Below are 115,343 nucleotides of genomic sequence, written 5' to 3' on the forward strand. Positions count from 1 at the left end.
CAGCCAGCGGTACTTACAGGTGATGGCGCTTCTCGGGATCATCTGGATGATCATCTTCAACTACATCCCGATGTACTGGATCACCATCGCCTTCAAGGATTTCAACATCGTCAAGCCGGTTTCCGAGGCGCCTTGGGTCGGTCTCACCCACTTCAAGGATTTCCTGAATGACGAAAACCTCGGTTACGTCATCAAGAATACGCTCGGCATGAGCGCGTTGAAGCTGATCATCGGCTTCCCGCTTCCGATCATCTTCGCAATCCTTCTGAGCGAAGTGCGGTCCGCCTTATTCAAGAAGTCGATTCAGACCATCTCCTACTTGCCTCACTTCTTGTCCTGGGTAATCCTAGGCGGCATACTTGCCACCTGGCTCGCTGACGTCGGGATCATCAACAAGCTCCTGATGGGAATAGGCCTGATCGATCAGCCCATCACGTACCTGGCCGAGCCGAAGTATTTCTGGACCATCGTGGTGGCGTCGGACATTTGGAAGGAGCTCGGCTGGTCGGCCATCATCTACCTGGCTGCGATCTCCAGCATCTCGCCGGAGCTTTATGAAGCGGCAACCATCGACGGGGCAGGGCGCTTCCAAAAGATCTTCAACATCACGATTCCCTCGATCAAGGGAACGATCTCCATCCTGTTCATCCTGGCCGTGAGCGGCATTTTGAACTCGAACTTCGACCAGATCCTGGTCCTGCGCAACTCGCTGAATGAAAGCACAAGCAATGTCATCGACATCTATGTCTACCAAGTAGGGCTCGTGCAGTCGCGCTTCTCGTATTCCACCGCAGTCGGTCTGATCAAGTCAGTCATCGCGTTACTGCTGCTGCTCAGCTCCAACTGGGTGACGAAGAAGCTAAACGACACATCCCTATTCTAGAAAAGAGGCGGTGACCAAGATGTTTTCCATGAATCGCAGAACGGCTGGAGAAGTCGCATTTGATATCATCAACAACCTGCTCATGCTGACCGTTTGTTTCCTCACCTTGTACCCGATCTGGTATGTTCTCGTCAATGCGTTCAATGACGGAACGGATGCCATGCGGGGCGGGATTTACTGGTGGCCGCGGGTGTTCAGCCTCGATAGCTTCCGCACGGTGTTCCACAGCAACGGCATCATGACGGCCATGGGTGTTACCGTGGCCAAGACCGTGATCGGAACCGTGATCCATGTTTTCTTTACCGCCATGGTCGCTTATGCGCTGTCCCGCAGAGAGCTGATCGGTCGCAAGCTCTACATGCTGATCGGAACGATCACGATGTTCTTCGGAGGCGGACTCATTCCCTCCTACCTGCTCATCAAGAGCCTCGGGCTGCTCGACTCCTTCTGGGTGTACATCATCCCGGCCGCCTTCAGCTTCTGGGACCTGATCATCTTCCTCACCTTCTTCCGCGAGATTCCGGACGGGTTGGAGGAGGCGGCCAAGATCGACGGCGCCAACGATTTCAAAATCTTTTACAAAGTCATCATTCCGGTCTCCATGCCGGTCGTCGCCACCATCGCCCTGTTCCACGGGGTCTATCAATGGAACGACTATTTTACCGGGATGATCTATATCAATAATTCCGACCTGCAGCCGATTCAGACGTTCCTCTATCGGATTGTGGCTTCGTCGAGCACCGGAGCAAGCGGAATGATCGCCGCTATGCCGAGTAACGTATCCAAAGCGGTCACCACACAGACGCTGAAGCTGGCGACGATGGTCGTCACCACCGCGCCGATCGTCTTTGTCTATCCGTTCCTACAGAAGTATTTCGTCAAGGGCTTCATGATCGGGTCGATCAAGGGTTGATTCTTGATTCAACCGTTGGGATCAACCCACCTACCGATTACCGGTCTTCGCCTCCCGCGGAGATTGATAATACATCATCCTTATCCATGAAAAGGGGTTAAACAGATGGGCAAAACGCGTAAAATTGCCACTTCCCTGCTGGCAGCGTCCATGGTCTTCTCGCTGGCAGCCTGCTCCGGAGGCAAGAGCTCGGAAAGTGCGAGTCCTTCGCCTTCCGATTCGGCGAAGCCTTCCGAATCAGCAGCCGCTTCCACTGCGCCTGCCGCGAATGCGGATGAACCGGGGTGGAAGAGCGACACCAGTCCGATCACGTTCGACTGGTACTTGAACTTCTCCTGGTTCCCGAACAAGTGGGGAGTCGACAAGACGAGCCAATACATCACGAAAAAGACCGGGGTCAGCGTCAATTTCATCGTCCCGGCCGGTAACGAGAACGAGAAGCTGAACACGATGATCGCTTCCGGCAAGCTGCCCGACTTCATCACCCTCGGCTGGTGGGAAGATGCGGTCAAGAAGATGGTCGAAGGCAAGCTGGTTCTGCCTTTGAATGAGCTCGCCAAAGAGTACGACCCGTACTTCTTCAAGGTTACTGACCCGGCCAAGATGGGTTGGTACACGCAGGCGGACGGCAATGTCTACGGTTATCCGAACTCCTCTTCTTCTGCAGACGACTATAAGAAATACGGGGAAAACTTCACCTCCAACCAGACCTTCGTCGTCCGCAAGGATATGTACGAAGCGATCGGCAGCCCGGATATGAGCACGCCGGAGGGCTTCCTGAACGCCCTGAAAGCCGCCAAAGAGAAGTTCCCGGATGTCGACGGTCAGCCGCTCATTCCGCTCGCCTTGCATGAATTCAAGGATACCGGCAACGATTCGCTGGAAGGCTACCTGCAAAACTTCCTGGCGATTCCTCAGGAAAAAGACGGCAAGCTCTATGATCGCCGTACCGATCCTGAATATATCAAGTGGCTGAAGGTGTTCCGTCAAGCCAACCAGGACGGCCTGCTCTCGAAGGATATCTTCATTGACAAGCGCGCCCAAATGGAAGAGAAAATCGCTCAAGGCCGCTACTTCGCTATGCTGTATCAACGGACGGACTTCGCCAACCAAAACATCTCCTTGTACCAAAAGGACCCGAACAAGGTTTATATCGCCGTTGACGGACCGAAGAACTCGAATGGCGATCAACCGACCCTCGCCGGCCCCGGCATCTCCGGCTGGACGGTCACGCTGATCTCCAAGGACGTCAAGGACAAGAAACGCGCCATTGAGTTCCTGAGCTACCTGATCAGTGAAGAAGGCAACAAGGACCTGTATCTCGGGGAAAAAGGCGTCTCGTACGACACCATCGACGGCAAAGATCAATTCAAGCCGGAAGTGCTCGAGCTGCTCAACAAAGACCGCTCTGCATTTGATAAGGAATATGGCTCTTCGCTCACCTTCTGGATGATGCAGGACACGAACATGATCCTGCAATGGGCTCCGCCTTCCGTCGAACCGTCTAAGCAAATGGAAGACTGGACGAAGGGCAAGTCGATCAGCATGGCTCAATTCGACAACATCAATCCGACCGGCAGTTCGGAAGAAGGGGTAGCCGCCAACAAGATCGCCCAGTTGTGGGGCAAGGCGCTGCCGAAGCTGCTCATGTCCAAATCCGATGCCGACTTCGACACCATCTGGACGAAGTTCCTGAAGGATGCGGATTCCGCAGGCCAAGCGAAAGTGGACGTCTATCGTCAAGCGGCCTATGAAGCGAACCTGAAAAAGCTGGAAGCCGCCAAATAAAAAGCTTCCCGAATCGAGTCGTACATTCAAGCCTGACATTCCACTTAAAAAGAATGTCAGGCTTGTTCCTGTGATATGCTTACAGCATCAAGCGTATAGTTTGGATAGCAGGGCGGGGATGGCATGACAAGGAAGATACCGACAAGGCTTAGGCGCTATTATAGGGTTATGGACGGGCTTTCCATCCAGGTCAAGCTCATTTTGTCGTACATCATCATCATTCTGGTCCCGATTGTGATCTTCTCTTGGTATTTCTTCAACCAAATGTATTCGAGCACCATGCGCGAAGCGACCCGAAGTTCGGAGTACATGCTTGAGATCGAAAAGAACAACATCATCAACAAGATGATGGTCATGGAAAGCATGGCGCAGATCGTCGCCTCGGATCGTTATGTAACCGATCTGCTGACGACCACGAATGAACCGAGCGCTGCGGAGCTCATTCAATTCAACGACACGACCCAGCAAAACCTGCTCAATCTGATCTTCAGCAACCCGACCATTTCCAGCCTTCGCATTTTTACGAGCAATCCTCTTGTTCCGGAGTTTTGGCCGATTATTTTCAAGGAGGAGCGAGTGGCGGCAAAGCCCTGGATTCCCAAGGTACTGGAGCAAGGGGAGACGGTTTGGTGGGAGATCGGCGAGAATGAGAAGGAAATTACCAAGCGCTACGATCCCAGCATCATCGCCACGGAAACCTATGTGATGCTGCTGAGGGGCATGCAGCAGTACAACAAGACGATCGGGATTCTCGAAATGAGCGTGAGACTGGAAGATTTTTTTACAAGCGCATTCAGCAATGTCCAAGATCCGAATTCCCAGATGGCGATCATCGACCGAAACGGTCAGGTCTACGCCAATAAGAACTCCCGTTTCTCCAAGGAAGTGGGAATCGGCGAGATCAAGAACCAATTCGCCGCTCACCGCGACAATAACGAGGATAGCTTCTCGTTCACCTATAACGGCCAGCCCTATTTGTGCATTCAGACTTATATCGACAAGCTTGATGCGCACGTTTTGAACATCGTTTCCATGAAGGGCTCTGTATCGGCCATCACCCGCTGGCGCAATACGATTGTCGCCGCCACCCTTATTCTGATCGCGCTATTGTCGGTCATCTCCTACTTCCTGCATTCTCTCATTCTCAAGAAGCTGACGATCCTGCGGGATTCCATGAAGAAGGTTCGCAAAGGGGACTTCCAGGTCGACATCCCGGTCAGCGGAACGGATGAGGTCGGGGAGCTGGCGTTTCATTTCCGCCAGATGATGAAGAAGATCAATGAGCTGATCGTCGAAGCGGTCAACCGCCAGGCTTCCGCCAAGGAGGCGGAACTGAAGAGCCTGCGCAATCAGATCGACTCCCATTTCCTCTACAACACGCTGGAAAATTTGAAAATGATGGCGGAGATCGAAGGCCAGTATACGTTGTCTGATGCCCTCACTTCTCTTGGCGGCATGATGCGCTATAATTTACGGTGGACGAGCAACCATGTCCGGCTGCAGGAAGAAGTGGCGCACATCCAGAACTACATTGCGATCATGAATATCCGTTATAACGACCGGCTGGCGCTTCAACTGGAGATTCCAGCTCCCTTCCTGGAGCAGGAAGTGCTGAAGATGTCGCTGCAGCCTCTCGTAGAGAACGCTGTGAAGCATGGAATGAGCTCGGATGCGCCGATCAGCGAGCTGCTTACCATTACGATTCAGGTGTACAGCCATGGCGACCAGATGATTCTTGTGGTGCAGGATGACGGCTCTGGAATCACGCCTGAGCGCTTGCGCCGCCTCAATCTGATGCTCCGTATGGAAGACGCGGAATATCAGGAGATGCGCAACCAACTGCCGGCTGCCGAGCGGGAGGGGAGCGGAATCGGGCTGCGGAATGTGGATCAGCGGATCGTGATGTATTATGGTAAGGAATATGGAATACGCGCCGAAAGCAAGGAAGGCCGTTATACTCGAATCTTCATGACCATCCCTTATCTGATTTTGACCGGAGGTTGTTCGGATGCGCAAATTACTGATCGTCGATGACGAACAAAACATTCGGTTTGGGCTGAAAGCGATGATTGACCGCCAGTTTCCCGGGCAGTATGCGTTTTTCCTGGCGGGTGACGGAGCGGAGGCGCTGGCGATTCATGAGCGGGAGCGCGTCGAACTCGTCATTACGGATATCCGCATGCCGATGATGGACGGCATTCAACTGATCAACCGGCTGCAGGAAAGTGCCGACAAGCCGGTGGTCGTCATCCTGAGCGGCCATGATGACTTCCAATACGCCAAAGAAGCGATCCGCAACGAGGTGAAGGAGTACCTGCTGAAGCCGATCGTGCGGGAGGAGCTGTTTCAGACGCTGACGCGGCTGGAGACGGAGCGGAAGCGCCAAGACGAATGGGCGTTAAAATCGTTTTTCTCCGAACGGATGCGGGAGGATTTTATTGCCGGTCAGTTCAACTACGTGCTCATCCATGACACGATAACGCCCGGCGAAATCCGCGAGCACCTGGCGAGGGCTGACCAGCATTGGCTCGATGAGGGCTATTATGTCGGCTTGCTCAAAATTTCGGAATCCCGTCAGCCGGATAACCGCATCGAGCTGCTCGCCAAGATCGACAGCCTGCTTCAAAGCATGCTGAACGCAGGGGAGCCTCATGTTCGCTTTTATGATAAAGACAACCGCCTTGTCCTCCTGGCCGGAAGGGAGGAGCTGTTCACGGGGCTTGCCGCACAGATTCAGGACCGGAACTTCTTTACGGTTCGGATGGGCATGAGTGAGCGGGCCTCCAAGATGGAGCAGATGAAGACGGCTTACGGGCAGGCGGCGGGGGCCCTGCACTATTTTCTCCTGCAGACGACCCCCGGCGTGATTCGTTACAGCGCGGTTAAGGATCGCGATAAAGCTTACACCCTGCCTGTCGATGAGGTGCAGAAGCTCGCCAACATGCTCGGCAGCGACCGGGAGGCGGAGATGAAGCGGCTTTTGCTGCATATCCTCGACATCAAGACGGTAGTCCGCTATGACATCGGCTATCTCGAGGGCATCAGCCGCGCCATCAACGAGCTCATATTCGACAAGGTTTACCAGCTGTACGGGGAAGAATCCATCGAGATTCTCAAGCCTTATCGGGAAGCGGGCAATATCTACAATTTCGACCATTTTCACGACTACTTCCACAGCGTGGAGAGTTTGCTTGAGCGTCTCAATCACTATATCCGCCAAATTCGCACGGTTCACAGAGACCCGAAGGAGATCCACAAGGCGCTGGATTACATCCATGCGCACTACCAGGAGAATCTGAACATGGCGATGGTCTCCAATCACGTCTCGCTGAACTACACTTACTTCAGCCAGGCGTTCAAGGAATATACCGGTGAAAGCTTCGTCGCTTACCTGCGGAAGCTGCGCATCCAGAAGGCGAAGGAGCTCCTGGAAGGCACCGACGAGAAGGTCTATGAGATCAGCAATCAGGTCGGCTTCGAGAACGTGAAGCATTTTACCCGCATTTTCCGGGAGATGGAAGGCGTTACTCCGCTTGAGTACCGCGCCCAAAAAAGATTGTTGTTGTGATCACCAGTGCGTGTCGCAAGGAAGAAGAGACCGCCTCTCCCGTAACAAGCAATGGCTTGCTTCGGTAGGGGCGGTCTTGCCTGTCTGCAGGGGATCGAAAAAGGAAAGAGGAGAGAGCGCTCAATCCCGCGCCGCGCAAGGACAATCCCTCTTTAATTCGTTGTACGAACACAGCATATCTTGGCCCGCCCCTCATATAATGTACCAATTCCAACTGGAATGAAGGAGGCGAGGCGAGTGCACGATTACATCAAAGAACGAACCATCAAGATCGGACGCTGCATCGTGGAAACGAAACACACGGTTCGCACCATCGCGAAGGAGTTCGGCGTTTCCAAGAGCACCGTACACAAGGACCTTACGGAGAGGCTCCCGGACATCAATCCGGATCTCGCCAACCAGGTAAAAACCATTCTGGAGTACCACAAATCGATCCGCCACCTGAGAGGAGGAGAAGCCACCAAGATCAAATACAAGAAGTCGCCGAGACAAAAAAATCAAGAACAACTCGTATCCACCCATTCCTGATTCTTCCCGCCAGCATCCGCTCTCATGTTCGGACCGCGCAGAATCAGAATAAGGAGGATTTTTTATTTTTATGGCGAATTTTGTATAAGCAAATGGAGTCTGTGCGCCGATACTATAGGAATAAGCAGGTTACACGGCCTCCTATATCAAGAGCGGACGATCAGGGAGGATCAAAGCGGGATGCTGAGCAAGGATATCGGGATTGATTTGGGAACGGCCAATGTGCTCATCTACGTGAAGGGCCGGGGAATCGTGCTTGATGAGCCTTCGGTCGTGGCCATCGAGAACCAGACGAAGCGGGTTCTGGCGGTAGGGGAAGAAGCCCGGAGGATGGTAGGAAGAACCCCCGGCAACATCATCGCCATCCGGCCGATGAGGGATGGGGTGATCGCGGACTTCGAGGTCACCGAGATGATGCTGAAGTATTTCATCGGCAAGATCGGGGCTAAATCTTGGCTCAGAAGCCCGCGCATCCTCATCTGCGGACCGACTAACATGACGAGCGTGGAGCAAAAGGCGATCCGGGAAGCGGCCGAGAAGGGCGGAGCCCGGGAAGTGTTTTTGGAAGAAGAGCCGAAGGCGGCAGCGGTGGGGGCTGGAATGGATATCTTCCAGCCCAGCGGTAATATGGTGGTGGATATCGGCGGGGGAACGACGGATGTGGCGGTCATTTCGATGGGCGACATCGTGACTTCCTCCTCCCTCAAGGTTGCGGGGGACAAGTTCGACGCCGCCATCATGAAGTACATCAAGAGCAAGTACAAGCTATTGATCGGCGAACGGACATCCGAAGAGATCAAGGTCAGGATCGGGACGGTTAGCCCGGGCTACGTCGACAAGCAGATGGACATCCGCGGGCGGGACATGGTAAGCGGCATGCCGCAGACGGTGACGATCACCTCCGAGGAGGTGCGGGAAGCCCTTCTGGAGCCGATCTCCGCCATCGTCGCATCGGCCAAGACCGTACTGGAACGGACCCCGCCCGAGCTTGCGGCGGATATCATTGACAAGGGGATCATCCTGACCGGAGGCGGCGCTTTGTTGCACGGCTTCGATCAACTGCTCAGCCAGGAATTGATGGTTCCCGTGCTGATCGCCGAAGATCCGATGCATTGCGTGGTCAAAGGGACCGGGATCATGCTCGACAATTTGGACAAGGTGGCGCGCAAGCGTTCGGGTGGAAATAACTTTTGACTTTAAATAAGAGAGACAAGCGGGTGAGCGGATGATCAGGGGACTCTACACAGCGGCTGCCGGGATGATTGCCGAGCAGCGCAAGCACGATACCGTTACGAACAACATTGCCAATATCAACACTCCCGGTTACAAGCAGGTGAACGCCATTTCTCGGTCATTCCCGGAGATGCTCATCGCGCTCACGAACGGCCAAGGCCAAGGGAACGGATCGCTGTCGCGTACGATCGGTCGCCTGAACACCGGTGTCCTCGCGGAGGAAGACCCTTCTCTCTATGTTCAAGGGGATCTGAAGGAGACGAAGAACCACTTTGATTTTGCCATCGCCTCGGACATCCAGGAGAACGGACTGAACTTCAACGGCACCGGAATGGCCTTCGATGCAGACGGCAACCGGGTGTTCCAGAAACAGCTGTTCTTCACGGTCCAGAGTCCCGAAGGAGAGACGCGATACAGCCGCAGCGGCAATTTTGAAGTCACCGCCGACGGCGACCTCGTAACCGCCGAGGGTTATCGGGTTCTTGGATTGGATGGACAACCGATCCGGCTTGTCGATCCCGCCACTGGCAGGGCCGTGTCGGAAGTGACCGCCACGGCGGACGGGCGCTTCCTGAGTTCGATCACGGGAGAGCCACTCGTGGATGCACAAGGGCGGCAACTTGGGCTCTTGCTGAGCCGTGTGGACGATCCCAACCGGCTCGTACGCGAGGGGAACAGCGTCTATCGGGTAAACGCCGGCGACGAAGGAACGGTAACGGCTCTGACGGATGTGAACGGCGTTCAGAACGCGGAGCTCAGCAATTGGGTCGATACCCATCAAGCGGTTGTTCGCCAAGGTTATCTCGAACAGTCCAATGTGGATCCCGCGCAATCGATGATTGAGCTGAACACGGCCCTGAGGGCTTACGAAGCCAACCAAAAGATGGTTCAATACTACGACCGCAGCCTGGACAAGGCTGTCAACGAAGTTGGGAAGGTGTAACGGACGATGAACGCTTCTCTAATTTCTTCCATGACATCCATGAACGCCCTGCAGCGAAAGCTTGACATTCTGGGCGACAATATGGCAAATTTGTCTACTACAGGGTATAAGCGCAAGGAAGCCAACTTTGCCGATATCTTGATGAATGTCAAACAGCAGCCGCAAGGCTTTCAGCAGAACGGCCGCTTGTCTCCTCTCGGCTACGTGCAGAGCTGGGGCAGCCGCATCAGCCAGGTGCAGTATGACCTCACACAAGGGTCGCTGAAGGAGACGGGAGTAAGCACCGACCTGAGCGTGGAGGGAGACGCCTTGTTCGAGGTCAACGCGGATGGGCAGACCGCCTACACCCGAGACGGCGCTTTTCAACTGACTGCTCAAGGCACGGATCCGAACCTCCTCTACCTGACGACGAAGGAAGGCCATGATGTCCAGGGTGTGGATGCTGCGGGCAATCCCATCCCGATCACGGTTCGGGCTGGTTATGATGTGCATATTGCACCGGACGGCACCGTAACCGAGTATCGCAAGGACGATCCCAATGGCTCTCGAGTAGTGGGTAAGGTCAAGCTGGTGGTTGCCGTCAAACCGCAATTTCTGGAGCAGATTGGGAATAATCTGTATATCGTTCCCCGGGACATGGACAATGCTGCCGCTCAAATCGTCCGCGACGCGGTCGCCGCTGATTATGACGCCTCCTCTCCTGATCGGACCGTAGATACCCCGCTTGCGGTGCGTCAGGGCTGGTTGGAGCAGTCCAATGTTTCGATGGCCGATGAAATGGCCGACCTTATGCTCGTGCAGAGGGCCTATCAATTGAATGCGCGGGCGCTTACGTCCGCCGACACCATGATGAATCTCGCCAATAACCTCCGAGCTTGATTCTTTGTTGGAACGTGCAGCACCTCGAGAAGGAGGAAGCCATGCCGCTTAACGAAGATGGTCAAGCCTCCGCTGCCAAAAGTCGCGAAGCCGGGCTCAAACCGGCATCCGGCAAGAAGGCGGAGCAGCCGACCAAACCGTCTAAATCGTCTAAATCGCGAAAGAAGAAGCGTCTGAAGCTTTGGATACGGATCTCGATTCCTTTCCTGTGCCTGATTGCCCTGGTTGTCGGAATGGGCGTCGGATATGTCTACATGGGTAAGCAGCCCATGTCGGATATTTGGAAATGGGAAACATGGAGACATGCCTTTGACCTCATTTTCGCTCCATAACCCAAGCTCCCTGCTCAAGGGAGTTTTTTTTTCGCCATTTCCTAGGTATAATGGGGGGATGGAAATCCTTATATGAGGAGAGCGGACCTTTGACATTACCCAATGTCTTAACTTTGCTGCGTTTTCTGCTGATTCCCGTGTACCTCTATGTCTTCTTGAGCGGGCACGAGCAACCGGCATTTCTCATCATGCTGCTTGCCGGTCTTACGGATGTGCTCGACGGGCACATTGCCCGTAAACGGCAGCAGGTGACCGAGCTTGGATCGATGCTGGACCCGCTTGCGGACAAGCTGATGATGCTAACCGTGGTCTTCTCGCTCCTTTATATCGAGTGGATTCCCTGGCAGGCCGCCGTCGCTGTTGTGTTCCGCGATGCAGGCATGATTGCAGCGGCTGTGCTGTTCAAGGTGCGGGGTAAGAAAACCGTACCGGCAAACGCCATGGGGAAGCTGACCACCGTATTGTTTTACCTGGCGATTTTGCTTATCGTCATGAAAGTCAACCACGCGGTTCCGTTTCTCTGGGTTGTCATCGCCTTTTCCTTTTTAACGACCTTGATCTATGCGATTTCCGTCAAGCGGGTGAATGAGGAAGAGGGGGAAGCGGGCGCCCTGGCGGGGGTGTCCGGATTTGTTCCCGAGAAAGAGGAGCTGCGGCGCAAGTCTTAAGAGACGGATGCGTACATAAGGATTACTCCGCCTTTTGAGATCGGGCAGGGCGCTACTTGGAGGACAAGGGGGCCCGGGGCAGAAGTCTCTTGCCGAACCGGGGCTTCCCGCTATAATCGGAATTCAAGGAAGATCCTCATCGGCGCTTTCTTGGCGCTGGACGTTGCCCGAAGAAACGCGGAACAACAGAAGCAATGACGTACAGCTTTCATTCGGAAAGGGGACGGCGGCTCGATGTTTAATGCACAACAAATTCAAGAAATCATTCCGCACCGGTATCCTTTTTTACTGGTGGACCGCATTCTCGAAGTGGAGGAAGGCAAGCGGGCGGTGGGCCTCAAGAATGTGACGGTCAACGAACCGTTCTTCGCCGGCCACTTCCCCGGGTATCCGGTCATGCCGGGCGTACTGATTGCGGAAGCGCTCGCCCAGGTCGGAGCGGTCGCTCTGCTTCAGCTCGAAGCCAATAAGAACAAGCTGGGCTTGCTCGCGGGGATCGACAATTTCCGGTTCCGGGGACAGGTGTTTCCGGGAGACACGCTCACGCTGGAAATGACCGTAACCCGCTTTAAGGGCTCGATCGGCAAAGGGCAAGGCGTTGCCAAGGTGGGAGACCGCGTCGTCGCCGAAGGTGAGCTCATGTTCGCGCTGGCCGACCGGCCTGCGGAGTAAGGGAGCAGCGAGCATTCTTAGGAATTCAACTGGAATTGCAAAAAAGAAACGGTTGTTTAAGGAGGAAGCAAGATGGCAGGGAATGAACGAGTTAGCGCAGAATACCGCCTTTGGCTGGAAAAAGGCGACGAGGAAACGAAACGGGAGCTTGAGCTCATTCAGGATCAAGCGAAGGAAGTGGAAGACCGGTTTTACCGCGATCTTGAATTCGGCACCGGCGGCATGCGCGGTGTTGTAGGAGCAGGTACGAACCGGATGAATCTTTACACCGTCGGCCGGGCTTCTCAAGGGCTGTCGAACTACTTGCTGCAGGATAAGAGCCGCAGCCATGCGGTGGTCATTGCTTATGATTCGCGCAACAAATCTCCGGAATTCGCTTTGGAAGCGGCTCTCGTGCTTGCGGCGAACGGAATCACCGCCCATGTGTTTGAAAGCCTGCGGCCGACGCCGGAGCTGTCGTTTGCGGTCCGGGAAGTCGGCGCATCCGCCGGTATTGTCGTGACAGCGAGCCACAATCCGCCGGAATACAACGGCTATAAAGTATACGGTCCGGACGGCGGACAGATGGTAGCGGAAGCGGCCGGCGCCGTCATCTCGGAGATCGGCAAGCTCGACACGTTCACTTCGGTGAACCGCATCACCCGCAGTGATGCCGAAGCGAAGGGGCTTCTGCATTGGCTCGGCGAAGCCGTGGACCAAAAGTTCATTCATGCCGTTACCTCCGTCAGCCCGAACCCGCAAACGGCCAAGGAAATGGGAGACAAGGTCAAGATTGTCTATACCCCGCTGCATGGAGCCGGCAACCTTAGCGTTCGCCGCGCTTTGAAGGAAATCGGCTTCACCCAGGTGCATGTCGTTCCCGAGCAGGAGCTGCCGGATCCGTTGTTCTCGACGGTGAAGTCGCCGAATCCGGAGGAACGCGCCGCGTTCACGTTGGCTGTCGAGCTGGCGAAGCAGATCGATGCCGATCTCATCATCGGCACGGACCCCGATTGCGACCGAATGGGCGCCGTGGTTCGTGATGCTTCCGGCGAGTACAACGTGCTCACCGGTAACCAGTCCGGTGCGATCATGGTGCATTACCTGCTCAGCAGCTTGAAGGACCAGAACAAGATTCCGGCGAATGGCGCCGTCATCAAGACGATCGTCACGAGCGAGATGGGCGCGGTCATTGCCCGCAGCTTTGGAGTCGAGGTCATGAACACCCTCACGGGCTTCAAGTACATCGGCGAGAAAATGACCGAGTTCGATGCCACAGGCAGCCACACCTTCCTGTTTGGCTACGAAGAGAGCTATGGCTATCTGGCCGGCAACTACGCTCGCGACAAAGATGCCGTTGTCGCCTGCATGCTGATCTCCGAGGCGGCTGCTTACTATAAGAAACAAGGCAAAACCTTGTACGATGTGTTGCTTTCGCTGTACGACGAATACGGCTTCTTCCTGGAGAAGTTGGAGTCTCGCACGCTGAAGGGCAAGGAAGGCTTGGAAAAGATCCGCGGCATCATGGACGACTGGCGGAAAAACCCGCCGGCTGATGTCAATGGCACCCAAGTGGCGGAGGTGTTGGACTACTCCCAGGGCATCCAAGATCTGCCGCGTGAAAACGTGCTGAAATATGTGCTGGCGGACGGATCATGGTTCACGCTGCGGCCTTCCGGCACGGAGCCCAAGATCAAAGTGTACTTTGCCGTCAAAGGCGCTACGGCGGATGAATCCCGGGAACGGCTCGCCACCCTTTCCGAAACGGTTATGGCTCGTGTAGACGCCTAATCTCCGATCGGCCGATTGCGGATAACGAGGTTCGCAGTCGCCGTGGCATACGGTTATCCGCTCTCCGGGAGCGAACAACGGGTCCTCTTGTGGGGCGGGCGGCTTGCCTGCCGCAAGCGGACCCTTTTGCCGGAAAATGAATGGAACAGGAGTTGGATAGGGTGAAAGGCTACGCGAAATGGAACCGCCTCGCTCTCAAGGGGCTGTGGATACTGGTTGCGCTGGGCCTGTTGGCCTCGCTTCCGCTTGCCTATGCGCGGGTGAAGACGGAACGTTCAACAAAAAATGTGGAATTCGTCATGGACTACCGCGACTTGCTGGAGATCAGCGCCGTCAAGGATGACCCGCAAGCCTTCGTATCGGCTCAGCTGGAGGAAATGAAGAAGGCGGGCATCCGCTCCGTCGCCATGTACGAAACGACGCTCAGTGAGCTGCAACTGGCTCGCCGGGTGGATTTGTTCACGGAAAAGGACGTCTCTCTTCTGGTCGGAAACCTCGCGTCGCCGCGGGAAAACAACACCTATCTCCTGTTCGCTGACGAGGCGACCCGTGCGAAGCTGCAGCCGGAGCTTGAGTATTGGTTTAGCCGTTACAAGCTGACCACCTCGGTGTGGAATTATCAAGGCAGACCGGGGATGGTCATCAACGCTTCACCCGATGAAGCGGCCTTGAAGCCGCTCGGTCCCGATCCGATCGCTCTGGAGCAATTGAAGCAGCAGGGCTTCCGGATTGTTTCCCGAATCTCCAACCGGCATCAGCCTTATGTCCAGGAGGATATGGATAAGATTCTGTCGGCCTATGCGCAGGCCGACGCCCGGACGCTGATCGTGGAAGGGGATTACGTCCCTGGTTACGGAGAAGGCGATGACAGCCATATCAAGGATTTTGCCGAGCTGATGGATAAGCATCACATGGGGCTTGCCTCCGTCGAGCTGATCAAGACTCCTGCGGGTCTCGGCACCCTCGCGGCCAAGCTGCATTACAACGTGCTGCGTGCGCATTCCTTCACCGAAGCGGATGCGGACAAGCTTTCGCCTACCCTTTCTACCGAGCAACTGGATGCACGGATCAAGACGGCGTCTGATCGCTTCGTGCTTGCGGTAAAGGACCGGAATATTCGCTTGATCTTCCTGAATGCGCGGGCTTATCGCAATGTCGACAAGGCGACGATCACCGATCCGCTTGCGCCTCTTTACCGCACTCTTCAGGGCAAGGACGGAGCGATTGCGCGAATCGAAAATGAAGGCTTCCAGACGAATAATGGTCCCGCAGGGCAGTTCGACTACCAGGAGAGCCCGCTGCATTCCGTTCTCAAGCCGCTTGTTGTGGCCGGGGCTATCGCTCTTGTTACTTTGCTGATCGCAGTATTTTTCCCGGTGTCCGCTCTTCCGGTCTTTGTGCTCGGCCTTCTGGGTGCCGGCGGCCTCTATTTGCTATCTCCCGTCATGCTGTACAAGCTGCTCGCGCTCGCGGCGGGAATCAGCTCGGCCAGCCTGGCGATGATCCTCGCCATCAAACGACTGCGCAAGCCTAAGCTTCCGGAAGCGGCAAGCGGCGCTGTGGTGAACCTGTTTATTCGGACGACGCTCCTGTCGCTCATCGGGGCTGTCTATGTGGTGGGACTGCTCAACCACATCACCTTTAACTTGCTGCTTAACCAATTTACCGGCGTCAAAGCTCTCGGCTTTTTGCCGATCGTGGTCGTAGCGTTCTATCTGCTGCTGTTCAGCGAAAGCCTCGGGTCCGACGAGCAGATTCGCAAGCTGAAGAAAATTCTCGCCTCTCCGATTACCGTGCTGTGGATCGTTGCGGCGGCGTTGCTCGGGGGCGCTCTCCTGTACTACCTTTCCCGTACGGGCAATGAAGGGCAGGTCAGCGGAGTCGAGATGATCTTCCGCTCCTTCCTCGAAAATGTTCTCGGCGTCCGGCCGCGTACGAAGGAATTCCTCATCGGTCATCCGCTGTTCATTCTCGGCGCTTATCTGTGGCTTCGTTATCGGAAGCCCGCCGGGTTGTGGATCTTCATGTTCGGGGTTATCGGCCAGGTGGATATGGTCGGCACCTTCACTCACCTGCATACCCCGATCTACATCTCGGCCATCCGGCTGGGATATGGGCTCTTGTTCGGTGTCGTGATCGGGTTCATCCTCATCGGGTTGTGGAATCTTGCGGCAAGGGGTTGGAGAAAATGGGCAGAGCCGTTCATCAGCTAGTTCTGTCGGGCTATTACGGCTTTCACAACAGCGGCGATGAAGCGGTGCTTCAGTCCATCCTGCTTGCCCTGGAGGCTGAAGCGAAAAGGGCGGGCATCGCCGTCGAGCCTATCGTCTTGTCGGGTGATCCCGCTTGGACGGAGAAGATGTACGGCGTCCGGGCCGTCCACCGGATGAAGCCGGCGGAGGTGCTCTCGGCTGTCCGGAAGGCCGACGGACTCATCAGCGGCGGCGGCAGCCTCCTGCAGGATGCCACCGGCAAGCTGACGATTCCGTATTATCTCGCGATCCTTAAGCTAGCCCAGTGGCTCGGCAAGCCGACGTTCATCTACTCCCAGGGAATCGGGCCTGTGGGGCAGAGGGCTTTCTTTGGTCCCATCCGGCGGACGTTCTCCCGCTGCCAGTATGTATCGGTCCGGGACCGGGAATCGGCGGAGCTGCTGAGACGCATGGGGCTGACCGCCCCCGTCGATATCGTCCCGGACCCGGTCATGGGGCTGCCACTGCGTTCAGCGGCTGAGGATGGCCGGCTCCCGGATAGCGGGACGGCGCTTGCCGCTGGTTTAAGCGGCGCTTCGCAAGAGCTGGCCCCGGTTATCGGCGTGTCCGTCCGCTTCTGGAACGCCGACCGCTCGGAGCTGGCGGCCATCGCGGAGGCGCTGAACCGGCTCCGCCGCGAGCGCCGGGTCGAGGTGCGCTTCCTGCCGTTCCATCTGCCGGATGACGAGGAGGCCTCTCGTGAAGTGGTCCGGCTGATGGGCGCGGAGGACGCGCCGGATGTGCGGATCGCGGACGGGCTCGACCACCCGCAGGCGATGCTCGCGGCGGTCGGCGAATGCAGCCTGCTGATCGGCATGCGGCTGCATTCGCTGATCTATGCCGCGTCGCAGCATGTGCCGGTGGCCGGCATCTCCTACGATCCGAAGATCGACCAGTTCCTCTCGCGGCTCAAGCGGACCGCCGTCGCCTCCGTGGACCGGATCGACGCCGCTCTCGTCGCCCGGGAGTCGGCGCTCCTGCTCGATTCCCGAGAAACCTGGACCGCGGCCTCCCGCCCGTTGATCGATGCACTCAAAAACGAAGCCCACCGTCCGGCCGAGCGGATCGTGGACCTGCTCGTGAAGAAAGGTTGAGCATATGAAACCCGGAATTCCCGCCGTTTCGTTGTACGGTGTACCCTTCAGCAAGTTGAATTTCAAGGAGACGGTGGACCTGCTCGTCCAAACCGTGGAAGCGAAAATGCCCGCGCAGGTCATCACGGCCAACCCGATCATGGTGATGAAGGCGCTTGAAGATCCGGCCTATATGGCGATGATGCAGAGGGCCGAAGTGATCGTGCCGGACGGCGCCGGAGTGGTATGGGCAACAGGCTATATCGGCAAGCCGGTAGCGGAGAAGGTCGCCGGAATCGAGCTGATGCACGAGCTTTTTCGCATCGGAGAAGAACGCGGCTGGAGGGTGTATCTGCTCGGGACCGCTCCCGATACGATCCGCATCGCCGTGGAGAAGCTGCGGGAGCGCTATCCGAAGCTGATCCTGGCCGGCTACCGCGACGGATATTTCAAGGCGGATCAGGATCAAGAGGTGCTGTCCGAGATTCAGCAGACGGCTCCCGATCTGCTCTTCGTCGGCCGCGGAGCCGATACGCAAGAGCCTTGGATCGACCGCTACAAGGAAGAGCTCGGCGTGCCGCTTGTCATGGGAGTCGGGGGGAGCCTCGACATTCTCGCAGGCAAGCTGAAACGGGCTCCGAAGTGGATGATCAAGCTGCGCTTGGAATGGTTTTACCGGCTCGCGAAGGAGCCGACGCGCTACAAGCGAATGCTGGTATTACCGAAATTTGCCCTAAAAGTGATGAGAGATAGAGAAAAACTGCAATAAAAGCAAGAATAACCCGGCAAACCAAGGTTTGCCGGGTTATTTGTTAGTTTCGCTGGTTTGTCTATTTGGTTACATGTTATTATAGTAGGATAGAAGCTAGTAGTGGCTTGCGTTTTTGGCGTGCCCTTACCGGGCACTGACTTGAGTTTGTGAATACCATAACCGGAATCATAAAAGATTGGCAGAGAAGTTAAAGGGGTTGACAGATTTGAATTGGTGGATTTACATGATCGGTTTTGCCGCTTCCATGATGCTTTCCGTCCTGCTGACGCCGCTCATGTCCAAATTTGCAAGAAAAATTGGCGCCGTATCCATCCCCAATCATCGAAGCGTTCATACGAAGCCGATGCCGCTGCTCGGCGGGTTGGCTATTTTTCTAGCATTTGTGCTCTCCTATTTCATCGTAAGTCCCGGCATCGTCTATAACGATAAGGACAACGTTGCCATCGGCCTCATTCTAGGCGGTATTGTCATCGCCCTCACCGGCGCGCTGGACGACAAGTTCGACCTTTCGCCGAAGCTGAAGCTGCTCGGCCAGATCATCGCTGCGGGCATCGCCGTTTCCTTCGGACTGGAGATCGACGTGGTCAACATTCCGTTCAGTAGCTCCCTGCCGATCAACGAAGCCTGGATCAGCATCCCGCTGACCGTTCTGTGGATCGTTGGCGTCACCAACGCGATCAACCTGATCGACGGGCTCGACGGTTTGTCGGCCGGGGTTTCGAGCATCTCCGCCGCTACCATTCTCGTGGTGGCCGTGCTTATGCCGTATTCCAATCCGATGGTCATCCTGCTGTGCCTGCTTCTCATCGGCAGCTCCCTCGGGTTTCTCGTCTTTAACTTCCACCCGGCCAAAATCTTCATGGGCGACTCCGGGGCTTTGTTCCTCGGTTACGCTTTGTCCATCTTGTCCATCATGGGTTACAAGCAGGCGACGATCGTATCCTTCCTCGTTCCGATCCTGATTCTCGGAGTGCCGATTTCGGATACGATGCTGGCGATCGTCCGGCGCAAGCTGAACAACAAGCCGATCACCGTTGCCGACAAGGGCCACCTGCATCACTGCTTGATGAACCTGGGCTTCGGCATGCGCAAGACGGTTCTGATCATCTACGGCATCGCCGCCGCCTTCGGCCTGTGTGCCATCCTGATGACGCAGAAGCAGAACTGGGTGACGGTCATCCTCGTCGTCATCATTCTCTGCGGCCTGGAGCTTGGCGCCGAGTTCATCGGCATCATGGGCAAGAAGAAGAAGCCCGTGATCCACTTCCTGCAGCGCACCTTCGCCGTAGGAAAATCTAAATAACACTTCAACCAAGGCAGTTGTCCTCAAATTCATCTCTCATGATACCCGGTCCCGAGCGGATCGGGTTTTTTCGTTCGGTCCGGCATTCTGACAAATACCAATTATTTCTACATGTCATTTCGAGCTTGGGGTAAAAAAATCAGAGCTTCCCACCGATAACCAAGATATAGATTATTTTCCGGCGAAGCTGCGGCGAAGGAGGAGCAGGGGCCCCGCCAGCCGGGTTGCGAACCTGCACTAACCGCTTCAGGAGATCATGAATCACAAGGAGGACTTATCTTGGCACACGCAGCAAAAAAATGGTTGAGCGTCGCGCTTGTTTTTTCATTACTCGTTGCTCTCATTCCGGCAAAGGTTAACGCCGCCGGAGCGTCTATTATGATCACCGGGCTTTACACGACAACGGACAGTCAGGTAAGTCCGGTTACCGGCAAACCGTTGGATGACAGCAGCATTCCACGCTATACCTCCAACCCGATCACCGTCCGAGCCAATGTGACGGGGATCAGTGAGGAACAGATTCAGAACGTCTTTTATGAAATCTATAACCCTGATACGAAGCAGACGGTCGTTGAAAAGCTGAACAAGGCGACCTTGAGCGGCAATCAGATTGTCTTTAACAACGTCACGTTGACCGAGGGCTTAAACCGAATCATCATCAAAATGGGAACGGACAGCTCCGGCGTAGCTTCCCCTCCGGGCTGGGCCTATTTGACCTCCGTCACAAACATCACGAACCTGATGATTGGGGAAGAGGCGTTTGTGGACGGCGGCATTTTTCCGAAGAAGCCGATGGAAAATACCACCAACAGCCTGACCATCACGGGTACAGCGCAGAACTCGACCAAGGTCGAGGCAACGGCACTGGGAGTGAACGGAACCCAGACCACCAGCTTCCCGGATGGCTTTTTCTCCTTTACCATCAAGAACGACGAGTCCGCTGATGCATCATCGTTTGGCGGATTTAACCTGAAGGTCGGCGATAACCAAATTTTTATTATCGCGTCCAACACGAGCACCCTGAGTTCTTATCGGATTCAACGCTCGTTCGTTTATGACAACGGCAAGGCGTTCGCGTTCCACACGTATGTGAAGCCTGGTAAAGGTGCGGATACGGAATATCAATTACTTGCCTCCAGTCCGGTTGTGAACAAAAATACCATCGATTTGAAGACAGATATCAAGGTCCCGTTGAGCAGCGGAGCATTGAAATATGATCAGGTTAAGATTTCGGCGGGCGGAGCCGATACTTTAGTGAATCTCTCCACCCCGGACGGCGTCAACCTGAAGCTGGATGCTGCCCAGTCTACAAGTACCTACAAGGTGTTCAACTACACCAAACAGCTTACTTTATCCACGGATCATCGTCAGCTGCAGGACATCGACTTCGAGTTTACCAATACCACCAGTGCGGCGGTAAACCCGTTCAAACAAACGTTCACGATCACCTATGTTGATGCCAACAGCCCTACAGTGACTTCTGTGGGCATTGGCTCCGATAAGGCGATCTCCAATCTCGACTTCACCCAGATGTCTTCCGTGACCGACGTGACCGAGCTGCCCCGCAAGCTGCGCATCAACACGGTGAATGCAACGAAGGTGCAGATCAAGATCGATGGGAAAGAAGTCAAAGCAGGAGAAGCTGTCACCTCCAATCAGGTTGACTATATGCTCGATGAGATGCTCAACGGACAGCATACGATCACGTTTACCCCATATGATGCTGCTTCGCCCAAAGCGGTGGACAGTGTCACTTACACACTGAATATCAACGTAGCACCGTATATCATTCTGACTAACCTCACCAAAGGACAAGTTTTCCAGGATGTGATCACACCGTTTGCCAACAACAAGCTGAACGGGCGACTGGTCAATGTGTCTCAGGAAGAAATGAAGAATGTGAAGATTTCCGTCAATGATGACGAGATGGTTACCTTGCAATCCTCCCTGGCGACATCGGGGGGCAAGTATACGGGGGAATTCTCGTTTGATGTATCGGGCAAGACCTTCCTGAACGGACTCAATACGATTAAATTCGTGATCTACAACGGCGGCGTCGTCGTGACGAGGGTGACCTACGAATTCTTCTACTATAAAGATTCCGCACCGACCTTTACGTCGGTCTATCCGGAAAACACGAATACGAACGACTTTATACCCGGTTCGGTGACCGATACCTATTCCACCCAGCTAGATAATGTCGTAATCAAGGGCCAATTGACCGGAGCGACGAGCATGAAGCTGACGGTTCGCGCCAACAATGCGGAAGGAGCGCCGGTTTCTCGGTCACAGACGATTACGAACTTGTCTACGAAGGTTATCGGAAGTCCGGAAAGCACCGGAGATTTTGATTGGAATAACGCCATTTTCTTTACTACAGCCAAGATTAGCTCGACGACGTTCTCGACCGAGACGATAGCCCTTAGCAAATATGGCGACACGACCTTCGAATTTGAAATCACCAACGCCTCGAACATTAAGGTCACCCGTACCTTAACCATTCGTCGCGAGCCGCTCCCCTTCAAAATCACGTTCCCAACACTGATCACGAATGCAAAGAGCGAGCTGCAGGCGAACATCACGAGCAACTATCAAACGATTGAGATTACCTCTGAGGGAGCTACTCAGCTTTTGTTCGGCAAGGTAGAAGCGAAGAAGGTCTCTCCAGGCAGCTTCTCCTACGAGGTGCGCAATCTCAAGTCAGGCAAGAACAGCATCAAGTTTACAGTGGTTAAGGGTACGTCAAAGATTAACGGGACGCTCGTCCTGAACTATGCGGATACACCTGTTGAAGGGGCTCGTTATAAGACGACGCTCGCCAGCAGCTTGAAAATCTTCAACAATCAGATCCAATTGAGCTTTCCGAAGAATACATTCCTGATGCGGAACGATAATACGACAAAACCGGACCTGTACAGTGAGCGTTCCTTGCTTTTCGGCATTGCGAACGGAACTACCGGCCAACTTGTCGACCGGGATACCGACTATTATGCGACCAGCTCGGAGCTGCAAAGCCTGCTTATGGAGCGCACCGGCCGCTTCTTGCCGGCAAGCCCGCTTTATTACATGGATGCCGGGTACGCTTGGTCAAAAATGCTGGAGCCATCTCCTGATAATGTGAATAAAGGCGGTGTACTCCCCTTTGCTCCTAGTCTCATAGGAACGAGGATTGGAGGAGACGGGCCGACATATTTACCCTTTAACAATCGCTCCGCTACCGACAATCTGATAACCAATCAGGTGGGCAAGCTGACCCTTCAGTACGATCCGAATGTGACCTCGTCGGCATGGCGCTATGTAACCGTTATGCACTTCGGCTTCCATGTTAACGAATCGGGGGTCATGTCCAATATTCCAACCTGGAAAAATATCGGCGGGGTTGTGGATACGGGCAAGAATACCATCACCGTTCCGTTCCAGGAATTTGGCTATTACCGGGTGTTCTATCTGTCGAACAGCTGGCCGGATGTCATTAATCATCCTTGGGCGCGCAATGAACTGGATGCCTTGTACGCGAAAGGCTACATGTTCAATTTGCAAAATAATGCATTCGTTCCAAGTGAGAACATCACTCGAGGCGAATTCGCCCAGCTTCTTGTGAAGATTTTTGACCTGCCGCTCAATTATTCCGGCAAGCTCTCTTTCATCGATGTCAGTCCGAGTCAGTCAACCGTAAATCGCGATTACCGTTATATTGAGACAGCGGCGCGAGTGGGGATTGTTCGCGGAATCACCGAGACAAGTTTTGCTCCAACTCTATCGATCACAAGACAGGATGCGGCGGTAATGATTGCAAGGGCAGGGAAGCTGAAGCTCGCTACCGACCCGGACAAGTCCTTGACCGTGCTGCAAAAAGCGTTCACCGATGCAACCAAAATTGATTTCTATGCTCGAACCTCGGTTGAAGCAGTAAATAAAGCGAAGTTCATTACAGGGAAAGCGAATCTTTATGATCCAGGAACGATGAGCTTTGATCCGCTAAGCCCATTCACGCGCGCGGAAGCTGCGATGGTAGCCATGCGCGTGCTGAAGCAGCAAAAGAAGGTCCCTTGATTTTGATTTCAAAGCTGATCAGGCCTTCCTAGTTCGGAAGGCCTGATTTTATGATTTTATAGAATTTCATAGAAAACTTTGATTTTCCGCAACTTTTCCCCGTGCTTTGCGTTTAAGTAGTTGATGCAAAAACGGTGCGAGGAACATTGGCGTGACTTGAGACCAATTCTTTCCGATTAGGCTGCTGCAAAAATCCCCTTTACGGTGGTTGGCAAGCCAGTGTATAATTGGAAAGGTGGCCGCAGAGCCTATTTTTCTATCTCCGTTTGCGAGTTTCTGCTGCTTCTCGGGCAGCAGGCTAACACCATATTCACGCTCAACTCTGGGAAGGGGGTGAAACACACAATGAGGGAATCGAGCTCAATTTTTTCCAAGAATCACGTACAGACATTGACGCTTTTTCAAGGAGGAGAAAAAAAGGTTATGAAGAAAGTTTTAACACTTTTCCTTGCCGTCTCTCTGGTTTTCGGCGCATTCGCAGGTATTGCCGGTGCTGCTGAACTGACGACGGTACAGAAATACGATGCCATGGCTGAAGCCAATATCTTCAACGGCAACAACGCCAACGGCGACCGCGATCTCGACCAACCGATGACTCGCGCTCAACTGGCTAAGGTTATCACCCTGACCCTCGGTCTGGATGAAAATGCCGCAGCCGCTAATGCTTACAAAGATATCGTTAGCTACCACTGGGGCAAACCCTTCATCGGTGCAGTTGTTAAAGCTGGCATCATGAATGGCGTTTCCGCTACGGCGTTCAAACCGAACGACAACATGAAGATCGAAGAACTGGCCAAAGTGCTGGTTGTTGCTTCCGGTCTTGAGCCGAAGGCCGACGCTACGGTTGACGGTAAGGTTTCCAAATGGGCTGTTGGCTATGTAGCTGCTGCTCTGGATGCTAAACTGATCGCTTCTGCTTCCGACTACACGGCTAACGCTCTCCGCGCTGCTCTTGTAGACGGTGCTTACACGCTGTATGCTCCGCAAAAATCCCAAGCTATCGTTTCGACGAAGCAAGTGGGTGCCCGCAAGATCGAAGTAACGTTTGCTAAAGCAGTAGACGCTGCTACCTTCACGCTGGCTACAACTACCGCTCCTGTTGGCCAAAAGGCTACTGCATGGAACGAAGCTAAGACGGTTGCTACCATTGAAACGAGCAGCGACCTTCAAGCTGTTACGGTTAACGTAACCGCCAAGATCGGTACGGAAGAACTGAAGTCCTCCGTTACGACGGTTAAGGCTGTTCTATCCACGATCGAGTTCTCCGGCGAAACCCTGGTACTTGATACCGATACGGGTAACACGGCAACCATCGGATACAAAGCCTTCAACCAATTCAAAGAAGACATTAGTGCTACCACGAACCTGACTGCTACCTATTCGGAAGGCACGGCATCTGCTTCCAAGGGAACGCTGACGGCTACGAGATCTGCTGCTTTCGCAGCAACGGACATCGGCCGCGTTGCAGTAGTTGGCCTGTATGTAGACAATGTTGTTAAAACCCAAACTGCTAAGTATGGAGCTCCTGCTTACGTTGCAGAAATCAGCCTCGACGGCGTTGTATACCCTACTGGGGTAACCGAATTGGCTAAAGACAGCACGAAAGACTTCTTCATCAAGTACACCGCTAAGGACCAATACGGCAATGACTTGTCGAAGAAGGCCGCTTTCACGGGCCAAACGAACTTCATCGTATACACCACCAACCCGACCAACTTTGTGGTTGATGTTGTCGCCAAGTCGGACGACAGCAGCAAGGCTGCCCTGAAGATCTCCAAGCACGACTTGGCTGGAACCTTCACGGTTAATGCTCTGGCTGTTAAGTCGGGCAAGACGGCTACCCTGGCTGTAACGGTTAAGGATGTAGTGAAGGTCGATACCATCAGCCTGACCGCTCCGACGGATGCTTATGCTAATGAAGCGGTTAAGATTCCGTTCGCCGCAGTTGACCAGAACGGCGTAGCTGTTACGACTTACAGCACGCTGAAGGATGTTACTCTGACTGGTGCACAATGGAAAGAAAACTACGCTGATGGCACGGGTTACATCGAGTTTAATTCTCCTGTCAAGGGCTTCGCAGTAGTTAATGCTGTTACGCCTACTTACAAGAACTCCTACATCACGGTTAACGTCAAGGACGAATCCGTTCCTACGGTTGTGTCCGGCGTACACACTGACGCTGTTAAATACCTGGCAGTTGGTGCTTCTACTTCCCTCAAAGAAGCCAAGAAGCAAATTAACGTTCTTGACCAATACGGCCGCACTATCAACCTGAAGGACGACTACCGCGTCAAAGCAGAGGTTGCTGCTGGTAGCGCTGTTGACTTCAACGGTTCGGTTACGAGCCTGGTGTACAAGAATGATGTTCTCAAGTTGAATGCAGTTAAAGAAGGAACGGCAACGGTTACCTTCTCTGTAGAGAAGAAGGAAGCTGGGACCTGGAAGACCGTTTCCAACAGCTCCGATGACGTTCAATACACTGTCATTGCACAAGACAAGGTCGTATCTTTCGATGTTGCCAAGGTAGAAACCCTCTATGCTGGTAGCGCAAACTCCGCATATGACCGCGATGTAACCATTACGGGTAAAGATGCTAGCGGCAATGTAGTAGCCATCAAGACGGGCGACTTTGTGAAGGGCGACTACCTGACGAGCAGCAGCACGGTTACGAAGGCTGTAGATGCTGATGGTAACATTAGCCTCCACGCAGTTGTGAACACGGATGCCACCAAGGCTGACGCTACTTCTGCTCTGGTTCTGACGTTCTCCAACAGCACGACGGTTACTGTTCCGCTGACGGTTTCCTACAAGGCTGCCGAAGCTCAATCCATCGCAGTTGCCAAAGGTGACGATGCAGTAGCTCTCGATGGCAACGTAGTAATCGTTAATGCAAACTTGGCTAATGGCACGTTCGATCTGGCCAGCAACAACCTGTTCAAGTTTGAAGTTGTTGACCAATATGGTGCCAAGGTTCTGACCCCGGTTTACTACACGGTAACCAAGGTTGACGGACTTACCGCTAACATCGACGCTACTACCAAGCAGTTGACGGTTTCCGGTGCATCTACTGGTGACTCCTTCGTGATCACGGCGGTTACGCACAACGCGAAGAGCGTTCAACTGACGGTTAAGATCGCTAACGCTAAGTAATCCTTACCAAGAAAGAACCTGACTTCGGTCAGGTTCTTTTTTCATTTTCCCGCCTTTTTCGCAACTATTCGTGTAAAGTGAGAGTCTAACCTCTTAGAACAACCTTAGGAGGTAAATCATGCAAAAGAAATGGACATATGTGGCTGCTACGGCTCTGCTTGGCACGGCAGTCTTCATTGGTTCTTCTCTGACAAGCCATACGCAAGCGGACTCGGCTGTGCAACCGGGATCGTCAGATGATCCGGTTGTGACGAAGAGCTATGTCGATCAAGCGGTTAAGTCGGCTGGCGGCTCCGGAGGAGGGTCGGTTGGCGTTACCAACGTGAGTGTAAGCGCTGGACAAGTCCTCATCGGGAACTCAGGTACCGAGTTCATTGTACGGACTGGGACGACGAAAGCATACAGCAAGGACGGAAGCGGAATTCCGGATTTGACCGATGGGAAGGACCTCGCCGATGGAGTCTCCGTTCCCAAAAATCATTTATTGCTGTTCCCACGGGATGGCCGCGGGATCGCTTCGGTTACCAACAGTATTGTCATGGTAAGAGGAACTTATACGATTATGGATAAGAACGGAAACGTAGTCGGACCCTGATCCAGGCTGCATATCCAGCATTTATACAGCGTAGCGAACCCTTCGAACGAACAACCTACAGGTAAACGTTCAGGAGGTGAGAGCGATGGCGCGAAGCAATAAGAAAGTGGTTCCGGAAGCCAAAAAGGCATTGGATGCCATGAAGTATGAGATTGCTGCTGAACTCGGACTTCCCGTTGGACAAGCCTATTCAGGTGGAGGAATCGCCGACGCGGAGTTTGCAGGGGAATTAGGTTCAGTATCTTCCGGTGGCTACAAAAAGGATTACTGGGGGCATCTGGCTTCCCGGGATAACGGCGCGATGGGCGGCAATATAACCAAGCGGTTGATTGAAAAAGCCGAAGAAGCTCTTTTTACCATCTGATCCTAACCTTAGCTTTATGCAGTTGCAGCTGAATTGACAGGGTTCGTCCATTCAAGTACTATACTGTAAGGAAGGTAATCCCCAACCTTTTCCGATCCGGAAAAGGTTGCTTTTTTATCGGTGTACGAGCAGTTGTGTAAGATACATAGCTAATTCCATGGGTATTATAGAAGAAGATCCTGCGCTATTTATGAGGAGGTTTAAGAAGATGGGGAACAGCGTTAAACGACTTTTCACTTCGGAGTCCGTGACGGAGGGGCATCCGGATAAGATCTGCGATCAAATTTCCGACGCCGTATTGGATGCATTTCTAGAGGCGGATCCCAATGCACGTGTCGCCTGCGAAGTATCGGTGGCCACCGGGCTTGTGCTTGTTATTGGCGAAATTACAAGCCGCGCGGATTACGTCGACATCTCCGCTATTGTGCGAAATACCATTAAGGATATCGGATACACCCGAGCCAAATATGGCTTTGATTATAAAACCTGTGCAGTTTTGACCTCTCTTAACGAACAATCCGCAGACATCGCTCAAGGAGTCAATCAGGCTTTGGAAGCTCGCGAAGGGAATATGTCGGACGAGGAGATCGAAGCATTGGGAGCAGGCGACCAAGGCTTGATGTTCGGGTATGCAACCAATGAAACCCCGGAGCTGATGCCGATGCCGATTGCCTTGGCTCATCGGCTCGCCAGAAGGCTCTCTGAGGTCCGCAAGGACGAGACCCTGGCCTACCTTCGTCCTGACGGAAAAACGCAAGTAACGGTCGAATATGAAGGGGACAAGCCGGTCCGGGTTGATGCTATCGTCGTGTCCACCCAGCATGCTCCCGAAATCTCTCTGGAGCAAATCCAAAAGGATATTAAGGAGCAAGTCATTGCACCGGTCGTGCCTGTGGAATTTTTGGATGAGGCTACCCAGTATTTTATCAATCCGACAGGCCGGTTTGTGATTGGCGGGCCTCAAGGGGATGCCGGCTTAACCGGGCGCAAGATCATCGTCGACACCTATGGAGGGTACGCCCGCCATGGCGGTGGCGCCTTCTCCGGTAAGGACCCGACGAAGGTGGATCGTTCCGCAGCCTATGCTGCCCGTTATGTGGCGAAGAATATCGTTGCGGCTGGCTTGGCCGAAAAATGCGAAATTCAGCTTGCTTACGCGATCGGCGTGGCACGTCCCGTTTCGATCAGCGTCGACACATTTGGCACGGGGAAAGTGAGCGATGAGAAGATCGTTCAAGTCATTCGCGAGAACTTCGACTTGCGTCCGGCTGGTATCATCAAAGAGTTGGGCCTTCGGACGCCGATCTACAAGCAGACGGCCGCTTACGGTCACTTTGGCCGCACCGATGTGGATCTCCCTTGGGAGCGTACAGATAAAGCATCCAAGCTTAAGGCGGATGCGCTCGGTTAACAGCAGCTTTTCTCAAGTGGGCATATGATGATTTGCAAGTGAAATCGTATGACAATCGTTTTACATGACATAAAAAAGGAACGCCTCCAATGTGGAGGCGTTTTTGTGTGCAACAAGAAAGGGTAATGCTGGAAGCCATGCGAATTAAGACTTTACGCCGCTCTCTCCGATTAATGGATAGATTCCCTTGAGATCAAGACATTCTTGTTGATCGGATTGTAGTTGACGGATAAGCCTAATTGTTCGGAAACAAAGCGAAGAGGGACAAATGTGACCCCCTGTATGACACGGGGTGCAGTTGCAACTGTGACCTCTTTGCCATCGACTCGCACACGGCGGTCTTGTTCCTTCAAGACAATCGTACTCTTTGAGTTCTGAATGATAATACTCTTTGAAGCCTGATCCCAGCGCACGGTTAGGCCAAGGGCTTCGCTGACAAGCCGTAGCGGCACCAAGGTTGTACCCTTTTCGACAAAGGGACGTTCGTAGTCATCAAAATAATGGATGCCTGTCCGGGTCTGATAGTCCCACGCCTGTTCCGTTTGAAATTGCAGGGTCCACCGTTCGATCTCACCGGGGTAGAAGTGCTTGCTCAAATCGTAGAACTCTACCTCATAAGTCAAGTTTGCATCCTTCCCGTCTACTGTATGCAGACCGGTTATCGATACCTGGTACAATCCCTCATAGTTCTGGACCTGATCCAGTCGAAAAATGATCGCATTGGGGACACCATATCCTGATAACTCGACATTTAAATAAAGATCCTTATTCAAGTTGTTGTTCTTGGCATTCAATGACCATTTTTTTTGAGTCTGAACCTGGGTTACCTGTACCTGAATATCCTGCAGAGAAGGCTGCTTATATTTCTTCGGGTTTAATGTTACGGACCAGGGATAATTCCCTTGGAACAATTGCTGTGGAAATTCGGCTGCGGGCCAAGCAATAGAGGAGTAATCGACGGCTTCCGTTCGGGAACGATCAAAGACTTGCATGGTGCCGTAACTGCCGGCAAGTCCAAATCCGACTTTCTGCAGTCCCGGGTTCAAAATCCAGCGACGATGCCCCACGCGATCCGCATTGCTGCCGGTATCGGGCATATATCCGTTCAACACATTTTGACTCAAATTGGTCCTGCCACTGGATATATTGCTGGAGGAAGTCGATTCACTTCCCTTTTGATAGAAGGCATCGGCCATATCTGCTGGTTTCGCCGGGTAGTGAGTTAGGGTATTGTTGGCAGCCAGCAATACGGCTCCATGCTGCGCTAAATCAGTCAAGCCGGCGTCCAATTGAAGGTCGGCCGGAAGGCCGGCTAATGAACGGGCGAGATTAGCAGCCAGTAGCGCTTGCTCCAGCATGGCCTGACTTACCTTGCCCGTTGTGTAAGGGGCTTTTATGGAAGGCTCGACATCATAGGGCTTCATATTCTCGCCTAATTCCAGCAAGTGATTCCACATTCGTTTGACTTCATCCCGTTGGGGATATTTCAATCCTTCGGCACTTGCGGAACCAGGGGTTATCCCATAAACACCCAGCAAGACGAACAGGGCTGTTGCTACAAATAATAAACATCTCTTCACTCTTGTTGCCGACAACACGATCAACTCCCAATCCTTTTGCGAGCATGCGGTTTGTATGAGAACGCTCCGAAACGATGGTTTCGCAACGAAAATGCCTATTTAGTAGTAGGAGCGTGTTTGCATACCCGACCTTCGGTCGAATTGACGAGTGATTTCACCTGACTATAGCCACAAATGGCTAATCATCAGGCAACTATCACCTGCTATTCGACCGGTTCACGGGTCTGCGAACACGCCCTAGGAGTCTCTTATTTTACCGTTACGTTTACTTTCGCTTTCTTCCCGGCATAGGACACGGTTACAGTGGCCTTCCCCTTGCCCGTAGCACGGATCAGACCGTCCTTGACCACTACCACGGAGTCTTTGGAGGAAGTCCACAATGCCGGCTTGGATACATCGGTATCCGTTCCGTCAGCATAGGTGGCGGTAGCAATGACTTGCTTGCGGGCGCCAACGGAAAGGGTAAGGTTGACTTCATCGGTTTGGAGGTATTTCAAGGTGTCTACATCAACGGCAACGGTCACGGACTTGGAACCGTATTTGGCGGTAATCGTGGCCTTCCCGTAAGCGATGGCCGAAACGAGGCCGCCTGGGCTTACATCGGCAACCTTATACGAGCTCGATGTCCATTCGGCATCCGCCGTTACCGTTTTTTTGCTGCCATCGCTGAAGGTGACGGTCAGGGTCAGTTGGGTGTCATTGCCGGATTTCATCGACAAGGAGCGCTTGTTGACCTCGAGCTTTTGAATGACATCAACATCGACGGAGATGGTTGCGGTCTTGCCGCCATACTGGGCTGTAACCGTCGTTGAACCGCGGGAATAACCGGTGACCAATCCATCTTCCACATCGGCGATCTTGTTGTTTGCGACTTTCCACTGAGCATCCGATGTAACATCCAGAGTTTTACCGGCGGAATCGGTGGCGGTCAGCTTGATTTGCTTGCTTTCCTTGGTATTCAGGAAGATTGTCCGGACGTCCGGCGTAAGCTTGCTGGCAAGCGCTACTCCTACGGTCATCGTGACGGATTTCGATTGGTATTTGGCCGTAATGGTTGCCGATCCGGAAGCGGAGCTTTGGATCAAACCGCCAGAGGTTACATCCGCAACGGCCGCAGCCGAAGAGCTCCAAGTGGCTTTTGAAGTGACATCCTCTTCATGCCCATCGGCGAAGGTGGCGATGAGCTTTGCCTGATAGCTTTCGCCAACGCCGAGAGCGACCGTTTTGCTATCTAATGTCAGCTTACGGGGAACTTCCACATCGACGGATACCGTAGCGGTCTTGCCGCCGTAAGTGGCGGTCAGCTTCGCTTCGCCTTGCCCGACGGAGTAGACCTTGCCTTGATCGAAATAAGCGATCTCATCCTTGGTCGAAGTCCAAGTGGCTTTCGATGTGACGTCTTCGCTAGTTCCGTTCAAGTAAGTCGCCTTCAAGGTGATCGCGTAGGTTTCCTTCGCTTTCATGGAAACCGAGTCGCTGCTCACTTCCAGAAAACGTGGGACATCCACGTCAACGGCAACGGTGATCTTCTTGGTTCCATAAGAGGCGGTAATCGTCGCCGATCCGGGAGATCCGGCGGTTAACAATCCTTTGGTAACCGAAACGGCATCTTCGTTGCTGCTGCTCCATACCGCCAGATTCGTGACGTCGGTGGATGTTCCATTCGGATAGGAGGCGGTCAGCTTGAGCTGCTTCTGGTTATCCGCATGCAGGAACAGCTTTTGCTCGCCGATATCGAGCTTGCTGGTGGCATCGACATCCACCTTGATCGTGGTGCTCTTGCCGCCGTAGGAGGCCGTCAGGGTGGCGGTCCCCGCCTTATAGCCGGTCACTGTTCCCCGGATGGCGTCAGCGATCGTAGCATCGCTCGTCGACCAATCGGCATCAGCCGCTACGTTGCGGGTGGTTCCATCGGGATAGGTGGCAATCAGCTCAAGGGTTGTCTTCTCTTTCAGCAATAGGGAGAGCTGAGAGTCTGCAAGATCGAGGCGCTTCACCAGCTCCACGTCGACTGGAATGGTGGTGGTTTGGCTTCCAAGCTTGGCAGTCAAGGTAGCGGAGCCGGAACCGACAGCGGTGACGGACCCGTTTACCACCGTGACGACTTCATCGTCGCTCGTGCTCCATTCCGCTTTTGCGCTGACTTCTTCCGTGGAGTTGTCACTGTAGGTGGCCGTGAGCTGGACAGTTGCTTTTTCCATGAGGCGGAGATCCAGCTTTTGCTTGGATTTGGTCAGGCTCTTCACTTTCTTCGTAACGGTGACTTGAATGGGTTGAGATTGGTTTTTGTAAGCGGCCATGACGATGGCGGTTCCTTCCGCCTTGGCCGAAATGGTGCCGTTATAGACGGTGGCCACGGACGGGGTATCTGTGGACCAGGTTGAATTCAAGGTTACGATGGCGGTGGATCCGTCCACATAAACAGCGGTTGAGGAAAGGGTAACGGAATCTCCCACCTCGAGACGAACTTCATTTTTCGAGACGACCAGCTTGGACAGCTCCGCTTCTGCCGCAAAAATGGAAGAGAAGGGAGCGACACATAAGACGACGGTCAACAACAGGGCGACAAATCTGGAAGCTTTCAAAACGTTTCTCCTTTCGTATCCCGATTGGGGAATCTTCCCTTTATATCGACCATAAGCGGCTCATAGTTTAGGTTAAAGCCATTTTCGTGAAGTCTCTTAGCCGGATAGCGAATCACTTTCCTCTAAAAAAATCGTAACTTTTCCCAGCCTGCGTGAGTCTAAGATAGTAGAAGCGTCGGGAGGCGCGCGCCACTCCGGGATGTTTGCGGGTTATTTGGCATGCGCGGCCTCTGTTCCGTTGATAGAAAGCAGGACGAAAGAGAAGCGGCGCAAGAAGAGGAGGAAGTGGAATACATGCTGGGGAACGGCAGCAAGAAGAGATGGACTTGGAAGCAGGTTGTGAACGCAGGAGTCGCAGTGGCCCTCATGGTACCTACTTTTACGCTATATTCCGGCAGAGCTGAAGCAGCGTCTACCGTAACCGATGCGGTATTAAAAGGAAACGAGCCGATTACGGCCGGCGCGAATCTACTATCCTATGTAGCGGTTATTCAAAGAGGGACTTCGACGGTGAAAACGAACGTAAAGGTCGTTCAAGTCGATATGCAGGTTCCCTATGTGCAGCTCGGTGTCATGTCGGGGGAAGGCAATTCCATAACGACAAGCAACAGCGTTCGCGGGATGGCGGAGGAGACGAGCGCGGTAGCCGGGATCAATGGCGATGTATACAACACCTCCTCCTCGGTGGATCGGGCGCCGATGGGCGGGGTTATTCAAAACGGGGAGATTTTGACGTCTCCTTCGCAAATTCAAGGGATGTACAGCTTTGCGGTGACGAAGGACAACAAGCCGGTGATCGATTTGTTTACCTTCCAGGGGTCGGTGACCGGTCCTGATGGAGAATCGTATCCGTTGTCTGGACTGAACAAGAACTTCTATGTCTCCGATCCCGGCAAAGTCAATACGATGGTAGACAGCATCCAGCTGTATACGGACAAATGGGCCAGCACGAACCGGGGTACCGGCAGCGGAACGACGCCCACCGAAGTGCTCGTGCAGAACGGCGTTGTCCAGCAGATTTCCGAGGGAAAGGCGTTCAACATGGTCCCCCCGAAGGATGGATACATCTTGCGCGCCCATGGAAAAGGAGCCAAGTTCGTGCTTGCGCATCTTTTGCCGGGTGAGCCGGTTAACGTGCAGACTCAGCTAGTCTCTACGGGAACGAACACGACCTACACGGACGCTGACCTGAAGACGCTGATGGGCGGCCATACCATTCTGGTTGACGAGGGCAAGGTCGCGACGTTCTCCCGCGATATCAGCGGAGTCGGCGGCCAGTATTATCGAGCTCGTACGGCCGTCGGCTTTTCTAAGGATCAGCGGTACGTCTATATGGTTACAGCCGATAAGACGAGCGACAGCGCAGGGATGAGCCTTGCTGAGCTGCAGCAATTCCTCGTCAAGATCGGAGCCTGGAAGGCGCTCAACATGGACGGCGGAGGCTCTACCCAGCTCGTCTCCCGGCCGCTCGGCGAAACCGAGCTGGTCGTCGCCAACACGACGGAAAACGGAGATGAGCGCCGCGTCGTCAACGGGCTGGGCGTCTATACGACAGCGCCGAAGGGCAATGCCCTCAGCATCAGCATTCTTGGCGAGAAGACGGTTTTTCTGAACGAGAAGCTGACGTATGAGATCAAGGGCTACGATACGTACTACAATCCGATGGAGTTCGACCAATCGAAGGTGACTTGGAGCAGCTCGGGCAATGTGGGCAGCTTCCAGGGCAACACCTTCACCGTGAAGGCGACGGGGACCACCATCATCAAGGCGGTTAGCGGTCAAGCCGCTCATACGATGGATGTGAAGGTGGCGGCCCGCGACGATATCGCCAGCATGAGCATCGTTCCAACGAGCACGGTGCTGATGAACGGAAGCGAGATCGGGTTATCTGTTCTCGTGAAGCTGAAGGACGGAACGGAACGGACGCTTCCGGCCAGCTCCTTTAAATGGGAGACGAGTGGGTTCAAAGGACAGGTGAGCGGCAGCTCGCTTAAGGTTACGGATGCCGGAACAAGCGGTGGTCAATTGATCGCGGGGTATGACGGGTTCCGTACGATTCTGCCGATGGCGAGCGGGACCTCGATGGTGTGGTCCGACTTCAGCAGCGCCGATGTACCGGCAAGCGTTATGGTTTATCCGCAGGGAGAATTGACGGCTACCGTGGACAAAGTGGCCGGTCTCGGCGGGCTCCCGGCCGCAAATACGGCCCTCCAGCTGCAATACGACATGACGCCGGGAACCTTCGGTGAAGTGACCAAAGCGGCGTATGTCAAATTTGGAACGGAGCCGGACGGGGTTCAAGCCCAAGGCTCTCCGCAGACGCTGTCGGTGAACGTGCTTGGAGACAACAGCTTGAACATGCTGCGGGCGGAAGTAGTCGATGCGGCGGGGACGCTCACGCGGATCGATCTGGCCGAGCGAATCGATTGGACCGGATGGAAGACGCTCACCGCTGATCTGACGAAAGCCAAACCGGTTTATCCGATTAAGCTGAAGCGGATTTATGTGGCCAATCCGGCTGTCGGTCAGGACGAGCGCGCTCGCACCGGCGCTATTGGAATCGACGATATTACCTTCCAATATAAGGCGAATACTCCGGCTCTCGCGCGCAACAAGGTGACCCTGACCCTTGGCAAAACGACCGTGCAAGTGAACGGCAAGACGCTGTCTCTCTCTCCGGCACCTGCCCCTTATACGACAAAGGATGGCCGAACTATGGTTCCTGTGAGATTTATCACAGAAGCACTCGGCGGAAGCGTCGTCTGGACGAATGCGACCAAGCAGGTCAGCATCCAGCGCGGCAGCCAATTGGCCGATTTGTGGGTTGGCAACAAGGAGATGATAATCGACGGCAAACGCGTCGTCATCGACTCTCCGGCTGAGCTGAAAGGCGCGACGACTATGGTCCCGCTTCGCGTCCTGTCCGAAGCGTTCCAGTGGAAAGTGAACTATGACCCGGCAACCAAATCGATCACGCTGGAGTAAATTAGTACTAAACGATCAGTACTAATTATTCACATCAAGCGTAGCGAAATATGTTACTATATAGGCAAACCTACCGACTGAAGGAGCTTGGCCGCCTTGCAAGTGGACGCTATTGACCGCGTAATCAAGAATGCCATCGAAGTCATGGAAAGCAGCAAATATCAGATCTTCGAAATCTGCGAGAACGTCCGCTCAGAGCGTGATTCCTTGTACAAGGAGCTCCAGCAAGTCATGGAGGAAGCGAGCGAGGCGATCAAGCAAGTGGATCGATTGGAGCTCGAGTACCGGCGCACCCGAATCCGGCTTACGGAAGTAAGCCGGGATTTTCATAAATTCCGGGAAGAAGACATCCGGATCGCTTATGAAGCCGCTACTCAGCTGCAGCTGCAGCTCACCATTTTCCGTGAAAAGGAAAACCATCTCAAGCTGAGGCGCAATGATCTGCAAAAACGGATCAAAAACGTCGACAAGCAGGTGGAGCGGGCCGAAACTCTCGTCTCCCAAATGAATGTGGTACTCGAATATTTGTCGGGCGACCTGAATCAGGTTACCCGTATCTTGGAATCTGCCAAAAACCGGCAACTGCTCGGCCTTAAGATCATTCTCGCTCAGGAGGATGAGCGCAAGCGTATTGCCCGGGAAATTCACGACGGGCTTGCTCAGACGATGGCGAATGTCGTCCTCCGGACCGAGATTGCCGAGCGGATGCTGGTTAAAAACGAATATGAAATGGTCAGGGAAGAACTGATCGAATTGAAGGGTCAAGTCCGTGGCGGTCTGGAGGAAGTCCGGAAGATTATCTTTAATCTTCGGCCGATGGCGCTTGACGATCTTGGGCTGGTTCCCACTCTGCGCAAATTTACCCAGGATTTCGAGGAGAAAACCAAAATCCGTACTCAGCTTGATTTGATCGGGCGGGAGGTTCGTCTGCCATCGGGAATGGAAGTTGCGATCTATCGGCTCGTTCAGGAAGCTTTCTCCAATTGCTATAAGCATGCGGAAGCTTCCTATATCCAGTTGGAGGTCCAATTCCAGGAGGCCCAAGTCGTCATCATCGTCCGCGATAATGGCATAGGCTTCAGCACGGACAACATGGAGGCCGTTTATTCCATGGGCGTTCATTTTGGACTTCTCGGGATGCGGGAGCGTCTGGAGCTATTGGAGGGCAAAATGGACATTGAATCTGCCAAGGGGGTGGGGACCAAAATCATCATGGAGATTCCGCTGAGCGCTAAGAATAGAGAGGAGTAAAAAGATGTCTATGGCCATGGTCACGAGTAAGACCGTAAAATTGGTTTTGGCTGACGACCACCAGCTTTTTCGGGAAGGCGTCAAGCGGATCATCAACATGGAGAACGACCTGGAAGTTGTCGGTGAATGCGGAGACGGCATTCAGGTAATCGAGCTGTGCAATGAACTGAAGCCGGATATCGTGCTCATGGACATCAACATGCCGGTGGAGAACGGTGTTGCCGCGACGGAGAAGCTCAAGGAGATTTTTCCGCTGATCAAAATCATCATTCTCTCCATTCACGACGACGAAAGCTACGTGTTCGAAACGCTGCGCAAGGGCGCATCCGGTTATCTGCTCAAGGATATGGAAGCCGAAGCTCTGATCAATGCGATTCGGTCTGTTGTTGCGGGTCATGCCTACATTCATCCGAAGGTTACGGGCAAGCTGATCAACCAGCTTCGCCGCATGACGTACCTCGATGAGCGTGGAACGGCTTCAGGCAGTGCCGATCAATTAAAGGACGCCGGCGTCCGGTACAACCATACGACGGAAAGCCCGCTCACCAAACGAGAAGCGGAAGTTCTTCGGCTCATGGCGGAAGGCAAGAGCAATAAGCTGATTGGAGAAAGTCTGTTTATCAGCGAAAAAACCGTGAAGAATCATGTCAGCAGCATCCTGCAAAAGATGGAAGTCGAAGACCGCACGCAAGCTGTCATCAACTCCATCAAGAATGGCTGGGTGACCTTGTAATCCTACCGAAACGGGCCTTCTCTTGCCGGGCAGATGTCAAAGCACTCTGGGCGGCCTCGCGGCATATACTATCCCACAAGGGAGGGAGCTGCGATGATTGCCGGATTGCTTATGATCCTCGGAGTTTATGGGCTTTGTGCCGTCATCATTCACGCCTTTTACGCCTATTCCCGGCGTACAGGAGAATCGGAGGAAGTCTACCAGCTTGTGGTCGTCACCCGAAACAGCGCCGCCAAGATCGAGTGGTATCTGTATGCTTATCTCTTCGTGTCCTGGCTTCGGGGCAGGCAGACGGTGATTACGGTATTCGATGACTCTTCCGAGGATGAAACCGTTTCGATTGTGCGCAAGGTAGCGGAGGAATGGCCGAATGTTCGTCTGTATGAGTCAATAGAGGGATTAGATCTTTTTCTTGAGGAACATGAATCGCAGCCGCTGCTATTACTCCATCTATTCCGGATGGACCTCAGTCCCAAGCGTCCGCTTCATCAGTGGTAATCGCTTGCATGTTAACCGGGAAGGGGTGGAGGAAAGTCGCTGAAATGATTACCACCGTATACGCCATTAAGCACCAGGGTTCCTGGCAGTGGCGGGCAACCTTGCACCTTCAACTGGATGCGGCTTATTGGCTGCGAAAACAGGGGGAGGCCATCGCCCTCATGTGGGCAGGCAAGGCGCTGTCCTGGGGACAGGCCGTCCGGCTTCGAGACCGGCTGACAGCGGAAGGATGGATGCCTCCGAATGAGGAGGACCCGACATTCGAATGGGCAAGGAGGGAATTGACGAATCGGGCGATACAGGCCGGCGTGCCGGAGGAGATCGCTCAAACGATGAACCTGCAAAGCATAGCGGGAATTGGCAAGCAGCCATCCCTTGAACAGGTAGAGATGCTGGATAGTCCGGATGTGCGGCGGTTGGCCGCTGGGATCCGGGGGCGTTCCCTGTTCCGGGATGAGCTGCTTTCTTTATGCGCGGAACAGGGGATCGATACCGGCAAGGATCGCTGGATATCTCTTGTGCAGGCGGCGGAGCTGCAGGGTTGGCTCCGAATCTGCTGCGGAGTAGAGGAAGAGCGGCAGAGGGCTCGTAAGCATGCGGGGAGGTGGACACGCATAGCGCGGAGGGGAGAACAGCCGAAATGGCTATGCCGCCGCTGCGGGGCCGGTCCGGATTTCCTCCGATCGGCTTACTGTCCGCGGTGCGGCGGGCCTTGCGCTTATTGCGAACGCTGCCTCGGCATGGGTCGCTCGCGAATGTGCGAACCGCTAATCGAGGGGATATCTCCGCCAGTGATGCCCTCAGTTACCGCGGCTTGTCCCACGGATATTGCTCGCACTGCCCGTTCTGCCGTTCCCATTGCCCCTGCCGCTGCTGCCGAGGTTGATCTGACCTCTCCTGACGCTGTCTCTCCCTCCTCCTCGGGTGATCGTTTCGGTGATGGGCGAGAAGAGGTGCCGACGGCAGCCTCCCTTCGGCAGGAATGGGGACTCAGCCCGGCGCAGGCGGAAGCGTCCCGATCCGCTTTGCAGTTTCTGCAGAAGACAAGCTGCAGCGGCTTTACGGAGACTGCGGTCAATCCCGGGAATGGAACAACCAATGAATTTCTGATCTGGGCGGTGACCGGGGCGGGCAAGACGGAAATGATCTTCCCCCTCGTGCAGTACGAGCGGCAAGCGGGTCGCCGGGTGCTCATTGCGACTCCTCGCAAGGATGTCGTCCTCGAACTGCTTCCCCGGTTGAGAACGGCGTTTCCCACCGAGCGCATTGTCGCCCTGTATGGCGGCAGCGAACAGCGCTGGGAGCCGGCCGATCTGATCCTGGCGACGACACATCAGCTTCTCCGCTATTGCGGCGCGTTCGACTTCGTCATCATTGACGAGATCGACGCGTTCCCCTATGCCGGCGATCCCATGCTGCATTACGCAGCGGCGAGGTCTATGGCGCATGGCGGTCGTCGTCTGTTCCTCAGCGCTACCCCGCCGAAAGAAATGGAGAAGAGAGCGGATCGGGGAAGACTGGCGCACGCCAAGGTGCCTGTGCGTTACCATGGACATCCGCTCCCGGTACCCTGGCTCACCCGGATGAAGCCGCTTGCCAAGTGGCTGCGGGGAAGGAGCATTCCCCGCAGCCTCAAGCGATTGATGGACCGTTCGCTCGAACGGGGAGCGCTGCTGTTCGTGTTCGTTCCGGAGATCCGGCTAGTCGAGCCGCTGACGGCTCTCTTCCGGAGATGCTATCCGGAACGAACTGTGGAAGGGACAAGCTCTCACGATCCGGAGCGGGTGGAGAAGGTGGCGGGCTTTCGGCAGCGCCAGTACGACATTCTCGTGACGACGACGATTCTGGAGCGAGGTGTCACGGTTCCAAGGTCGGACGTGTTCGTGCTCGATGCGCATGCGGCTTGGTTCGATGAAGCGGCCCTCGTCCAAATGTCCGGCCGTGCCGGACGCTCGAAGGACGACCCCGCCGGGTTCGTGGTATTCGCAGCTGCCTCCGTAACCCGCAACCAGACGGGAGCGGTCCGACAAATCCGGAGGATGAACCGGATCGCTCGCAAAAAGGGCTATCTATCTCGATAGAAGGAGGGACCTCTTAATGGAAGATCGATTCCGTTTACAGGCTAACAGCGCTATCAGCGGGTGGAAGGCGGCAGTTCTTCAACTGCGTTCCGCTATTCATCGCTTTGCCCAGGAAATATGGGCTCCTCCCCGCGAGGAATGCTTAACCTGCAAGGGACCAACTAAAGGGAATGGCAATCCCCTCGGCATCTGCTCGACCTGCTTCCAGGCTATCCCCTGGATCACTCGAATCGAATGCCCCGTGTGCGGGCGACCGAATGATTGCCCGGATTGCCGGAGGGGATATGCCCGCAACTTTCTGCTGAGCCGCAGTGCCGTCCGCTATGATCCGCTCATGAAGGAATGGCTGGCCGCCTTCAAATACCGGGGAGACGAACGATATGCCCGGCTTCTTGGAACGATGCTGCATCAAGCTTACGCTTTGCTTCGAAGCAGTCTTCCACAGGAGAATCTGCGTTTCGATTGCATCACGTTTGTGCCGGTGAGCCGGGAGCGGCTCCTGGAGCGGGGATTCAACCAAGCCGAGCAAGCGGCGCTGCAGCTTGCAAGGCATCTGAGGCTTCCCGTCCTTCCGTTGCTCCTTCGCACCCACTCCACCGTAAAGCAAAGTATGAAGTCGCGGAACGCGCGCTTCTTTGACCTGCGCGATGCGTTCGCGCCGCATGAAGAAGGTATGGCCCATCTGATGCAGAAGACGGAGGTGCGGGCGGCTGGTGATCCAAGCACGATGCGGAGTCCTCTAAGAATTTTGCTTGTTGACGATGTTTATACGACGGGGAGCACCATGCAGGAATGCTCAACCGTCCTCCATAAGAGGCTTGGTGCCGAAGTATATGGACTCACCTGGGCGCGATAATTATGAGGTTGATTCTATACAACGGAGCGAGACTCATGTAAACTAGGGGGACAAAGGAGCTAGTGCGGCTGTCGATCAACACGATGGGTTATGTACTGTGACGGGATGATAGAAGAAATTGGTTATGGAGGAAGTCAGGATCATGAGCCTGAATGTGATGAATTGTACCCGATGCGGCAAGCTTTGCGTTCGAACGGTGAGCGAGATCTGTCCGGCTTGCATGAAGGAGCTGGAGGTTCAGTATGAATCATGCCTTCATTATTTGAGAGAGAACCGCGGGATTACGCTGCAGGAGCTGAGTGATGCCACGGGCGTATCGGTCAAACAGATCATCCGGTTTATCCGCGAAGGGCGAATTTCCATGGTGAATGCGCCCAATCTGACGTACCCCTGCGAAGTCTGCGGAACTCCAATCCGTGAGCAGGCCATTTGCCCTTCCTGCCGCCAAAGGCTGATGAACGATTTCAATCAAGCGCAGCAGGACGAAAAGCGCAAAGACGAAGCCAAGCAGCAGCAAGAAGGAGTAAGTTATCAGATTAAGGATCGGCTGCGTGAGCGCAACAAATAACCCGTCTCTTTCAAGGATTCTCTTGATAAAAGCTAAATAATTGCGATTCCCTTGCCGATAATAGGAGTAAACCTATATCGGCAAGTTCTTTTATGAGAGAGTATTGGAATAGAGGTGACAAGAATGAAAATTAATGAACCGTCTCGCATAGGCGGAGTAAATCCTTACCACAAGCAGCAGGATGGGAAGCTGACCGGTGCAGGCAAGGAGAAGGCGAAGCTGAAGGATCAACTGCAAATTTCTCCGGAGGCCAAGGAGCTGCAGGAGCTTCAGGCCGCCTCGCAGAAGAACGCTGCGGATCCGGCCCGCCTCGCCAAAGTGGAGGAACTGAAACAGCAAGTCTCCACCGGCACTTATCGAGTAGATTCCGGCAAGATCGCCGAAAAGCTGCTGCCCTATCTGAAATAGAACGTAACAGGAGGAACGGGAATGTCCATCCAGGCGCTGCGAGAAGAGATGGAGCAGCTGATTCATCTGCACGATGGCTTGCTTGAGCTATCCGCAGCCAAAACCCAGGTGCTTGTGGAGAACAACGTCGAAGAACTGAATCGGATCGTGCACAAGGAAGCCAGTCTCGTCCGTCAAGTGACGGAATGCGAGCGCCGCCGGATGGAAGCCATCGATCGTTTTCTCATCTCCAAGGGATTTCACCCGACACCGGCGATTACCGTCAGCGAGGTCATTCGGTTGATCTTTCGCATGGAGGACAAGCAGGCGGTTCAGCACCTTCAACAGGGGCTTGCCGATCGACTAGAGAAGCTAAAGCGGTTGAACGAGCAGAACCGACAGCTGATCGAGCAATCTCTTGGTTACTTGAATCTCTCTCTTGATCTGGTGATTGGCCCCCCGGAGGATGATACGGTATACCGCAACCCTCATCAACAGAACGCAGCCGGCTATCGCAACCGGTTTTATGATAACCGCGTGTAGGAGAAAGGAAGACTGTCATGAGATCGACATTCAGCGGGCTTGAAATCGCCAAGCGGAGCTTGTTCGCCCAGCAGACCGCCTTGCAAACGACCGGACACAACATCTCTAACGCCAATACCAAAGGGTACACTCGCCAAGTCGTTAATTTGGTAGCTTCCCGCCCGCTTGAAGCCGTCGGGATGACGTCGAGCGCGCTTCCCGGGCAGATCGGACAAGGCGTTGAGTTTGACCACATCAACCGCATCCGGGAAAAGTTCCTGGACAATCAGTTCTATAACGAGAATAAGAACTACGGGGAATGGAGCGTCCGCCAGGATACGCTCGAGAAACTGGAGACGATCGTGAATGAACCGTCCGACACCAGTATCCGAACCGTCATGGAGAAGTTCTGGAACTCTTGGCAGGAGCTCAGCAAGGCTCCCGAGAACTTAACCGCTCGTGCGGTCGTCAAGGAGAACGCCTTGGCGCTTACGGATGCATTCAACCATGTATCCAACCAACTAAGCGACCTGAATAGCGACCTGACCGAGAACATTACGGTGAAGGCGACGCAGATTGATACGACGCTGAACCAAATCGTCAGCTTGAACAAGGAGATCCGACGGATCGAAGGTCTCGGCAACGATGCCAACGATCTTCGTGATCAGCGGGACGTTCTCGTGGACGACCTGTCCAAGATGATCAACGTCACGGTCACCGACACGGCAAACGGCTACAACATCTCGATGGGAGGAACCCCCCTCGTCACTGGGATAAACCTGGAGGCAACGGTGGACTCGGACTTTCTTGTGGACGCCTCATCCTCCGGTGAACTGGCTAGCGGTGAAGTTCGTGGCCTGATTGATTCCCGTGATAAAATTGTCACCAGCTTTCAGAAGCAGCTCGATACGATGGTGAAGACGATGGCGGAAGGCGACGTCAAGGTCACGCTTCCGGCGGGAACTGTGCTGCGTGGAGGAACCGATCTAAACCCCGGAGCGACCCCCGTTACCTTGAGCGCGGACACCGAGGTTACCGTCAAAGGGATCAACGGGCTGCATCAACTCGGCTACACGTTGAACGGCGACATCACCTCGCCGGGAGAGCCCTTTTTCACGCTGAAAGATGGAGCTACGGAATTTAGCGCGGCGAGTATTACGGTGAATCCTAAGATCGTGAAGAACGTGGAGAATATTGCATCTTCTCTCCGGACTTATTATGACGATGTAGATAAAGCGACAAAGGTTGTCAAAGGGAATAACGGCTTGGCTCTGTTGATGTCGGGCCTCAGCACGAAGGACTTCAACTTTGACCCCGCCAATACGGGAGACACGGTGTTGAACGGCGGTACGGTAGATGAGTTTTTCCGGGCCTTCGTTGGGGAAATCGGTGTCCAGTCCCAGGAAGCCCAGCGGCAAGCCAGCAATCAGAAGCTGCTGGTGGACCAGGTGGATTCCCGCCGCCAGTCGGTGAGCGGTGTATCCCTCGACGAAGAGATGGCCAACATGATCAAGTACCAGCATGCCTACAATGCGGCGGCGCGTGCGATGACCACCTTTGACGAATGCCTCGACAAAATCATCAACAGCATGGGCGTCGTTGGACGCTGACGGATCTGATCATTGACGGATCTCACGGAGGAGGAAGACCATGCCCGGACGAATAACTCAGAACATGATGAACACCCAGTTGCTGACCAACCTGGGAAGCAACCTGAATCGGATGAACAACCTGCAGAACCAGATGTCCACCAGCCGCAAAATCAACAAGCCTTCGGACGATCCTGTCGGCCTTAGTTATTCCATGCGGTACCGCAGCGAATTGTCCAATTACGATCAATACGCGAAGAATGCCGACAACGCAGTCTCCTGGTTGGATTACACCGATACGATGCTGGGACAAGCAGGAAGCGTGCTGCAGCGCATACGTGAACTGACGGTAAATGCAGCAAATGGAACAAACCCGGAGGACGCCTTGAAGGCGGTCCAAAGCGAAGTGGATCAGCTCTCCAGTCAATTAGTCGATATCGGCAACAGCCAATTTAACGGGAAATATGTCTTTAACGGAGAATTGACCGATAAGATCCCTTATTCCACAACGAACCCAGAGGATTCGGTAACGGATTCTGGAGAAATCAAATTCCAAGTGGGCGCAGGCTCGCAGATTCCGATCAATATCAACGGCAATGCGGTATTTGGAAGTCCAAATCCTGGGGAAAACCTGTTTGGCGTGCTCAAGGATCTGTCAACAGCACTCTCCACAGGCGATCAGACGAGCGTCTCCTCGCTGCTCGGCAAGCTGGACAGCCGGTTGGAGCAGATGCTCAACGTTCGATCTGATTTGGGAGCGAAGACCAACCGCGTCGAGCTCGCTCAGGACCGGCTGAATGACATCAGCATTAACCTGCAGAGCCTCCAGTCGAAGACGGAGGATGCGGATATGGCCGAGGTCATTACCAACCTCAAGACACAGGAAAATGTGTACGAGTCGTCGTTATCCGTCGGCTCCAAGCTGATTCAGCACAGCTTGATCGATTTTCTGAGATAAGTCCGGAGGGGTCCTATGGCCGCCATACCCACCATACAAATCAGGCAGCAATATGCACGGATCGGAATTGATGCCGAACCCGGGTTCATGAAAATCAGCCAACCGCAAGCGACGGTTGAAATTACGCAAGCACCGGCTGTCGTGTCCATTCACTCAGAACCCGGACGCCTTCAAATTGACCAGAGCCGCGCTTGGGATGCGCTTGGGGCGAAGAATATTCTCAGCACTTTGGATCGCATCCACTCGGAAGCGCGCAATGTGGGCTGGGATCATGTCGTGCAGATTGTGCAGCAGGGTGATCGGCTTGCGGATCTCACGAACCCGGGCAACACCGTTGCGGAGATCGGCAAAGAAGAGGCACTGCGCTTCCGTGAGTTCAACTACTTGACGGAAGCCAGTTCTGGTAATGTGGCTATGGAATACACTCCCTCACCGCCAGTCATAGATGTTCAGGCTGGAGGAGTGGATATCCGAGTAGATACCCACAAACCTGAAATGGAATATATCCGCGGCAAGCTGGACATCTATGTGGCCCAGCAGGCGATGTTGACCATCACTCCCCCGCAAATTGATATTCAAGCCTAGAACCATACGATATAATCAAGCTATAGATGGACATCTGTAGCTTTTTTCTATTAGAGGGCGCTGGATGCATTCCGGCGAGAGACAATATTTGGCCTATAGAAACCATGAGAAAGAAAGGGAGTTTTTACGATGGCAAAAGTGCAGATCACGACAGCGGCCTGCGGTGCGGTAGAAGTAGAAGAAAAGGACATTCTGACTTTTCCTCACGGCGTTCCTGGCTTTGACAACCTCCATCGCTTCATTCTCGTTCAACCTGATCCGGAAATTCCCTTCTCCTATCTTCAGGCTGTAGATGAGCCCGAACTGGCCTTTGTCGTGGCCAACCCGTTTACCTTCTTTCGAGATTATGAATTCGATCTTTCGGCCGCAGATCAGATCGATCTGGAAGTAGAACGCGAGGATCAGCTGTTGGTTTTTGTCATTCTTACCATCGGGGATAACCTTCAGGAAGCGACGGCAAATCTGTTCGCGCCGATTGTGATCAATTGGGAACTCAAACAAGGGAAACAGATTGCTCTCTATGATGCAGCGTATACCACTAAGCACCGTCTCATTCCAGCTGATGCCAAGGATGTTGCAGCTAAAGGAAGGGGCTGAGTAAATGTTGGTGCTGGCGCGCAAAAAAGGAGAGTCTATTGTGATCGGAGATAACATCGAGATCGTTGTACTGGATACGGAAGGCGATTCCGTTCGGTTGGGGATCTCAGCCCCCAAGGAAGTACAGATTCACAGGCAAGAGATCTACAAGGCGATCAGGCTGTCAAACGAGGAAGCCTCGAAGAGTGCGATGCATATTAAAAGCCTTGCAGATCTGCTGAAAAACGGCGAGCAGTAAGGGGAAATAGACTCTGCTATGATGAAGGGAATCTCAACAAAAAAAATCTCGAAAAACATCTCAATTTCTTTACTTTTGCTATTCACTTTTCACGTAGGCCTTTCGATATAGTTAGTATAAGCAATTCCGCAAGGGCGGCCGACCTTAGCGGATAGCTGACTAGGGTCCACAAGGACGTGGACCTCACACCATTACATGGAGGTAATAACGATGAGAATTAATCACAACATTTCTGCCATCAATACGAACCGTCAACTGGGCATCAACGTTGGCGCCCAAAGCAAATCCATTGAGAAGCTGTCTTCCGGTCTTCGCATCAACCGTGCTGGCGATGACGCTGCAGGGCTGTCCATCTCCGAAAAAATGCGCGGCCAAATCCGCGGTTTGGATCAAGCTTCCCGTAACTCGCAAGACGCTATCTCCTTGATTCAAACGGCTGAAGGCGCACTGAATGAAACGCATTCCATCCTTCAACGTCAACGCGAGTTGGTTGTTCAAGCCGGTAACAGTGGAACGCTGGAAGATGAAGATCTTACCGCCATTCAAGATGAAATTACGGAATTGAACAATGAGTTGGATGGTATCTCCACACGCACCGAGTTCAACGGAAAGAAACTTCTGGATGGTAATTTTGACAACACCTTCCAAATCGGTGCGAATACCGGACAAACCCTCGCTCTGTCGATCAATGCAACGACTGGTGCAGGAGCTACAGCCGCCTTCAATTCTACTGGTCTTGGTGTTGATGGTATCAATGTAACAACTGTCGGTAATACCGACACGGATCTTGCATCAGTTGATGATGCTATTAAAGCCGTATCTGCCGCTCGTTCCAAACTGGGCGCAAATCAAAACCGTCTGGAACACACGATCAAGAACCTGGATAATGCTTCCGAGAACCTGACGGCTGCTGAATCGCGCGTTCGTGACGTTGACATGGCTAAGGAAATGATGGAGCAAACGAAACAAGCCATCCTTACTCAAGCTTCTCAAGCTATGCTGGCTCAAGCAAACCAACTGCCGCAAGGCGTTCTGCAATTGCTTCGTTAATTCTCTTTCTGCATTACAGCAGGGACTCTAGGTTCTCTAGGGTCCTTTTTTTTACCTTTGATCATAACAGGATAGATTCTTGTAAACTATAGATTCCGAACTGAGGGGAAGAGCATTGAAGACCATATCCTTATGCATGATTGTCAAGAATGAAGAAGAATACCTTGCTCGGTGCTTGGCTAGTGTTGCTGACTCGGTTCAAGAAATCATTATTGTTGATACGGGGTCAATCGATCGGACGGTGGAGATTGCACGGTCTTACCAGGCTAAAATTCTGCTCTATCAGTGGGACGGCGATTTTGCCTCAGCAAGGAATATCGGACTGAAAGCAGCCACGAGCGACTACATTCTTGTTCTTGACGCGGATGAATATGTGGATGATATGGCGACTTTGCAAGACGATCTTTCCTATTCTGCTGATTGTTATTTGCTCCCCTTCATCAATCAAATCTCGGGAGGCAGGAGCTATTCTCACACGGCAGTCCGATTATTTCTTAATTCTCCGATTTATCGTTATCAAGAGAAGATTCATGAGTACGTCCAGTTTCGCCAAGAATCGACTCGGTTAGGAAAGACTTTAATTCACCATGATGGGTATATGCAAGAAATACTTGAAAAAAAAGACAAGAACAGACGAAACCTGGATATTCTCGAGGAGTTGGTTAAACAATCTCCCTCGGGATATAACCTCTTTAATTTAGCTCGTCAGTACCAATCGTTAGGCAAACATGATGAAGCGATTAATTATTTTGAACAGGCATATGAGAAGTCCAAAGGAGAAACATACCTCTCCCACCTCTTGTTTGGCATGGGGACCTCATTGCATGCACTAAAGCAATATGAGGAAGCAATTCAGATTCTTCAAAGTGCCATTACGGTTTTTCCCCGAAACCCTGATTTGCACTATACGTTAGGTGAGGTTTATCTGGATGCTGGGTACCATAAGGATGCTGAGTTGTGCTGGGAAAAGTGTTTGTCCCTCGGTGACATTCCAACAGAGGATTACTTTAAATATGCCATTTCTTTTGAAGGAACAGGAAGCTATTTCCCTGGCATCCAACTATCGGAGTTGTACCTTAAACATAATCAGCCTGTTTTAGCTATGGATTATATAAGTCCAATTTTAGAGAAGAAGGAGCATTTTCTCAAAGCGGTACCGTTTTATCTTAAAATAGCTAACTATGTCCAAATTCCAATAGATGATCAATATATGTTTATCAACCAATTGTACCGTTTAAAAAAGCGGGATGAGCTTTTTGATCTTGTGTCAGTTTTATGGAAGCTGAGACATCAACTGCTTACCAAATATCTTGATGACTACAACATCCAGTTGCCGAATGACGACTTGGCTGTAGCCAAATTAGTTTCTGGCGAATACGAGAAAGCAACTGAATTATTTCTACAAGCAAGGAATCCTGCACTAAGTGATCTCGTCATCTTGGCACTGGCAGTGAAGGATGATGATTGCTTAAGAATGCACAAAGATCAATATAATTTGAGTGACAAGGAATGGAAGGTACTCTTTCAGTTGGATAAAGAAGTAAGAAATCAAAATAATCCTTTATCTGATTTGCTTGAAGGTCTTTTGTTGGAAGTGTGCGAGAAAGCAATATGGATGAATAAAAATGACATTCTGCAAAGAGTGTCAGACATGCTTTGGAAGAGTAATGAGAACATAAAGCTACGCCAATTCAACCTGTTAAACTCATTTGGAAAGAGGGAATTGGCATCCGAGATGATATTTGAAATGTATCAAGCAAATTATAGCCCAAGAGTAGCTGCTACCCTTTTGGGTTCTTTGATTAATAAAGGTCTAATCAATGATGCGAGACCGGTTTTTGAAAAATTGTGCAAGGAAAAGAAAATGGATTATTTCGGTTATTCTAATTGTTATGACTTCTTGATGATGGATGGCAATGAGGCTGAGGCGAGACAATTAATGAAAGCAATGGCTACACAATTCCCTCATTCATTGTGGGCTTCATCAATGAACCAAGGATAAAAAAATTGTGTTGGGATTAAAATTAATGAAAGAAGGAATAACCCTATGAAGACTTTTCGAGTGTTGACTGCAAGTCCCATTCGGCAGAGGCCAGTCGTGCTAAATGAATTCCTCTTGTCTTTAAAAAAGCTTAACCTACCAGGCATTGAGATGGACTTTCTATTTGTTGATGATAATGAAGATGCGATATCTAGTAAACTGTTGTTGGATTTTAAAAGGGATTGTGGAAATACCCGTATAGTAGTGGGGGAACAAGAAGGTTCTTATTTATGTAATGAGACGACTCATAATTGGAATGAAGAGTTGGTATGGAAAGTTGCAAGATATAAAGATATTATGATCGATGATGCCAAGAATAGGGAATACGATTATCTCTTTCTAATAGATTCAGATTTGGTCCTGCATCCAGATACAGTAAAACATTTGATTAGAACGGAAAAGGATATAGTATCTACAGTATTTTGGACTAAGTGGCAACCGGATATGCCCGAGCTACCTCAAGTATGGTTGCGTGACCACTATTCACAAGTACCTATGCGAAGAGGAGAAAATTTGTCCGAGCAAGAACAATTGAGAAGACATTCATCTTTTCTAAAACAATTACGGACTCCTGGAATCTACGAGGTTGGGGGTCTAGGGGCGTGTACACTCATCAGCAAGAAGGCGCTACACGCAGGAGTTAGTTTTAATGAAATTAAAAATATTTCTTTTTGGGGAGAAGATCGACATTTTTGTATAAGAGCTGCAGCTCTTGGCCTTCCCTTATATGTAGATACACATTATCCGGCTTTTCATATATATAGAGAATCTGATTTAAAAAAACTCCCTGCGTTTCAACTTGAAATTACTAAGGATCGAATTGCTGAAACATTGTATCTTGGTATCAGCGGGTTAGGCACTTATAACTATTTGTCAGGTTATCAAATAGATTGGACCACTTTCTTTGAGGGCTATTTAAAAGAGTCATTAGTTCAAACTGCTGTAAGTAATGAAAGTGAGCATCAAAGAAGCAAACTTAATACTAAATCCACTATTTCCGAAATTAAATTTCGCTCTATAGATGAGCAAAAAGCTGTTGTGGAATTTGTTTTATCCCAACAAGGAATAAAAAATGACGAGTCCTTTGACGAACTACTAGAATGCAGCGCCCAATTAATGCAAAAAGATGACGATTGGTTCATTGTTGAATTTGTAACACATGGGCAAAAGATACAAGAGGAGCCTAAGATAAAGAGCGGAAAACCAAAGCTGACTTTATCCATGATAGTAAAAAATGAAGAAGATCATTATCTTAGAGAGGTCCTTACAGAGTGCAGACAATATATTGATGAAGCTGTTATCATTGATGATGCAAGCACTGATAACAGTGTCGATATATGTAATGAAGTTTTGCAGGGCATCCCAATTCGAATTATCCGTAACACCGAAAGTAAATTCTCAAATGAAGTGGAACTGCGAAAACAACAGTGGGAAGAAACTCTCAAGACCAAACCAGACTGGATACTGAATATCGATGCTGATCAGATTTTTGAGAAGAGATTTAAGGATGAAGTGAAGGAACTAATCGATCAAGATGAAGTAGATGTTTATTATTTTCGATTATATGATTTTTGGTCGATGGATGAATATCGAGAAGATTCCTTTTGGTTTGCTCATAAAACATTTCGCCCCTTCCTATTCAGGTATCGTAAAGATGTTAACTATGTGTGGAAGGAAACAGCTCAACATTGTGGGAGTTTTCCTGCAAATATCAATCAATTGCCCTCAGCTAAAAGCATCTTACGATTGAAACATTATGGGTGGGCAAAAGAAGAAGATAGAATCATCAAGTATAAACGATATCAAAAGCTAGATCCCAATGCGGAATATGGGTGGAAAGAACAGTATGAATCCATATTAGATCCGAAACCAAATCTTGTGAAATGGGTGGAATAAACAATGCAGACTATCCCGTGGATACCATTCAAAGTTATGAGATTGAGGCACTGGCCCCGGATGATGCATTAATTGAATTAAAAAAACTAATGTATAATGATCAGGCAGTGCTCCTTTATCACAATTTTCCTCGCATCTTCCGATATATCCTATAGAAGATATCGGAGGGATCGCGATGAAAATCACCAACAGCCAATCCGGCGCAATGAATGCAGTTAACCAGGATCAACCGTTGGAGCTGCGCAAGGGGGAGACGTATCAGGCGATCGTCAAGGAAAAAAAGAGCGCGAATGAGGCCGTTGTCCAAATTCGCGGAAAAGAGGTCTCTGTGAAGACAGATGGCCCCTTTCCCGCTGTTGGGGAAACGGTCTCTTTAACGATACAAGGACAAGACGCGGACGGGATCAAGGCGAAAGTAGTCGATTCAGGGAAGACGGGAGCCCAGACGCAAAGCGGGCCGACCGGAACGTCGGTTAGCAGCAGCAGTGAACTGTACACACAAGACGATGGGCAGATCGCCAAGCTGCTGGCGGATAAAGGAATCCCTCTGACACGAGAGACGGCTGGAGTGATTCGGCAGTTCATGGAGACGGCTCCCGGAACCGTAGAGGAGAAGCTGGACAGCCTGCGCACGCTCCTGCGCAAGGGGATCGAAGTGACTGACGAGCAGCTGCAGGCGGTCCACCAGGCTTTGCATGGGGAGCCGCTGACGGCACAGGTCGACAAGCTGCTCACAGCGGCCAAGGCGGGTGGAGCCTCCGATGCCGAGCTTCGCCGACTGGTAAGCGAGCTGCGCAAGCTGACCGGAGGCAAGTCGGAGTGGGAACCGATCCTGCGTCAGTTGGTGCAGAAGCTGCAAGCAGCTACCGGCGGGCAGACCGGGTCTGCGGCGGAGACAGCATCCCGGCTGGCAGAGGCGCTGCGGCTCCTGAAGGCGGGACAGAGCAGCAAGGCGATGGAGGCTCTTAACCATCTCCTTCAGAATGGCGGAAGCGCAGGAGAGAATGCGGCCGGCACCGGCATAGATTCGACTTGGCCGTTCTTTAGCGGCACACAGGAATCGGAGTCGCTCGGGAAATGGCCAGCCTCTTCCAATTCCCTGTCAGGTCTTCTCGACAGGGTAAACACGGAGTCCAGCCTGAGCAGCGTTGTCTATGAAATCAAGGATCAGCTCCTTGGTTCATCCAAGTATCCAGAAGAGAAAGCAGCGAAGTGGGAGCAGACCTTCTCCTCGGTTCGCCGTGAGCAGTTTGCCGGGAGAACGGAAGCAGCAAGGAAGTTGCTTCAAGCAGCCCTCCAGACGGAATTGGCCGAGGAGCTGAGGAATCAGGACATGACCCCGGTCGACTCCCCTGCCACGGACTTAGATGCCGTTTCGGGAAGTGCGGGAGCAGCGAGCGCCGCTTCGGCAGAGGCATCCGATTCGCTAACCATGATTGCATCCAGGCTCACCGAATCCATAAGGACCGACAATTATGATCTTAACAGCGAGCTCGCATCACTCGGCCTCTCTTCAAAGACTTTGATTGTCACTCAAGTGACAGCTCGGCTCAGCCAGGCGGCCAATGAGTTTCGGACGCTGAAGCGGGAAATCTCCCGCAACCTGGACAATCTCATGAACTTGACCGTTACCTCGTCCAAGACCGTTCATCCTCAAGCAAAGGCTCTCCTTGAATCCTCCATCGATCTGCTGGACAAGGCCATATTGAAAAGTGACATCACGATGCTGACGGATATGGGGACAGAAAAACGTTTGCTACAGGCAAGCGGACAACTTGCAGCCGCCCGCAAGCAGTTGATGAATGGAGACACAGCGGCGGCTCGGGAGATTTTCGACCGGGTGAAGACGAGTCTTGATACCTTGAACTGGAAGCCTACCGATGTAAAGGTTCGTCATATGCTGATGGGCGAGACAGATGCCAAGACCGCTATCGATACCCACAAGCTATCTGCTGAGTGGGAAAAGCTTGCTTCTTCCATGGGGCGCAACGACGGTTCTGCCAGACATCTGTATGAAGGCGTCCGTTCGCTTGGCTTGAACCGTGATAGTGAAGCGGCTCAATGGCTAGCTAATTCGGGGTCGAACTCATCGGGCCAAGGGCAGCAATCCCGACAGGCTTTTGATCAGAACATCAAGTCCATTCTGTTAAAGCTGGCTCAGGATGACTCTTCCCCCGTTGCGAAGCAAGCGGAACAAGCGCTTCAGAATCTAACCGGGCAGCAGCTGCTGAATAAGACGGAGACGGGAAGCTCCACGCAAAGCATGATGCTTCAGATTCCCGTCCCTCTCACGAATCAAATCGCCCCCGTAAATGTCTTTGTCCAATCCCGCAAGGAAGGGGAAAAGATGGACTGGGAAAATTGCAGCCTGTATTTTGCCTTGGAGACCCAAAAGCTGGGGAGCTTAGGGATTCAGATCATGGCGAGCGACCGCAATCTGGCGATTACAATGAAGAACGATCGGCAAGACTTCAAGCAGCTCATGGAGCCCTTGGTCAGTTCCTGCAAGGAGAAGCTGCAGGAGATCGGGTACCGGGTTTCGCAGATTCAGTATTCCCCGCTAACCATCCAAGCGGACACTTTAAAAGCATCGGAGCGGATAAGATCGAAGCCCATCGAACCTTCCAACCCACCCACGTCGTTTCCCGTGAAAGGATTTGATTTCAAAGTATGATGTACAAATACTTCAATCCGAAAGCCAAAAGCAACGCAAGCGGCAAATCAGCGGCAGTTCTGCGTTATGATAGTGGAACGGACAAAGCACCCGTTGTGATCGCCCAGGGGAAGGGACATGTGGCCCGACAAATTATCGAGATGGCCAAGATGAATGATATTCCCATGCAGGAAGATCCTCTGCTGGTCGAGAACCTCATCGACATGGATCTTGGAGAGAATGTACCTCCACAACTATACTCGGTCATCGCCGAGGTTCTGCTCATGATTGAGGATATGGAGAAAAAAGCTTAAGAAACCTGTTAAATTGTCCGATAAAGGAAGTAGGAACGACATAACGGGAGGTAGAACTGTGGCGACGGACGTGCTAACGGATGAAGGGCTTTATCAGAAGACTCCACAGCAGTTGACAACGATTTTGTATGAGGCTTGTCTGGAGCGTCTGGATCGCGCAGTCGAGTGCCTTGACCGGAAGGATTATTTAGAGGTTAATCAACTGCTGCAGAAATGCAACGACATTTTATATCGCCTAGGAGGCGGTATCAACTATGAAGCGGGTTTGATCGCCGACCAACTCGATGCTTTATACAATTATATGGCCGAGCGGCTCATTCGTGCGAATGTCCATAAAGACAAAGCGGCGGTGCTTGAAGTACGAAAGCTCCTTGGGATCATCCACGAGGCTTGGACCACTGCATCCCATAAAGGCAAGGACGATCAGACCGGAATCGCCAAACAACGTGCCCGAGCCTATGATCAGGAAATCCTTTATCCCCAAGGCAATGTAAATTTGAGAGAATAGACGGAGGTATCGACCTTATGCGTATCAACCATAACATTCAAGCGCTCAATGCTTACCGCAACTTGTCTCGAAATTCTACGGACATGTCCAAACATCTGGAACGCCTCTCCTCTGGTCTCCGCATCAACCGAGCGGCCGATGACGCGGCAGGACTTGCCATCTCCGAGAAGATGCGCTCCCAGATCCGGGGCCTGGACATGGCCGAACGGAACACGATGGACGGCATCTCGCTCATTCAGACCGCCGAAGGCGCGCTCGGTACGACCCATGAAATCCTGCAGCGTATGCGGGAACTAGCTGTGCAAGCTTCGAATGGAACACTTGAGGAAGCGGACCGTGAGGCGGTTCAGTCCGAGATCGACCAGCTTACGCAGGAGATCGACCGGATCGCTCGAACGACACAATTCAACTCAAAGTCGCTCTTGCGCGGCACCGCCGATAGCAAAGCGTTCGTATCCAGCGGTTCTACGCCTCTCACCTATGCAGGTAACGGAAGCTGGGAAGGCGTCGTCAGCGCCGATCCCAGTGCGGCGGGAACGGCTGACCTAACCCTGGCTACTGCTTTTGGCTCGGGAACAGGAGATGCTGAAACGTTTACGGTAAATGGTAAAACCTACGAGATTCAGACGGATGCTACTCCGGTCTCTCCAGGTAATATTGCGGTTCCTGTAGCTTGGACTGGTTCGGATGAGGACAAAATCAATAATACGATGACCGCACTTAAGAATGCTATTCAAGCCAATGATCCTGACCTTGTGGCCAGCATCAAGACATCGGCGGTTGCCGCCGGCTCCAGCGGGGTATTGACTATTCAGACGGCTCAACTTGCTACACCAGCCACTGCAAGTGCGATTGATGTAGCTACAACGGCAGGTGGCGCGTCATTCTCTGGAACAAGCTTAAGCGCACCTGCAACCTCGAGCCTATCCAATACTATCAATCTTGCCTTCAATTCGGTCCCCAAAGAAGGGGATGAGCTGGTGATTGATAATTATAGCTTTATTTTCACCAGTGGCTCAGTAACTCCGCCAGCTATTGCGATCAATCCCAGTGGCAAGAGTGTGAGCGATATTTTAACGGAAATTGCCGGGAACCTATCTCCAACGACCGACCTGAACAGTGTCTCCGTTGTCGGCAATTCCCTTCTCCTTACCACAACATCAACAGATGACGGAACGGCGGGAAGCGGCCTTGAAATCCGAATTACCGACAAGGATTTTACAACTAATTCCGGCAAAGATCTGAAAGTGAATATGCAGATTGGAGCTAACTCCGGAGAAAATATGGAAGTCTTGATCGGGGTTATGGATGCAGCTCGTTTGGGACTCGCCCGCCAAGCGGATCACAAGGGGATCATTAAGGATGCCGGTGTGGATGCTGTTGCAGGACTGGATCTAAGCTCATCCCAGGATGCAGCAGCTGCGGCACTCGGGGTCATTGATAACTCAATTAAATTGGTTTCGGAAGAACGATCCAAACTTGGTGCTTATCAGAACCGGATGGAACACACGGTTGACAACCTTGGCATCGCGAGCGAAAACCTGACTTCCGCCGAATCGCGGATTCGCGACGCGGATATGGCGATGGAGATGTCGACCTTCACGAAGACAAACATCATCAACCAAGCTGCGACGGCCATGCTTGCTCAAGCGAACCAGCTCCCTCAAGGGATCCTGCAGTTGCTCAAATAGTCTGATTAAAGAGATCGAGGGAAGAGAGACACCGCCCGTCCTCTTCCCTTTTTGATGGTTATGGTATAATGGTAGGCGAAAGGCGGGAGATGAAACGTGGAAGTCCACAAGGTAAGCAGAGCATCTCTGGATAAAATAAAGCCCCGGCAAGAAGGATTGGGTGAGAGCCTGACCTTCTCCAACTTGATGGCAGATCGACGCACTCAACTGGATACGGACAAGCTGGACCGGATGGTTCGAGATATTGAAGATCAGGGCAAGCTGCTCTCGCAGTCTTTGAATGTGGAGGATCTCCGCACTTATAAACAAATGGTAAAAGACTTCATGCAGGATGCCGTTAAACATGGGCTTAAACTGGAAGAGCGACGGGGGTTCAATCGGCGCGGCCGCACCAAGGTATACAAGATCGTAACCGAGGTGGATAAGAAATTGCTCGATCTCACGGATGCCGTTTTGAAGAAGCAGGAGAAAGGTCTGAAGGTGCTCGATCTAGTCGGTGAGATCAAAGGGCTTCTCCTAAACATTTACGCATAAGGGATGCACTCATTCGTTTGTAGAGGCTCTAAATCAGAGTCTCTTTTTCTGGATATATTTTCTCCAATTTATTCATAAATTTGCTCAACCAACCGATAAAAGGAGTAAAGGAAGCTATCGGATGGAGGACAGGGTATGACTGCGAACGATCTATCGATTTCTGGGACAGGAGCGGCTGCGCCAGTTGATCGGGCGGCTTCCGTAAAACCGGTGAAGTTGGATGTACCGGGTGTGAAGCAGGGGAATGCGCCAGTGATTGCAAATGTGAAGCAGTTGAAGCAAGCAGAAGCGCGCGGGGAACAGGTTCCGGTTAGCGAGGGGCAGCTGATTCGCTCCATCGAGCGGGCGATCAAGGCAATGGAAGGGGCAAACACGCAGCTCGAATTCTCCATTCATGGGAAGACCAAACAAATCATGGTCAAGGTGTTGAACAAGGACACAGGCGAGACCATCCGTGAAATTCCACCGGAAAAGACATTGGACTTCGTTGCAAAGATGTGGGAGATGGCCGGTATTTTGGTTGATGAACGTAGATAAGTAAACTGTACATACACGAATAGACAGGAGGTTGAGATACATGGTTCAACGAATTAGTGGTCTGGCGAGCGGTATGGACATTGACAGCATCGTTAGCAAAATGGTTCAGGCTCAGCGAGCGCCGCTTGATAAACTGGTGCAGAAGCGGCAGACTTTGCAGTGGCAGCGAGAAAACTACCGCGATTTGAATACGAAGATCCTTGATTTTCGCAATAATAAGCTTTCGAATTATAGGATGACGTCAACGTATAGCGCTACGAAGGTGAGTGTAGGAGGAAACACGGAAGCCATATCGGCTAAAGCGAGCGGGACTGTAACGGGGACGAATATGACAATATCAGTTGGGTCGCTTGCCACCGCTTCAACCAATACCAGTTCCACTCAAGTTAGTCTCACGGACATTGCGACTTTAAAAGGGGACGCAAAGCTAACACAAGATTATAAGTTCAAGATCAATGGAACCGTGGTAGAAGCAAAGAAAGATGAGACGTTGTCGACCGTGCTTGCCCGCATTTCGAAGGATACGAATGTATCCGCCTTTTATGACGATGTCACAAAGAAAGTATCCTTCATAGCCAAAAACACTGGCGAAATGGATTACTTCACTTATCCCGACGCTAGTGATCCGACCAAAAAAGTCGCCACGTCGAAAGTCAGTCGAATCCAGTTTGAGGATATGGATGGAACCAATTTTCTCAATGGTATTTTAAACGCCTATACGACCAATGGTACAATTGCCAAACAGGCTTCCGTAACAATCAATGGCCTGACAACTACCCGTGATTCTAATACCTTTACTGTCAATGGAGTAGAGATCACTTTACTGAAATCCAGCAGCGGGACTCCGTCCACTCTTACTATGAGCGCGGACACGGACAAGCTTGTCGATACCGTAAAGGCTTTTGTCAATGATTACAATGAGATACTTAAGACGCTTACGGGCACTCTCAATGAGACGCGCTATCGCGATTATGCTCCTCTTACGGATGAGCAAAAGAAGGATATGAGCGAAACCCAGATCGAGCAGTGGGAGAAAAAGGCCAAAAGTGGTCTGTTATATAACGATTCTGTTGTGAGTAGCGCCGTACAGAGTATGCGAAACTCCATCATCTCTACTGTAAATACCGGATCAACTAGCCCTTATCAAACTCTTTCTTCTATAGGGATTACGACCGGTACTTATCTTGAGAACGGGAAGCTGTATCTGGATGAAGCAAAGCTTCGCAAAGCCCTTGAGGCTGATCCGGATGCCGTCAAAAACTTGTTTACCCCGAAGACGGAATCGGTAGACGGTGAAAAGAAGCTCGGGGTTGCAGAGCAGATGTACCAAAGCCTCAATAACGTTCAAAAATCGATTATGACCAAGATCGGTTACGCTAGCCTTGAGGATTCCACCTCTCAGGATCAGAGTATTATCGGCAAGCAGATTTATAACCTGACTAAGCAGATCAGAGCGGGCGAAACGAGGATTTCCGATCTGGAGGATCGTTATTACAAGCAATTTACAGCGATGGAAACAGCTATAAACAAGGCGAACAGCCAGAGTACGTACTTAGCTAACGCCTTTAGTTGATAATTCAAATTTTTGCTAATTATCTATAACCAAGGTGGGACCATCCATGATCCAGTATCAACAGCAGCAAAATCGTTATCTGGAGACAACCATTGCGACCGCTACCCCTGCCCAGCTTCTGATCATGCTCTGTGATGGGGCAATCCGGTTTACCCGCCTCGCCCTCGAAGCGATGAAGAACAACCAACCCCAGGAAGCCAATCGGCAATTTCAAAGGGTACAAAATATCGTAAGTGAATTCATCATCACTGTGGACCGCGAGGCTCTGATCAGCAAAAATCTCCTTCAACTCTATGACTACTTCAACCGCCGGCTGATCGAGGCGAATGTTTCCAAAGATCCTGCTCCCGCCGAAGAAGTTCTTGGCTACCTCATCGAGCTTAAGGAAACCTGGATGCAAGCCGCCAAGGCTGCTACTGCCGGTAAGGTGACTCATGAGTGAACTGCTTGACCGGCTGCTCGAACTGACGGAAGACGCGCTTGGGCGTTTGGACTTGATGGCATATGAAGAGCTGGAGCAGTGGGTAAATGACCGCGAAGCCCTCATTAGCGAAATCAGGATGCAGCCCCCGGAGAGCTTTCGTGTAGAGGAGCGGAGGAGAAAGGCGCAGCAGGAGTTGCACTTGGCGGCCGAACTGATTGCTCGAATGGAGGACTTGCGAGAGGAAGCGTCCTCGCATCTGAACCGGGTGGAAACAGCCCGCGTTCAACGAAGCGCGTATGATGTGACGTACACCCCGGACAGCTTTTTCATCGACAAGAAAAAATGAATACCGACCGCATTTGTCAAGTCCCATGTTTTGGCTGAGCTTCAGCCAGGCATGGGGCTTTTCTGTGTTTAGCCGGTCGGTACACCTTGAAGTTGACAGCAATTTGCAGACTTCTCCACAGACTTATCCACAGGATGTGGATATTGTGTGCAACTCCTTTCAGGTCAATGAAAACAAGGTTTCATTCCAAGTCGCGGTGTGAAGAACTTGTTAATTGTCGAATTTTCCGATAACTTGAGAGCCGCGTGCAAAAAATACGGCGCATTTTGTAAGCGATTTAAATACAGGCTGGGAGAGCAGACATGCCCCATTGGGCACGTTTGACAATTCTGTGGCCGCAGTGTTATATTCAGAGGGAAGCGGCAGCGCTTTACTTGAAGATGAAGGGAATGTTCGTGCATGCAAGGTCGTGTAAAATGGTTTAACGCAGAAAAAGGTTACGGTTTCATCGAAACGCAAGAAGGCGGCGACGTATTCGTACACTTCTCCGCAATTCAAACTGATGGCTTCAAGTCCCTGGACGAAGGCCAACAAGTTGAATTCGATATCGTAGAAGGCGCACGCGGACCGCAAGCCGCTAACGTTGTGAAGCTGTAAGCAAACGGCTGAGAAATCGAGCCGTTCCTACATAGAATGGAATATTCGGCTCCAGGAAGCGCTCCGGACTTGCTCCGGGGCGCTTCTTGTTGACGCGGGAATAGCGCTCTTCCTGCCTGGTTACACTTTCGTTGGAAGACAGTGGAAGTTCTGGAGACAAATCAAGGTCCATTTGTAAAAGGATTTTGAAGGTTTCTGGCGAATAGTTTATAATGTAACCGAGAGGAGGAGTAACCTATGAAATACACGATCCGCGGTGCGAACTTGGAATTGACCGAAGCCTTGAAAGACTACGTTCAAAAGAAATTGAACCGCCTGGAACGCTACTTTGAAGCTCCCCCCACATCCGATGTAAGCGTAACCCTCAGCGTTGTCCGCGACTTGCAGAATGTCGAGGTCACCATTCCGCTTCCGGGAGTTCTGCTTCGGGCGGAAGTTAAGGGAAACGACATGTACGCTTCCATCGACCTTGTAACCGAGAAGCTGGAACGGCAAATCCGCAAGCACAAAACCAAGGCCAATCGCAAGATCCGCCAGGTAAGCGGAATGCGCACCTTCCGGGAGGAGCCGAATACTCCGCAAATGCATGAGGAGGACGAAGAGTTCGAACTCGTCCGGACCAAGCGCTTCACCTTGAAGCCCATGAATGTGGATGAAGCGATCCTGCAAATGAATCTGGTCGGCCACAGCTTCTTTGTCTTCGCCAACGCCGACTCGTCCGAGGAGATCAATGTGGTGTACCGCCGCAATGACGGAACCTACGGATTGATCGAACCGGCCCGTTAATGGAAACCACCAACCCGCTTTCGCTTTCAGGAAAATTCCTGAAACGCGAGCGGGTTTTTTACGTATAGAATGGGAATCGAATTTGCGCAGGGCTGGAACGTGCACGCCTTAACTCGGAAGAGTACGGCGCAGCCGCTTCATCTTGGGCAAATTCTTGCTAGCGGATAGGGAACCTGTTACAATTTCTGTGTACACGCGTTTTTTTTGGAGAGCCCTCCGGGTTTTCTGGTAACTCGCTTCGGGAAACACGTCAGCCGACAGGCAGACCGGCTGTTTGCCCGTGAGGGATGCGGTGCACAGCCATTTTTGCATTTGTGAAAGGGGTACGTCCCATGTTGGGAATGGTTAAGAAGATGTTCGGCGATCAGAACGAGCGCGACATCAAGAAGATGATGAAGACGGTGGAACGGATCAATGCGTTAGAGCCGGAGATCCAAAAGCTCTCCGATGAAGCGCTCCGGGCCAAGACCGAAGAATACAAGAAGCGGCACGCCGACGGGGAATCGCTCGACGATCTCTTGCCGGAAGCCTTTGCTACCGTGCGGGAAGCTTCCAAGCGTACGATCGAAAAACGGCATTTTGACGTTCAGATGATCGGGGGAATCGTGCTGCATACCGGCAAGATCTCCGAGATGAAGACCGGGGAAGGGAAAACGCTGGTCGCAACGCTTCCCCTTTATCTGAATGCATTGACGGGCAAGGGCGTACACCTGATTACCGCCAACGATTACCTGGCTACCGTCGGTGCCGAGGAAATGGGCAAGATCTACACCTTCCTTGGACTTACCGTCGGGTTGAACCTTCATAATATGGACCATGCGGATAAGCAAGCGGCTTATGCATGCGACATCACGTACGGAACGAACAATGAATTCGGCTTCGACTATCTGCGCGACAATATGGTGCTTTACAGCGAACAGATGGTGCAGCGCCCGCTGTACTACGCCATCGTCGACGAAGTCGACTCCATTCTGATCGACGAAGCCCGGACTCCGCTCATCATCTCCGGACAAGCCGCCAAGTCGACCGAGCTTTATATCGCGGCCGACCGCTTTGTGATCCGACTGAAGCCAGAAACGGACTATACCGTTGATATCAAGCTGAAGAGCGTCATGCTGACCGAAGAAGGGGTAGCCAAGGCCGAGAAAATGTTCGGCGTGGACAACCTCTACGATCACGCCCATGTTACGCTCAATCATCATATCACCCAAGCCTTGAAGGCCCACGTCATCATGCACCGCGACCAGGATTATGTCGTTCAGGATGACGAAGTCATCATCGTCGACGAATTTACCGGCCGCCTCATGACTGGCCGCCGTTACAGCGAAGGCCTGCATCAGGCGATCGAAGCCAAGGAAGGGCTGAAGGTGCAGAACGAGAGCATGACGCTCGCGACGATCACCTTCCAGAACTATTTCCGCATGTATCGCAAGCTGGCTGGGATGACCGGTACGGCGAAGACCGAAGAGGAAGAATTCAAGAAAATCTACGGTCTCGATGTCGTCGTTGTGCCCACCAACAAGCCGATGATCCGCAAGGATATACCGGACGTCGTCTATAAATCCGTCGGCAGCAAGTTCCGCGCCGTTGTGAATGAAATCGTCGAGCGGCACAAGAACAACCAGCCGGTGCTAGTCGGTACGGTCTCGATCGAGAACTCGGAGCTGCTGTCTGATATGCTGAAGAAGAAGGGCGTCAAGCACCAGGTGCTGAACGCCAAGTTCCACCGCGAGGAAGCGGAGATCGTGGCTCTGGCCGGTCAGCCGGGTGCGGTTACCATCGCGACCAACATGGCGGGCCGCGGGACCGACATTTTGCTCGGTCCGGGAGTGCCGGAGCTCGGCGGTCTGCATATCATAGGCACTGAGCGGCATGAGAGCCGCCGGATTGATAATCAGCTGCGCGGCCGTTCGGGGCGCCAAGGCGACCCGGGCTCTTCGCAGTTCTACATCTCCCTGGAGGATGAGTTGATGCGCCGGTTCGGCGCGGAGAACATCATGGGGATGATGGAGCGGTTCGGCTTCGAAGAGGATCAGCCGATCGAGAGCAAGCTGGTATCGCGTGCCATCGAATCCGCTCAGAAGCGCGTAGAAGGCAACAACTTCGACGTCCGGAAGGTCGTCCTCCAATACGACGATGTCATGAACCAGCAGCGTAATGTCATCTACAAGCAGCGTCGTGATGTCATCGAGTCGGATAATATCCGCGGAATCGTCGAAGGCATGCTGTACCCGGTACTGGAACGGGCGGTGCATTCCCATTGTCCGCAGGAGCAGATCCCGGAAGAATGGGATTATGAAGGCTTGATCAAGTTCATCCACGCCACCTTCCTGCCGGAAGGCACCCTCACCCGCGACGATCTGTGGGGCAAGGAACCGGAAGAGATGGAAGAGATGCTGAAGGACAAGATCGCCGCCCTGTACAACGAGCGCGAAGAGCTGATCGGCACCGAGCACATGCGCGAGTTCGAGAAGGTCGTTGTACTGCGTGCAGTCGACAGCAAGTGGATGGATCACATCGACGCCATGGATCAGCTGCGCCAAGGCATTCACCTGCGTGCTTACGGCGGTACCGACCCGCTGCGCGAGTATCAGTTTGAAGGCTTCGAAATGTTCAACGAAATGATCGAGAGCGTGCAGGAAGAAGTTGCGCTCTACATCATGAAAGCGCAGGTCGAAGTCAACAACCTGGAGCGTCAAGCCGTAGCGGAAGGGCAGGCGGTTGACCCGAGCGGCGAGCCTGCCGAGAAGCGCCCGGCGAAGCGCGACGAGAAGGTAGGCCGTAATGACCTCTGCCCCTGCGGCAGCGGGAAGAAATACAAGCATTGCCACGGGCAAGCGTAAAGCATAAGGTAAACCAAGAGCGCATCGAACAGGAAAGGGAGGCCTCGGCTTTCCTTTCCTTTCATCGCTTAAGGATAAAAAGGAGAGATCGCGAAATGTTTGATGTAGTAGACGTAAAGCAAGACCTGCGGGAAGTGGCAGGCCGATTACAGAACCTTAGGGGGTCTCTTTGACTTAGATCTCAAAACGGAACAGATTGCCGACTTTGAGGAAAAGATGACCGCACCCGACTTCTGGGACGACAATGACCGCGCGCAAAAGCTGATCGCCGAGATGAACGCGGTGAAATCGGTAGCGGCTGATTTTGAAGCGCTGAATACGGAATACGAGGACCTGGCGACCATGCTGGAGCTGGTGGAGGAAGAGCAGGACGAAAGCATGGTGAACGACCTGCGTCAGGGGACGAAGGTGCTGGTTACCAAGCTGGAAGCCTATGAGCTGCAGCTGCTGCTCAACCAGCCATACGATCGGTTGAACGCGATCCTGGAGCTTCACCCCGGCGCCGGCGGCACCGAGTCCCAGGACTGGGCCGAGCAGTTGCTTCGCATGTACCGCCGCTGGGCGGAGAAACGAGGCTTCAAGGTAGAGGTGCTCGACTATCTGCCCGGAGATGAAGCGGGTGTAAAGAGCGTCACCCTGTTGATCAAGGGATACAATGCATACGGCTATCTGAAGGTGGAAAAGGGCGTGCACCGTCTCGTCCGGATTTCTCCCTTCGATGCGTCGGGACGACGGCACACCTCCTTCGTATCGTGCGATGTCGTGCCGGAGATCGACGATACGATCGACATCGAGATCCGCTCGGAGGATCTCAAGGTCGACACTTATCGTTCCAGCGGCGCGGGCGGCCAGCACATCAACACCACCGACTCGGCCGTGCGGATTACGCACATGCCCACGGGCATCGTAGTATCATGCCAAAACGAGCGTTCGCAGATCAAGAACCGCGAGCGCGCGATGACCATGCTGCGCTCCAAGCTGTATGAGCGCCGCATCGAGGAGCAGAAGAAGGAGCTCGCCGAGATCCGCGGCGTGCAATCCGATATCGCCTGGGGCAGCCAGATCCGCTCCTACGTCTTCCATCCGTACAGCATGGTGAAGGATCACCGCACCGGCGCGGAGACTGGCAACGTCGGCTCCGTCATGGATGGGGAGATCGATTTCCTGATCGATGCCGCACTTCGCGGAGAGATGAATAAGAACCCGGATGACGACCGGGAATAAACATGATCGGCTAGCGAATACCGGATAGGCTTCGGTTTCCAGCCTATAAATCAAACGAACCCCCTTGCCTGCGTAGGCAAGGGGGTTTCATTTGTTTTACACCAATTATTCCGAAGGGGCGGCGTCCTTATCCAGCGAACGCTTCGCTTGGTTTGTTCTTCTCGTAGAACACGGCCGTGGTCGTCCCGATGTAGGGCAGCAGCCAGAGCAGGCCGATCCCGAAAGTGAGCATCGCGAGCAGCATCCAACCGAAGAAGGTGAGCTCCAGGACGAGCAGCTTCCAGGTGAGTCCTTTCATCATGCTCCAGCTGGCCTTGATCGCGCGCCACCCCCGGAGCTCGGGTTTATCCTTAAGCAGAAAGAGGGTCATGCTGGTCTTCAGCCCCACATAAAGCGAAGGGATCAGAACAAGGACAATGAGAATGAGCAGGAAGGCGCCGGTGTTCTTTTCCACGACAGCGGCATCGATCTGGCCGTACGGGAGGATGCCATACATCAGGAATAATACGACAAAACCGGGAAGGGTAGCGACGATCACCAGAAGCGATTGAAGGATTCCCGTCCAGATCACAGAAGTGAAGGATCGGAATCCATCGAACAAATTGGAAAACTGCGGACGATTTCCCCGGGCAATCTCCAGAAAGATCCAGCTCGATCCTACGGTGAGCAGGAAGGTGATGAGCCAGCTGAGAAGGTCGGTGAGAAAGACCAGGTTGTTGCTGGTGTTCTGCAGCAGCACGGATACAACCGCGCTGAACAGAGTGATGCCGACGGCAAGTCCCCATTTGCCCTGAAGAGACGCGAATGCCGCTTGCCGGTATTGTTTGGATGACCATTCCATATAAGATTCCACCTCTGAGGAGAGCAGCTTCTCGATGCTGCAGAATTCAACTGATGTCTATGGTACGTTTCGCGGAAGAGAGGGTTTCAGGATCGATTCGTCTAGTAGAGCCGCGAACCCCCATCTTCCTTTCAAGGAGTTACGAGCGATTTTCCGGGCCTGCGTCAAATTCATTTTATGCCTCTTTCGTATCAAGAATGTATCTTCTTTTACCGGGCCTGATTATGCCGGGAAAACACGCTAAGAGGTTTCCTCTGGCAAGCAGGCATCTAGTATGCAGTCAGCGTATCTAGTGAAAGATTCTCTTTAAAAAGCGAAAGTCCTCCTCGTTTCGACAGCATTTTCGGTACCGAGATGATAGAAAGGATAGGAAGTCGGATTTCCGCCGTCCGCATTGGAGAGGAGAGAACGAAATGAGTGGTTGGGTGATCCTGATGGTGTTCGCGCCGCTAATGCTGATAGGTGCTGTTCCCCTGAGCATGGCTCGAGTGACCAAGAAGTTGGAGCTTGAACGGCTGCCGGACCCAGAGCTTCAGGATAAGCTGCAAAGGATTCATGAGCAGATGGAACTCCAGCCGATCGAGATTGGGGTTTGGAAAGCGCCGGAATCGAACCGCAAAGCGAAGATCTTCTTGACGGGCGGCAGTCCCCGAAGGCTGATCCTCTCCGACGTCTTGTTGGAGCAGGCCTCTGTCGATGAGATTGGCGCGTTAGCTACGCATGAGTTCGCTCATTGGAAGCTGGGGCATCTCAAGATCCGAACGGGAGTCATGCTGCTTATTCTTGGAGTGCTTCTTCCCGTTGTCGCGCTTGGCCTTGTGCCGGCAGAACGGATCGGTTGGCAGGCTCTCCTCACGGCGGCTTTCTTGCTGCTCTATCTGGCGATTCAATTGAAAGGGTTGCGCGGCTGGTTTGAACATGAGGCGGACCGGTACGTTCTGGGGGCTGGTGTACCTGCCGAGACCTATTTAACGGCCCTTGCGGTTATCGAGCAAGGAAGCGGCCGAAATCCCGATTCCGTCCGGCCGTCTCTTGCCGCGCGAATGAAGCGAATCCATGAGTGGAAGCCCACATCGGCTTGAAAGCACGTCCTGGCGGGAATTATGACGCTAAGGTTCGGGGTTGCATACCGGACGTCCGCATGTGCGGGCTTTCAATTCCCTGCCGGTTTCGATTCCTTGTGGCGCATAAGCTCGGATACCGTGACGAAGCGGTACCCGCGATTGGAGAGCTCCGGCAGTATCTTTTGCAGAGCCGCTGCCGTCTGGCTCTTTCCCTCGACGTGATCATGGAACAGGATGATGTCGCCATTGCGCGCATTGGTCAGCACCTTACGGATGATCTTCTCCGTTCCGGGACGGTTCCAATCCTCCGTATCCTGGTGCCAGGACCACAGCACGGTCTTGTAACCGGCCTGCTTCGCTCCATCCACGACAGCTTGTCCGTAGTAGCCTCCGGGCGGACGAAACAGAACGGGCTTTTGCCCGGTTGCGCGCAGGATCGCTTCATCGGTGCGGGTGATCTCGGAGTTCAGAACCTCGCGAGTGATGGGACGGTTGAAATAGCGGTGAGTGTACGTATGGTTGGCGATCTCATGGCCCTCCAACACTTCCCGGGCGGCGAGCTCCGGGTACTGCTCGACTTTTTTGCCGAGGACGAAAAAGGTGGCCTTCGCCTGATACTGGCTCAGAAGGTCGAGAATCAGCGGAGTTTCCTCGGGATCGGGACCGTCGTCGAACGTGAGGGCGATGAGCTTCTCGGTCATCGGAACCTCCCAGACGATATCGCCGCGAGCTTCGTAATAATCGCGTCCTCTGGTTGGAGTGAAGGATGAGCTTGAAGCGGCAGCCGGGGGGAGGCCCGAGCCGATCAGGAGAAGGACGATGACGATCAAGGTGATACTTGTGTAGACACGAGGCTTTGCCCATTTCATGGGGGATTGACACTCCTTTCGAAAATAGCGGTACCCGTTCCCATGCCGATCGACGCCGGTTCTTGTCCATACGATCAAGGATGACAGAGTACTAGTTTTCCCATCGCCGCCTCCTGCATGCCTGACGGTAATTTCCAGATTCCCGTTTCCTCTTTAGGCTAAAGCTATCATCGTGTTTTCTACGCGATGAGGAGGAACGAGTGATGAACAAGCTCGGCTTGGTTTTGGCGGTCGCAATCGGTTTGGGCTGGAGCCTGAATGCGACGGCGGCTGAAAGGAGAAACGCTCCCGAAGGCGAAACGCCGGCATCCGGCAAAGCGGCAGCCATTGTGATCGACGACTTCGGCAATGGGATGGACGGGACGGAGCAGATGATGAATTTACCATTCCCCATTACGGTGGCGGTCATGCCCTTTTTGCCTACGACGGAGAAGGACGCGGAAGAAGCGTATTACAAAGGACATGAAGTGATCGTTCACATGCCCATGGAGCCGTTTACTGGACGAAAAAGCTGGCTGGGTCCCGGTGCGGTCACATGTGACCTGACGGACGAGCAGATTCGCGAGCGGGTGCGGGCAGCGATCGACAATGTTCCGCACGCAGTCGGGATAAGCAATCACATGGGCTCAAAGGCGACGTCAAGCGAACGGGTGATGGAGAATGTTCTCGCCGTTTGCCGGGAGCGGGGGCTGTATTTTTTGGACAGCCATACGAATTATCGCAGTGTCGTCGGCAAAACAGCTCGGAGAATGGGCGTTCAAAGTACCGACAATCAGCTTTTTCTCGATGACGTGAAGGATTCAGCGTTGATTCGCAAACAGCTCCAGCTCTTCGGCAAGCTTGTAGAAGAGCAAGGGACGGGGATTGCCATCGGCCATGTTGGGACAGGCGGCCAAAAAACAGCGGAAGCGGTAAAGGAAGCTCCCCAGGTGATGCCGGGAGTTCGGTTCCTTCGGATGTCCGAAATGTTGAAGATGCGGGGGCTGGAGAACTAATACATGGAGAACGAAAGCGCGGTCAATTTAAGTCGCGTGGATAGGAGCCAGCGAGAGGCCATCGCCGATCGTTACGGGAAGGGTGCGGAAGCAACGGTTTGAGCCGAGCGTACTCGTACGCTGTCAGCCCAGCCCTAATCGTGTGGGTATGAATCGTAGTCATTGGGTAGGGGAAGCTCTACGGAGAGCACGGTTATTAAGCTGACAACATACTTGGTGATACTGGAGGCTCCCCGGAATTATTAGTGAACAAGGCTCTTCTCCCCGCTATCGGGCGAAGGGCTTTATTCGCTGTATGCAAACGATTGATGCAGAAGAGCGGAGGGTGCAAGAGAAAGAATGCGGTGAAAATCACTGTTGTATCGCAATATGCGGCTGGGGAGCCGGGTATGACTTGAAATATAGCATTGAATTATCATGCATAGAAACGTATAATAATACATATGTTTTTGCGATCGGATGGGAAGGAGAGAGGATCATGGCGGAAAAAATCAAGGCTGCCATCGTGGGGGCAACGGGATATGGCGGGGGGGGGCTTGTGCGAATTCTGCTTCGGCACCCGCATGCGGAGCTTTCGGCTGTTGTTTCGTCCTCCTCGGTCGGAGCGTCGCTTACCGAGAGCTTTCCCCACTTGGCAGGTCTGGCTGAGCTGGAGCTCGGTGCCATTGACCCGGAGCTGATCCGCAAGAAGGCGGATGTCGTCTTCACGGCTACCCCTCATGGAGTGAGCAGCACGCTTGTTCCGCAGCTTTTGGATGCCGGGCTCAAGGTGATCGACTTGTCCGGGGACTTGAGGCTGAAGGACGGCGAAGACTATAAGAAGTGGTACGGAAAAGAACCTGCGGCGAATGAATACCTGGAGGAAGCCGTCTATGGGCTTGCCGAGGTAAGCGGGAAGGAAGTGGAGGGCAAGCGGCTCATTTCCAATCCCGGCTGCTATCCAACGGCCACTCTGCTTGGTTTGATACCAGCGCTTGCCGCTGGCTGGATCGATCCCGATTCGATCATCATCGACGCGAAGTCGGGCGTATCCGGGGCTGGGCGCGGCTTTTCGCTTTCTTCGCATTATGCAGAAATCAATGATAACATGAAGCCATACAAGCTGGGCAAGCACCAGCACACGCCTGAGATCGAACAGGCGCTAAGCCTTTGTGCGGGCCGGGATGTAGCCGTCACCTTTACGACTCATCTCGCTCCGATGACTCGAGGAATTCTGAGCACCATGTATGCCAAGCTGACGGATGATCGGACGGTTGAGGAATTCATTGCCCAGTACCGCAGCTATTACGAAGGAAGGCCTTTTGTCCGCATTCGGCCCGCTGGACAGTGGCCGGCGTCGAAGGAGGTGGCCGGGTCCAACTATTGCGATATCGGCTTCTCCGTCGATGAACGGACTCATCGCGTGACCATCGTGTCGGTCATCGACAATCTGGTGAAGGGTGCCGCCGGTCAGGCGGTGCAGAATTTAAACCTGATGATGGGCTGGGAAGAGACTGCCGGTCTGGAATTCTCGCCGTTGTATCCTTGAACTCGTGCTGATCGAACAGCGGAATCTATGAAATGATAGGAATGGTGCGAAGCGTTATGAATTCATCCTTTGTTGTTCTCCCTGGTGGGACTATCACCACGCCCAAAGGCTTTCAAGCCGGAGGACTGCATGCCGGTCTTAAGAAGACCGAGCGCCGCGACCTCGGCATTCTCTACTGTGAGGTTCCGGCAGCCGCTGCAGCGGTCTATACCCTGAACGTGTTCCAAGCGGCGCCGCTAAAGGTAACGCGGGACAGCATCGCGGCAGGGGCTGGCAAGCTCCAGGCGCTGGTCGTCAACAGCGGCAACGCCAACGCCTGCACGGGCGAGCAGGGTGAAGCCGATGCCCGCGCCATGCGGCACCTCACCGCCGACGCGCTCAGCATCGCCGAGACATTGGTCGGCGTCGCCTCCACCGGAGTGATCGGCGAGCCTTTGCCGATGGCGAAGGTGGAGCGCGGCATCGCCGGGCTCCCGGCCGCACTGGCCGCGAACAGCGGCGATGATTTCTGCGAGGCGATCATGACGACCGACCTCGTGCAGAAATCGCTTTGCGTTCGCGTCGAGACCTCGGCCGGACCCGTTCATATCGCGGGAGCGGCGAAGGGCTCCGGCATGATCCATCCGAATATGGCGACGATGCTCGGCTTCATCACGACGGATGCTCTGGTGACGAGCGCCGACCTTCAAGGCCTGCTCTCGGAAGCGACGGATGCTTCCTTTAATATGATCACCGTGGACGGCGATACGTCTACCAATGATATGGTTGTGGCAATGGCGAGCGGACTTGCCGGCGGCAGCGAGCTTCATCCTGGACATCCGGACTGGAAGGCATTTGCCGACGGCTTCGGCTATGTGGCGGAGTACTTGGCCAAAGCCATCGCTCGAGATGGCGAAGGCGCGACGAAGCTGGTGGAAGTGCATGTGGCCGGAGCGGTGAACGAAGCGGCGGCGCGGGCCATCGCCAAGACGGTCGTCGGCTCCAGCCTGGTCAAGTCGGCCTGCTACGGAGCGGACGCCAACTGGGGACGTATCGTGGCGGCTGTCGGCCGGGCCGGTCAGCCGGTCAATCCCGATACCGTGGATGTCCGCCTGGGAGATTTTCTCGTCCTGGAGGGCTCCCGTCCCGTTCCGTTCGATGATCCGGCGGCTACGGAGTATTTGAAGGGAACCGAGGTTCAAATCGTGGTCAACCTGCACATGGGCACGGCCAGCGCCACCGCCTGGGGCTGCGATCTGACCTATGAATATGTACGCATCAATGCGGCGTATCGGACTTAAGCCGGAGGAGGCCTGTTTGGATGGGCGGAACGATGGAACAATCCTTTGTCATCAAATGCGGCGGGAGCACGCTTGCGGCGTTGCCGGATTCTTTCTATACGGATTTGCGGCTCCTGCTTGAAGAAGGCTGGTCACCGGTCATTGTGCACGGCGGCGGACCGGCGATCAACGAGACCCTGACGAAGCTGGGGATTGAAAGCCGCTTCGAAGGCGGGCTTCGCGTGACGAGCGAGGAAGTGCTGGACGTGGTGGAGATGGTGCTGTCCGGCAAGATCAACAAGGAGATCGTCCGCAGGCTGCAGGCGGCGGGAGCTCCGGCCGTCGGGCTGTCCGGCGTGGACGGCGGTCTGATCGAGGCGGTTCCCGTGGAAAATGCGGACCGGGTCGGCCTCGTGGGCGATGTCGTCAGCGTCAACGGAACCTTGCTCGGAGGAATCGCCAAGCTCGGCTACATTCCGGTGGTGTCTCCGGTCGGGCTCGACGCGAATGGAGCGGGGCGCTATAACATCAACGCCGATACCGCTGCGGGCGCGGTCGCTTCGGCGCTCGGTGCAGCCAAGCTGATTGTCGTGACGGACGTGCCGGGCATTCTAAAAGAAACGGAAAAGGGCAAGCAAGTGATTCCGGAGGCAGCGGAAGCGGATATTCGCGCGATGATCGCTTCGGGCGAAATCTACGGCGGAATGATTCCGAAGGTCCAAGCCGCACTCGCCTGCCTAAACGGCAATGTACGCGAGGTCGTCATCGTCGACGGCTCCGTCCCGGATGTTCTGCGACGAACTTTGCTCGCCGGAGATACCGGAACCCGAATTGTTCGCGACTAACAAAAACCATGAAATGGAGTGAGAAGGATGGCTGAACCCGTAAGTGCGCTTTTTAACACGTATGCCCGTTTTCCCATTACCCTAGTGAGAGGCGACGGAACGAGGTTGTATGATGATACTGGCAAGGAGTATCTCGACTTCATGGCCGGACTCGCGGTGACCAGTCTCGGGCATGCCCCGCAGGTGGTCAAGGAGCGTCTCGTGGCCCAGCTCGACGAGCTGTGGCATTGCAGCAACCTGTTCAGCCATCCGAATCAGGAAAAGCTGGCGCAGCTGCTCACCGAGAACAGCAGCGCGGACGCCGTATTCTTCTGCAACAGCGGAGCGGAAGCCAACGAAGCCGCCATCAAGCTGGCACGGCGCTATCATTCGAAGGTGGTCGGCACTGGGAAGTTCGAGATCATCACCTTCCACCAGTCCTTCCATGGGCGCACGCTCGCCACGCTGACGGCGACCGGGCAGGACAAGGTGAAGGATGGGTATTTGCCGCTGCCGGAAGGCTTCGTTCATGCCCCCTTCAATGATGTAGAAGCGTTGGAGGGCTACATCACGGATAAAACCTGTGCAATCATGCTGGAGATGATTCAGGCGGAGGGCGGAATCCTGGAGGCGGAGCCTGCATTCGTCCAAGAGATCGTGCGGCTGTGCAAGAAGCATGACCTCCTGCTCATCGTGGACGAGGTGCAGACGGGGATGGGGCGCACGGGCAAGCTGTTCGCTCACCAGCATTATGGTATCGAGCCGGATATCTTCACGCTCGCCAAAGCGCTCGCTAGCGGCTTCCCGATGGGGGCCATGCTCGGCAAGGAGAAGCTGAAGGCAGCCTTCACGCCGGGCAGCCACGCCAGCACCTTCGGCGGCACGCCCATCGCTACTGCGGCGGCAATCGCTACCGTCGAGACGATGCTGGCCGATAAGCTGCCAGAGCGTGCGGCTGAGCTGGGCGATTACCTGATCGGCAAGCTGGAAGAGAGCTTGGCCGGCAACGCCTACGTGAAAGTGATTCGCGGCAAGGGACTTATCATCGGCATCGAATGCGCAGCTCCGGTCGCGGAGGATGTGGCGGCGATCCACAAGCAGGGCCTTCTGGTCGTATCGGCGGGACCGAACGTGATCCGGCTTCTGCCGTCGCTCATCATCACCAAGGACGACATCGACCAAGCGGTTGAGATCATCGCAGGTGTGCTCGCTGGACACAAGACGGTGGCAAGCGGCGTTTAAGGGTCGGCACAAGCCTAATCTGATGGTAGGGCAGGGCAAGAAGGCCATAGCGCAGACACACGATTAGGGCTGACAGCGTACGGGGAGCAGTTGTACGGTGCGGTTTTCAGCCCAGCTGCATGAGTCATTTTGCGCGATTGGACGATGCGAGCGGATCCTTTTCGGATACGGGTCTTTCGGAAGAGAGGAACCGGAGCTTTTTTGATAACTAATCATTCTGTACAATAGAGGAGCGGAACTGTCGCATGATAGCGGACCAATTGGAATCCCTCGGCATGAAGGGGCGGGATTTTCTCGGCCTCGCCGACTATACGCCGGATGAGATCCGGAAGCTGATCGATCTCGGCATCGAGCTGAAGAACTTGAATAAGGCGGGGAAAGCGTACCGCCCGCTTGAAGGCAAGACCCTCGGCATGATCTTTGAAAAATCGTCGACGCGCACCCGGGTTTCTTTTGAAGTGGGGATGTACCAATTGGGCGGGCATGCGCTGTTTCTGTCTCGCAACGATCTGCAGATCGGACGAGGCGAGATTATTTCGGACACGGCGGGCGTACTCTCTCGTTATCTGGACGGCATCATGATCCGCACGTTCGCGCATCAGATTATTCTCGATCTGGCGGAGCATTCCTCCGTTCCGGTCATTAACGCACTGACGGACTATTCCCATCCTTGCCAGGCGCTCGCGGATTACATGACCGTGCTTGAGCACAAGGGCAAGCTCGCCGGGCTGAAGATCGCCTTCATCGGCGACGGTAACAACATGGCCCACTCCTTGATGATCGGCGGCGCGAAGCTCGGGCTTCATGTAGCCATTGCTTCTCCGGACGGCTATCTGCCTGATGCCGGGGTGCAGCAGGATACTCGTGCGATCGCTGCGGAAACGGGCGGCTCGCTGCTCGTGACTGAGGATGCGCGGGAAGCGATTGCCGATGCCGATATCGTCTACACCGATGTGTGGGCGAGCATGGGCTTTGAAGAAGAGCAGAAAATTCGCGAGAAGGCCTTTGCCAATTATCAGGTGAACGAGGAGCTGGCGAAGCTCGCGAAGCCGGATTATGTCTTCCTGCACTGCCTCCCGGCCCATCGGGGCGAGGAAGTGAGCGCTGGCGTGATCGACAGCAAGCATTCGATCATCTTCGATGAAGCGGAGAACCGGCTGCACGCGCAGAAGGCGATTATGGCCGCTCTCATGTAGCGGAAGCAAGCAGAACGATTCATGCAGCCTGCGGTGGGGTTCACGCAGCGGATTCATGCGGCAGCGTGAACCCACCGGGGGATATTGCCTGAAGCGGGAAGAATAAAGCAAGAAGAGGAATGAGAAAAAGGAGCGAAAAGCATGGCGAAGGAGAAAATCGTGCTGGCCTACTCGGGCGGGCTGGACACATCCGTAATACTGGCATGGCTGAAGGAAACCTATGACGCCGAGATCATCACCTTCACGGCCGATATCGGCCAAGAGGACGAGCTGGACGGCCTGGAGGAAAAGGCCATCAAGACAGGCGCGACGAAGGCGTACATCGATGACCTGAAGGCGGAGTTCTCTAGCGACTTCATCTACCCGATGTTCCAGGCAGGAGCATTGTATGAAGGGCAGTACCTGCTCGGCACCAGCATCGCACGGCCATTGATCGCGAAGCGGATGGTCGAGATCGCTCGCGCCGAGGGCGCGACCGCCATCGCCCACGGGGCCACCGGCAAGGGCAACGACCAGGTGCGCTTCGAACTGACAGCCGCAGCGCTTGCGCCTGAGCTGAACGTCATCGCCCCTTGGCGGTTGGAGGAATTCCGTGAGCAGTTCCCGGGCCGCGCGGAGATGATCGCTTATGCCGAAAAGCAAGGGATTACGGTACAGGCGACGGCGGCCAAGCCGTATTCCACGGACCGCAACCTGCTTCATATCAGCTTTGAGAGCGGCATTCTCGAAGATCCGTGGTTCGATGCGAGCGCGGACGCCAACAAGGACATGTTCGTGTTGAGCGTCTCTCCGGAGGATGCTCCGGATGAAGCGGAATACATCGAGCTGGAATTCGTTCAAGGCAACTGCGTTGCGGTGAACGGCGAGGAGCTGTCGCCGCTCGGCGTCATGCAGAAGCTGAACAAGCTAGGCGGCAAGCACGGCATCGGCCGCGTCGATATGGTGGAGAACCGTTTCGTCGGTATGAAGAGCCGCGGCGTGTACGAAACCCCCGGCGGTACGATTCTCTTCACCGCTCATCGCAAGATGGAGTCGCTGACGATGGACCGGGAGGTCATGCACCTGCGCGATTCCCTCATCTCGAAGTATGCCACTCTCGTCTACAACGGCTTCTGGTTCGCTCCGGAGCGCCAGGCCATTCAGGCGCTGGTCACCGAAAGCCAGAAGAACGTATCCGGGATCGTGCGGCTTAAGCTGTACAAGGGCAATGTCATCGGGGCAGGGGTCAAGAGCGACGTCAGCCTGTACAACCCGAACATCGCCACGATGGAAGCGGACCCGACCCAAGCGTACAATCAAGGCGATGCCGCCGGCTTCATCCGGTTGAACGCGCTTCGCCTGAAGGTGGCCTCGGGGGTCGAGCAGAACGCCAAGCCGCAGAACTAAGTAGCTAGTACGCTGTCAACTCAAAAACTGTGGACTCCGCACAACTTCCCATACCGATGGACGCCGATTCATATCCACACGATTAAGGTTGACAGCGTACTAGAGTGTCTTCAAACCCGAATTCGGGCCGGTTCATCTGGGAAGGGACCTCCTGAGGGAAGCGATAGCGGTTCTAGCTCAGGCAATTCCCATTCGTGTCTCGGCCGCCATACCATGAGGTTTGAAGACACGCTCTTATCGGTAGCCATCCAGTTGCCACTATAAAATTGAAACGGGCTCCGCGCACGAGTGGCGCGGGGCTCGCTTGAGGAAATGAGGGAACAGACGTGTCCAAGCTGTGGGGAGGACGCTTTACGAAGCCGACCAACCAGTTGGTGGAGGAATACACCGCCTCGATCCTGTTCGACAAAGAGCTGGCGGAGGAAGACATTCAAGGAAGCTTGGCTCATGTGGCTATGCTCGGCAAATGCGGAATCATTCCGCAGGAAGACGCCGCCACCATAGCCGAAGGCTTGCGCAAGGTGCTCGCTTCCATCAAGGCCGGGCAGATGACGTTTTCCGTCGGCGATGAAGACATCCATATGAACATCGAGAAGGCGCTGATCGGCGAGATCGGCCCGGTCGGCGGCAAGCTGCATACCGGTCGCAGCCGCAACGACCAGGTTGCTACCGATATGCACCTGTACCTGCGCAAGCGGACGGTGGAGATCACCGGACTGCTGCACAAGCTGCAGGAAGCTCTCCTTGAGCAGGCGGAAGCGAATCTCGATACGATCCTGCCGGGATATACGCATCTGCAGCGAGCGCAGCCCATCCTGCTTGCCCATCATCTGCTGGCGTATGTTTCCATGCTCGAGCGGGACATCAGCCGCTTCAAGGACAGCTACAAGCGCGTGAACGTGCTGCCGCTCGGCGCGGGCGCCCTAGCCGGCACGACGTTCCCGATCGACCGCCACTTTGTGGCGGAACAGCTGGGCTTTGACGGCGTGTATGAGAACAGCCTCGACGCGGTCAGCGACCGCGACTTCATCGTCGAGTTCCTCGCCAATTCCTCGCTCGTCATGACGCATCTGTCGCGTCTCTGCGAGGAGCTGGTGCTGTGGTCGAGCACGGAGTTTGGGTTCATCGAGCTGGACGATGCTTTCTGCACGGGCAGCAGCATCATGCCGCAGAAGAAAAACCCCGATGTCGCCGAGCTCGTGCGCGGCAAGACCGGCCGGGTCTACGGCAATCTGTTCGGCCTCCTGACGGTGCTGAAAGCTCTGCCGCTCGCCTATAACAAAGATATGCAGGAAGACAAGGAAGGCATGTTCGATACGGTCCGCACGCTGGAAGGGGCGCTGCAGCTCTTCGCTCCGATGATCTCCACCATGAAGGTGCGCAAGGAGCGGATGCGTCAGGCGGTGAACCGGGACTTCTCCAATGCGACGGATATCGCGGATTACCTGGTCACCAAAGGCCTTCCCTTCCGGCAGGCGCATGAAGTGATCGGCCGCCTCGTCCTGTACGGCATCCAGCACGACAAATTCCTGCTCGATCTGACGCTGGACGAATTCCGCGAATTCTCCGAGCTGTTCGACGAGGAGATCTATCAGGTGCTGGAGCCGGAGCATGTCGTCAACGCCCGCAAGGTTTACGGCGGCACGGCGCGCTCTCAGGTGGAAGGCGCTCTCGCCAGGGCGAAGCAGACGGCGGAAGCTACGGCCGAGTGGATTGCTCAGCACGAAGCGTGAGGCAAACAGCACGGACAGAATCCGGTAACTCCAGGATTTGAAGAGGGCCCGCTGCGTGGATGAGTGACAGCGCTGAGGGGATTCAAATCCAGCATAAGGAATTGGGAAATTAACCCATCTTGACCGGAGTGGGAATGGGCGCGGAAACCACGGCTTGAGTTGAAGGCGGACAAGTCCGCTTTCATCCTTAATCGTGTGGATACGAAAGGGCGTCAATCGATTCGAAAACCTCTCAATTGCTGCTGCGATGCGGTTTTGAGAGGTTTTCCTTTTAACGTCATCTAGAGACTCACCCTCAACGGGCGATACGACTTATTCCGAAATCTTTTCCGCTTTTTCGAACCGCTGGCGTCGTCTTGCCTGTCTCCTTTGGGTCGGTTGCCTTCGTACAAATCTTTGAAGTTTTCAGATAATTCGACCTTTGCAGGGTCATTTTGCCTTGTCCTTGTCTTTTTCGTCATGTACAATAGAACTCATGTCACGTGAATCGGGGGCTTCTGATCGCGATTTTTACCCATGCGATTCGACTCCGTTCTGCTAGAGACAAGCTTTGCTAGAATCCGCCGTCATGTAGAACCGTCAACCGCGCAAGCACCCTTTTTTTGAAAAAAAAGGGGAGTTTCTCTTCAGCCCGGAGGAATTTGGCCACAATTGTCGAAGTTGTTAGGGCTTACTAGTGACAGGAAGTGATGATGTGATCGAAATGCATGACGTCTGGAAGACCTATCCGGACGGGACAAACGCGATACGTGGAATTAATTTGAAGGTCGACTCCAATGAATTTGTCTATGTCGTAGGGCCATCCGGTGCCGGCAAATCTACGTTCATGAAGATGATATACAGAGAAGAGAAGCCGACCAAGGGGACCATCTTCGTCAACGGCTTCAACCTCGGCAAGCTGAAGGCTCGGAAGATTCCGTATGTACGCCGGAATATCGGGGTCATCTTTCAAGATTTTCGCCTCTTGCCCAAGTTGACCGTCGCCGAGAACGTCGCTTTCGCTCTCGAGGTTATTGAAGCTCCGAAGCGGCTCATCAAGCGGCGCACTTTGGAAGTGCTTGAACTGGTCCGCTTGAGAGAGAAGGCGGATTCCTTTCCGAATCAGCTCTCCGGCGGCGAACAACAGCGCGTAGCCATCGCCCGGGCCATCGTAAACAATCCGGCCGTCATCATTGCGGACGAGCCTACCGGGAATCTCGACCCCGATACCTCTTGGGAGATTATGAAGCTGCTCGATGAAATCAACTACCGTGGATCGACGATCATCATGGCCACGCACAACAAGGAAATCGTCAACACCCGCCGTAGACGCGTCATCGCCATCGAGAAGGGCCAGATTGCCCGCGACCAGCAGAGAGGGGAATACGGCTATGAAGATTAGCACCCTCCGCAGGCATTTTCGGGAAGGCACTCGCAGCATGTACCGCAACGGCTGGATGACGTTCGCGTCCATCAGCTCCATTACCATCTCTCTATTCATTCTCGGGTTGTTCCTGATGCTAGGAATCAACGTCAACTATATGTCCAACCAGCTTGAGAATCAGGTGACCATTAAAGTGTACCTGGAGCTGAAGACTCCCCAGGCGGTGCGAGAGGAGATCCAGACGGATATCCAGGCGATGCCGGAAGTCAAGAAGGTCGTATTCGTCTCCAAAGAGGAAGCCTTGAAAACCATGCGCGAGACGATGGGCGATCCTCTGGAAGGCCTTGACGGAGAGAACAATCCTCTGCCTGATGGATTCGTCATCGAGGTCAAGGAGCCGCGTACCGTTCAGAGCGTCACCGAGCAGATTCAGAAGCTGAACGATGGGCGCGAACCGAAGCCGATCGAGCAGGTCAAATACGGCAAGGGAACGGTCGACGCCTTGTTCAAGGTCACCACGATCGTTCGCAACATCGGGATTGTTTTTGTCGTCGCCCTAGTTTTTACCTCCATGTTCCTCATTTCAAACACGATCAAGCTGACCATCCTGGCGCGCAACCGGGAAATCAAGATCATGAAGCTGGTCGGAGCGACGAACGGATTTATTCGCTGGCCCTTTTTCATTGAAGGAGCCCTCATCGGGTTTCAAGGGGCGCTTATTCCGGCAGCTCTGCTCACGTACGGCTATCATCTGATGCTGGAATTTTTCCAGCCGGGGCTGGTCACGGTCATGCTGAAGATGTCGCCCTTCAAATCGACGGCCTACCCCATCGGCGGGGTGCTCATGGCCATCGGGCTCGTCATCGGCATTTGGGGCAGCACCATTTCGGTTCGCAAATTCTTGAAAGTGTAGGAGGACGGAATGTTGAAACGGACCTTGACGACCTGGATCGCCGCGACCTTGACGGCGGCGCTCCTGATTCAACCGCTGACGGCTACGGCCGGAGCCAAGGAAGATATCGCGAAGCAGCTGTCGGAACTCCGCAAGCAAGAACAGAAGACCGCCGAGCAGCAGAAGGCGGCCGATCAGAAGGCTGCTGGCCTGAAGAAGGAAAAGCAGCAGCAGGTGGTTTCCCTGAACGACCTCCAGACGGATATCAAGACCCAGGGAGACAAGCTGGAGAAGCTGGAGACGAAGATCACGGAGACGAGCTTGAAGCTGCAGCAAACCGGCGAGCAGCTGGAAGAAGCGCAGGACCGGGTAGCGAAGCGGGACACCCTCCTCAAATCCCGGGTCCGCATGATGTACATGAAAGGCTCGGTTTCGTACCTGGACGTGCTGCTCAGCGCCACGAGCTTCTCCGATTTCATCGATCGCTTTGATTCAATCAAGGCGTTGGTCGGTCAGGACAAGAAGATCCTGGCGGAGAACAAGAAGGATCGCAACGAGATCGCGGCGATGAAGAAGGACGTCGAGGCGAAGCTGGCCGACGTGAAGGATATGTATGCCGATGCGGAGGACTTAAAGGCCTCCCTCATGGATAAAGAGAAGCGCGTCAAAGCGGTGATTGCCAGCCTGTCGCAGGAAGAAGCGAAGCAGGAGGACATCAGCGAGGAGTCCGAGGCGAGCCTGGTCGCTCTGGCGAAGCAGAAGCAGCAGCTTTACACCAAGCAGCAGGAGATTATCGCCAAGGAAAAGGCAGAGGAAGAGAAGCGCAAGAAGGCAGCCGCGGCTGCTGCCGCAGCGGCGGCGGCAAAGGGCGGAGGCAACAAGACGGTGGCCAGCTCGCATAACGGCCAGATGCTGTGGCCGGTGCCTTCCAGCGATACGATCAGCTCCACCTTCGGCTACCGCGTGGACCCGATTGCCGGTGTCCGCAAGCTGCACAAGGGCGTGGATATCGCGGCTCCCAGAGGGACGAAGATCTTGGCCGCCGACGACGGCGTTGTCTTGATCGCTTCTTGGGTGCGCGGCTATGGCAACTGCATTGTCATTGACCACGGAGACGGAGTTTGGACTTGGTACGGGCACATTATGGAAGGCGGCATTTATGTGAGTGAGGGGGATACCGTGAAGCGCGGCCAGGTGATTGCCGGAGTCGGCAGCACAGGTGATTCCACCGGGAACCACTTGCATTTTGAAGTGCGTATCAATGAAAATCCGGTCAATCCGCTGCCTTATATCCAATAGAAATACTAAACCGTACGAGCCTGGCATATACTGAACAAACAGACAGGCCCGTATAAGGTGGTGGAGGTTCCCATGGTATTTAAAGGTCGTACGGTGTTTGCCATTGTGCTGCTGGCGCTGCTTGCCGGCAGCCTTTTCACGATGGCGGTGACGGATTCTCCGATCTGGGAGAAGAGCCCGTCCCAGGCTTCGAATCCTTCTCCTTCTAGCACTCCGGGAGCTTCGAGCTCTACGGCGGGAGACGACAAGCTGTCCGGCGAGGAGCTGGACAAGGTGGAGAGGGCTTACGAGCTGATCGAAACCAACTTCCTCAGCAAGGTAGACAAGGACAAGATCGTCAACGGAGCGATCCACGGCATGCTTGATGCGCTGGACGATCCGTACACGACGTACATGGACCAGGAGGAAGCCAAGCAATTTGAAGAGACGATCAATTCGTCGTTCCAAGGCATCGGAGCGGAATGCTCGCTGGTGAACGGCGTCGTGACGGTCACTGCGCCCATTAAGGGCTCTCCCGCCGAGAAAGCCGGCATCCGCACGGGTGACGCGATTTTGGCGGTAAACGGAGAGAAGCTGGACGGACTGACGCTCAATCAGGCGGTCATGAAGATCCGCGGCCCGAAAGGGACGCAGGCCAAGCTGACCATTCTCAAAGCGGGAGCTTCCGCTCCTCAAGAGCTCGTCGTGGTTCGAGATGACATTCCGATCGAAACGGTCTACGCAGAGATGGTGAACGACACCATCGGCAAAATCGAAATCAGCCAATTCTCTACAGATACGGCGAAGCGATTCGCGGAAGAGCTGAACAACCTGGAGAAAAAGGGCATGAAGGGCCTCATCATCGATGTGCGCGACGATCCCGGTGGCTTGCTCGACTCCGTTCTGGATATCGCCGATCATTTTGTCCCCAAGGGCAAGACCGTCCTCCAAGTGGAGGACCGCAATGGGCAGCGCAGCGAGGAAGCAGCCAAAGGCAAGTATCCGGTTCGTACCTATCCGGTCACCGTCATGATCAATGGAGGCAGCGCCAGCGCCTCGGAGATTCTCGCCGGGATCATCAAGGAAGCGGTCGGCGGGCAGCTCGTCGGCGAGAAATCCTTCGGCAAGGGGACCGTTCAGGTCACCTATGAGAAGGAAATGGGCGACGGCAGCAACATCAAGATGACCATCATGAAATGGCTGACTCCGAATGGCAACTGGATTCACAAGAAGGGCATCGAGCCTGACATCAAGGTGGAGCAGCCCGCGGTGTTCAACCTCACGGCGTTCTCCAAGGAAAAGACACTCAAAGCCGACATGGTTGGCGACGAGGTGAAGAAGCTGCAGGTCATGCTGGCCGCTCTCGGCTTTGCACCCGACCGTCAGGACGGTTACTTCAGCAAGGGGACGGCCGATAAGGTAAAAGCGTTCCAAACCGCCAAGAAGCTTACGGTTACCGGTGAAGCGGACGCGAAGACGATGAGCGGTATCGAGGAAGCGGTCACGGCCATGCTCCGCGACTCCAAGAACGATGCTCAACTGAACGCTGCAATAACAGCAACGGAGAAGCGGCTAGGGAAGTAAGGCTTAGGTTATTCCGAGCCAGTCGCGATAGCTAATCTCTTGTTAATAAGAGGATGCCCGAGTAAGAAGGCATCCTCTTTTAATTATAAACCCAGTTGATTTTTGCTTTTCATGGTCTTATAAACAGCCTTGCCGCATCCAACTAGCGTGCACACAACTATAATAGTAGAAATAAGCGCGATAACCGAACGGGTTTCGCCTGATCCCATAAAACCCGCGAATCCCAAGTCGTCCCAACCCTTGCTTTGTAGAAAAGCGATAAATTCCGTACTAAATATATCGGGCTTGTTTATCATGAATAGCACAATCCCCATGTTGATCAGGCTGCTCCCCATGACTGCAATGCAAACGAATGGAGTCCATCTGCGGTCTTTGATCTTGCAGATACAGGCGAAAATACCGATGAGAGCCATACCGATAACGGCAGGGATACAGCTTTGCAAAAAGGAAGAACTGAAAAGGGTGCGTATTTGCGTGTCACCGTTCTGTATGAGAAAAACAAGAGGCACAACTCCACGGCATATAAGGATAGCCACAACAGAGAAGACGACGGTCATCACCAACTCCATAATACTGTCAGACAAGGGGATACTGTTTTTGCCATTAGGCGGTATCTCCGGTAAATCTTCGATACTCCACTCCTGGCCTTTATCGTTTGCTGCTTTGGTCCTCGTTCGTTCCGCAATCACATAACCGATTGTTGTCCACAGAAGCGCCTGGAAAACTGCCGCTATGCCCATAGAAATGCCTTTTGAAATGCTATGGCTCGTAAAGTAAGCCACATCCACCATGTCCGCTTTAATGGCATCGACAGCTCCCAGCATCATGCCTATCACCAAAGCGACGACACCGACCAGAGGCAAGAGAAACTTAAGAGTGCGCACATAGTCTCCATAGATAGCCGGTGATATCAGATAACGGGGTTTTTGCTGGTATTTCACCGCTAACGAAGCGGGTGAACCCAGTTTATATAATACGGCGGTTATTTCCTCATCCGTTGGATGTTCTGACAACATGTCATAGATATTGGATCGTAATTCCTTGCTCACTTCATCCCGGTCCTTTTCAGGCAGGTGGTGCGTTACACCATAAACATACCGCTCGATCAAATCATTCATTGTCTTCGTCCCTTCCACAGATGGATTCGATGTTGCGTTGCATTTTTCTCCATTCATTCAGCAGCTCTTGGTACACCGCCTCTCCTTTTTCGTTTATGGCGTAGTATTTTCTGGGTCTGCTCTCGCTGGTATCCCAATCGCTCACAAGCAAGCCCTGACTTTCCAGTCGGCGCAAAAGGGGGTATAGGGTATTGGCCTCAATGTCGATGTGCTTATCCTGCATGGTTTGAAGCAAGGCGTATCCATAATGCGGTTGCTTGAGGCATCCTAAAACCGCCAAGGTTAAGCTGCCTCGCCGAAGTTCTGTGAGAAAGCTTTGCAGCTGATCATTTTCAAGCATCGTATCACCTCACTGCTATTATACTGTGCGACACACAATATTATCAATAATAATTTATTGTGCGATGAAATGAACCGTGACAGCTTGACCGGACCATCATCGAACGAAGATCAGGTAAATGGATAAATATAGGAAATTGAACGAATCGTGAAGGATTCCGTTCCTCTGCGTCGAAAAGGAAGAGAGACAAATAGACGAATCGATCCCATAAAGGAGACAGCGAACCATGAATGGAACCGAAGAGCTTTTCTACCGGCTTCTTGCCGCAATCGGCAGGCTGGCGCTGAACCCCTTTTATTACATTGGCATTCTCTTCGTGGTGATCCAGTATCGCCGTCATATCATATTGGAGCGGAAGTTCTTCGCGAGTCGGCTCCACTCGCTCGGGCAGGAGACGTGGCGAACGGTCGCATGGGGTCTTCTGGCCGGAACGTTGGCATCCTTATTGCTCGCAGTGACCGGGGTCAAGCTGGAAGCCGGAACCGTCGTGCTTCTGTGGGGACTGACGCTGGGGTTGCTTTTTGTTCGCGTTCGTTATCTCTGCTTGGCTTATTCAGCAGGCCTGCTCGGCCTGCTTCATATGACCGCGCCTCATCTGCCTGGGTGGGGGGAGAATTCGGGCTTTGCGTGGTTTTATCAGGCGGTGGATCAGGTCGATCTGCCCTCTCTGTTCGTTCTGGTCGCGGTTCTGCATCTGCTGGAGGCGGGCTTGATCCTGTTTCAGGGCGATCGCTTGGCCACCCCTCTCTTCGTAGAGAGCAAGAGGGGCAAAATTGTAGGCAGCTATCAGCTGCAGGGCTTCTGGCCGGTCCCCTTGTTCCTGCTCACCCCGGTGGCGAGCGGCGGAGTGACTCTGCCGTGGGAGCCGTTTCTAGCAGGGAACTGGCAGGCGGTCCAGTGGGACTTTCTTGTCTTCCCGGCCATCATCGGCTTCACCGGCATGACCCTCAGCCGTTTGCCGAAGCCTAAGCTTCGCCAGACGGCGGGGCTGCTCCTCGGATATGGAGCCGTTCTGTTGGCGGGAGCCGTCGTGTCTGCCTTCTGGACGCCCTTTGGCTGGGCGGCGGCTATCGTGTGCATTCTCCTGCATGAAGCGATTATCACTTATGGAGACTGGGCGGAACGGCAGCGCAGCCCGCTCTACGTGAACGGCCCAAAGGGACTTACGATTCTTGCCGTTCTTCCGGGTAGCTCCGCACAGGGCGCGGGTCTTACCGTCGGGGAAGTTGTTCACAAAGTCAACGGCGTGCAGGTTCGGACCAAGGAGGAGCTGCATGAGGCGCTTCGGCTGAACTCCGCCTTCTGCAAGCTGGAGGTGCTGAACCTGGCGGGGGAGAGCAAATTCATCAGCCGCCCGCTCTATGAGGACGAGCATCACCAGCTCGGAATCATCGTTGCTCCCGATGACGATGCGCCTTATTATATCGAGGAGAAGACGTTCTCCTTCCCCTCTTACGTCCGCCGTAAGTGGATGGGCGTGCTGCGCAATGAGCGCCAGCAGGGGATGTAGGAGCCGGCGTCAATTCGATCGTTGAAACGAGACCATGCGCCATTGGCCGTGGTCTTTTTGCATGTGGAGGAACATGATGGAGAGAGGAGAGACTTCCTGCAGAGTTGGAGCGGCCCGGAACACGGATATCTCGACAATGGCGGTAGCTTGATCAGGCTCGATTGGTGCGAGACCCGCGCTCAAGATACTTAAATTTTGAACGAACCTGAAACAAGAGTGACGTAAATGTAGGGAAATGAAAGAGGTGATGTAATTGGAGTATGACAACATAATTACGCGCTTATTAATAGATGTGCCACTTATAAAACCGCTTTACGATGAGGAAATAAAATGGCTTGAGGAGGATTTACCACATGTCATTTAAAGAGCATGAAGAATCAAGTAATATCTATGACTTTCTTGAAAAGATGGCATTAAGTGAAGAAAAGGTGCAGGGAGTATTGATTGTATCTGTTCTTGAATCATTGATAACGGAAAGGGATATTATTGATTTTGCCAAATCTCATATGGGTGAGCTAACAAAAACACTGTGTGAGAATATAGAAAAAGCAAATGGATATTAATGTAGAAGACCTTGAGAGACAATCCTCAAGGTCTTTTTCTTAAATGGTGTAAGGAGAATAACAATTGTAAGTACCTTAGTTCGCAACTAATTGACCGTTTAGTGCGATGGCTATAGTGGGAGAACAATCTGGCAACGTTCTAGTTTATATACAGATAGTGCAACCTTAAGGCAAGCCGCTATCCTCAAATGTATAAGCTTCTTGTTACTCAAATAAACCCGCCGTTGGCGCGCAGGGTTTGACCGGTTACCCACTGGGATTTCTCGCTTACGAGAAACTCGACGACATCCGTGATATCCTCCGGTTCACCGATCCGGCCGAAGGCATTCAGCTTTTTCATGCCTTCGATTTGCTGCTCGGTTTTCCCGACGGTAAACAGCTCGGTATTCACGGGACCGGGAGCGACCGCATTGATGGTGATCCCCTTCGGGCCGAATTCCTTGGCGAGCTGGCGGGTGAATTGTTCGACTGCACCTTTGGTCCCGGCATATACGCTGTACGCCGGAAACATTTGCCCCAGCACGGAGGTGGAGAAGTTGACGATCCTCCCGTTATTCTCCATGTGCTTCATCGCTTGCTGACAGGCAAAAAAGGTACCTTTCACATTTACCGCAAACTGCTTGTCGAAATCCGCTTCCGTCACTTCCGCAAGAGGCTTGTTGATCATCAGCCCCGCATTGTTGATCAGAATGTCTACTTTGCCGAAGGCGGCAAGCGTTTCGGAGAACAGCTTCTCGATCTCCTCCATTCTGCTCAGGTCGGCGTGCAGGGCAATGGCCGTTCCGCCCCTCCGCTTGATCGCTTCCACCGCCTCAGACGCTTTATCCGGATTGCTGGAGTAATTGATGACCGTCTTTGCGCCGAGGTCAGCCAAACGATTGGCAATAGAAAGCCCGATTCCTCGCGATGAACCGGTAACGATGGCGACTTTTCCTTCGAGTATGTTCAAGTTCATTCACTCCTTATTCGCTCAGTTGATTGGCGAAGCCCTGTTCAAGTAACGACCATACCTCCGCAAACTCCTCATCGATCGAGGGGCTCTTCCAAGCATAGGCATGGGCCGGATGATGAAAACGCGCGGTGGCATAAAAAATAGCGCTCGCCAACCGGCCAGGTGACGCGCATGCCGGATTGGCTCGGGTGATAATCTCGCTTAGCTGATCCGTAATATGACGAATATGTCTTCCGATTAAATCCGCCGCTTCTTCCGTAACTTTTGCGTACACGCGGAACAATTCCTCGTCTTCTCGGGCAGAGGCCCGCTTTAACTCGATGAGTGTCCGGATATACTGGTATAAATGGGCGGAGCCGTTCAAGGAAGTGTCGCTGCACACTGCCGTCAAAGGTTCAATGATTTTATCGGTTAGCCAGCTCTCTGTGGCTCCTTCAAGCAGGTCCGCCTTGCTTTTGAAATGGCGGTAAAGAGTGCCGTGACTGACCCCGAGCACTTTGGCGACGTCTGTGACGGAGGTTTTGCCGACTCCAAAGCGGCGCAACGTTTCCTCTGTGGCGGTTAGAATTTGTTCTCTCGTCAGCACTTCCGATGCTTTTTCCATGATAGGGTCACCTCCATGCGGATAGAATATCACACGGGGTTACAAATGACAAATAATATATTATGTCATTTGTCATTGAACGAGATTAAAACCACATTGCATGCTCGCAACCCAAGAACCTGGGTTTCTGCATCTACTTCTCATACCAATAGACCCCGTTTTTAACCGCATGAGGTTGGAAGTGAACTGGCTATGGCCGTGGTCCAAATAAAAAACACCGCCGAACTCGCGGATAATCCCGGGTTCGAACGGTGTTTGCAGCATGTGGTGATAGACTATCTCAGCACGACGATCTCTACGCGCCGGTTCTTTTGACGGTTGGCTTCGGAATCGTTCTTCACGATCGGCTTCGTGTCAGCATAAGAGACGGAGCGTAAGATATCGCGGGAGATGCCTTTCTTTTCAAAGTATCGAAGGACGCTCAGCGAACGTTCGGACGAGAGCCGCCAATTGTCTTGGTACTGGCCGCCCGTGATCGGCAGGTCGTCGGTATGGCCTTCGATGCTGATCTCGGCGTGCAGGCTCGGGAATAGACTCGCCATCTTGTCCAGAATCGGATAAGCACCTGGCTTGAGATCCGCTTTGCCGAGGTCAAAGAGGAAGTAATCCTTCAGCGTCACAGAGACTCCCCGCTCGGTGTCTACGGCGGATACGGTCGCTTGCAGCTTATTGTCATCGATATAATGGGTAATGATCTTAAGGAGACCTTGAAGCTCCTGCTCTTTTTGCTCCTGCTCCTTGCGTTCCTGATCGGCGCGCGTCTCATCGCCCGCTTTTTTCTTGCTGTCGTCCGAATCGTTGTCCGCTGTTTGATCCTTCTTCGGATCGGTCTCGCCGACGAGGCCGCTGCCGCCTCCGCCTTGAGGCATGACGGAATCGGATTTGTTGAATTGGAACTGCAGCGACTGCGCCAGCTGGTTGTACTTCGCCACGTCCACCTTACTCATGGAGTACATGATGACGAAGAAGACCAGAAGCAGCGTGATCAAGTCGGAATAGGTGACGAGCCAGCGTTCGTTGTTTTCGTGTTCGACTTGTTTCTTCTTATTTCTCCTCGCCATTGAGATCGGCACCTGCTCCCGCATTATTCTTGCCTTCCTTGTCATGGAGGAAGGAGGTCAGCTTCTTCTTGATGAGCTGTGGATTTTCGCCGGCCTGCAGTGCCAGAATGCCTTCCAGCATCAGCTCCATGTCGGATACGATGCCTTTGCTGCGGTTTTTGATCTTGGTGCCGATAGGAAGGTACAGAAGGTTAGCGCTCGCTACCCCGTACAGGGTTGCGGTGAACGCGACGGCAATCTTCGGTCCAAGTGAATCCGGATCGGTCAGGTTCCCGAGTACGTGAATCAGGCCGAGTACGGTACCGATAATCCCGATAGTAGGCGCATAACCGCCGGCAGCTTCGAATATTTTGGCATAGCCTTCATACTTCGATTCAATGGCATCCATTTCGAGCTCCATGATCTGCCGGGTAAGCTCGGGGTCTGTACCGTCGACAACCATCAAAAGTCCTTCCTTGAGGAAAGGGTTGGTATGCTCTTGGGCTCTCTGCTCCAATGCCAGCACGCCTTCACGGCGAGCGATCGTGGCCATGTCGACAATCTCATCGATAATCTGTCCGGGGTCGCGTTTGGGTTCCTTAAACGCCATGCCTAAGGCTTTCGGGATATCCTTCAAGCTGGACAAAGGAAAACTGATGATAACCGCGCCGAATGTACCGCCGAAAACGATGATAGCCGCCGTATAGATCCACAGCGATTCCAGGTGGCCTCCTTCCAGCATGAATCCCCCTATTAGGGAAATAAAGCCAAGCAGAATACCGATAATTGTCGTAATGTCCACTAACGTCCACTCCAGTTCTGAGGTAGGATGCAGTCCTGTGTCAGATGCTTCCAAAGATTGCAACACAGGAGGAAAATAAGGTATAATAAACGAACATGCATTCCTATTTTCCGGGTAAGACTTGTCTCTTTCTATATCGGAACGGGAAGCGATAAATTTTAGAGCAATTCGTTAAGGGGTAGGTGACGAGAGAAACCATGGGTGAGATTCTCATGAGCAACAAGCCGTTTCAACTGCAATCGGACTTTTCTCCGCAGGGGGACCAACCGAAGGCAATCACGGAGCTGGTGGATGGAGTGAAGGCGGGCATGCGGTATCAGACGCTGCTCGGAGCGACCGGTACGGGGAAGACGTTCACGATCGCGCAAACCATCGCCCAACTGAATCGCCCTACACTCATCATCGCGCACAACAAGACGCTAGCTGCTCAGCTTGCCAGCGAGTTCAAGGATTTTTTTCCGACCAATTCGGTCGACTATTTTGTCAGTTATTACGACTACTATCAGCCCGAGGCCTATATCGCATCCTCGGATACCTATATCGAGAAGGATTCCAGCATTAATGAAGAGATTGACAAGCTGCGCCACTCGGCGACGAGCGCTCTGTTCGAACGGCGCGACGTCATCATCGTGGCGAGCGTATCCTGCATTTACGGTCTCGGTTCTCCGATGGAGTACCGAGACTTGGTCATGTCTTTGCGGGTCGGAATGGAGAAGCCGAGGAATGAGATTCTCCATCGGCTGGTAGACATCCAGTACCAGCGCAACGACCTGAACTTCGTTCGCGGCACGTTCCGCGTGCGGGGCGATGTCGTGGAGATCTTCCCGGCCTCGCACAGCGAGCATGCGGTGCGCGTGGAATTGTTTGGAGATGAGATCGAGCGGATCACCGAGATCGATGTGCTCACCGGGGAGATCATCGGCGAGCGGGACCACATCGCCATCTTCCCGGCCTCTCACTTCGTCACCGCGGAAGAAACGGTGAAGCGGGCGGTTGTCAATATCGAACGGGAGCTAGAGGACCGCTTGGAGGAGCTTCGCGGACAAGGCAAGCTGCTGGAAGCCCAGCGGCTGGAGCAGCGCACTCGCTACGACATCGAGATGATGCTGGAGATGGGCTTTTGCTCCGGGATCGAGAACTATTCCGGACCGCTTACGTTCCGCGAGCGGGGAGCGACACCTTATACGCTGTTCGATTACTTCCCGGACGACCTGCTGGTCGTCGTGGATGAATCGCACGTGACGCTGCCGCAGATCCGCGGTATGTACAACGGCGACCGGGCGCGCAAGGAAGTGCTGGTGGAGCACGGCTTCCGGCTGCCGTCGGCGCTGGACAACCGGCCGCTCCGATTCGAGGAATTCGAGCAGAAGTTCAACCAGATGATCTGCGTCTCGGCCACCCCAGGCCCGTACGAGATCGAGCATTGCCCCGTGATGGTCGAGCAGATCATTCGTCCGACCGGTCTCTTGGACCCGATCATTGACGTTCGCCCGACGAAGGGGCAGATCGACGATCTGATCGGGGAGATTCACGACCGGATTGCCAAGGACGAGCGCGTGCTCGTCACGACGCTGACCAAGAAGATGGCCGAGGACTTGACCGATTATTTGAAGGAAATCGGCATCAAGGTGCGGTATCTGCATTCCGATATCAAGACCTTGGAGCGGATGCAGATTCTCCGCGACCTCCGGCTTGGCACCTTCCATGTCCTGGTTGGGATCAACCTGCTGCGGGAAGGCTTGGACTTGCCGGAAGTGTCGCTCGTCGCCATTCTGGACGCCGACAAGGAAGGTTTCCTGCGGGCGGAGCGCTCTCTGATCCAGACGATCGGTCGCGCGGCGCGGAACTCGGAAGGCAAAGTTATCATGTACGGGGACAAAATTACCGATTCTATGGATAAGGCTCTTCGCGAGACCGAGCGGCGCCGCACGATTCAGATGGCCTTCAACGAAGCGCACGGCGTCACGCCGACGACGATCAAGAAGCGGGTGCGCGATGTCATCGAAGCGACCAAGGTCGCCGAGCAGAAGGCGGATTATCTAGCCGGAGTGAAGGAAGGCGGCAAGCTCTCCAAGCGCGACCGGGCAACCGTGATCGAACGGTTGGAGAAGGAGATGAAGGAAGCGGCCAAGAACCTGCAGTTCGAACGCGCCGCAGAGCTTCGGGACGCGATCATGGAGCTGAAAGCGGACAATTGACGCATGTCGTCGATGACCTTGCTGCTTAGGCGGCAAGAGTTGGCGAAGCTCGACATACTCCGAGCAGCGGGTCCCTTCTAAGTAAAGCCCAGCAACACTTTACAACTCAATAGATTGATAAGACTAAAAAGACTCAATAAAGCTGAATAATCACAGCAGCGTTTTTTAACTCAAGTAAGCTCAGAACGACTCAGCAAGGGAACAAGGTTTCTTCCATCATCGTTTTTTGGTTGGCGGCGGACAAAGCGGAGCTTTTTACGTTGACGACTTACCAGATAAAGAGGACGTGAGAGAGTGGCCATCGACAATATTGTAATCAAAGGGGCCCGGGCGAATAATCTGAAGAACATTGACGTCACCATTCCCCGGGACAAATTCGTGGTACTGACCGGGCTGAGCGGCTCCGGCAAATCGTCGCTCGCATTTGATACGATTTACGCAGAAGGGCAGCGGCGCTATGTAGAGTCGCTGTCTGCGTATGCCCGCCAGTTCCTCGGGCAGATGGACAAGCCGGATGTCGATTCCATCGAAGGGCTGTCGCCGGCCATCTCCATCGACCAGAAGACGACGAGCCGCAACCCCCGTTCCACCGTCGGAACGGTGACAGAGATCTACGATTACCTGCGTCTGCTGTTCGCCCGGATCGGCCGTCCGCATTGCCCGACGCACGGCATCGAGATCACCTCGCAAACTGTCGAGCAGATGGTGGACCGCATCCTGGAATATCCGGAGAAGACTCGCCTGCAGATCATGGCGCCTCTGGTATCAGGTCGAAAAGGCGAGCATGTGAAGCTGCTTGAGGATATCCGCAAGCAAGGGTTCGTTCGCGTGCGGATCAACGGCGAGCTGCGCGAGCTGTCCGAAACCATCGAGCTCGAAAAGAACAAAAAGCACTCCATCGAAGTGGTCGTCGACCGGATCGTCGTAAAGGACGACGTTGCCACCCGCCTCGCTGACTCCTTGGAGACAGCGCTCAAGCTGGCGGAAGGGCGCGTGTTGGTCGATGTCATGGAGCATGAGGAGCTTCTATTCAGCCAAAACCTTGCTTGCCCGATCTGCGGATTCAGCATGGATGAGCTGTCGCCGCGAATGTTTTCCTTCAATAGCCCGTTCGGAGCTTGCCCGGATTGCGATGGCCTTGGCAGCAAGATGATCGTCGACCCCGACCTGCTCATTCCCGATGCAACGAAGTCGATCGAGGAAGGGGCTTTTGAAGCGTGGGCAGGCGGAACGTCCAACTATTATCCGCAGTTCCTCGCTGCCGTGTGCAAGCACTTCAATATTCCGATGGATATCCCAGTTGCCGAGGTCAGCAAGGAACAGATGGATAAGCTTCTGTACGGAACCGGAGAAGAACGGGTTCACTTCCGATATGAGAATGATTTCGGGCAATCGAGGGAAGCTTGGGTGTCGTTCGAAGGCATCGTAAATAACCTGGAGCGGAGATACCGGGATACCGGCTCCGATGGCATACGTGAGTATATTGAAGCCTACATGTCTGGCAAGGCGTGTGAGAAATGCAAGGGCAAGCGACTCAAACCGGAAGTGTTGGCCGTTACAGTGGGCGAGCAGAACATATCCTATGTGACCGATCTGGCGGTGGGAGACGCCCATTCGTTTTTTGATACCCTCGTACTGAACCAGAAAGAGCAGACCATCGCGAATCTGATTCTGAAGGAAATCAAGGAACGACTCGGCTTCCTCGTGAACGTCGGGCTTGATTACCTCACAATGAGCCGAGCGGCTGGCACCCTCTCCGGCGGTGAAGCGCAGCGGATTCGCTTGGCCACTCAGGTCGGGTCGAGTCTGATGGGCGTGCTCTACATTTTGGACGAGCCGAGCATCGGCCTGCATCAACGGGATAACGACCGGCTGATCGGTACGCTCAAGCGTATGCGCGACCTGGGCAATACGCTTATTGTCGTGGAACATGATGAGGATACGATGCTGGCTTCCGACTACATCATCGATATCGGCCCCGGAGCAGGCATTCACGGGGGACATGTGATCGCAAAGGGAACTCCGCAGGAGATCATGGCGAATCCCGACTCGATCACCGGCCAATACTTGAGTGGCAAGAAGCTCATTCCCGTCCCAGACATGCGGCGCAAGCCCAGGGAGGAATGGCTGGAGGTTCGCGGAGCGAAGGAAAATAACCTGAAGAACATCAACGTGAAAATTCCCCTCGGTGTCTTCACCTGTGTGACAGGGGTATCGGGCTCCGGGAAAAGTACGCTCGTCAACGAGATCCTCTACAAAACGATGGCCCGCGACTTAAACCGAGCAAAGGTACGCCCAGGTCAGCACAAGGAGATTCTCGGACTTGAGCATATCGAAAAGGTCATCGATATCGACCAGTCTCCGATCGGACGTACGCCGCGTTCGAATCCTGCGACTTACACCGGCGTGTTTGACGACATCCGCGACCTTTTCTCGACGACAACTGAAGCGAAGATTCGCGGCTATAAGAAGGGGCGCTTCAGCTTCAATGTCAAAGGCGGCCGTTGTGAAGCCTGCAAAGGCGACGGGATCATCAAGATCGAAATGCATTTCCTGCCCGATGTGTACGTTCCCTGCGAAGTCTGCAAGGGGCGGCGCTATAACCGCGAGACGTTGGACATTCACTACAAGGGTAAGAGCATTGCCGAAGTCCTCGATATGACCATCGAAGACGCCACTCAATTCTTTGAGAACATTCCGCGCATACACCGCAAAATAAAAACACTGACGGATGTCGGACTCGGCTACATGAAAATGGGACAGCCGGCCACTACCATGTCCGGGGGCGAAGCACAGCGGGTGAAGTTGGCGGCAGAGCTGTACCGGCGCAATACCGGCAAGTCGTTCTATATTCTTGACGAGCCGACAACCGGGCTTCACGTCGACGATATCGACCGGCTGCTCGTGGTGCTGCAGCGCCTCGTCGACAGCGGGGAGACGGTGCTCGTCATCGAGCATAACCTCGATGTCATCAAGACGGCCGACTACCTGATCGACCTCGGTCCAGAGGGCGGCCACAAGGGTGGCACGATCATCGCATCCGGTACACCGGAGCAGATTTGCGCGGTTCCGGACTCTTATACTGGCCGCTACCTGCAGCCCATTCTGGAGCGGGACCGCAAGCGGACAGAAGAGCGGTTTGGAACGAAGCCCGCGAAGCGGACGAAAACTAGCTCCGCATCGGCCAAAGAAACGAAGGCGGAAAAGCAACGGACGGACGGAGAGCAGGAAGCGGGAGAAACGCGGAAGGACGCACTCGCTTGATGAATTCGTAATTTGTAAGAGCAGAGCTAGATCATGCGCGCTTCCTCAAGAGGAAGCTGCAGAAGCCTGTCGGCATAACGCCGACAGGCTTTTTCATTCAGGAATTGAGCAGAGGAAAGCTGCTGATGGTTTTAGGGTTGGCATGGAGCTAGAAGAGACAGCTGCGGATGTTTCTCTAGTGCGGGGATCGAGCAGAAGGACAGCTGCGGATGTTTCTCTAGTGCGGGGATCGAGTAGAAGGACAACTACCGATGCATCTCTAGTTGGGAGGTCAAGCAGAACAAGCAGCATTACGAGAGTTTAGCCACATACATACCCGTTATGGAGATTGAATCTTTTTCATTTAGAGTGATGAGCAACATCATCAGGATATGTCCATTCGGAAGAGACATTATGGGGGAAGATGTCTTTCATAAGGTGGACACACGAGGAATAGAGGGTTCTCTTGTTGGAAGCTTTAATCAATACAATATATTGTAGATCTTGAGATTATGAGATCGATATATAGATAAAAAAGCAAAATGGACATCCTATCTCTATCGGAATGGGATGTCCACCTTATGAAAGACAAATTGACTTGAAAAGTCCACTTGGAATGGACAAATAGTTTCCTGTTTGGAGAACGTTAGCTTGCAGCGACAAGCCGGACCGCTTCTTCCAGCTTTTCTTGGAAGGCGGAGGTTCCCGCTCGGAGCACGAAGCTGTGGAAGCTTTCGCCGATTTCGCGGCTTTCTTTGTAAAACTCGATCAAATGCTTCAGCACGGGGCCGACATCATCGCCTTTAACCCGACCTTTTAGCGGGGTGACGAGCTGGGCGCCGGGACCGAGAATGCCGCCAACGGAGATATCGAAGGCGTCTACCATGCCCTCAGCCGTTTTGACAAGAGCGCCTTGAAGCCCGATGTCGGCGATATATTTCTGTCCGCAGTTGTTTGGGCAGCCAACGAAATGAATGCGGACATCATGATCCAGTTGGACCTGTTCGTCGAGATAAGCGGCGACGCGGCGGGCGCGTTCTTTGGTCTCCACGATAGCCAGGTTGCAAAACTCATTGCCGGTGCACGAGACGGTCCGGCTCGTAAACCGCTTCGGATAAGGCGTTAGCCGTTCCAGCACTTGCTCCTTGAGCAGTTGGTCGATCTTCTCGTTCGGTATTCCGGTGAGAAGAATGTTCTGAGACATGGTGGTGCGGATGAATGCGTCTCCGTATTCTTCGGAGAGGCGGGCTAGCTCGCTAAGTTCTGCAGCCGAAAGGCGGCCGACCGGGACATTCAGACCTACATAGTTCAACCCGTCCTGCTTTTGCGGGTGTACGCCGTCGAAGTAAGCTCCGTTCCAGCCGATTACTTTGTCGGTCCCTCGATCCGGCAGCTCGCCGATCAGCTTCACCAGCTCTTCCTGAAACGTTTCCGGTCCCCAATCGGCGATCAAGAACTTCAAACGGGCATGGTGACGCTTTTCGCGGTATCCGTGATCGCGGAATAGGGTGGAGACTCCTGCTGCAATTTTGAGAACATCTTCAGGGCGAGCGAATAGGTCCAGCTTTTTGGCCAGATAGGGCTTGGCGGACAAGCCACCACCGACCCAAACGTGGAAGCCGAGCACGTCCTGTCCGTTGATCTCTTTGACCGCCGGAGTAAAGGCGAGATCATTGATTTCCGCATGCGCGGTATTGTAGATGCTGCTTGAGATGGACATTTTGTATTTTCGCGGCAGGTTAGAGAAATCACGATTCAGCAAGAAGAAATCATTGACCTCTTCGACCAGCGGAGTCGTATCGAACAGCTCGTCTTTGTCGATTCCGGCGAGTGGATTGCCGACGATGGTGCGCGGGCAGTCGCCGCAGGCTTCATAAGAATACAGGCCGACGTTCTCCAGCCGTTTGAAGATGTCCGGCAGGTACTCGACGCGCAGCCAGTGGAATTGGATCGCTTGCCGGGTGGTCACATCGACAAGATCTCGCCCATAATCGCGGGCGATCGAGGCGAGGGCCTCGGCCTGAACGCTCGTCATCCGGCCTCCGTTGATGCGCACGCGCATCATGAAGTGACCGTCTTTGGGTTTCTGTTCGTAGACGCCCGCCCACTTGAAGCGGCCCAGCTCGTCTTCAGGAATGGACTCATAGCCACCCGGGGCGTATGTCTCGATGATGGAGCGAATGACATCGAGGCCATCCTTTTCCAGCTTGATGAGTTCCATCTTGTTCAGCTTGGACGGATCAGCCGCCCAAATGGCTTCATAGGCCATGTCCGACTCCTCCTCTTTCCTTTAAATTCCGACTAACAAACTATGATTAAAAGTATCGTATCATAGTGGGCACGCGGCGTAAACGGCGGCGGACATAACACTTCCTGATCGCTCAAAAAAGGGCTGCTTATAGCGCAGAGAACGCTTTTGTATAGGGAGTTGAATCCGTTAGTGATCGGCTGACAAAGCAGGTACAGGGAATGAACTCTGTAGAAGAGCAGCTGAGAAAACGGGTGCAAGGAAGAGGACCACTGTGGAGGGATGTCTGACATAATGGGTGCAAGGAAGAGGACCACTGTGGAGGGATGTCTGACAAACGGGAACAAGGAACGGACCTCTGTAGAGGAGCACCGACAAAACGGGGAATTCGGTAGTTGAAGCGGGAGATGGGATGACCTATCGTGGTCATTCTAACCCGACTCCAGACGATTGGACTTGAAGCTTTCCTCTAAGATGAGCTCTGTTAGCTCGTTTTACAAGCAGTCGGTTATAGGATTGGAATGGAAGCAATGAGCAAAAAAAAGAAAAGAGAGCAACAAAAAGCGTTCCCGGCACGCCGGAAACGCAGAAGGAGCGTTAGAAAATAGCATTCCCCGGAAATGACAGCGGGAGCATCAGAAGGAGTATTCTTCGGAAAGCAGAATGGGCATCAGAACATTGTGCGCTCCCCCGGAGTCGGATAAAAGTTGTATCGGAACTACACGGTGTTATGGAGTTGAAGTAAAGTCACCTTTTCTTCAGTGGGGATGAGAGGGAGCGGGAAAAGTTGGCGCTTCTATGGGGAAGTCTGGATTTGTAGCTTGCACTTCCAGTTCGTTCAGGGATTGTCCAGCTGCAGCGGCTGCTTGGGTCAGGGCCAACTGGCGCAGCGCTTCCGGCGAATCGGTCGATTTGTAAGCGGCATTCTTTTGAATGGCGGGAGAAGGAGAGACGGCGACGCTTCCGCGGTCGGCAGTTCCTTGGCGGTCCGAGCAGGCCGACAAAATAAGGCAGCCTCCGATGATGGCGAGGAGGAGTGTGCGATTGGCGGTCTTTTTCATGGCGGACTCCCTTCGGGCAATGCGGATCTCTCAGCCAGTATTCCCATCATACCGGAGAAAGATCAGCCCTACGTTAACGCCATATGTACATTATCTAAAGATGACCACCACCCAGTGAGTTCTCACCCCTATTCTTGCCGATACGAAGCGGCGTCAGCCAGTAGGGGAAGAGGTGAAGAGACGGTCGTCTTTGATTGAACAAAGTACCATAAGCTCCGACTTCTGACGATGGGATTACCTCGCCTATTCCTTTTGCATAGGGGATTCGATGGATGGTTTCGCAAGGAGTCGCTCCCTCCTCCGGGATAGAGATCCGGTGATGAGCTGCTTCAGAGCGTCTGCATTGACAAGCACCGTCCCAGCGATGATCGTGAAGACGCCGAGAAGCGACAGCCGGGTCACCGTTTCGCCATAGAGCAAGAAGCCTGCGCCCACGGCGATCGGCGGTGACACATACAGCCAGGTGGATGGAAAGACGGGGTTCGTCTTGGCTACCAGCCAGTAGAACAGGGTATGCCCGACCATGGAGCCGACGACCGTCAGGTACAGCAGCGAGCCTGCCGTTTTGAACGATAAGAACACCTCGGGATGAACCGGTTCGGTGGCCAGCGACAGTAGGAACAGGAGAGCTCCACCGTACATCATCTGAACGGCGTTTAGGGCAATTGGGGAGGTCTCCGAGAAGGTGGTGATGACGGTTTTGGAATAGAGCGTACCCGCCGCGTAGCTGCATTCCCCGATCAGCACGACCGCGCAGCCGATCACCCACAGCGGCGACAGGCTGACGGCGAGATTGGGCAGAACAAGCAGCAAGACGCCGGTTAACCCAATGAGGCATCCCCACAAGGCACGGCGCGGAGCCCGCTGCCGAAGCATGGCCGTCTGCAAAAGCAAGATCATGATCGGTCCGGTCGCAGACAGCACCGAGGCCAGCCCGGAGGATATGTGCTGCTCGGCCCAGTACAGGGTGGAGAAGGTGCCGAAGGTCAGCATCGCTCCGGTAAACAGCATTTCCTTGCACAAAAGCAAGGAAAAGCGAGCCTTCCCTTTCCAAACCATCCAGAGAAACAGAATGGTTCCCGCGAGGAAAAATCGCAAGCCCGCGGAGAAAAAGGGAGGGGCTCCGGCGTCCACCCCGACTTTGATGGCGAGGAAGGTCGTGCCGAAGATGAGGCAGATGAGCGAGTACGCGAGCATGATCATGGTCAAGCAACCCCTTTGTGTAATGGATCGGAAAGCCTTCAGCAAGCTTTTGTCCATCATAGCGGGTTCACTATAGAACAGATGGAGAAGAACAGAACAGATTGGATCGGATTTGCGGTACACTAGAGAAAAGAGACAACCTAGGGCGGAATAGAGAAACGAAATTGAGCGGAATAGGGCCATGAAGAAGAGCCATGAAGAAGAGCCATGAAGAGAGCCATGAAGAGAGCCATGGAGCGACTACCCCTATTGGAATAGCTGGAGATCGAGCCAGGCTGAATGGAGGTGCGGGGAAGATGACGGTTTTGGATGGAGACGGGAGAAGCCCGCAAAAACAGATGAACACAGAGCCGGCCCAGCCTCTATTCCGCCAAGTGTACGAGCACCTGTTGAACCGGATGGCGCGGGGGGAGTGGAAGCCCCATGATAAGCTGCCGTCAATTCGTGTACTGGCCGAAGAATTGCAGGTGCACCGGTTGACGGTATTCAAGGCCTGTCGTGAGCTCGCGGAATGCGGCAAGGTATACGTCAAGGATAAGTCAGGGTATTATGTCTCCCCCGCCAGCCGACGAGACGCGGAGCCTGAAGCGGATAAGGAAAAGGTGGCGACTGCCTATTCGCTCACCAGCGCTCTGTCGGATATTCATCGGCTGCCGGCTCGCTATCAGTTTTCTCAAGCGCTCATCGATCCGAACCTGCTGCCGAACCTCTTCTTGTCCGACTATGTGAAGAAGGTGTTCGACCTTTACCCGAAGGTGATGGGCACCTACTCCTCGGCTCAAGGAGACGAAGAGCTGCGCGGCATGCTGAGTCGGCATTTTCGGGAGCGCCACCGGCTGCAGTTGGCGCCGGAAGAGCTCGTCATCACCTCGGGCTCTCAACAGGCGATCAACCTGATCGCCGGAACGGTCCTCGGCCCGATGGATGCCGTACTGGTGGAGCGGCCGACTTATAGCGTGGCGCTGGATATTTTTCGCCGGAGGGGAGCGCGGCTCGTTCCCGTCGAGATCACGCCCGAGGGCTACGACCTCGGCCAGATCGAGGAACAGCTGCGTCGGCATCGACCGCGAATGTTTTACATGAACCCCACGCATCACAATCCGACGGGCGCCACCGTTCCGGCTTGGCAGCGCAAGCGGATCGTAGAGCTGGCCGAGCGCTATCGCTGCCTGCTGGTGGAGGATGATCCTTTCCGTGATATGTACTTTGAGACGGAACCGCCTCCCCCGTTTTTTGCCTACGATACGGAGGGCTGGGTGATCTACATCAGCAGCTTCAGCAAGTATATCGCTCCTGGGCTGCGCATCTGCGCCGTCGCCAGCCGCCAGCCGTTCGTCGAGCAGCTCGTTATCGCCAAAGCTCTCGCGGATGGAGGGACCTCGCTGTTGAACCAGAAGATCTTCCTGCACTATTACACCTCATCCCGGCTGCAGCAGCATGTGGGCAAGCTTCGCATCGCCCTTCAGGTGCAGAAGGAGATCGTGGAGGAGGAGCTGGCGGGGAGCGGCTGGCAATGGACCACTCCGCAAGGTGGGCTCAATCTGTGGGTGAAGGTGCCGGAGACGGTGTCGGTCGATGAGCTGTTCATGCGCGCCCGGGAGGAATCCATCTCTTTCGTTCCGGGGACGATCTGCGATCCGCTCGGGGAGATGCATTCGTGGCTGCGCCTCAGCTATTCCTTCTTAAGCGCTGAGGTTTTGCGCGATGGAATCCGTCGTTTAAAGCAGTTGGCGCGGGAGCTGGAAGGGAGCGGGCCGCGCGAATAACGCCTTTTGCTTTTGATGAAATGCAAAAACACCTTCAAGCGCGCTCCCTGCTGGAAATGGGACGGGTCGGGTTGTAACCCCGACCTGGCGCGGCTTGAAGGTGTTTTCTTTTACAGGCTTACACCCACCACATTTGGCCGATCGGCTCGGTGATGAGCACCTGTTGAAGGTTGCTCACGGCTTTGGAGAAGCCTTCGTCGATAGACATGAGGCCATCTTCATGCTCGATGCTGACGACATAGTCATAGCCAACGAGACGCAGGGCGCTCATGATGTCGGCCCATACCTTCAGGTCGTGGCCGAAGCCGACGGAGCGGAACTGCCATGCGCGGTCCAGCATCAGCTCATAGGATTGCATATCCGTCACGCCGTGGCGGTTGACGTTGTTCTGGTCGATTGAGGTGTCCTTGGCATGGAAATGATGCAGCGCTCCGGCTTTGCCGAGAATGAGGATGGCTTGTACCGGATCGATTCCCTGCCACCACATGTGGCTCGGATCGAGATTGGCGCCGATGGCGTCACCCGTCGCTTCCCGCAGGCGCAGAAGCGTCCCGGGTGTGTGAACGGAGAAGCCTCCGTGCAGCTCAAGCCCGATTTTGATCCCGCGTTCAGTTGCGTATTGGTTGATTTCCTTCCAGTACGGAATCACCTTGTATTCCCACTGCCAGGCTAGAATTTCCTGGAAGTCGGTCGGCCAGGGAGCGACCGGCCAGTTCGGATACTTGGCATCCTCATGATCGCCCGGACAGCCGGAGAAGGTGTTCACGACCGGAACCTCCAGCAGTTGCGCCAGGTCGATCGTCTTGCGGATGAGCTCGTCCGCTTCTTTGGCGATCGCCTTTTGCGGATGGAGCGGATTGCTGTGGCAGCTCAAGGCGCTGATGATCAGGCCGCGGGAAGCAATCGCTTCTTTATAGGCCGTGCGTTTCGATTCGTCGGCGAGAAGCCCGTCAAGGTCGCAGTGGTTGTTCCCAGGATAACCCCCGGTTCCGATTTCGACCGCCTGTAGGCCTTTGGCTGCAAGGGTATCGAGCATGTCCTCGAATGATTTTTGGTTGAAGAGGGGATTGAATACTCCCAGTTTCATCTTGGCACCTCCAAAAAAATTTCGGCTTTTGGCAAGAGTATACCACATCGCCAGATAAAACAAGAGCGCTTACACAATTCGCGAAAACGAACATTTTTCAACGAGCGTGCCTCGGATTAGCCAAGACCAACAAGAGAGAAGGGACTGTTCATACTTAGAAATTCTAGGTATACTAATACTTAGTTATTCTAGCTATACGGGAGGAGGCGGAATCCGATGATTGATCGTGAAATGGTGAAGGGGAGTACGGCGCTGCTGATCCTTTCTCTGCTCCATCGAGAAGGCCACTTGTATGGGTACCAAATCTCCAAGCTCATCCAGGAACGTAGCGACAATGTGCTGTCGTACAAAGATGGTACCCTGTATCCTGCGCTGTACAAATTAGAAGAGGATGGCTTGATTCAGAGCGAATGGACGGAAGTGAACGGGCGCAAGCGCAAGTATTATGATATAACCTCGAGCGGTAGAGGAGAGCTTAGGAGCAAGGAAGAGGAATGGAAGCTTTTTACGAAATCAATGGGGAGTGTGCTGGGACATGGCTAACCTGCCTAACCAAATTGACGAGTTTCTGAATGAGCTGCTGCCTTATCCTTGCGGACCTCGGATACTGGAGCTTCGCAAAGAGCTTGAGGATCATTTGCTGGAAGGGATGGAAGAACATCTCGAGCAGGGACTCTCGAAGCAAGAGGCTTTCCAAGCGGCAGTGGTAACATTGGGGCCAATTCGAGGGCTGAAGCGCCATATTCGCCGAATTCATCGACACGGCAGGAGAAAGAGACCGATTCAACTGATTGCCGGCCTCAGTCTTCTGATCCTCTATCCGTTGGCTCTGTTTCTGTTCTTTCCTAACGTGAACTTTTCGCTCGTGATGCTTCTCCCGTTATTGGTTGGGGTTGGCATGCTGTTTGGCGCTGGCTTTGGCACTCACATGGATATTGTCTTGAGCAAGTATGAACCGCTGGAGGACAATAGCGATTTTACGGCCTTGTTCGGAAACGGAATGAAGTACAAAGAATAGGTGTGCCGCTGGATACCCGTGTGAAAAAGGGGCTGAAAAAAGAACAAGTCGACTCCCATTCACCGTCAAGCCGGCTCATCGATGGGGCAGTCTGGCCGGGAATCGGAGCGGGAGCGGACAGCGCGAGGGAGAGCCACCGGCAGCAGGCCGGGAATCACTTCGATGCGAATCCGTTCTTCCTGAACCGGGTCGCCGTCCGCCTGTATGGGTAAGGGACTTTCCGGCAAGAGCTCAATCCGCTTACCGGTGAAAAACCGCACGGCCGGATGTCCGACATGCTTGCCGGAGAGCACGAGCGGGAACAAGCGGAGGAGCTGCCAGCGGGTAATCCCGAAGGCGACGCATACCGAGGCGAGGCCGTCGGTCGCATCGGCATCGGGATTGATGCGGAAGCCGCCACCGTAATAGGGAAGGTTGCACATGGCGACGAGCCACACCTGCTCAAAGCGGCTTTCCCATCCGTCCACGCGGAGGGTGATGGCTTGCGGCCGGTAAGTGAAAAGGACGCGGATGACAGACAGTACATAGGCGAGCTTGCCTGCTCCGAAGAGATTGAGCCATCGCTTGTAGGAGGCCTCGTTGGTCGTGAGCGCCACCTGCGCGTCGAAGCCGCAGCTGATCGAGCTGGCGGCCACCGTATGGCCCAGCTGAAGGAGGTCCAGATCGACGGAGCTGTCCTCTAGTACCGCACCGAGCAGAAGGTCGAGCGCGGCGATCGGGTCCTCGGGAATGCCGTTGCTGCGCGCAAAGTCATTACCCGAGCCTGCGGGGATGTAGCCGAAGGAACAGTCTCCCGGCGAAGCCAGCCCGCGCGTTTCCATAGCCGTTGATGAAAGCGGTCCCGCCGTAACGAGGCCGGTCACCGCCTCATTTACCGTTCCGTCTCCGCCCACCGCGGCGATGGCTTGAATTCTCCCGCTTTTCGCCATCTCGCGAGCGATTCGCTCGGCATCGCCTGCCCCTGTGGTGAATCGGGCCTCGTGCGGGATGCCCCGCTTGCGCAGCTCCTTTTCGACCCGCTTCCAAACCTTGGCCCCCCGACCGTTCCCGGACACGGGATTGATTACAAACCCGATCATGCGCATCGCCCTTCTTCCGTCTCTCTCAAACTTTTGGTGTTAATTATCTCACATTTCCTTGTCGATGGCATCCCTGGTTTTTGCCAATTTTCGGCTAAAAATCGGCGTTAGGATGTGATTCCCTTCACGCCATGGATGGAAAAGGCCATGGTTTTCCGCTACACTAGAAGGATATGGCCATTGCCGAGGTAAGGCGATGCCGACAGGAGGATTCATGGGAACGATGCGCAAGGAAGAGATTGAGCTGCTGGCTCCCGCCGGAGACTGGGATTGCCTGCGCGCGGCGGTGGCGAACGGGGCGGATGCGGTTTATTTTGGGGTGGAGAAATTCAATGCCCGGGCGCGCGCGAATAACTTTCGGACGGAGGAATTGCCGGAAGTGATGTCGTTCTTGCATCGCTATGGAGTGAAGGGATTTCTCACCGTCAACATATTGATATTTGAAAACGAGCTGGAGGATGCACGGAGCCTGGTCGAGGCTTGCGCGAATGCAGGCGTAGACGCCGTTATCGTGCAGGACCTTGGCCTCGTGCGGTTGATCCGGGAAATCTCTCCCGACTTCCCGATTCACGGCTCGACCCAGATGACGATGACCTCGCCTGAGGCGGTGGAATTCACGAAGTCGTATAACATCGAGCGGGTCGTGCTCGGGCGGGAAAACAACCTGAAGCAGATCCGCACAATCGGAGAGCATGCCAAGCAGCCGATGGAGATTTTCGTCCACGGGGCGATCTGCGTCTCCTATTCCGGCCAATGCCTCACCTCGGAAATGTGGGGCGGTCGCTCGGCGAACCGGGGAGAATGCGCCCAGGCCTGCCGTCTCCCGTACGACCTGATGGTCGACGGGGTTCATCAGCCGATGGGTGACATCACGTACCTGCTGTCGCCGAAGGATCTCGCCGCCATCGAGCTCGTGCCGGAGCTGATCGAGGCGGGGGTGACCTCCTTCAAGATCGAAGGGCGGATGAAGAGCCCGGAATACGTGGCGAATGTGACGGCGAAGTATCGGGCCGCAATTGACCGCTATTTCGCAGGAGTGAACCCATCACCTTCCAAGGAGGAGCTGCGCGAGCTGCAGCAGAGCTTCTCGCGCGGGTTCACCTACGGCTTCTTGAAGGGGACGAACAACAAGACGCTGGTCGAAGGGACGTTTCCGAAGAGCCGCGGCGTCTACCTAGGCCGGGTGAAGGAAGTGCTAAGGGACGGCGTGCTCGGTGAGCTGGAAGCGCCGCTCAAGCGCGGGGACGGCATCGTCTTCGACGCGGGCGACCCGACCCAGAAGGAAGAGGGAGGGCGCGTCTACGACCTTCGCCGCAAGGGACTTAAGCTGGAGGGCGAAGCGCCCGGCGGCTTGATCGAGATCATACCGGGACGTAACGACGTGGCGCTCGGCCGCTTGCATGTCGGCGACCGCATCTGGAAGACGAACGACCCACATCTCGATAAGCGGCTGCGCCAAACGTTCGAGACGGACAAGCCGTACCGAACCTTCCCCGTGAAGGTGAAGGTGATCGCCGCGCTCGGCCAGTCGCTCAAGACGTGGTGGACGGATCTTCGCACTGGAGCGCAGGTTCAGGTCGATTCCGAGGCGCTTCTGGAGCAAGCGCTGAAGCGGCCGATGGACGAAGCGCTGTTCCGGGAGCAGTTCGGCCGGCTCGGCGGAACGATCTTCGAGCTCGCCGAGCTGGACGCCGTTCTCACGGAGGACCTGATCGTCCCCGTGAAGGAGCTGAACCGCATCCGCCGGGAGGCGGTTGAGCAGCTGACGGCGGCGCGCGAAGAAGCGCCCCGTTACACGATCCGCAGCCGCGAGGAGCAGGCGGCGTTGGCCGCCGCTGACATGCCGCCGGCTCGGGCGGATCGCGCTGCTGCTTCAGCTGGCGCTCCGGTTGGCGCTTCGGCTGGGCTGAGCCCAGCGGCCTGCGATGCCGGAGCAAGTCTGCAAGCAGCGGATGGAGCAGCTGCGGCTCTATCCAAGCCCGAGCTGACGGTGCTCTGCCGTACCCTGCCGCAGGTATATGCGGCACTCGAAGCCGGTGTGGAGTTCCTCTATGCCGACTTCGAGTTCATCAAGCAGTTCCCAGCGGCCGTGGAGGCTGTCCATGCGGCGGGAGCGAAGATCGCGCTCGTGCCTCCGCGCATTCATATGCCGGGCGAGACCGGCTTCTTCAACCACATCCTGCGGCTTGCGCCGGATGCGGTGCTTGTGCGCAACACCGGCGCCCTCTATTATTTCATGCGGGAGCGGCAGCTCCATCCGGATGCCGCTCATCCCGAGCTGATCGGCGACTTCTCGCTTAACGTCGCCAACCACCGCTCGGCGGCGCTCTTCCTGGAGGCCGGACTCAGCCGGATCACGCCGTCGTACGACTTGAACATCCAGCAGATGATCGACTTCCTGGAGCAGACGGATACCTCCCGCGTCGAGCTCGTGCTGCACCAGCACCTGCCGATGTATCATACCGAGCATTGCATCTACTGTACCTTCATGAGCGAGGGGACGGATTATACGAACTGCGGAAGACCCTGCGAGAGCCAGCGCGCCTCGCTGCGCGACCGGATCGGCATGTCGCATCCGGTGCGGGTGGACGAAGGCTGCCGCAACACGGTCTATCACGCCATCGAGCAGTCCGGAGCGGAATACTTGCCGCAGTTCCTCTCGCTGGGCGTCCGCCGTTTCCGGGTGGAGTTCCTGGAAGAGACGCCGGAGAAGGTCCAAGAGGTGCTCAGCCTGTACCGCAGGGCGCTCGGGGGCACGATTCCGGGTACGCAGGTCTGGAAGACGCTGAAGGCGACCAACCAGCTCGGCGTCACTCGCGGACAGCTGGTGAAATAAACGATGGGCCGTCCCATAAGGAAGGCATCGAGTAAACCTAGTACGTTGGCAGCTTAAAAACTGTGGTCTCCGCACAACTTCTCATACCCATTGACGTCGATTCATATCCACACGATTAGGGCTGACAGCGTACTAGTAAGCCTAACCCTTTAAAGAGTCTTCCTCCCTATAGAAGGGGGAAGGCTCTCTTGCTGTGTGCCGATAACACGGGATAAACGGGAGAAAAACCTCTGTTTTTTGCTGTGGAGGCTACCCTTTTCCTACCGCGACCGCGAAAGATGGAGCAAGATCGACCTAGCGCAAGCCTGACGGCGACCGAAGGAGAAGTAAGCGTTTTTCATCCTCGCCATTCCCTCGGGCAGCCTTCCGCCCCGATCGGCGGGACTTTACAGCGGAACGGCGAGGGAGTATGATACGTTTCGTGATTACGACACACGCTGAATCCCGAACAGGGAGCGGGGGAACCGAACGGCGCGCACCGCGCGCTACAGGGGTGAATCCTTCCGGCCAAGCAGGCCGAAGGTAGGGCGACTCTCACGTCCGAATCCGACAGCTAACCTCGCAAGCGTCTCGAGAGGGGCTTGTTTGAACGCGCACGCTGATCCCATCATCCTTCCAAGGATTTCATGAGGAGAAGCCGCGGGAAAGGGTCTCTTTCCCCCGGCTTCTTTTTGTTGTGCACAGAAAGGGCTGCCGGAGCTGCACGTACACGAAATCCGCTCCCGCCGAGCTTCATGTAAGTCGGTGCGGAACGACCGGGAGGAACCCGCCATGACCCAAGAAAAAGTTCTCGTTTCCGCGCCCAGTCCCGCCGGAGAGCAGTTCATCCGGATGCTGAAGTATAAGAAGATTCCCTTTGCCGTTCTCATTAACCATCCGGATCAAAAGGAGCGCCTCGCCAAGCTCGGCGTTCAGGACTTCGTACAGGTGGACACAAAAGACGCCGGAATCCCCGCCGAAGCCGGAGAACCCGCGCGGATGGTGTTTCTGTTTGAGGATAGCTTGAATTTGACCTGTCGCTATCTGAAGCTGTGCAGCGCCTGGACGGAGGGGCCGATCATCGTCATCTCACAAAACGGTGTTCCGCGCCCGATCTACCGCCACCTGGGAGCCAAGGACGTCATCTACTCCCGCAGCGGAGAGGTATCTTACCTGCTTCAGAGTGTGTAGAACTATAGAGCGGAGAAGTACCCAACTGCTACAAAGCGTGTAGAACTATAGAGCGGAGAAGTACCTAACTGCTACAAGCGTGTAGAACTATAGAGCAAGAAATATCCTATCTGCTTTAGAGTGTGTAGAGCGCGGAAAGCAGTCCCAACCCGCATTAGGGCTGGAGAAACAACGGAATAGAAGGTCTGGAAGAAAAGCTCTGTGCTTAGCCGCTGTCTATTCGATTGCAGGAAAGTTGAGCTTAGAAAAAGTCGGTATCTGTTCCGGTAACGGAATGGGTTCCGGCTTTTTTGGGCTTGTGGGACTGCTTCCGACTAATACGCTGTCCACTCAAAAACGATGGGTTCCGCACATTTTCCCATACCGATTGACGCCGAACCGTATCCATACGATTCGGGTGGACGGCGTATTAGGTCGAGGTACACAAATCATGGATTGACGTTAGAGGGAAAGAGGGAAGAAGAGCGAGGGGGAGGAAGAGCGGGAAGAGCGGGAAGAGCGGTTAGGGGGACTTCCGTGCCCGTAGTTTGCCACCGAACGAAGCGTAACAAGGAGCATGCGATTTGCCGAAAGGCTAGTCTAGCGGGCGCGGGTCTGCTATTCTGGAGAAAACAGGAGAAACGAGACCACTCCGGGAAAGGAACCGAACTCCTTGATAAAAAGACGATACGGGATCGCGCTCGCCCTTCTGGTGGCCGCCGCCCTGCTTTTGCGGGTAGGCTATGTGGTCACATCGGAGGGCAGCAAGCTGTCCCATGATGAGAAGAATTATTCTGAACAGGCCGTGCGCCTGGTGGATAAAGGGATTTACGCTTACAACGAAGAAGTTCCCAATGCCCGAGTGACACCCGGGTATCCGCTCTTCGTGGCGGCGGTGGTGAAGGTGGTCGGCACGGACCATCTCACTTCGGCGCAGAATACGGTGCGCTACCTGCAGTGCGTGCTGGGAGCGGCCGCCGTTCTCTTGATGTACGCCCTCGGAAGCGAGCTGTGGAGCCGGCGGGCCGGACTTGTCGCGGCAGCGCTCGCGGCCTTTTACCCGACGTATATCTGGTCGCCGCAGCTGATCACGACAGAGACGCTGTTTCTCACCGCCTTCCTCGGCATGCTCTATGCCCAGGCGAAGATCATCCGCGAGAATCGGCTGCGCGACCACGTGGCGGCGGGCCTGCTCGTCGCGCTGGCCGTGTTGATCCGGCCTCAAGTGCTTCCGCTTGCTGTGGTGCCCTATGTGATCATCTGGGTGCGCGACCGGCGTTTGTACGCGCGGGAAATTGTTACGGCGGTCGGGGCGTTCGCTCTTCTGATGCTGCCTTGGTGGATCCGCAACGCGGTGACGCTGCATGAATTTGTCCTGACGGCCAAAGGTGGAATGGGCAATCCGTTCCTCGCCGGCACAGACCCCTATCTCAAGGGAACGATCGACTGGAATGAAGCGCAGAAGGGCGATCAGTTTCAGGAAGGGCTGAAGCGGCTGAAGGAGGGCTTGAGGGAAGATCCGTGGCTGTGGATCCGCTGGTTCACGGTGGGCAAGTTCATGGTCATCTTCAAAACCCCGCGGCTTATGCTTCCGGCCCCTTTTGCTGACATTTTCACCGCTCTGCATTTGGCTTTTGCCTGGATTGGCTGGCTCGCGCTGCTCAGTTTCCGCAGCCGCCCGCTCCGTTTTCTCGCCATCGGCCTACTGATGCTTGTAGGTATCCAACTGATGTTTATCCCGGTCGCGCGCTATGCGTATCCTATGTACGCCTTCTTGATGCTAGGCTTCGGCTACGCCGTCTCGGTCGTCTGGAATCGGCTGCGCGGAACGGAAGACTTCGGGTATCCGAGCGAGTACCGGTTTTAGGTGCGGCAATCTAAAGCTGTCGATTTGGTCGACATTTTTTCTCTAAATGATCTCCGCTTCACCTCTGTGGATCTCTCTTTTTGTATGGTATACTCGCATCAGACGAAGAACGTCTTCTGTAGCTTTTACGGGAGGGCGTTCTTTTTTTTATCGGGAAATCGGGTTCAGATGCAGGTTCAGAACATTCGATTGGGTTAAAGGGGAGTTGTCCATGAGCTTTGAAGCTTCACATGAGGAGTTCCTTCAGAATCATCTCCGGTTGCGGTCCGGAGAGCGGCGTGGAAGGCTGCAGCGTGGGCATGCCTATGCAGAGAAGCTGTTCCTTCAGCAGGTATGGTGGCCGTTGTTCGGGACATTGGACTACCTTCATCCGGAATACGAAGTGGCTGATTGGAACCGAAAGTCACAGTTTCTCGACTTTGCATACCTTCCTCCATATGGGCGATTTGGGTTGGAAATTGACAGCTATCAAAGCCATATCAAGGACGTCGATCGGGAAAAGTTCAGCTATTCGTTGAATCGGGATACGTTTCTGACGGCGATGGGCTGGACCGTGCTTCATTTTTCCTTCGACGATGTTCAGCAGAGACCGGAGTTGTGCCGCATGCTGTTGCAGATGGTATTCGGACCGTATCTTCTGCGGACTCCTAAAGACATACAGCTATCTCCAGCAGAAAAAGAAGTATTGCGGCTAGCCTGGAGCCTGGGAAAACCCATTCGGACGATGGATGTGATCGAAGGCTGCCAGGTAACCTATCGAACGGCCCGCAAGTGGCTCCAGGGATTAACGGAAAAGGGAATGATGCGCCCGATAGCGCGTGCCAAGTACACCTGCTGTTACGAACTGGTGGAGAAGGATACCGGGATGTGGCCATGAAGGGGCTGTGAATGAGCTGTGAATGAGCTATGAATGAGCCGTGAATGAGCTGTGAATGAGCCGTGAATGAGCTGTGAAGAGGCAGGCTTGTCGGTTGTTCGGATTGACTTTTCGTAACTTGGATTTTAAGTCGTCGGGATGTGGGGTTTTGCAGGGAAAGGAAGGGGTGGAACCCGAATTTCGCATCCCGGATCACGAAACACGAAATTTGAAACTCGATCCCGGATCACGAATCACGAATCTCGGATCATGAAATTTGAAACTCGATCCCGGATCACGAATCTCGGATCATGAAATTTGAAACTCGATCCCGGATCACGAAACTCGGATCCCGAAAAAGAATAAAATCATGCATTTTCTGCAACATTTTTAGGGAATCCCCCTCTTTTTCTGTGAAATCATGCATTAATGTCATCATTTTCTTCGAGATCGAGCACTTTCGCCCGAAAATCATGCACAAAAGGCAACAATTTAGAGAAAAACGTGGTTATGGTTTAAAAATATTGCATTTATTGCATGATTTCTTAACAAGGATCCGGATTGGTGCGGTGAGCTAACCTTTGTGCAAGGGAGTAAGGTGGGGATCGTTCGATGTGTGTAGGTGAAGTGTGTAGGTGAAGTGTGTAGGTGAAGTGTGTAGGTGACATGAGAGTTCTGCAGGGACCCAGGTTTCGGGTTTTTCCTTGAGAGAGGGTCAAATAGGAGAGAACACGATGCTCGGTTCTTTTTTCATTGAATTGCAACCTTTTGCCAAGCTTTCCGTCTAGAGGGTGCGAGCAAGACGATTTTCCACAAACAAGGAGGATGACCAGAATGAAAGGTTGGGTCAAAACGGTCGGAGCGGTTGCGCTGGCAAGCGGGTTGATCTTTGGTAGCATGGGGCTGAACGGAGCGCTGAAGGGGCCGGAAAAAGCTTTGGCGGAGGAGGCGCAGAAAAACGTGATTCAGGTAACAGGCAAGGGAGAGCTGTCCATCAAGCCAGACATCGTTTACCTGTCCATCGGCGTCGACACGTCGGCAGCCACAGCGGCGGAAGCGCAGAAGGCTAACGCAGCCAAAATTCAAAAGATTACGGCGGTCTTGAAGGGCACTTGGGGCGTAGCCGACAAGGATATTCAAACCGCCCGCTTCAGCGTGCAGCCGAACTACACGTACAGTGAGAAGGAAGGCCAGCAGGTGAAGGGCTACAACGCCAATCACACGCTGCAGATCAACTATCGCGATCTGGATAAGGTCGGCGGATTGCTGGACGCCGTCGCTGCAGCCGGAGCGAACAACATCGGCAACGCTAGTTTCTCCGTGGAAGATCCCTCGGCTTTTGAGGCTCAGGTGTTGGAAAAGGCGATGGCCAACGCGGACGTCAAAGCGGGCGCCATCGCAAAGGCGGCCAAACGCAGCCTTGGCCAGGTCGTCTCGGTTACTCAGCTTGACACCGGCAGCGTTCCGGTAAACTACATGGGCTATGAGAAGCTGGCGGCGACCGCTGCAGCGGATACGGCGGGAACCTCCGTGCAGCCGGGTGAAATCGATGTGACCGCACAGGTCAGCGTGACGTACGACATGAAGTAAGGCCAGTAACAAGCGAGCATTAATGTAAGAATAAGAGGCAGGACGGGCGAGGGGAGCTCTCTCGAGAGTCATTCTACCATTCGTCGAGCCTCGTCGTGTCAAGCGGAATGCCGGATGCGAAAAAGGACCTCAATCTCCACTGAAGAGCGGTGGATTTGGGGTCCTTTTGATTAACTTGGCAAGTTCCTTGTGAACTCAAACTTGGAAGTTCCATCTGCTCTCGAACTTGGCGAGTTCATTCCGTACACAAATCGGGAAACTCTTTCCGTAAGGAAGAGAGAGCACTGCTGCAACCAGTAGCCAGTAACAGGTAACAAGTACTTAGCAACAAGTAACTTCAGCCGAGTAGCCGGCCAGTAACCAGTAACCAGCAACCAGAAAAAACCGCTTAGCAGCAAGCAACCTTCAACCGAGCAACCAGTACTCAGCGACAAACTGAATCATCAGCAATCAGCGGCTCATGTCCACCACAAGCCGGCCCTGCACTTCCCCGCGCAGGATCGCATCCATGGCGTCCGGCACTTCATCGAGCGAGATCACGCGGTAGAGCAGCCCGAGCTTCTCCGGCTTCCAGTCGGAGGCAAGGAGCTTCCACAGGTGCAGGCGCTCGTCCATCGGGCATTCGACGGAGTCGACGCCGAGCAGACTGACGCCGCGCAGGATGAAAGGGAACACCGTGGTCGGCAGCTGCCCGCCCCCGGCGAGCCCGCACGCTGCGACGGCTCCGCCGTAGCGCAGCGAGGCGATGACGTGGGCGAGCACGGCGCCGCCCACGGGATCCACAGCCCCCGCCCAACGCTCATGGGCGAGGGGGCGCGGCTTCGCGGGAAGCAGCTCTTCCCGCGGCACAATTTCGGCGGCCCCCAGCTCGCGGAGCCAGGCTTGGGCCGCCGGTTTGCCCGTGGCGCCGGCGACGGTGAAGCGCAGTTAGGATATCCACCTGGCGCTTATACCCACCGAGATGTGAAAAAGAGACAGC

92 protein-coding genes, 1 pseudogene and 1 riboswitch (2 of these 94 running past the window's edge) are annotated in these 115,343 nt (G+C 54.0%); of the genes and pseudogenes, 77 read left to right on the forward strand and 16 right to left on the reverse strand.

Annotation, left to right across the window (positions count from 1 at the left end; translation table 11 throughout):
- From BN2684_RS01070 to metK, 22 genes are all read left to right on the forward strand, one after another.
- Positions 1 to 883, forward strand: partial view of an ABC transporter permease gene (locus tag BN2684_RS01070; RefSeq protein ID WP_082651673.1) — the 3' portion only. The gene continues 86 nt to the left of window position 1, outside the view; only the last 883 of its 969 coding nucleotides appear in the window; its start codon lies off the left edge, out of view; its stop codon occupies positions 881 to 883.
- Between the two features lie 19 nt (positions 884 to 902).
- The gene (locus tag BN2684_RS01075; RefSeq protein WP_058300330.1) at positions 903 to 1,796 is read left to right on the forward strand and encodes a carbohydrate ABC transporter permease; all 894 of its coding nucleotides are present in this window, start codon (positions 903 to 905) and stop codon (positions 1,794 to 1,796) included.
- Between the two features lie 105 nt (positions 1,797 to 1,901).
- A complete protein-coding gene (locus BN2684_RS01080; protein ID WP_058300331.1) occupies positions 1,902 to 3,584 on the forward strand; it encodes a type 2 periplasmic-binding domain-containing protein in 1,683 nt (560 codons plus the stop codon).
- Between the two features lie 123 nt (positions 3,585 to 3,707).
- Positions 3,708 to 5,618 carry a cache domain-containing sensor histidine kinase gene (locus BN2684_RS01085; RefSeq protein ID WP_234340126.1) on the forward strand — a complete coding sequence of 637 codons (1,911 nt, stop codon included), beginning with the start codon at positions 3,708 to 3,710 and terminating at the stop codon, positions 5,616 to 5,618.
- Complete coding sequence (locus tag BN2684_RS01090; RefSeq protein ID WP_058300333.1) at positions 5,593 to 7,152, forward strand: response regulator transcription factor; 1,560 nt, start codon at positions 5,593 to 5,595, stop codon at positions 7,150 to 7,152. Before BN2684_RS01085 ends, BN2684_RS01090 begins: the two co-directional genes overlap by 26 nt.
- A 237-nt stretch (positions 7,153 to 7,389) precedes the next feature.
- Positions 7,390 to 7,680 (forward strand): sporulation transcriptional regulator SpoIIID, encoded by a 291-nt coding sequence (gene spoIIID, locus BN2684_RS01095; protein ID WP_058300334.1) that lies wholly within the window; start codon positions 7,390 to 7,392, stop codon positions 7,678 to 7,680.
- Positions 7,681 to 7,860: 180 nt separating this feature from the next.
- The gene (gene mreB / locus BN2684_RS01100) at positions 7,861 to 8,874 is read left to right on the forward strand and encodes a rod shape-determining protein (protein ID WP_058300335.1); all 1,014 of its coding nucleotides are present in this window, start codon (positions 7,861 to 7,863) and stop codon (positions 8,872 to 8,874) included.
- A gap of 31 nt (positions 8,875 to 8,905) precedes the next feature.
- Positions 8,906 to 9,856, forward strand: coding sequence for a flagellar hook-basal body protein (locus tag BN2684_RS01105; RefSeq protein WP_058300336.1), 951 nt, complete (start codon positions 8,906 to 8,908; stop codon positions 9,854 to 9,856).
- 6 nt (positions 9,857 to 9,862) lie between these two features.
- The gene (locus BN2684_RS01110) at positions 9,863 to 10,735 is read left to right on the forward strand and encodes a flagellar hook-basal body protein (protein WP_058300337.1); all 873 of its coding nucleotides are present in this window, start codon (positions 9,863 to 9,865) and stop codon (positions 10,733 to 10,735) included.
- Positions 10,736 to 10,776: 41 nt separating this feature from the next.
- Positions 10,777 to 11,067 (forward strand): DNA-directed RNA polymerase subunit beta, encoded by a 291-nt coding sequence (locus BN2684_RS01115; RefSeq protein ID WP_058300338.1) that lies wholly within the window; start codon positions 10,777 to 10,779, stop codon positions 11,065 to 11,067.
- A gap of 89 nt (positions 11,068 to 11,156) precedes the next feature.
- On the forward strand, positions 11,157 to 11,735 hold the full coding sequence (locus tag BN2684_RS01120; protein ID WP_082651674.1) for a CDP-alcohol phosphatidyltransferase family protein: 579 nt from the start codon (positions 11,157 to 11,159) through the stop codon (positions 11,733 to 11,735).
- A gap of 234 nt (positions 11,736 to 11,969) precedes the next feature.
- The gene (fabZ, locus tag BN2684_RS01125) at positions 11,970 to 12,407 is read left to right on the forward strand and encodes a 3-hydroxyacyl-ACP dehydratase FabZ (protein ID WP_058300340.1); all 438 of its coding nucleotides are present in this window, start codon (positions 11,970 to 11,972) and stop codon (positions 12,405 to 12,407) included.
- Positions 12,408 to 12,479: 72 nt separating this feature from the next.
- On the forward strand, positions 12,480 to 14,177 hold the full coding sequence (locus tag BN2684_RS01130; RefSeq protein ID WP_058300341.1) for a phospho-sugar mutase: 1,698 nt from the start codon (positions 12,480 to 12,482) through the stop codon (positions 14,175 to 14,177).
- Positions 14,178 to 14,338: 161 nt separating this feature from the next.
- On the forward strand, positions 14,339 to 16,390 hold the full coding sequence (locus BN2684_RS01135; RefSeq protein ID WP_234340127.1) for a DUF5693 family protein: 2,052 nt from the start codon (positions 14,339 to 14,341) through the stop codon (positions 16,388 to 16,390).
- Complete coding sequence (gene csaB / locus BN2684_RS01140) at positions 16,366 to 17,523, forward strand: polysaccharide pyruvyl transferase CsaB (protein ID WP_058300343.1); 1,158 nt, start codon at positions 16,366 to 16,368, stop codon at positions 17,521 to 17,523. Before BN2684_RS01135 ends, csaB begins: the two co-directional genes overlap by 25 nt.
- Positions 17,524 to 17,527: 4 nt before the next feature.
- Positions 17,528 to 18,271 (forward strand): WecB/TagA/CpsF family glycosyltransferase, encoded by a 744-nt coding sequence (locus BN2684_RS01145; protein ID WP_058300344.1) that lies wholly within the window; start codon positions 17,528 to 17,530, stop codon positions 18,269 to 18,271.
- 226 nt (positions 18,272 to 18,497) lie between these two features.
- Positions 18,498 to 19,577, forward strand: a complete 1,080-nt coding sequence (locus BN2684_RS01150; protein ID WP_187385742.1) for a glycosyltransferase family 4 protein — start codon at positions 18,498 to 18,500, stop codon at positions 19,575 to 19,577.
- 279 nt (positions 19,578 to 19,856) lie between these two features.
- Entirely contained in the window at positions 19,857 to 23,630 is a 3,774-nt protein-coding gene (locus tag BN2684_RS01155) for an S-layer homology domain-containing protein (protein ID WP_058300345.1), read from the forward strand.
- A gap of 423 nt (positions 23,631 to 24,053) precedes the next feature.
- The gene (locus tag BN2684_RS01160) at positions 24,054 to 26,780 is read left to right on the forward strand and encodes an S-layer homology domain-containing protein (protein WP_058300346.1); all 2,727 of its coding nucleotides are present in this window, start codon (positions 24,054 to 24,056) and stop codon (positions 26,778 to 26,780) included.
- A gap of 118 nt (positions 26,781 to 26,898) precedes the next feature.
- Positions 26,899 to 27,375 (forward strand): hypothetical protein, encoded by a 477-nt coding sequence (locus BN2684_RS01165; RefSeq protein ID WP_058300347.1) that lies wholly within the window; start codon positions 26,899 to 26,901, stop codon positions 27,373 to 27,375.
- Between the two features lie 85 nt (positions 27,376 to 27,460).
- Complete coding sequence (locus tag BN2684_RS01170) at positions 27,461 to 27,739, forward strand: alpha/beta-type small acid-soluble spore protein (RefSeq protein WP_058300348.1); 279 nt, start codon at positions 27,461 to 27,463, stop codon at positions 27,737 to 27,739.
- A 208-nt stretch (positions 27,740 to 27,947) separates the two neighbouring features.
- On the forward strand, positions 27,948 to 29,150 hold the full coding sequence (metK, locus tag BN2684_RS01175) for a methionine adenosyltransferase (RefSeq protein WP_108722135.1): 1,203 nt from the start codon (positions 27,948 to 27,950) through the stop codon (positions 29,148 to 29,150).
- 170 nt (positions 29,151 to 29,320) lie between these two features.
- Here metK and BN2684_RS01180 read toward each other — a convergent pair whose 3' ends face one another.
- Complete coding sequence (locus tag BN2684_RS01180; protein ID WP_148449840.1) at positions 29,321 to 30,745, reverse strand: stalk domain-containing protein; 1,425 nt, start codon at positions 30,743 to 30,745, stop codon at positions 29,321 to 29,323.
- Between the two features lie 233 nt (positions 30,746 to 30,978).
- The gene (locus BN2684_RS01185) at positions 30,979 to 33,315 is read right to left on the reverse strand and encodes an Ig-like domain-containing protein (RefSeq protein WP_058300351.1); all 2,337 of its coding nucleotides are present in this window, start codon (positions 33,313 to 33,315) and stop codon (positions 30,979 to 30,981) included.
- Between the two features lie 294 nt (positions 33,316 to 33,609).
- Between BN2684_RS01185 and BN2684_RS01190 the strand changes: the two genes are divergently transcribed.
- The 30 genes from BN2684_RS01190 to prfB all read left to right on the forward strand — a co-directional run bounded on the left by BN2684_RS01190 (position 33,610) and on the right by prfB (position 66,180).
- Positions 33,610 to 36,300, forward strand: a complete 2,691-nt coding sequence (locus BN2684_RS01190; protein ID WP_159065745.1) for a phosphodiester glycosidase family protein — start codon at positions 33,610 to 33,612, stop codon at positions 36,298 to 36,300.
- Positions 36,301 to 36,396: 96 nt separating this feature from the next.
- Complete coding sequence (locus BN2684_RS01195) at positions 36,397 to 37,551, forward strand: sensor histidine kinase (RefSeq protein WP_058300353.1); 1,155 nt, start codon at positions 36,397 to 36,399, stop codon at positions 37,549 to 37,551.
- Positions 37,552 to 37,555: 4 nt separating this feature from the next.
- On the forward strand, positions 37,556 to 38,284 hold the full coding sequence (locus BN2684_RS01200; protein WP_058300354.1) for a response regulator: 729 nt from the start codon (positions 37,556 to 37,558) through the stop codon (positions 38,282 to 38,284).
- Between the two features lie 93 nt (positions 38,285 to 38,377).
- Positions 38,378 to 38,782, forward strand: a complete 405-nt coding sequence (locus tag BN2684_RS01205) for a glycosyltransferase family 2 protein (RefSeq protein WP_058300355.1) — start codon at positions 38,378 to 38,380, stop codon at positions 38,780 to 38,782.
- A gap of 44 nt (positions 38,783 to 38,826) precedes the next feature.
- Positions 38,827 to 40,863, forward strand: coding sequence for an ATP-dependent helicase ComFA (locus BN2684_RS01210; protein WP_058300356.1), 2,037 nt, complete (start codon positions 38,827 to 38,829; stop codon positions 40,861 to 40,863).
- Positions 40,864 to 40,879: 16 nt separating this feature from the next.
- Positions 40,880 to 41,719, forward strand: coding sequence for a ComF family protein (locus BN2684_RS01215; protein WP_058300357.1), 840 nt, complete (start codon positions 40,880 to 40,882; stop codon positions 41,717 to 41,719).
- Between the two features lie 142 nt (positions 41,720 to 41,861).
- Entirely contained in the window at positions 41,862 to 42,287 is a 426-nt protein-coding gene (locus BN2684_RS01220; RefSeq protein ID WP_058300527.1) for a flagellar protein, read from the forward strand.
- Between the two features lie 123 nt (positions 42,288 to 42,410).
- Entirely contained in the window at positions 42,411 to 42,695 is a 285-nt protein-coding gene (flgM, locus tag BN2684_RS01225; RefSeq protein ID WP_058300358.1) for a flagellar biosynthesis anti-sigma factor FlgM, read from the forward strand.
- 21 nt (positions 42,696 to 42,716) lie between these two features.
- Positions 42,717 to 43,217, forward strand: a complete 501-nt coding sequence (locus tag BN2684_RS01230) for a flagellar protein FlgN (RefSeq protein ID WP_058300359.1) — start codon at positions 42,717 to 42,719, stop codon at positions 43,215 to 43,217.
- Positions 43,218 to 43,234: 17 nt separating this feature from the next.
- On the forward strand, positions 43,235 to 44,806 hold the full coding sequence (flgK, locus tag BN2684_RS01235; RefSeq protein WP_058300360.1) for a flagellar hook-associated protein FlgK: 1,572 nt from the start codon (positions 43,235 to 43,237) through the stop codon (positions 44,804 to 44,806).
- 40 nt (positions 44,807 to 44,846) lie between these two features.
- Positions 44,847 to 45,743: a flagellar hook-associated protein FlgL gene (flgL, locus tag BN2684_RS01240; protein ID WP_058300361.1), complete on the forward strand. Its 897-nt coding sequence runs from the start codon at positions 44,847 to 44,849 to the stop codon at positions 45,741 to 45,743.
- A 15-nt stretch (positions 45,744 to 45,758) separates the two neighbouring features.
- Positions 45,759 to 46,328 (forward strand): DUF6470 family protein, encoded by a 570-nt coding sequence (locus BN2684_RS01245; protein WP_058300362.1) that lies wholly within the window; start codon positions 45,759 to 45,761, stop codon positions 46,326 to 46,328.
- A gap of 129 nt (positions 46,329 to 46,457) precedes the next feature.
- Positions 46,458 to 46,925 (forward strand): flagellar assembly protein FliW, encoded by a 468-nt coding sequence (fliW, locus tag BN2684_RS01250; protein ID WP_058300363.1) that lies wholly within the window; start codon positions 46,458 to 46,460, stop codon positions 46,923 to 46,925.
- Between the two features lie 4 nt (positions 46,926 to 46,929).
- Complete coding sequence (gene csrA / locus BN2684_RS01255) at positions 46,930 to 47,163, forward strand: carbon storage regulator CsrA (protein ID WP_058300364.1); 234 nt, start codon at positions 46,930 to 46,932, stop codon at positions 47,161 to 47,163.
- 210 nt (positions 47,164 to 47,373) lie between these two features.
- Positions 47,374 to 48,213 carry a flagellin Hag gene (hag, locus tag BN2684_RS01260; RefSeq protein WP_058300365.1) on the forward strand — a complete coding sequence of 280 codons (840 nt, stop codon included), beginning with the start codon at positions 47,374 to 47,376 and terminating at the stop codon, positions 48,211 to 48,213.
- Positions 48,214 to 48,328: 115 nt separating this feature from the next.
- Positions 48,329 to 50,215 (forward strand): glycosyltransferase, encoded by a 1,887-nt coding sequence (locus tag BN2684_RS01265; protein ID WP_058300366.1) that lies wholly within the window; start codon positions 48,329 to 48,331, stop codon positions 50,213 to 50,215.
- Positions 50,216 to 50,260: 45 nt separating this feature from the next.
- Positions 50,261 to 52,150: a glycosyltransferase gene (locus tag BN2684_RS01270; protein ID WP_058300367.1), complete on the forward strand. Its 1,890-nt coding sequence runs from the start codon at positions 50,261 to 50,263 to the stop codon at positions 52,148 to 52,150.
- 175 nt (positions 52,151 to 52,325) lie between these two features.
- A complete protein-coding gene (locus BN2684_RS01275) occupies positions 52,326 to 54,824 on the forward strand; it encodes a hypothetical protein (RefSeq protein WP_058300368.1) in 2,499 nt (832 codons plus the stop codon).
- Positions 54,821 to 55,117 (forward strand): EscU/YscU/HrcU family type III secretion system export apparatus switch protein, encoded by a 297-nt coding sequence (locus BN2684_RS01280; protein WP_058300369.1) that lies wholly within the window; start codon positions 54,821 to 54,823, stop codon positions 55,115 to 55,117. Before BN2684_RS01275 ends, BN2684_RS01280 begins: the two co-directional genes overlap by 4 nt.
- Before the next feature lie 58 nt (positions 55,118 to 55,175).
- A complete protein-coding gene (fliS, locus tag BN2684_RS01285; RefSeq protein WP_058300370.1) occupies positions 55,176 to 55,625 on the forward strand; it encodes a flagellar export chaperone FliS in 450 nt (149 codons plus the stop codon).
- A 17-nt stretch (positions 55,626 to 55,642) separates the two neighbouring features.
- The gene (locus tag BN2684_RS25205) at positions 55,643 to 57,316 is read left to right on the forward strand and encodes a flagellin N-terminal helical domain-containing protein (RefSeq protein ID WP_058300371.1); all 1,674 of its coding nucleotides are present in this window, start codon (positions 55,643 to 55,645) and stop codon (positions 57,314 to 57,316) included.
- 96 nt (positions 57,317 to 57,412) lie between these two features.
- Positions 57,413 to 57,850 (forward strand): YaaR family protein, encoded by a 438-nt coding sequence (locus tag BN2684_RS01295; RefSeq protein ID WP_058300372.1) that lies wholly within the window; start codon positions 57,413 to 57,415, stop codon positions 57,848 to 57,850.
- Positions 57,851 to 57,985: 135 nt separating this feature from the next.
- Complete coding sequence (locus BN2684_RS01300) at positions 57,986 to 58,387, forward strand: flagellar protein FlaG (protein ID WP_058300373.1); 402 nt, start codon at positions 57,986 to 57,988, stop codon at positions 58,385 to 58,387.
- 40 nt (positions 58,388 to 58,427) lie between these two features.
- Entirely contained in the window at positions 58,428 to 59,960 is a 1,533-nt protein-coding gene (gene fliD, locus BN2684_RS01305) for a flagellar filament capping protein FliD (protein WP_058300374.1), read from the forward strand.
- A 46-nt stretch (positions 59,961 to 60,006) separates the two neighbouring features.
- The gene (fliS, locus tag BN2684_RS01310) at positions 60,007 to 60,402 is read left to right on the forward strand and encodes a flagellar export chaperone FliS (protein WP_058300375.1); all 396 of its coding nucleotides are present in this window, start codon (positions 60,007 to 60,009) and stop codon (positions 60,400 to 60,402) included.
- Positions 60,395 to 60,730, forward strand: coding sequence for a hypothetical protein (locus tag BN2684_RS01315; protein WP_058300376.1), 336 nt, complete (start codon positions 60,395 to 60,397; stop codon positions 60,728 to 60,730). The genes fliS (BN2684_RS01310) and BN2684_RS01315 overlap by 8 nt, the downstream gene beginning before the upstream one ends.
- 399 nt (positions 60,731 to 61,129) lie before the next feature.
- The gene (locus BN2684_RS01320) at positions 61,130 to 61,327 is read left to right on the forward strand and encodes a cold shock domain-containing protein (protein ID WP_058300377.1); all 198 of its coding nucleotides are present in this window, start codon (positions 61,130 to 61,132) and stop codon (positions 61,325 to 61,327) included.
- Positions 61,328 to 61,564: 237 nt separating this feature from the next.
- On the forward strand, positions 61,565 to 62,113 hold the full coding sequence (gene hpf / locus BN2684_RS01325; protein ID WP_058300378.1) for a ribosome hibernation-promoting factor, HPF/YfiA family: 549 nt from the start codon (positions 61,565 to 61,567) through the stop codon (positions 62,111 to 62,113).
- 332 nt (positions 62,114 to 62,445) lie between these two features.
- Positions 62,446 to 64,956, forward strand: coding sequence for a preprotein translocase subunit SecA (gene secA / locus BN2684_RS01330; RefSeq protein ID WP_058300379.1), 2,511 nt, complete (start codon positions 62,446 to 62,448; stop codon positions 64,954 to 64,956).
- A 95-nt stretch (positions 64,957 to 65,051) separates the two neighbouring features.
- Positions 65,052 to 66,180 (forward strand): peptide chain release factor 2 gene (gene prfB, locus BN2684_RS01335; RefSeq protein WP_187385735.1). Its coding sequence is split into 2 segments (ribosomal slippage): positions 65,052 to 65,126 and positions 65,128 to 66,180, totalling 1,128 coding nucleotides; the frame shifts between segments, so codons are not numbered across the junction.
- Between the two features lie 127 nt (positions 66,181 to 66,307).
- Here the strand turns inward: prfB and BN2684_RS01340 are convergent.
- Complete coding sequence (locus BN2684_RS01340) at positions 66,308 to 67,021, reverse strand: DUF975 family protein (protein ID WP_058300381.1); 714 nt, start codon at positions 67,019 to 67,021, stop codon at positions 66,308 to 66,310.
- 413 nt (positions 67,022 to 67,434) lie between these two features.
- Here BN2684_RS01340 and BN2684_RS01350 point away from each other — a divergent pair, with 413 nt between their 5' ends.
- Positions 67,435 to 68,103, forward strand: a complete 669-nt coding sequence (locus tag BN2684_RS01350; protein WP_058300383.1) for a M48 family metalloprotease — start codon at positions 67,435 to 67,437, stop codon at positions 68,101 to 68,103.
- Between the two features lie 71 nt (positions 68,104 to 68,174).
- Here BN2684_RS01350 and BN2684_RS01355 read toward each other — a convergent pair whose 3' ends face one another.
- Positions 68,175 to 68,954, reverse strand: a complete 780-nt coding sequence (locus BN2684_RS01355) for a polysaccharide deacetylase family protein (protein ID WP_058300384.1) — start codon at positions 68,952 to 68,954, stop codon at positions 68,175 to 68,177.
- 203 nt (positions 68,955 to 69,157) lie between these two features.
- Here BN2684_RS01355 and BN2684_RS01360 point away from each other — a divergent pair, with 203 nt between their 5' ends.
- From BN2684_RS01360 to BN2684_RS01415, 12 genes are all read left to right on the forward strand, one after another.
- On the forward strand, positions 69,158 to 69,949 hold the full coding sequence (locus BN2684_RS01360) for a divergent polysaccharide deacetylase family protein (protein WP_058300385.1): 792 nt from the start codon (positions 69,158 to 69,160) through the stop codon (positions 69,947 to 69,949).
- A gap of 478 nt (positions 69,950 to 70,427) precedes the next feature.
- Positions 70,428 to 71,477: an N-acetyl-gamma-glutamyl-phosphate reductase gene (argC, locus tag BN2684_RS01365; protein ID WP_058300386.1), complete on the forward strand. Its 1,050-nt coding sequence runs from the start codon at positions 70,428 to 70,430 to the stop codon at positions 71,475 to 71,477.
- 56 nt (positions 71,478 to 71,533) lie between these two features.
- Positions 71,534 to 72,757: a bifunctional glutamate N-acetyltransferase/amino-acid acetyltransferase ArgJ gene (gene argJ, locus BN2684_RS01370; RefSeq protein ID WP_082651677.1), complete on the forward strand. Its 1,224-nt coding sequence runs from the start codon at positions 71,534 to 71,536 to the stop codon at positions 72,755 to 72,757.
- A 32-nt stretch (positions 72,758 to 72,789) separates the two neighbouring features.
- A complete protein-coding gene (argB, locus tag BN2684_RS01375) occupies positions 72,790 to 73,581 on the forward strand; it encodes an acetylglutamate kinase (protein WP_058300528.1) in 792 nt (263 codons plus the stop codon).
- Positions 73,582 to 73,608: 27 nt separating this feature from the next.
- On the forward strand, positions 73,609 to 74,802 hold the full coding sequence (locus BN2684_RS01380) for an acetylornithine transaminase (protein WP_058300388.1): 1,194 nt from the start codon (positions 73,609 to 73,611) through the stop codon (positions 74,800 to 74,802).
- A gap of 245 nt (positions 74,803 to 75,047) precedes the next feature.
- Positions 75,048 to 75,998, forward strand: a complete 951-nt coding sequence (argF, locus tag BN2684_RS01385) for an ornithine carbamoyltransferase (protein WP_058300389.1) — start codon at positions 75,048 to 75,050, stop codon at positions 75,996 to 75,998.
- Between the two features lie 141 nt (positions 75,999 to 76,139).
- Positions 76,140 to 77,384 (forward strand): argininosuccinate synthase, encoded by a 1,245-nt coding sequence (locus BN2684_RS01390; RefSeq protein ID WP_058300390.1) that lies wholly within the window; start codon positions 76,140 to 76,142, stop codon positions 77,382 to 77,384.
- Positions 77,385 to 77,710: 326 nt separating this feature from the next.
- Positions 77,711 to 79,117 (forward strand): argininosuccinate lyase, encoded by a 1,407-nt coding sequence (argH, locus tag BN2684_RS01395; protein ID WP_058300391.1) that lies wholly within the window; start codon positions 77,711 to 77,713, stop codon positions 79,115 to 79,117.
- Positions 79,118 to 79,811: 694 nt separating this feature from the next.
- On the forward strand, positions 79,812 to 80,498 hold the full coding sequence (ftsE, locus tag BN2684_RS01400; RefSeq protein ID WP_058300392.1) for a cell division ATP-binding protein FtsE: 687 nt from the start codon (positions 79,812 to 79,814) through the stop codon (positions 80,496 to 80,498).
- The gene (ftsX, locus tag BN2684_RS01405) at positions 80,488 to 81,393 is read left to right on the forward strand and encodes a permease-like cell division protein FtsX (RefSeq protein WP_058300393.1); all 906 of its coding nucleotides are present in this window, start codon (positions 80,488 to 80,490) and stop codon (positions 81,391 to 81,393) included. The genes ftsE and ftsX overlap by 11 nt, the downstream gene beginning before the upstream one ends.
- 9 nt (positions 81,394 to 81,402) lie before the next feature.
- Positions 81,403 to 82,671, forward strand: coding sequence for a murein hydrolase activator EnvC family protein (locus tag BN2684_RS01410; protein ID WP_058300394.1), 1,269 nt, complete (start codon positions 81,403 to 81,405; stop codon positions 82,669 to 82,671).
- A gap of 72 nt (positions 82,672 to 82,743) precedes the next feature.
- Positions 82,744 to 84,234: a S41 family peptidase gene (locus BN2684_RS01415; RefSeq protein WP_058300395.1), complete on the forward strand. Its 1,491-nt coding sequence runs from the start codon at positions 82,744 to 82,746 to the stop codon at positions 84,232 to 84,234.
- A gap of 83 nt (positions 84,235 to 84,317) precedes the next feature.
- Here the strand turns inward: BN2684_RS01415 and BN2684_RS01420 are convergent, their stop codons facing one another.
- Positions 84,318 to 85,352, reverse strand: a complete 1,035-nt coding sequence (locus BN2684_RS01420; RefSeq protein WP_058300396.1) for an HAAS signaling domain-containing protein — start codon at positions 85,350 to 85,352, stop codon at positions 84,318 to 84,320.
- Positions 85,345 to 85,692, reverse strand: coding sequence for a PadR family transcriptional regulator (locus tag BN2684_RS01425; RefSeq protein WP_058300397.1), 348 nt, complete (start codon positions 85,690 to 85,692; stop codon positions 85,345 to 85,347). Before BN2684_RS01425 ends, BN2684_RS01420 begins: the two co-directional genes overlap by 8 nt.
- 226 nt (positions 85,693 to 85,918) lie before the next feature.
- Here BN2684_RS01425 and BN2684_RS01430 point away from each other — a divergent pair, with 226 nt between their 5' ends.
- Positions 85,919 to 87,202, forward strand: coding sequence for a PDZ domain-containing protein (locus BN2684_RS01430; RefSeq protein ID WP_058300398.1), 1,284 nt, complete (start codon positions 85,919 to 85,921; stop codon positions 87,200 to 87,202).
- A gap of 353 nt (positions 87,203 to 87,555) precedes the next feature.
- The gene (locus tag BN2684_RS01435; protein ID WP_058300399.1) at positions 87,556 to 87,765 is read left to right on the forward strand and encodes a hypothetical protein; all 210 of its coding nucleotides are present in this window, start codon (positions 87,556 to 87,558) and stop codon (positions 87,763 to 87,765) included.
- Positions 87,766 to 87,973: 208 nt separating this feature from the next.
- Here the strand turns inward: BN2684_RS01435 and BN2684_RS01440 are convergent, their stop codons facing one another.
- The 4 genes from BN2684_RS01440 to BN2684_RS01455 form a co-directional block, all read right to left on the reverse strand.
- Positions 87,974 to 88,714: an SDR family oxidoreductase gene (locus BN2684_RS01440; protein WP_108722136.1), complete on the reverse strand. Its 741-nt coding sequence runs from the start codon at positions 88,712 to 88,714 to the stop codon at positions 87,974 to 87,976.
- Positions 88,715 to 88,727: 13 nt separating this feature from the next.
- The gene (locus BN2684_RS01445; protein ID WP_058300401.1) at positions 88,728 to 89,321 is read right to left on the reverse strand and encodes a TetR/AcrR family transcriptional regulator; all 594 of its coding nucleotides are present in this window, start codon (positions 89,319 to 89,321) and stop codon (positions 88,728 to 88,730) included.
- 275 nt (positions 89,322 to 89,596) lie between these two features.
- The gene (locus tag BN2684_RS01450) at positions 89,597 to 90,382 is read right to left on the reverse strand and encodes a flagellar motor protein MotB (protein WP_058300529.1); all 786 of its coding nucleotides are present in this window, start codon (positions 90,380 to 90,382) and stop codon (positions 89,597 to 89,599) included.
- Positions 90,366 to 91,163, reverse strand: coding sequence for a flagellar motor protein (locus tag BN2684_RS01455; protein WP_058300402.1), 798 nt, complete (start codon positions 91,161 to 91,163; stop codon positions 90,366 to 90,368). The genes BN2684_RS01450 and BN2684_RS01455 overlap by 17 nt, the downstream gene beginning before the upstream one ends.
- Before the next feature lie 212 nt (positions 91,164 to 91,375).
- Here BN2684_RS01455 and uvrB point away from each other — a divergent pair, with 212 nt between their 5' ends.
- Both uvrB and uvrA read left to right on the forward strand, forming a co-directional pair.
- Positions 91,376 to 93,361, forward strand: a complete 1,986-nt coding sequence (gene uvrB, locus BN2684_RS01460) for an excinuclease ABC subunit UvrB (RefSeq protein ID WP_392388987.1) — start codon at positions 91,376 to 91,378, stop codon at positions 93,359 to 93,361.
- A 294-nt stretch (positions 93,362 to 93,655) separates the two neighbouring features.
- Positions 93,656 to 96,625 carry an excinuclease ABC subunit UvrA gene (uvrA, locus tag BN2684_RS01465; protein WP_082651678.1) on the forward strand — a complete coding sequence of 990 codons (2,970 nt, stop codon included), beginning with the start codon at positions 93,656 to 93,658 and terminating at the stop codon, positions 96,623 to 96,625.
- 625 nt (positions 96,626 to 97,250) lie between these two features.
- On the opposite strand, the gene BN2684_RS01470 is transcribed toward uvrA, so the two are convergent.
- The 3 genes from BN2684_RS01470 to BN2684_RS01480 form a co-directional block, all read right to left on the reverse strand.
- Positions 97,251 to 98,873: a nitrite/sulfite reductase gene (locus tag BN2684_RS01470; protein ID WP_058300404.1), complete on the reverse strand. Its 1,623-nt coding sequence runs from the start codon at positions 98,871 to 98,873 to the stop codon at positions 97,251 to 97,253.
- A 737-nt stretch (positions 98,874 to 99,610) separates the two neighbouring features.
- Positions 99,611 to 99,913, reverse strand: coding sequence for a hypothetical protein (locus BN2684_RS01475; RefSeq protein ID WP_058300405.1), 303 nt, complete (start codon positions 99,911 to 99,913; stop codon positions 99,611 to 99,613).
- A gap of 243 nt (positions 99,914 to 100,156) precedes the next feature.
- On the reverse strand, positions 100,157 to 101,116 hold the full coding sequence (locus BN2684_RS01480) for a DMT family transporter (protein ID WP_058300406.1): 960 nt from the start codon (positions 101,114 to 101,116) through the stop codon (positions 100,157 to 100,159).
- A gap of 338 nt (positions 101,117 to 101,454) precedes the next feature.
- On the opposite strand from BN2684_RS01480, the gene BN2684_RS01485 reads away from it, so the two are divergent.
- Positions 101,455 to 102,882 (forward strand): aminotransferase-like domain-containing protein, encoded by a 1,428-nt coding sequence (locus BN2684_RS01485; RefSeq protein WP_058300530.1) that lies wholly within the window; start codon positions 101,455 to 101,457, stop codon positions 102,880 to 102,882.
- A gap of 118 nt (positions 102,883 to 103,000) precedes the next feature.
- On the opposite strand, the gene BN2684_RS01490 is transcribed toward BN2684_RS01485, so the two are convergent.
- The gene (locus BN2684_RS01490) at positions 103,001 to 103,969 is read right to left on the reverse strand and encodes a sugar phosphate isomerase/epimerase family protein (RefSeq protein ID WP_058300407.1); all 969 of its coding nucleotides are present in this window, start codon (positions 103,967 to 103,969) and stop codon (positions 103,001 to 103,003) included.
- Between the two features lie 216 nt (positions 103,970 to 104,185).
- Between BN2684_RS01490 and BN2684_RS01495 the strand changes: the two genes are divergently transcribed.
- Positions 104,186 to 104,512 carry a helix-turn-helix transcriptional regulator gene (locus BN2684_RS01495; RefSeq protein ID WP_058300408.1) on the forward strand — a complete coding sequence of 109 codons (327 nt, stop codon included), beginning with the start codon at positions 104,186 to 104,188 and terminating at the stop codon, positions 104,510 to 104,512.
- Positions 104,505 to 104,987: a permease prefix domain 1-containing protein gene (locus BN2684_RS01500; RefSeq protein ID WP_058300409.1), complete on the forward strand. Its 483-nt coding sequence runs from the start codon at positions 104,505 to 104,507 to the stop codon at positions 104,985 to 104,987. Before BN2684_RS01495 ends, BN2684_RS01500 begins: the two co-directional genes overlap by 8 nt.
- Positions 104,988 to 105,052: 65 nt before the next feature.
- Here BN2684_RS01500 and BN2684_RS01505 read toward each other — a convergent pair whose 3' ends face one another.
- Positions 105,053 to 106,066: a diacylglycerol/lipid kinase family protein gene (locus BN2684_RS01505; protein WP_058300410.1), complete on the reverse strand. Its 1,014-nt coding sequence runs from the start codon at positions 106,064 to 106,066 to the stop codon at positions 105,053 to 105,055.
- A gap of 214 nt (positions 106,067 to 106,280) precedes the next feature.
- Between BN2684_RS01505 and BN2684_RS01510 the strand changes: the two genes are divergently transcribed.
- The 5 genes from BN2684_RS01510 (at position 106,281) to BN2684_RS01530 (ending at position 114,364) form a co-directional block, all read left to right on the forward strand.
- Positions 106,281 to 108,902, forward strand: a complete 2,622-nt coding sequence (locus tag BN2684_RS01510; RefSeq protein WP_058300411.1) for a U32 family peptidase — start codon at positions 106,281 to 106,283, stop codon at positions 108,900 to 108,902.
- Between the two features lie 425 nt (positions 108,903 to 109,327).
- A riboswitch (cyclic di-AMP (ydaO/yuaA leader) is annotated at positions 109,328 to 109,486 on the forward strand.
- Between the two features lie 187 nt (positions 109,487 to 109,673).
- Positions 109,674 to 110,072 (forward strand): hypothetical protein, encoded by a 399-nt coding sequence (locus BN2684_RS01515; RefSeq protein WP_058300412.1) that lies wholly within the window; start codon positions 109,674 to 109,676, stop codon positions 110,070 to 110,072.
- A 652-nt stretch (positions 110,073 to 110,724) separates the two neighbouring features.
- Positions 110,725 to 111,918, forward strand: a complete 1,194-nt coding sequence (locus BN2684_RS01520; RefSeq protein ID WP_058300413.1) for an ArnT family glycosyltransferase — start codon at positions 110,725 to 110,727, stop codon at positions 111,916 to 111,918.
- 211 nt (positions 111,919 to 112,129) lie between these two features.
- Positions 112,130 to 112,795, forward strand: a complete 666-nt coding sequence (locus BN2684_RS01525) for a hypothetical protein (RefSeq protein WP_058300414.1) — start codon at positions 112,130 to 112,132, stop codon at positions 112,793 to 112,795.
- Positions 112,796 to 113,608: 813 nt separating this feature from the next.
- Positions 113,609 to 114,364 carry an SIMPL domain-containing protein gene (locus BN2684_RS01530; protein ID WP_058300415.1) on the forward strand — a complete coding sequence of 252 codons (756 nt, stop codon included), beginning with the start codon at positions 113,609 to 113,611 and terminating at the stop codon, positions 114,362 to 114,364.
- Between the two features lie 450 nt (positions 114,365 to 114,814).
- Here the strand turns inward: BN2684_RS01530 and BN2684_RS23730 are convergent.
- Positions 114,815 to 115,343 (reverse strand): annotated as a pseudogene (locus tag BN2684_RS23730) (alcohol dehydrogenase catalytic domain-containing protein) (it continues 314 nt past the right edge of the window).

The organism is Gorillibacterium timonense, assembly GCF_001457415.1.
GTDB classification, from domain to species: Bacteria; Bacillota; Bacilli; order Paenibacillales; family NBRC-103111; genus Gorillibacterium; species Gorillibacterium timonense.

Coding starts and splice junctions, on each gene's coding strand:
- BN2684_RS01530 (WP_058300415.1), top strand. CDS start 113,609: ATGAAAGGTTGGGTCAAAACGGTCGGAGCGGTTGCGCTGGCAAGCGGG.
- BN2684_RS01445 (WP_058300401.1), bottom strand. CDS start 89,321: ATGGAAAAAGCATCGGAAGTGCTGACGAGAGAACAAATTCTAACCGCC.
- BN2684_RS01220 (WP_058300527.1), top strand. CDS start 41,862: ATGAGCCTGAATGTGATGAATTGTACCCGATGCGGCAAGCTTTGCGTT.
- argJ (WP_082651677.1), top strand. CDS start 71,534: ATGAATTCATCCTTTGTTGTTCTCCCTGGTGGGACTATCACCACGCCC.
- fliS (WP_058300375.1), top strand. CDS start 60,007: ATGATCCAGTATCAACAGCAGCAAAATCGTTATCTGGAGACAACCATT.
- BN2684_RS25205 (WP_058300371.1), top strand. CDS start 55,643: ATGCGTATCAACCATAACATTCAAGCGCTCAATGCTTACCGCAACTTG.
- hpf (WP_058300378.1), top strand. CDS start 61,565: ATGAAATACACGATCCGCGGTGCGAACTTGGAATTGACCGAAGCCTTG.
- hag (WP_058300365.1), top strand. CDS start 47,374: ATGAGAATTAATCACAACATTTCTGCCATCAATACGAACCGTCAACTG.
- BN2684_RS01510 (WP_058300411.1), top strand. CDS start 106,281: ATGGGAACGATGCGCAAGGAAGAGATTGAGCTGCTGGCTCCCGCCGGA.
- BN2684_RS01390 (WP_058300390.1), top strand. CDS start 76,140: ATGGCGAAGGAGAAAATCGTGCTGGCCTACTCGGGCGGGCTGGACACA.
- csaB (WP_058300343.1), top strand. CDS start 16,366: ATGGGCAGAGCCGTTCATCAGCTAGTTCTGTCGGGCTATTACGGCTTT.
- BN2684_RS01090 (WP_058300333.1), top strand. CDS start 5,593: ATGCGCAAATTACTGATCGTCGATGACGAACAAAACATTCGGTTTGGG.
- BN2684_RS01150 (WP_187385742.1), top strand. CDS start 18,498: ATGATCGGTTTTGCCGCTTCCATGATGCTTTCCGTCCTGCTGACGCCG.
- BN2684_RS01190 (WP_159065745.1), top strand. CDS start 33,610: ATGCTGGGGAACGGCAGCAAGAAGAGATGGACTTGGAAGCAGGTTGTG.
- BN2684_RS01500 (WP_058300409.1), top strand. CDS start 104,505: ATGGCTAACCTGCCTAACCAAATTGACGAGTTTCTGAATGAGCTGCTG.
- BN2684_RS01505 (WP_058300410.1), bottom strand. CDS start 106,066: ATGATCGGGTTTGTAATCAATCCCGTGTCCGGGAACGGTCGGGGGGCC.
- BN2684_RS01110 (WP_058300337.1), top strand. CDS start 9,863: ATGAACGCTTCTCTAATTTCTTCCATGACATCCATGAACGCCCTGCAG.
- BN2684_RS01115 (WP_058300338.1), top strand. CDS start 10,777: ATGCCGCTTAACGAAGATGGTCAAGCCTCCGCTGCCAAAAGTCGCGAA.
- BN2684_RS01145 (WP_058300344.1), top strand. CDS start 17,528: ATGAAACCCGGAATTCCCGCCGTTTCGTTGTACGGTGTACCCTTCAGC.
- BN2684_RS01485 (WP_058300530.1), top strand. CDS start 101,455: ATGAACACAGAGCCGGCCCAGCCTCTATTCCGCCAAGTGTACGAGCAC.
- BN2684_RS01215 (WP_058300357.1), top strand. CDS start 40,880: ATGGAAGATCGATTCCGTTTACAGGCTAACAGCGCTATCAGCGGGTGG.
- flgL (WP_058300361.1), top strand. CDS start 44,847: ATGCCCGGACGAATAACTCAGAACATGATGAACACCCAGTTGCTGACC.
- BN2684_RS01495 (WP_058300408.1), top strand. CDS start 104,186: ATGATTGATCGTGAAATGGTGAAGGGGAGTACGGCGCTGCTGATCCTT.
- argB (WP_058300528.1), top strand. CDS start 72,790: ATGGAACAATCCTTTGTCATCAAATGCGGCGGGAGCACGCTTGCGGCG.
- BN2684_RS01415 (WP_058300395.1), top strand. CDS start 82,744: ATGGTATTTAAAGGTCGTACGGTGTTTGCCATTGTGCTGCTGGCGCTG.
- BN2684_RS01320 (WP_058300377.1), top strand. CDS start 61,130: ATGCAAGGTCGTGTAAAATGGTTTAACGCAGAAAAAGGTTACGGTTTC.
- BN2684_RS01075 (WP_058300330.1), top strand. CDS start 903: ATGTTTTCCATGAATCGCAGAACGGCTGGAGAAGTCGCATTTGATATC.
- argF (WP_058300389.1), top strand. CDS start 75,048: ATGATAGCGGACCAATTGGAATCCCTCGGCATGAAGGGGCGGGATTTT.
- BN2684_RS01210 (WP_058300356.1), top strand. CDS start 38,827: ATGATTACCACCGTATACGCCATTAAGCACCAGGGTTCCTGGCAGTGG.
- uvrB (WP_392388987.1), top strand. CDS start 91,376: ATGAGCAACAAGCCGTTTCAACTGCAATCGGACTTTTCTCCGCAGGGG.
- BN2684_RS01350 (WP_058300383.1), top strand. CDS start 67,435: ATGAGTGGTTGGGTGATCCTGATGGTGTTCGCGCCGCTAATGCTGATA.
- BN2684_RS01280 (WP_058300369.1), top strand. CDS start 54,821: ATGATGTACAAATACTTCAATCCGAAAGCCAAAAGCAACGCAAGCGGC.
- BN2684_RS01340 (WP_058300381.1), bottom strand. CDS start 67,021: ATGGAATGGTCATCCAAACAATACCGGCAAGCGGCATTCGCGTCTCTT.
- BN2684_RS01205 (WP_058300355.1), top strand. CDS start 38,378: ATGATTGCCGGATTGCTTATGATCCTCGGAGTTTATGGGCTTTGTGCC.
- secA (WP_058300379.1), top strand. CDS start 62,446: ATGTTGGGAATGGTTAAGAAGATGTTCGGCGATCAGAACGAGCGCGAC.
- fabZ (WP_058300340.1), top strand. CDS start 11,970: ATGTTTAATGCACAACAAATTCAAGAAATCATTCCGCACCGGTATCCT.
- BN2684_RS01085 (WP_234340126.1), top strand. CDS start 3,708: ATGACAAGGAAGATACCGACAAGGCTTAGGCGCTATTATAGGGTTATG.
- BN2684_RS01200 (WP_058300354.1), top strand. CDS start 37,556: ATGTCTATGGCCATGGTCACGAGTAAGACCGTAAAATTGGTTTTGGCT.
- BN2684_RS01355 (WP_058300384.1), bottom strand. CDS start 68,954: ATGAAATGGGCAAAGCCTCGTGTCTACACAAGTATCACCTTGATCGTC.
- BN2684_RS01300 (WP_058300373.1), top strand. CDS start 57,986: ATGACTGCGAACGATCTATCGATTTCTGGGACAGGAGCGGCTGCGCCA.
- BN2684_RS01275 (WP_058300368.1), top strand. CDS start 52,326: ATGAAAATCACCAACAGCCAATCCGGCGCAATGAATGCAGTTAACCAG.
- BN2684_RS01105 (WP_058300336.1), top strand. CDS start 8,906: ATGATCAGGGGACTCTACACAGCGGCTGCCGGGATGATTGCCGAGCAG.
- mreB (WP_058300335.1), top strand. CDS start 7,861: ATGCTGAGCAAGGATATCGGGATTGATTTGGGAACGGCCAATGTGCTC.
- BN2684_RS01170 (WP_058300348.1), top strand. CDS start 27,461: ATGGCGCGAAGCAATAAGAAAGTGGTTCCGGAAGCCAAAAAGGCATTG.
- BN2684_RS01230 (WP_058300359.1), top strand. CDS start 42,717: ATGTCCATCCAGGCGCTGCGAGAAGAGATGGAGCAGCTGATTCATCTG.
- flgM (WP_058300358.1), top strand. CDS start 42,411: ATGAAAATTAATGAACCGTCTCGCATAGGCGGAGTAAATCCTTACCAC.
- BN2684_RS01270 (WP_058300367.1), top strand. CDS start 50,261: ATGAAGACTTTTCGAGTGTTGACTGCAAGTCCCATTCGGCAGAGGCCA.
- BN2684_RS01080 (WP_058300331.1), top strand. CDS start 1,902: ATGGGCAAAACGCGTAAAATTGCCACTTCCCTGCTGGCAGCGTCCATG.
- BN2684_RS01160 (WP_058300346.1), top strand. CDS start 24,054: ATGAAGAAAGTTTTAACACTTTTCCTTGCCGTCTCTCTGGTTTTCGGC.
- BN2684_RS01410 (WP_058300394.1), top strand. CDS start 81,403: ATGTTGAAACGGACCTTGACGACCTGGATCGCCGCGACCTTGACGGCG.
- ftsX (WP_058300393.1), top strand. CDS start 80,488: ATGAAGATTAGCACCCTCCGCAGGCATTTTCGGGAAGGCACTCGCAGC.
- BN2684_RS01420 (WP_058300396.1), bottom strand. CDS start 85,352: ATGAATGATTTGATCGAGCGGTATGTTTATGGTGTAACGCACCACCTG.
- BN2684_RS01130 (WP_058300341.1), top strand. CDS start 12,480: ATGGCAGGGAATGAACGAGTTAGCGCAGAATACCGCCTTTGGCTGGAA.
- metK (WP_108722135.1), top strand. CDS start 27,948: ATGGGGAACAGCGTTAAACGACTTTTCACTTCGGAGTCCGTGACGGAG.
- BN2684_RS01475 (WP_058300405.1), bottom strand. CDS start 99,913: ATGAAAAAGACCGCCAATCGCACACTCCTCCTCGCCATCATCGGAGGC.
- BN2684_RS01470 (WP_058300404.1), bottom strand. CDS start 98,873: ATGGCCTATGAAGCCATTTGGGCGGCTGATCCGTCCAAGCTGAACAAG.
- BN2684_RS01430 (WP_058300398.1), top strand. CDS start 85,919: ATGAATGGAACCGAAGAGCTTTTCTACCGGCTTCTTGCCGCAATCGGC.
- BN2684_RS01315 (WP_058300376.1), top strand. CDS start 60,395: ATGAGTGAACTGCTTGACCGGCTGCTCGAACTGACGGAAGACGCGCTT.
- csrA (WP_058300364.1), top strand. CDS start 46,930: ATGTTGGTGCTGGCGCGCAAAAAAGGAGAGTCTATTGTGATCGGAGAT.
- BN2684_RS01245 (WP_058300362.1), top strand. CDS start 45,759: ATGGCCGCCATACCCACCATACAAATCAGGCAGCAATATGCACGGATC.
- BN2684_RS01480 (WP_058300406.1), bottom strand. CDS start 101,116: ATGATCATGCTCGCGTACTCGCTCATCTGCCTCATCTTCGGCACGACC.
- argC (WP_058300386.1), top strand. CDS start 70,428: ATGGCGGAAAAAATCAAGGCTGCCATCGTGGGGGCAACGGGATATGGC.
- BN2684_RS01515 (WP_058300412.1), top strand. CDS start 109,674: ATGACCCAAGAAAAAGTTCTCGTTTCCGCGCCCAGTCCCGCCGGAGAG.
- BN2684_RS01490 (WP_058300407.1), bottom strand. CDS start 103,969: ATGAAACTGGGAGTATTCAATCCCCTCTTCAACCAAAAATCATTCGAG.
- BN2684_RS01360 (WP_058300385.1), top strand. CDS start 69,158: ATGAACAAGCTCGGCTTGGTTTTGGCGGTCGCAATCGGTTTGGGCTGG.
- fliW (WP_058300363.1), top strand. CDS start 46,458: ATGGCAAAAGTGCAGATCACGACAGCGGCCTGCGGTGCGGTAGAAGTA.
- flgK (WP_058300360.1), top strand. CDS start 43,235: ATGAGATCGACATTCAGCGGGCTTGAAATCGCCAAGCGGAGCTTGTTC.
- BN2684_RS01380 (WP_058300388.1), top strand. CDS start 73,609: ATGGCTGAACCCGTAAGTGCGCTTTTTAACACGTATGCCCGTTTTCCC.
- BN2684_RS01525 (WP_058300414.1), top strand. CDS start 112,130: ATGAGCTTTGAAGCTTCACATGAGGAGTTCCTTCAGAATCATCTCCGG.
- BN2684_RS01450 (WP_058300529.1), bottom strand. CDS start 90,382: ATGGCGAGGAGAAATAAGAAGAAACAAGTCGAACACGAAAACAACGAA.
- BN2684_RS01425 (WP_058300397.1), bottom strand. CDS start 85,692: ATGCTTGAAAATGATCAGCTGCAAAGCTTTCTCACAGAACTTCGGCGA.
- BN2684_RS01435 (WP_058300399.1), top strand. CDS start 87,556: ATGTCATTTAAAGAGCATGAAGAATCAAGTAATATCTATGACTTTCTT.
- fliD (WP_058300374.1), top strand. CDS start 58,428: ATGGTTCAACGAATTAGTGGTCTGGCGAGCGGTATGGACATTGACAGC.
- BN2684_RS01165 (WP_058300347.1), top strand. CDS start 26,899: ATGCAAAAGAAATGGACATATGTGGCTGCTACGGCTCTGCTTGGCACG.